Origin of the sequence: Pseudoxanthomonas sp. PXM03 (assembly GCF_014852005.1) — a bacterium.
In the GTDB taxonomy this organism is placed as follows: Bacteria; Pseudomonadota; Gammaproteobacteria; order Xanthomonadales; family Xanthomonadaceae; genus Pseudoxanthomonas_A.
This window is the reverse complement of record NZ_JACVAU010000001.1, coordinates 1582528-1694598: the sequence shown is the minus strand read 5'-3', so window position 1 is coordinate 1694598 and position 112071 is coordinate 1582528. Positions and strand designations below refer to the sequence as shown.

Below are 112071 nucleotides of genomic sequence, written 5' to 3'. Positions count from 1 at the left end.
GGGTCATCTACACCGAGCCGGAAATCGCATGGGTCGGCAAGACCGAGAAGCAGCTCAAGGACGAAGGCATCCCGTACAAGGCGGGCAGCTTCCCGTTCGCGGCGATCGCACGCGCCGTTGCCATGGGCGAGCCGGCCGGCTTCGTGAAGGTGCTGGCGCATGCCGAGACCGACCGCATCCTCGGCCTGCACCTGGTCGGCGTGGGCGTATCGGAACTGGTGCACGAAGGCGTCATCACGATGGAGTTCAACGGCTCCGCCGACGACCTGGCCCGCATCTGCCACGCGCACCCCACCCTGTCCGAAGCGATCCACGATGCGGCCATGGCGGTGGACAAGCGCGCCATCCACAAGGCGAACTGAGCCGGGGGAACGCGACAACGTTCCCGCACGCATCGCACGCAGACGCCGGATCATGGTCCGGCGTTTTGCGTTTTCCACGTCTTTGTTGATCACCTCCGGAACCCCTGCAATGAAATCGATCTGCGTCTACTGCGGCTCCAACGCCGGCAACAAGCCCGCCTACACCGAACGCGCCATCGCTTTGGGCGACCGCATCGCGAAGGAAGGCCTGCAGCTGGTCTACGGCGGCGGCAACGTCGGCCTGATGGGCATCGTCGCCGACGCGGTGCTCGCCGCTGGCGGTGACGTCATCGGCGTGATCCCCGAGCAGCTGGTGGGCTGGGAAGTCGCGCACAAGGGCGTCACCCGGCTGGAAGTGGTCGCCAACATGCATGAACGCAAGAAGCGCATGTTCGACCTGTCCGATGCTTTCGTCGCGCTGCCCGGCGGCTTCGGCACACTGGACGAGATGTTCGAGATGCTGACCTGGCGCCAGCTCGGCATCGGCAACAAGCCCTGCGCCTTTCTTGATGTCGAGGGTTTCTACACCCCGCTGATGGGCATGATCGACCGCATGGTGGAGGAGCGCTTCCTGCACCCTGAGCAGCGCAACGACCTCTGGCATGGCGACGACCTCGATGCGATGGTCGCCTGGATGCGCGCCTATACCCCGGCGCAGGCGGACAAATGGATGGATGAGAAGCGGCGGAAGTCGTTGCGCTGAGCTGCGTCTCCGTCGTCCCAGCGAACGCCGGGACCGATCTTGCTCTTGCGGCGACCACCACGGCGCTCACGACCAATGGATTCCAGCGTTCGCTGGAATGACGGGATCGGGCGGATCACATGCCAGCACTCCCCTCCGTCGTCCCAGCGAAGGCTGGGACCCATCTTGCTCTTGCGGCGATCACCACGGCACTCACGGCCAATGGATTCCAGCTTTCGCTGGAATGACGGCTTCGGGCGGATCACGCGCCAGCACTCCCCCTCCGTCGTCCCAGCGAACGCTGGGACCCATCTTGCTCTTGCGGCATTCACCACGACACTCACGGCCAATGGATTCCAGCGTTCGCTGGAATGACGGGGTCGGTCTATAGTCCACTGACGAAACCAAGGACAGGCAAAGGAGAGCCCGCATGCCACGGGAACGGATTCCCTGCGTCTACCTGCTGTCCAGCCAACCACGAGGCACCCTCTACGTCGGTGTAACGTCCGACCTTCCAACACGCATCTGGCAGCACAAGCATGATCAGGTCGATGGCTTCACCCGACGCCATGGCATCCATACTTTGGTCTGGTATGAGGTCCACGCGCAGATGGAATCTGCGATCCTGCGCGAAAAGGCACTGAAAGCCTGGAAGCGGATGTGGAAAATCCAACTGATCGAGGATGTGAATCCGACGTGGTGCGATCTGTACCAGGACATCCTTTGAGACGATAGGGACACAACGACGATGACCCTCACCACCACCTTCAACGCCTTCCGCATCCACAACGACGACGCCGGCTATCGCAGCGGCATCGAGGCGCTGACGCTTGATGCACTCAACCCGGGCGAAGTGATCATCAAGACCGCGTACTCGTCGGTCAACTACAAGGACGCGCTCGCCGGCACCGGCGAAGGCAAGATCCTCCGCAAGTTTCCGCTGGTGGGGGGGATCGACGTAGCCGGGCATGTCGTAGCCTCCACCGATCCCGCTTTCCGGGAGGGCGATGCCGTGCTCGTCACCGGCTGCGGCCTGAGCGAGACGCGCGATGGCGGCTATGCCGAGTACGCCCGGCAGGAGGCGAAGTGGGTCATTCCCCTGCCCGCAGGTCTCAGCCTGCGCGAGAGCATGATCCTGGGCACTGCAGGCTTCACCGCCGCGCTGGCCCTGTTCCGCATGCGCGAGAACCGGCAGACCCCCGACCTGGGGCCGCTCGCGGTCACCGGCGCCACCGGCGGCGTCGGCTCGCTGGCGGTCGACATCTTCAGCAAGGCCGGCTTCGAGGTGCACGCGGTCAGTGGCAAGCCCGAGAATGCGGCCTACCTGAAAGCCATCGGTGCCCGCGAAGTGCTGGGACGCGACGCATTGACGACGGCGCGGCCGATGGAGACCGCGCGCTTCGGTGGCGGGCTGGACAACGTGGGCGGGACGATGCTGGCCAGTCTGCTGGCCCAGACCGTGCCCTACGGCAATGTGGCCACGGCCGGACTGGCCGCCAGTGCCGACCTGCCCGCCACCGTCATGCCCTTCATCATCCGCGGAGTATCCCTCCTGGGCGTGGCCTCGGCCGGCACCGCGCGCGACATCCGGGACGCGGTCTGGCAGCACCTGGCGAGCGACTGGAAGCCCGCCCACCTGGATACCATCTGCACCCGCGAGACCAGCCTGGACGGGCTGCCCGACGTATTCCGCACCATGTTGGCCGGTGGCTCCTTCGGCCGCACGCTCGTGCGAATGGGATGAACGGCAGTGGCGGCACGACGGGCGTCATCTGCTGGCCGCGTTCCCCATTTGTCTTGTCTCGAACACGCTCTACAATCGACGGCGGGGACAATCTGGGGAACTCCATGGCAAAAATTCTGATCGTCGACGATTCACCGTCGCAACTGCTGGGCATCCAGCGCATCGTCGAGAAGCTGGGGCACGAATCCATCACCGCTGAGGACGGCGCGGCCGGCGTGGAAGTCGCCAAGCGCGAGCTCCCGGACATGGTCCTGATGGACGTGGTGATGCCCAACCTCAACGGGTTCCAGGCCACGCGCACGCTCAGCCGCGAAGCCACGACCAAGCACATCCCCGTCATCCTGGTGACCACCAAGGACCAGGACACCGACCGCATGTGGGGCCTGCGCCAGGGCGCCAAGGCCTACCTGACCAAGCCGTTCTCGGAAGACGAACTGGCCGAGGTGATCGAGCGCATCTTCAACGCCCGCGAGCTGCCGTCGCCTCCCTCCGCCTGAACCGGCAGGACATCCACCGACATGCGAAGAGCAGGCCCCGGCCTGCTCTTTCCGTTCCAGCGCTTCATCTTGGCGCCAGGTAGCCTCCGGGGACGCCGCGCGGTGACAGCACGACCTGCCAGAGCTGGGACCGGCGACTGCGGAAGGTGGCCATCGACACTGCAAGATAGAACCGCCACATCCGCCGGAAGCGCTCGTCGTAGCGCGCATCCAGTGCATCCCACGCCGACTCGACGTTCTCACGCCACGCCTGCAGTGTGCGGTCGTAGTCCGTTCCGAAGTTGTGCCAATCCTCCAGTACGAAGCGCCCTTCGATGGCCTGCGTGATCTGCAGCGCGGATGGCAACATCGAATTGGGGAAGATATAGCGCGCTATCCAGGGATCGGTGCGGTTGACCGACCGGATTCCGCCGATGGTATGCAGCAGGAACAGGCCTTCCGCCGGCAGGCAACGGCGCACCACATCGAAATAGCCGGCGTAGTTCTTCACGCCGACATGTTCGAACATGCCCAGCGAGAACGCGGCGTCGAACGACTCGTCCACCTCCCGGTAGTCCTGCAGCCGGATCTCGATCGGCAACCCCGCGCAGAGTGCGGTGGCGTACTCCGCCTGTTCGCGGGAAATGGTGATGCCGACGCCGCTTGCGCCGTAACGCTCGGCCGCGAACTTCAGCGCTTCGCCCCAACCGCAGCCGATGTCGAGCACGCGCATGCCTGGCTGCAGGCGGAGCTTGCGGCAGACAAGATCCAGCTTGGCTTCCTGGGCAGCATCCAGGTCCTTCGCCCCACGCCAATAGCCGCAGCTGTAGACCAGTCGGCGGCCCAGCATCGCGCGGTACAGATCGTTGCCCAGATCGTAGTGGCGTCGCCCGACTTCGCGACTGCGGCGTGGCGATTGCAGGTTGGTCAGGCGCGCACGCAGCGCATCGAAGACCTCGCCTGCCCGGTGCACGCGTTCGTCCAGGCGGGCCGCCAGCAGCCGGAACAGCAGGCCATCCAGCGAGGCCGTGTCCCACCAGCCCTCCATGTAGCTTTCACCCAGGCCCAGCGACCCCTGCCCCAGCACGCGCGCATGGAAGCGCGCATCGTGCACCTGCAGGTCCCACGGCCGGTCCCCTCCGATCAGCACATCCGCTTCGGCCAACAGGTCCGTGATCCTGCGCTGGAAGCGGTGATGTGGCATGCGGCATCAGCGGGCGAACAGCCCCGCGTACTCAGGTGCCACGTGCGGCAGCAGCACGGCGGCCGGCACATCGACCGCCTGGGTACCGTCCGCGTAAGGGCCCACCTGGTAAGGAGGGAAGACGAAACGCAGCGCCGTGATGCGGCCCGCAGCGTCCAGCACGGGTACGAATTCACTGAAATTGCCGGCGTCTGGCTCGGTGCCTTCGTCGATCATCCGCGCGGTGCTCTTGATCAGCGCGGCCCGATCCGTCGGCGCCAGTTCGTCCTCATCGGCCCGGGTCACCACCGCCGTGTGCAGCTGCTCCCGCACGTAGTCGCTGATGGCACGCCATCCTGCAGGACCCGGCACCAGCGCCGCCGCCGTCAGCCGCGTGTCCTGCTGCGGCAGCCAGACGAAGCGCGCGATCAGCGGCTGACCATGTGCGCCCCCGGTATAACGGCTGCCGTCCGCAGCGACTGCCACGATCTGCGGCGTATCCACCACCTGCTCGAACGCCAGCGACAACTCGTACGGTGCGGTGGGCTTGTCGTTGCCGAAGGCCTCCACCGCTTCCATCAGTTCGGCGCGTTCCGCCGTCGCATAGTCCGACAGTGCCTTCGCCAGGCCCGGATACCGGTTGACCGAGGCCGGATAACTGATTCCCACCACATAGCGGTCCGTACTTTCGATGACATCCTTCAGCTCGACCGGCGGGGCAGGCGCGTCAGCGGGCGCCGCGCCAGGCGGGGCGGCATCACCGGCGGCGGTGGGCGGCACCGCGGCCTCGCGCTTGCAGGCGGACAAGGCCAGGACCGCCATCAACAGCAAGGCGGTCCGAAGGAAGGGGGGTGGGGAAATGCTGGGGGACACGTTCGGGCTCCTTCCGGGTGTGTGATGGCCGTCATTCTAGGCCGCGCCATTGCCTTCCTCCAGATACATCAGGCATCCACCAGATCGGCGTACTCGGGATGCCGCTGAACGTATGCGGCGGAGTACGAGCACGCGGGCACGACACGCCAACCCTGCGATCGCGCATGGTCCAGCGCGGCCTTGACCAGGGCAGCGGCGACGCCGCGCCCGCCGATGGCGTCGGGCACGCCGGTATGGTCGATCACCATGCGGCCATCGCGCAGCGAATACAGCAGTTCGGCCTCCCGTCCGTCCAGCCGAGCGGCAAAGCGGCGGGCGGCCGGGTCGTGATGCAGGTCGAGGGAAGGCTGGTCACCGGTCATGGCGTCTCCGTGGCAGGGGGCTCAGGGGCATTGTGACCCAATGCCCACACGTTGCTGTGGCAGAACTGGACGCATCGCGTCACATTCATGCTTGTGAAGGATTCGATGCCCGGGATAAACGTGACGAACGCCTCATAACACATGTTGGCACGATTGCTGCGTGGTACGGCTCAAACGAACTGCAATCCGGAGCCCGCCATGAGCCTGATCGAAGAACTGCCCGACGTCTCCAGCGCCAGCGATTTCACCCTGCTTGAAGGCCTGTACCAGCTCACCGTCACCGGCCACACCAAGGACTGGGAGTTCGAGCGTCTCAACAACGCCGTCTACGAGCGCTTGATGTCCACCTACTCGAGCAGCGACAACGCCGGGGTGCACGCCGTCCACTCGCTGGTGGATTGATCGCACGACCTTTCTACCGGGTGCTCCGGCGCGGCGCAGGGGTCCGCCTTCGGGTGTGACTGCCGCGCCGGAGTCCCGTCCCGGCCGCATCGCCTGACGCGGCCAGCACGTAGTTCCACCTTCCCTTTCTCCAGGGCGTCGCAAGTCACTCGCCGCGATGGTCGCGCTTGCCCTGGTTGCGCCGGTCCTGTGTTCCCGCGCTGCCCTGGATGGCTTTCATCCTGCTTTCGGCAGCATGCAGTTCCAGCGCCTTGCCTGCGGCTTCCGAAGAGACGAATCCCGCACCCGTCGCCGCTCCCTGATCGTGGTGATCGAGCTGTTGCCACGGCGCAGGTTGCCGATCCAGTTCGTGCTTCTGTTCCAGCAACGCGCGCGCTGTTTCGAGCGCCTGCGTCGGCGTGATCCTGCGCGGCGCGCGTTTGCGGGCCGGCGTCTTGCGTGCTGCAGGCTTACTTGTCGTCCGGGAGCCTGCCGCGCTGCCCACCGTCTTCTTCACGGGTGTTGCTGCGGACTTTCTCGCGACCTTCTTCGCAGCACCCTTGCGCGCGGGCTGGGGGCCGCCAACCTTGCCTGTCGTCTTCTTCGCCGCGACCTTGCTGGTTGCTGCCTTCGTTGTCGCTGCCTTCTTTGTCGCGATCTTCTTCGTGGCGGCGCCCGCCTTCCGGGTGCCGACGCGCGGAGTGGCCTGCTTCGTGGCCGCCTTGCCGGTCGTGGTCTTGCGCGTGGCCTTCGTCGTACTCTTCGCGACCTTCCTGGCCACCTTCTTCGCGGCTGCTTTCTTCGCGACCTTCCTGGCGGGCGCTTTCTTCGTGGCGGTCTTGCTCGCGGTCTTGCGGGTTGCCTTGCGTGTCTTTGCGGTTGCCATGCGCTGCTCCACGTGTGAGACGTGGCACCGGGATAACACGCAGGACCTTCAGCGCAGGTGAGCGCTACTGCAATGACGGCTTAACCGAAGCTCGGCTGTGACAATGCTTCCAGGAAATGGCCCAGCACGCGAGGCTCCATCGCCGCGAGGAACAGCACGCCGTAAGCGGCCCCCGCCAGATGCGCGCCGTGGTTGATGTTGTCGCCGCCACGACGGTCCATCCAGATGCTGTAGGCGATGTAGAGCACGGCAAACACGATGGCGGGCATGGGGATGAAGAACACGCCTATCCGCGCCCACGGATCGATCAGGATGTAGGAGAACAGCACCGCCGACACTGCACCGGACGCCCCCAGGCTGCGGTAGTTGGGGTCGTTCTGGTGTTTCAGGTAGGTCGGCAGGATCGACACCACCAGCGCGGAGAAATAGAACGCCACGAAGGTCAGCCGACTGCCGCTGATCTGGGTGATCACCTGTTCCATCAGTCGCCCGAAGAAGAACAGCGTGAACATGTTGAACAGCAGGTGCCAGAAATCCGCGTGGATGAACCCGTAGGTGACCAGCCGGTCGTACTGGCGGTGGCGATGGATCGCGGGCGGCCACAGGATAAGCCGCATCAGCAATGACGGCGTGCGGAATGCGATGAAGCTGACCACGCAGGTCACTGCGATCAGCAGCAGGGTAATGGGTGCGCTCATCCCTCGTCCTTACGCCGCGGTGCGGTAGTTGTCCTGCATGGGATACGTACGCGCGTACAGCGCGAATGCCAATGCCGCCACGAAAGCGAAACCGGCGAAGAAGAACATCAGGAACGCGTTCTCGGTCCAGCCCTGTGTCTGGATCCAGCCGATCACCGCCGGGTCGCGCACGCTGGCGTTGGTCAGCAAGACCCACAACCCGCCGAAGGTGCTTGTCAGGTACCAGAACGCCATGATCACGCCCTTCATGGCCATCGGTGCCTGGCTGTAGGCGAACTCAAGCGCGGTCGCCGATACCAGCACTTCACCGAACGTCAGCAGCAGGTACGGCAGGGTCTGCCAGGCCAGGGACACCTGCTGACCATCGTCCATCTGCAACTGCAGCAGGCCGGCCACGACCCACGACAGCGCGGAGATGGCGATGCCCCATCCCATCCGCCGCAGCGCGGTGACGTTGAAGCCCATCCGGCGCAGCGCCGGATACAGCACGAGGTTGTTGAACGGAATCAGCAGCATGACCATCAGCGGATTCAGCGCCTGCATCTGCGTGGCGTCCTTCACCAGCCGGCTTGGCCACCACCACAGGTCATGCGGAATCTGCATCGCCTTGCCCTGGATGACCCAGGTCGATGCCTTCTGGTCGAACAGCGACCAGAACGGCGTCACCAGCGCGAACACGATCAGGATGCGCAGCACGGAACGCACGCCTTCGATGGCCGCGTCAGGATGCATGCCGCGCGCAGACTCCAGCTGGAGCGATGCACCGAAACCGACACCGGCGATCACCGCGCCCAGCGCCAGGCAGGCGGTGATGACGAATCCCCATGCTTCGGGCCACAGTGCGACACCGGCGAACTTCAGCGCCCACAACAGCAACATCACCCCGCCGCCGATCACGCCCACAGCGGCCACCAGCGTGCCGATGCCACGCTCATTGCCCAACAGGGCGCTGCGGACGATGCTGAGGAACGAATCCGGATCGTTGCCGCGTGACGGCGGCACGTTGACGTACTTCTTGCGCCCCGCCCAGAAGATCAGCGTGGCGATGAACATCAGGATGCCGGGGATGCCGAAGGCCCACGCCGGACCCCAGCTGTTCAACACCAGCGGCATCAGCAGCGAAGCGAAGAACGAACCGAAGTTGATGATCCAGTAGAACGCATCGAAGACCACCTTCGCCTTGGTCTTGTTGGTCTGGTCGAACTGGTCACCGCAGAACGTCACCACGAGGGGTTTTATCCCACCCGAGCCCAGTGCGATCAGGAACAGGCCTGTGTAGAACCCGGTGGCGTGGCTTTCGAACATCGCCAGGCAGGCGTGGCCGGCGCAGTAGATCAACGAGAACCACAGGACGGTGTTGTACTTGCCGAAGTAGCGGTCCGACAGCCAGCCACCGAGCAGCGGGAAGAAATACACGCCGATGACGAAGCTGTGGAACAGATCCTTCGCCGCGCCTTCGCGCGCCGCCTGGTCCGGCAGGTAGGCCAGCAGCACCGAACTGATCAGGAACGGCACCAGGATGTTGCGCATCCCGTAGAAGCTGAACCGTTCGCACGCCTCGTTGCCGATGATGTAGGGAATCTGGCGGGGCATGCGGCCCTGGCTGGCTTCTGCGGTCGTGCTCATCCGATCTTCCGGTGAAAAAGTCCCGGAAGGTTACCGTATCCGCCCGCGCAGGGTCGAACCACCCGGGTGCCGGGCACGCGGACAACGGGGACTGGGACTGACCGCGATTGCGCGGCATCATTCGCCCCTGCCCTGTTCAGGATTTTTCCATGCTGCGTCCCCTCTACGCCGTGTTGTTGCTGGTCCTTGCACCACTGACGCACGCCACGCCTCCCCTCGCCACCGTGTCGGAGCGCTCGGGGTTCGTTGAAACCGGGCGTTACGACGAGGTCATCGCGTTGTGCGACGCGTTTGCGCGCCAGTACCCCAAGGCGGTGCGCTGCCACACCTTCGGCACCTCGCCGGAGGGACGCCCGATGAAAATGCTGGTGGCCTCGACCAGTGGCGCGCTGACGCCGGACCTGGCACGCAAGCGCGGACTTCCCGTCGTGCTGGTGCAAGGCGGCATCCATGCCGGCGAGATCGACGGCAAGGACGCCGGCTTCCTGGCGCTGCGCGAGGTGCTCGAAGGCAAGGCAGCGAACGGTGCGCTGGACAAGCAGGTGTGGCTGTTCGTGCCGGTATTCAACGTGGACGGCCACGAGCGCTTCGGCGCATGGAACCGGCCCAACCAGCGCGGCCCGAAAGAGATGGGCTGGCGCACCACCGCGCAGAACTTCAACCTCAACCGCGACTACCTGAAAGCCGACACCCCGGAGATGCGGGCGATGCTGCAGCTCGTAGAGCGTTGGGATCCACTGGTCACGGTGGACCTGCACGCGACCAACGGCGCGCAGTTCGAGCACGACATCTCCATCCAGGTGGAGCCCGTGCATGCCGGCGATGCGGGGCTGCGGCAGGCGGGCCTGGCCCTCAGGACGTCGGTGATCGGCGATCTCGCCGCGCAGGGTTCGCTGCCCCTCCCCTACTACCCATCCTTCGTCGTCAATGACGATCCGACTTCGGGCTTCGAGGACAGCGTGGCACCGCCCCGCTTCTCGCATGGCTACTTCCTGCTCCGCAACCGGATCGCGATGCTGGTCGAAACGCATTCCTGGAAGGAGTACCCGGTACGGGTGAAGATCACCCGCAACACGGTGGTGTCGGTACTCGAACAGGTGGCGGCGCACGGCCGCGACTGGCTCGCCAGTGCACGGGAAGCCGATGCCGCCGCCGCGCAACTCGCCGGCCACCCCGAGCCGCTGACCTATGCGGCCGCGCCCGCCGCGCGTACCGTGGATTTTCGCGGATACGCCTACACGCGCACCCGCTCGGATGTCTCCGGCGCACTGATGACGCGCTACGACGAAACAACACCGCAGCTCTGGAAAGTGCCGCTGAAGGATGACATCCGACCCGCCCTCGTCATCGATGCGCCCGGAGCGGGCTACCTGGTGCCCGCCGCGGAAGCGTCCTGGGTTGCCGATGTACTGAAGACGCATGGCGTGGAGTATCGGCTCCTGGGCAAACCCTGGCAGGGTGACGTGGCCGCGTTTCGCGCCACGAAATCCAGCTTCGGCAGCAGCCCGGTGGAAGCCCGCCAGCGTCTGACGGTGGAAGGCGACTGGAGGCGGGAAGCTCGCAGCGTGCCGGCCGGCACGCTGTTCGTGCCCATCGCGCAGGCGAAGTCGCGCCTGGTCATGGCGCTGCTTGAACCACAGGCGCCCGATTCATTGCTCGCCTGGGGCCGCTTCAACAATGCGTTCGAGCGTAAGGAGTACATGGAAGACTACGTGGCCGAGAGCGTGGCACGCGAGATGTTGCGCGACCCTGCCGTGAAGGCCGAGTTCGAACGCCGGCTGCGTGAAGACAAAGCCTTCTCCGACGATCCCGCTGCACGGCTCGAATTCTTCTATCGCCGACACCCATCATGGGACGAACGCTATCGGCTCTATCCGGTCTTGCGCGTCGACACGAACCCGTGATACCTCGATGGGATTGCAGGAGCGGGCCGTCACCCCTCGCACCGCTGCTGCAGAAGTTGCTGACCGGAATCCATCACCCCAGCCGCATCACGCCATAGCGCGGCGCCGCATTGCCGCAGGTCGTGTCGGTGAGCGGCGCCCCCATCTCCGCAAGTACCGCACGCTGCTCCTGGAGCGGTGTGCGCAGGGTCCGCTCTTCGTAGCCCGCCAGTGCCTGGAACGGCGGCAACGCCCAGGCACGCGCAAGGAAGGCGGCGGTACGCGGCCATCGCTGCGCATCGACGTAGTACTTCACGAACACCGCATTGCGGAATAAAGCAGCGATGCTGATGTCGGCGATGGAAACATCGCCGAACAGCCAACCGGCGACGGGCATCCGTGCTTCCAGATAATCCAGCGCAACCGGCAGTTCCTCGTCCCGGGCCCTGCGCACCACGTCTTCGTCGGTGCCTTCGTTGAACAGAAACCGGCGCACGCCTTTCTGGAAGAACATGCGCCAGACGATCACATCCCCCAGGTAGGAGTCCGCGTATTCCTCCAGCCAGCGTGCCTGTGCCCGCTGCACAGGATCGGCCGGATACAGCGATGGCTGGGGGAACCTGTCCTGCAGGTACTCGCAGATCACCGTGGAGTCGTTGAGCACCAGGTCACCGTCGCGCAGTACGGGGATGCGGCGCAGGGGACTGATGCGGCTGAACTCCGCGTCCCCCACGAAGGGGGCGATCGGATCGATCCGGTACGGAATGCCTTTCAGCTCCAGGCAGACCAGCACCTTGCGCACGTAGGGCGAGATGTAGTTGCCGATGATCGTCAACGGTTCGGACATGCCATTCTCCAGCGAGGACAACGGCAGCGTGGGCACCTCGCGCCTTGCGGTCAACCCAATGCCGTGTCCAGCGCCATCATCAGGCAGAAGCCCAGCGCGAGCCCGAACGATGCGATGCCGCCGTGGCCGTGCCGGTTCGACTCGGGGATCACGCTGTGGCCCACGGCGATCAGCATGGCTCCCGCCGCGAACGCCAGCCCCCCCACGGCAGCAGCACCGACGAAATGCCGACTGCCCACGCGCTGGGAATCGCGGCCAGGGGTTCGGCCACGCCCGACAGCGCGCCCAGGAAGACCGCCTTGCTCCGCGCCATGCCCGCCGTCGCCAGCACAAGGGCAACCACCAAGCCTTCCGGTATGTCCTGCAGGGCGATCCCGATCGCCAGCCCGGCCGCACCACTGAGCGCACCGCCGGCCGCCACGCCCACCGCCATGCCTTCTGGAATGTTGTGCAGCACGATGGCCAGCACGAAGAGCATCACCCGCGAGGGTACGAGGCGACGCTGTGCGTCCAGTGGGTCGTCGACCAGGCCGCGGTCGAGTGCGAGCAGCGCGCATGCGCCCAGCAGGATCCCGGCACCCACGAGGCCCGCCGCACCCCAAGGCGAGAAGCCCTGTGCTTCCGCCGCCGCCAAGCCCGGCAGCACCAGCGAGAACGCCGTGGCCGCCAACATCACACCGGCCCCGAAGCCGAGCAACCCGTCTGCCAGTCGCTGCGGAATCGTCCGCATCACCAGCACCGGCAACGCACCGATCGCCGTGGCAGCGGCGCACAACGCACCGCCGCGCAGCGCGAGTCGCATGCCGCTTTCCTGCCCGGGCGGCGCGAGCCACAGCACCCACAACGCCGCACCCACAAGCGCGATGACGGCCGCGATATAGGGCCAGGCCACCGCGGCACGGGTGTAGGCAAAGGGTCGCAGGACGCGATTCATGCCAGGGGTCTCCGGCGCGCGCAGGGGCGCGTGCAGTGCGATGACGGGGGTTCGGTGGCTTGCGACCGATACTAACCGTCCGCAAACCGCATCGTCATCGCAATACTGAATCGCCCCGATGAGGGCGGTCTATGTCGCCCGATGCGGACTCAGCGTGCCTGGTACTTCCAGTGGCGCATCTTGCCTTCCGCCATCCACGCGACCGCCTGCGCCAGTCTTCGCTCACGCGTATCCGTCCGTTTGGCCCCGATGATCCATTCGATGTACTCGCGCCGGGCACTGGGGCTGAAGCCATCGAATGTCGCCTTTGCTTCCGGGTTGCGGGCAAGCGCATCGCGGAGATCCGCCGGCGTGCGCAGCACGGGACGCGCAGCAGCCTTGGCTGACGCGGACGCCGATGACGCCGCAGGAGTATCGATCAGCGCCATCGCCTTGCGCACCCGTGCAATCAGTTCCCGCCTGGGCGGCAGATCTTCCAGCGACACCAGTTTGCCCAGGCTCCCCATGCCGTCGCGCGCCTTGCCGTCCGTGACCTGCGTGTGCTGCCAGAAGCCGAACGATGCGTGCCGCTTGAATGCGGCCATGTTGCACAGGATGCGTCCGCCGTACTGGAACGACGGCATGCTCCACTTGATGGTCTCTTCCACCTGCGGACATGCTTCGTGCACCACGCTCCGCAAGCGTTCGAGGACCGGGCGCGCAAACTCGGCAGCCATCGCGATGTAGGCATCCACTCTCGGATCGTGCGACGGCATCCCGGCGGCCTCCGTGTCCCGGCGCGACTGTAGCGCGACGGCCGCGTGGGCGCGAACCGGGACCGCACCACGACCCTTTCCGCGTTGACGAACCATTACACCGGCCACCGCTAAGCTGGCGGCCAGCCACGATCACCCCAAGGAGCGCGCGATGTTTCGTCCGCTGTTGACCACCGCCTGCCTGCTGACACTCGCTGCCTGCCAGTCGCCGCCCACCGGCAGCGGAGCCCCGACACAGCCTGTCGCGGCGATCCATGGGCGGGCCATCTATCTCGAACGCATCACGCCACCGCCAGGCGCGACACTCAGCGTGCAACTCGTGGACAACCAGCTTGCCGATACACCGGCTGCCGTGGTCGCCAGCGCCGACTTCAGCGACCTGGAGAGCCCGCCGTTCGCCTTCACCCTCCCCTATGACCCGGCCAAGGTGCGCCCGAACGGCATGTACGGCCTGCACGCGGGCCTGCGCGACGCGCAGGGCAAGCTCTGGTTCGTCACCGATACGCGCGTCCCTGTGACGCCGGGTGCGTCTGCGCCGGTCGAGTTCAGGATGGTGCGGGCCAGCGGAGAGCCCTCTCCTCCAGCGGCGGGGACACCCTGGGAGCAGGCCAGGGCACGCGGCAGCATTTTCCGCGGGATCGGCACCGAACCCGGCTGGTCCGTGGAGGTCGGTAGTGGCGCGACGCCCCGCCTGAGTGCCGACCTGGACTACGGCGAGCGCAAGGTCGATGTCGCCCAGGTCCGCAAGACGGGAGAGGGTTATGCGGGCAGCACCGCCGATGGCCTGGCCGTGTCGCTGACGACGAAGAAGGAAGTCTGCAGCGACGGCATGAGCGACAACGAGTATCCCGCCTCCGCGACCCTGACGGTGGGTGGCAAGGTCTACCGCGGCTGCGGCCGTTTCCTGACGGAATGATCCACGCATGAGTCGACGTTCACGCGCCCGCCGGCAGAGCCGGCAGCGTCTCCCCCTGATTGCATTCCTCGCCCTGCTGCTACTGGCTGCAGGCGCATGGTGGTGGTCGCAGCGCGACGATGCCCCCGCGCCGGCCGCCGAAACGCAGGAAGCCACCCATCCCCAGCGCACGAACGCCGAACTCGCGCTTCCGCCGGTGGAACAGACGCGTCCCGGCGGACCCGTGGACGATCCGCCTGCCGCTGCCCTGCCGACGCCGGGTGCGGACCTTCCAGCCTTCCTGCCGGCGGAGGCACGACAGACACTGGCGCTGATACGCAGCGGAGGCCCGTTCCCGCATCGGCAGGACGGCTCGGTCTTCCAGAATCGCGAGGGCCGGCTGCCACGGCAGTCGCGCGGCTATTACCGCGAGTACACGGTCGACACGCCCGGGCTCGACCATCGCGGTACACGCCGCATCGTCACCGGCGGCCAACCACCGCGCGAGTACTACTACACCGACGACCACTACGAGAGCTTCCGCCGGTTCGAGATCGGCAACGGAACCCTGCAATGAGCGAATCCGGTTTCGATCCCGGCCTGGCCGATCCCACGCGCGCGGGCGTCTTCTTCGTTACCGAGGATGATCTCGATCCGCTGGCCGCGGTCGGCCGCGATGCCGGGCTGCTGTCGCGCCGGATAGACCTGTCAGGCTGCGACAGCAAGGGCGCCCTGCTGCTGCGCATCGCCACGGTGCTGGACTTCCCGCAGTCCTCCGGGCGCAACTGGGATGCGCTGTCCGACAGCCTGCGCGACCTGTCGTGGCTGGAGGCGCCCGGCTACGTCCTGCTCTTCGAACAGGCCCACGAACTGCGCGAACGCACCGAGGCCGATTTCGACACCCTGCTGGACATCCTGGACGAAGTCTCGCAGTTCTGGACGTCCAACGAGGTTCCGTTCTGGTCGTTCATCGCGCTGCCCGAGGAAGATTTCCCCGACCTGCAATAGGTTTTCCGGCGGCAACCGCGCCGATCTGCGAAAATGCCGCATGCTCGATTTCACTTCTCTTCCGCTGGCACCCGGCCTGCAGCAGGGTGTCCAGGCGCTGGGTTACGCCCGGCCGACCCCCATCCAGGCCCGCAGTCTGCCCGCCATCCTCGATGGCCGCGATGTCATCGCACAGGCCCCCACCGGCAGCGGCAAGACGGCTGCCTTCGGCCTGGGCCTGTTGCACCGGCTCGATGCCGCCACGGGGCGCACGCAGGCCCTGGTGCTGTGCCCGACCCGCGAACTCGCCGACCAGGTGGCGCAGCAGGTGCGCAAACTGGCCGTGGGCATCCCCAACCTCAAGGTCCTGACGCTGTGCGGCGGCATGCCGCTGGAGCCGCAGCTGCGCTCGCTCGAAGCGCACGATCCGCACGTGGTCGTCGGTACGCCGGGCCGCATCCAGGAACTGCTGCGCAAGAAGGCGCTGCACCTGGGTGGCATCCGCACGCTGGTGCTGGATGAGGCCGACCGCATGCTCGACATGGGCTTCGAGGAGTCGATCCGCGAGATCACCGGCAAGACGCCGAAGGATCGCCAGAGCCTGCTGTTCTCGGCCACCTTCACCGACGCCATCCGCGGGATTGCCCGCAACACCCTGCGCGATCCGCTCGAAGTCACGGTGGACGCGCCACAGGAACAGGCGGTCATCGAGCAACGCTTCGTGCGCGTGGACCCGGAGCGCAAGCAGACCGCGCTGGCGGGCCTGCTCGCGCAACGCGGCGTGGAGTCGTGCGTGGTGTTCTGCAACATGCGCAAGGACGTGGACGAAGTCGCTGGTTCGTTGCAGCACTTCGGCTTCTCCGCGCTCGCCCTGCACGGCGACATGGAACAGCGGGACCGCGACGAAGTGCTGGTGCGCTTCGCCAACCGCAGCTGCAACGTGCTGGTCGCCAGCGACGTGGCCGCGCGCGGACTGGACATCGAGGACCTGGTGCTGGTGGTCAACTACGACATGCCCAGCGACGCGGATACCTACGTGCACCGCATCGGCCGCACCGGCCGCGCGGGTCGCGATGGCCTGGCGATCAGCCTGTGCACGCCGCGCGAACTGCCGCGCGCCGCCGTGATCGAGGAACGTCTGGGCGCGCCGCTGTTGTGGGACCGCAATGTCCCCACACCCCCGAAGGCCAATACCGCGCCGCCCGCCGCGATGACCACGCTGCGCATCGACGCCGGCAAGACCGACAAGCTGCGCCCCGGCGACGTGCTCGGCGCACTGACCGGCGACGCCGGCCTGTCCGCTTCCGCGATCGGCAAGATCAATGTCTTCGCCACGCGTACCTACGTGGCCGTCGCGCGCGACAAAGCCGGCGCGGCACTGGCGCGCTTGAATGCCGGCAAGATCAAGGGCCGCAGCTTCCGCGTACGGAAACTCTGAACCTGTCGTCCCAGCGAACGCTGGGACCCATTTTGCTGTTGCCCTCCCAGCCGAGTTGGCAAGAACTGTCGTGCTGACAGTCAATGGATTCCAGCTCTCGCTGGAATGACGGCAGCGGTTGCGAGTGCACTCCGCCCCCGTCTCGCGCACCACGTCATCCTCTGGCGAGCCCACAAACAAAAACGCCGGCGCTTGCGCACCGGCGTTTTCTTGAACCGTAGGGTTCAGCGCTGGATTACAGCGGCTGCACCTGGTCGGCCTGCATGCCCTTCTGGCCCTGCACGGCGACGAAGGAGACCGCCTGGCCTTCCTTCAGCGACTTGAAGCCATTGCCCTGGATCGAGCGGAAGTGCACGAACAGGTCGGGGCCGCTCTGCGGGGTGATGAAGCCGAAGCCCTTGGCGTCGTTGAACCACTTGACGGTACCGGTCTGACGATCAGACATCTTTACTAACTCCTGAAACATGGATGAAAGGACCACAACCCCGGGGAAACCGGGACGGGACTGGGTTTGCAGGCGTTGGTAAAGCGGGAAGATGTAGCAGATGTATCTACCGCATCAGGCTCACGATTCACGGTGACCCTGGCAAGCACAGTGCCGGCACTCTACCGGGGTTTCCGGAGAAAAGCGAATCCTTCCCGCGCACAAGCTGAACAGGGAGGTCCAAGCGGTCCGGCTGACCGGTTGCCGGCATTCGGGGGGCGCCCCTCCATGCGGCGTATCATGACGCCCCCTTGCCCGAACCCCCACCATGGCCCTCAAGTCCACCGTCGTCAAAGCCGAACTCCAGATCAGCGACATGGATCGTCATTACTACGGTGCCCACGGCCTGACCCTGGCCCAGCACCCGTCGGAGACCGACGAGCGGCTGATGGTGCGCCTGCTCGTCTTCGCGCTGCTGGCCGAGGACCGGCTGGAGTTCGGCAAGGGCCTGAGCAATGAAGAAGAACCCGACCTCTGGCGCAAGGATTACACCGGCCTGATCGAGCAGTGGATCGACCTGGGCCAGCCGGACGAATCCCGGATCCGCAAGGCCTGCGGACGTGCCCGCGAGGTCGTCGTGGTCAACTACGGCGGCCGCGCGGCCGATCTCTGGTGGGACAGGAACGCGGCGCTGCTGGCACGCCATCGCAACCTGACCGTGCTCGACATCGCGCCGGAGGCGGTAGACGCCCTCACCGCGCTGATGGTGCGCAGCATGCGGTTCAACGTGATGATCCAGGACGGCGAAATGCAGTGGATGACCGACGATCGCGTGGTCAGCGTCATCCCCGTGGTCCGCCAGACGGGGCTCGCGCGGGCTGCCTGAGCGCATGGCGCCCACTCACGACGTACTGGTGATCGGCGGCGGCGCGGCCGGTCTCATGACCGCACTCACGGCGGGCCAGCGCGGCCTGCGCGTGCTGGTCATCGAACATGCCAACAAGGTCGGCAAGAAGATCCTGATGTCCGGTGGCGGGCGCTGCAACTTCACCAACACCGGCACCACGCCTGCCAACTTCCTGTCGGCCAATCCGCATTTCTGCAAGTCGGCGCTGGCGCGCTACACGCCGGGCGATTTCATCGAAATGGTCCAGCGCCATCGCATTGCCTTCCACGAGAAGGAACTGGGGCAGCTGTTCTGCGACGTGTCGTCCAAGCTCATCGTGAAGATGCTGGCGGACGAATGCGTCGCCGCAGGCGTACGCATCGAGACGGGCTGCAGCGTGCAGCAGGTCCGCCACGACAGCGGCGTGTTCCGCATCGATACGCCACTGGGCCGTTTCGCCGCGCCATCGTTGGTGGTGGCCACCGGCGGCCTGTCGATCCCCAGCATGGGCGCCACCGGCTTCGGCTACGAACTGGCGAAGCAGTTCGGACATGCCGTGCTGCCCACGCGTGCGGGACTGGTGCCGCTGACGCTCAGCGGCAAACACCAGGAGCGGCTGGCCGACCTGAGCGGCGTCGCGCTCCCGGTGGAAGCCCGATGCGGCAAGGTGCGTTTCCGCAACTTCATGCTGCTGACCCACCGCGGTGTCAGCGGTCCGTCGATCCTGCAGATCTCCTCGTACTGGCAGCCGGGCGATGACCTGCGACTGGACCTGCTGCCGGACCACGACGCGCTGGACTGGCTGCAGTCGCAACGGGCGCAGCGGCCGGATGCGGAACTGAAGACCGTGCTGTCGGACGTACTGCCGCGCCGCTTCGCGCAACGCCTGTGCGAGGTCTGGCTGCCGAACCGGCCGATGAGGCAGTTCAACCCGCCCCAGCTGAAGGACGCCGCCAGCCTGCTGGCCAACTGGCCACTGGTCGCCAGCGGCACCGAGGGCTACCGCACCGCCGAGGTGACGCTGGGTGGCGTGGACACCGACGGGGTCTCGAGCAGCACGATGATGTCGAAGCACGTGGCTGGCCTGTTCTTCGTCGGTGAGGTACTCGACGTCACCGGGTGGTTGGGCGGCTACAACTTCCAGTGGGCCTGGGCTTCGGGCCATGCGGCGGGCATGGCGGTCTGACGCACTGCGGCGTTCCTGTCCAGAACGCCTTTGCTAGCCTTTGGAAACCGGTGTCATCACAGGCATTCCATGCGTCCGTTCCGTCCCGTTCCTTCCTCGCGCCGCGACTTCCTGCGGCAGCTCACCGCCACCTCCGCGATGGCGGGCCTGCTCGGCCCCAGACTGTTCACCGCGCAGGCGGGCTCGCGGTCTCCGCTTGCCGCCACGCGGAGCGGACGCATTGCCGGGACCGTGGATCGCGGCATCCACGTCTTCCGCGGCGTGCCCTACGGGGCCGACACCGCCACCCGCCGTTTCCAGCGCTCGGTGCGCGAAACCGCCTGGACCGGTGCGCGCGATGCCACCCGCTTCGACGCATCCGCACCCCAGCGCGGCGATGCGGACGGCCAGTCCGTCAGCGAGGACTGCCTGTTCCTCAACGTCTACACCCCTGCCCTGCGCGATGATGGCAAGCGTCCGATCCTGTTCTACATCCATGGTGGCGGCTACAACAACGGTTCCGGCTCCCACCCGCTGTACGACGGGGTGAACCTGTGCCGCCGCGGCGATGTGGTCGTGGTGACCGTCAACCACCGGCTCAACGCGTTCGGCTACCTCTACCTGGGCGAGAGCGGCGACGAGCGCCTGCGTGACGCCGGCAACGTGGGCCAGCTCGACCTGATCGACGCCCTGCGCTGGGTGCGCGAACACGCGCACGAGTTCGGCGGCGATGCGGACAATGTCACCGTGTTCGGCCAGTCCGGGGGCGGCGCCAAGATCGCCACGCTGATGGCGATGCCGGAGGCCGACGGCCTGTTCCACAAGGCGATGACGATGAGCGGCCAGCAGGTCACCGCTGCGGGTCCACGTGCGGCGGCGCAGCGCACCGCGCTGTTCCTCGCCGAACTGGACCTCGGCCCACGCGACACCGATCCGCTGCTGGCGATGCCGATGGCGCGGCTGCTGGACGCCACGCGCGTGCGCGATCCGTCGCGCGTGGAGAACACCGCGCTCTACTTCGGGCCCGTGCTGGACACGCACAACCTGCCCCGGCATCCGTTCCATCCCGATGCGCCTGCGCAGTCGGCGCGCATTCCGATGATCATCGGTAACACGCGCGACGAGACGCGCGCGTTCCTCGGCAACGACGAAGCGAACTTCGCGCTGACCTGGGACCAGTTGCCGCAGAAGTTGCGCGAACAGCAGTACGTGGACCTGTCGCCGGACGTGGTGATCGCCGAGTACCGCCGGTTGTATCCGGATTACACGCCGTCCGAAGTGTTCTTCGCGGCCACCACCGCGGGCCGCTCCTGGCGTGGCGCCGTCATCGAAGCCGAGGAGCGTGCAAAGCAGGGATCGCCGGCGTGGGTCTACCAGCTGGACTGGCGCTCGCCGGCCGAAGGCGGACGCCTGCGGGCCTTCCACACGCTCGACATCCCGCTGGTGTTCGACAACGTGGCGGCCGAGGGATCGAAGACCGGCGATGATCAACGCGCACGCACGATGGCCTCGCGCATGAGCGAGGCGCTGATCGCCCTCGCCCGCCGTGGCGACCCGAACCACGCGGGCCTTCCGACGTGGTCGCCCTACACGCTGCCACAGCGGCAGACGATGGTGTTCGACGACAGATCCAGCATGCAGGACGATCCGCGCGGCGGAGAGCGCCGGCTGTACGAGCGCGTGCCGTTTCTCCAACGAGGCACCTCGTAGGGTGGGCCTTGGCCCACCATCGTGTCGCATCTGCTCGCGCGGAGGATGATCGGCGGCTCGACGCACGCCGCGTCCGACCCCGTGCGACGGTGGGCCGAGGCCCACCCTACGATTGCATGACCTCGGCGGCGATCTCGAACGAGCGCAAGCGCTTGTCGTGGTCGAAGATGTTGGCGGTCAGCATCAGCTCGTCGGGGCGATGCCGCTGGATGAAGTCCGCGATGCCCTTGCGCACGGTATCGCGGCTGCCGATGACGGCACAGGCCAGCGCCTGTGCCACACCCGCTTTCTCGTGCGGCTCCCAGAACGTTTCGATGTCGTCGATCGGCGGCGGCACCAGGCCGGCGCGCCCGCGACGCAGGTTGACGAAGGCCTGCTGCTGCGTGGTGAACAGGTGTTTCGCCTCGGCATCGGTCTCGGCCGCCACCACGTTCAAGGCGAGCATCGCGTGCGGCTTGGCCTGCCGCTTCGAGGGACGGAAGTCGCGGTGGTACACCAGCAGCGCCTGGTCCATGGCATCGGGTGCGAAGTGGGACGCGAACGCATACGGCAGGCCGAGCGCGGCGGAGAGCTGTGCACCGAACAGGCTGGAGCCCAGCAGCCATACCGGCACGTCGAGCCCCGCGCCCGGCACGGCGCGCACCGCCTGGCCCTCCTGTACCGGCTCGAAGTAACGCAGCAGCTCCTGCACGTCCTGCGGGAACTGTTCGGCGCTGTCGAAATAGCGGCGCAGCGCACGCGCCGTCGCCTGGTCGGTGCCCGGTGCACGGCCGAGGCCAAGATCGATGCGGCCCGGATACAGCGATGCCAGCGTGCCGAACTGCTCGGCCACCTGCAGCGGCGAGTGATTCGGCAGCATAATGCCGCCAGCACCCACGCGGATGGTGGATGTCGCACCGGCCACGTGCCCGATCAGCACCGCCGTTGCAGCGCTGGCGATGCCCGGCATGTTGTGGTGCTCGGCCAGCCAGTAGCGCGTGTAACCCCAGCGCTCGGCATGCTGCGCGAGATCGCGCATGTGGACGAAAGCCCGGGTGGTATCGCTGCCCTCGCAGACAGGCGCGAGGTCGAGGAGCGAGTAAGGGATCATGGGGACACCGGCAATGACGATGTCATCGTCATGGGGCCGCAGGCGATCCGATTCCACCCTGCGGCATGGGACGCTGCATCCCGCCTAGCCGAGCAGGTCGAACGGCCCGCCCTGCTCCAGCGCACGCTGGTACGCCGGCCTGGCGTGGATGCGCTGCAGGAATCCGGCGAGGTTCGGACGGGCCTCCAGTCCGGCGCGTACCGCCGCCGCTTCGACCGGGAAGCTCATCTGGATGTCGGCTGCGCTGAACTGGTCACCGGCGAACCACGGCGCCTTGCCCAGTTCGCTTTCCATGTAACCCAGATGGAGCGTCACCTGCGGTCCGACGAACGTCCGCATCGCCTTGTCGGCGATGCCGCGCGCGATGGGCCGGGCGAAGAACGGCATGGGCGCTTTCTTCAGGCGAGAGAACACCAGACTGAGCAGCATCGGCGGCATCGCCGAGCCTTCCGCGTAGTGCAGCCAGTAGCGGTAGCGCAGATGCTCGGCGGTGCCCGGCGAGGGCGCGAACCGGCGCGCGGTGTCGTAACGCTCCACGAGGTACTCGAGGATCGCGCCGGATTCGGCCAGCACGTGTTCTCCATCCACCACCACGGGCGACTTGCCCAGCGGATGGATCTTCCTCAGCGCCGGCGGCGCGAGCATGGTCTGCGGGTCGCGCTGGTAACGCACCACCGTGTAGTCCAGCCCCAGTTCCTCGAGCAGCCAGAGCACACGCTGGGAACGGGAGTTGTTGAGATGGTGGACGGTGATCATGGGGGAGCTCCGTGGGAGACGGTCATGCTACCGCGATGTCCGCCGTTGTAGGAGCGACGTCAGTCGCGACCGTGCGGCAAGAACACACCGGAACTCTGCTCACCCGAAATTCGGTGCACAACGAACGAGATCGGGAAGATCGAACCGTGCGGTCGCGACTGACGTCGCTCCTACAAGGAAACGATGCGACTCAGGAACTGCACGACAGCATCGAACAACCCGCGCGGTCGCGTGCCCAGTCGGGCCGACGCCCGGCGTAGCGTTCGCGACCCGGCTGGTCGTCGTACGGCCGGCGCATGACGTCCAGCAGCGCATGCACGCCGGACAGGTCGCCCGCCTCCGCCGCATTGATGGCCTGCTGCGCCAGGTAGTTGCGCAGCACGTAGCGGGGATTGGCCAGGCGCATCCGTTCACGGCGCGCCGCCGGCGTCAGCGTTTCGTCATCGAGGCGGCGCGCGTACTCGACCAGCCAATGGCGCAGCGCCGGCGCAACGGCGTCGCGACGGGCCGGGTCATAGAACGCATCATCGAATGCGGACAGCGATGCATCCACCGGATCCGCATCCATCAAGGCCCGGAAGAACAGGGTCATGTCGATCTCGCCCTGTGCCAGCAGCTGCTGCAACGTGTCCATGCGTTCGATGTCGTCATCTCGGCAGTCGGCCAACCCCAGCTTGCGTGCGATGGTGTCGCGGTGCGCGCGTGCATGGGCATCGGCAAACCGCTGCAGGCCGTCCTGCAAGGGCTCCACGCCATCGAACAGTGGCGACAGCGCCTGCGCGAAGCGGCTCAGGTTCCATCCCGCCACCTGCGGTTGCCAACCGAAGCGATAGCGGCGGCCGTGGGCATCGGTGGTGTTGGGCGTCCAGTCCGGGTCGTAGGCGTCGATCCAGCCATAGGGGCCGTAGTCGATCGTCAACCCGAGCACCGACATGTTGTCGGTGTTCATCACGCCATGGACGAAGCCCACCCGCATCCAGTGCGCCACCATCACCGCGGTGCGCTCGCAGACCTCTGCGAACCAGGCTGCGTGCAGCGCTTCGCCTTCACCGGACAGGTGCGGGAAATCGCGACGGATGGTGAAGTCCACCAGCGCGCGCAGCAGGCCGGTGTCGCCACGCGATGCGGGCAACTGGTAATGACCGAAGCGGAGGAACGAGGGCGCCACCCGGCAGACCACCGCGCCGGCCTCAGGCTTCGGATGACCGTCGTAGAACATGTCGCGCACCACCTGCTCGCCCGTGCCCACCAGGCTGAGGGCGCGTGTCGTGGGCACGCCCAGGTGATGCATCGCTTCGCTGCACAGGAATTCGCGGATCGACGACCGCAGGACGGCACGCCCGTCGGCGGTACGCGAATAGGGCGTGGGCCCTGCGCCTTTCAGCTGCAGTTCCCAGCGCTCGCCGGCCGCGTTGACCACCTCGCCCAGCGTGATCGCGCGACCGTCGCCCAACTGGCCCGCCCAGTTGCCGAACTGGTGCCCACCGTAGTTGCCCGCATAGGGCTGCATGCCCGGGAGCACGGCATTGCCGCCGAAGACCTGGGCAAATGCGGGGGATGCCACGTCGCGCTCGTCCAGCCCCAGCAGCGCAGCGACCTCCGTCGCGTACGCCAGCACCTGCGGCTCGGCGACCGGCGTCGGGTCGATGGCCGACCAGAGAGCGCCGCGGACTTCGCGGCGGCGCGTGCCCTGCTCGGGATCGCCAGGCAGTTCCCGGATGAAGCGGTTGTCGAAGTGCAGTACCTGCAGGCCGGCGCTCACGCCACGTCCACCGTCTCATCGTCCGCCAGCGGGCTCAGGTCGGGGCGCAGGGCGACGCGCTCATCGAAGACGAAGCACGCACCGTCATAGCCGAAGCCCCCGACCTGTTCGAAGTAGCCCAGGATGCCGTCGTCCAGCTGCAGCACGTTGTCCATGCCATCGGCCTGCATCCACAGCGCGGCCTTCTCGCAGCGGATGCCGCCGGTGCAGAAGCTGACCACGGTGGCGTCCTTCAGCGCATCGCGATGCGGTTCCAGCGCCGCGGGCAGGTCGGTGAACTTGTCGATCGGCAGCGTCAGCGCACCGCTGAAGGTGCCGTATGCGATTTCCTGCTGGTTGCGGGTATCCAGCATCACCACGCGACGGCCGGCATCGTCATGACCCTGTTCCAGCCAGCGGGCGAGCGTCCGGGATTCAACGACAGGCGCGCGCACGTCTTCCGGCGTGGTGCCGGGGCGGCGGAAGCTGATGATCTCCGGTTTCACCTTGACCTTGAGGCGCGCGAACGGCACCTGGCGACTGGTGCTGTACTTCACCCGCAGGCCAGCGAAGCGCTGGTCCGCGCGCAGCGGCGCCAGGAAGGACTCGATCGCGTCTGCCCCACCGGCCAGGAACAGGTTCATGCCCTCGCCCGCCACCAGCACCGAACCCCGCAGCGAGAGCGCCTCGGCGCGTGCGCGCAGCGTCGAGGCGAATGCCTCGGGAGCGTCGACGGGCGTGAAATGGTAGGCCGCGATGTTGGTGATCATGCGCTGATTTTACCGGCCGCAGGCGGCTCGCGCCTCAGAGCAGCATCCAGGGCAGCGCGAGGGTCAGCACGATGATCGCGACCATCGCCGCCAACACCCCGACCACGTACAGGGGCCGCGCACGCAACTGGCCCGCAAACGTCTCCGCCCGCCCTTCGCGCTCGGCCGCCGTGCGGTCCTCGCGTGCCTGCGTCCGGCGCCGGGCCTGGTAGTCCGCCATCAGGACCTTGGCCCGCGCCAGCTGGTCGACGTCTTCGATCCACAGTCCGCCGGCGGAAATCCCCCACGGACTGGGTTGCGTCTCATAGAAGTCGATCGTGTTCGCCCGCAGCAGGTCGCGCACATCGTCAGCCTCGTCGCCGGGCACGTTGCGCAGATTCAGGAAGAGTTTCGCCATGCTGCCAGTGTAACCGCTGCGATCCAGGCCACCGGGCAGCCGGATGCGTTACCCTGCGCGCCTTTCGCCCCATGGATGAACCGCCCATGCGTCCCTTGCTGCTCGCCATTTCGCTGTTCCTGCTCGCTGCCTGCAACGCCCCCGTCCCGCCGCCAAGCGGCAGCTTCGCCGAACTGGAACGCATCGACACCCTCGCCGGTACCGGTGCCGTGGCGACCAGCGGCAGTGATGTCACCGTGCACTACACCGGCTGGCTGTACGACGAGAACGCCCCGCAGCAGCGCGGCTTGAAGTTCGACAGCTCCGTGGACCGAGGCCAGCCCTTCACCTTCCTGCTCGGTGCCGGCCAGGTCATCCGCGGCTGGGACGAGGGCGTGGCCGGCATGAAGACCGGGGGCAAGCGCACGCTGCGGATCCCCGCCGACCTCGGCTACGGCAGCAATGGTGCCGGTGGCGTGATTCCACCGGGCGCATCGCTGGTATTCGACGTGGAATTGCTGGAAGTGAAACCGCACCAGTGAGGAGTGCGTATCCCCTGTAGGAGCGACGTGAGTCGCGACCGCGAGTACGCCGCGCACGGAATTCTGCGGGTTCGCGCGTAGATGACACGCCATGATTTTCAAGCCGTGCGGTCGCGACTCACGTCGCTCCTACAGAAAGCACGGACTACTCCACCGGCGCCAGCCGCAGGTCGTGGAAATCGAAGCTGAAATCCGTCAGCGGTGAAATCGCCTCCATACGCGCCTCCCGGAGGGTGCCGTCCGGTTCCAGCGAGAACGTCAGGAAGGCGTCGGCGTTGAGCCAGCGCTCGCGCCAGCGCACGACGAACGTATCGTGCTGCCACGGCTGCAGGTCACCCACCAGCTCCGGCGTACGGCTGAAGCGCAGCACCAACCCGTCGCCTTCCTGCGCCACCACGACATCGCCATACCAAGGGTCGCGCAGTGTGCCGGCATATTCCGCGATCGGCAGCGAAGGCCTGGAGTCTGCATCGCGCGCCGCCTGCAGCTTCTGCCAGTGCTCGTCGGCATTGCCCTTCGCCTGCGCGACCTGCGCCTGGTAGGCCGCGAGCCAGTCGGTGCCGGTGTTGGCTAGGTAGGCATCCAGCACCTTCAGCGTGACGGCATTGAATGCCGCACCGACCTCCTGGTTGGTCAGCACCACGATGCCCAGCCTCTGCTCCGGCACCAGCGTCACCCGCGAAACCATCCCGGGCCATCCACCGGTATGCCAGACCAGCTTGCGGCCCTGGAAGTCGGACACCATCCAGCCTTCACCGTAACCGAGGAAATTGGGTTTCGCCGCCTTCAACGCTTCGATCTTCGGTTCGGTGATCGGGATCGGCGTGACCAGCGACCACATCGATTTCTGACGCTCGGGCGTGAAAAGCGCTTGTTCGCGGCCTTTCGCATCGCGATAGGTCCCGCCGGCCAGCTGCGCGTTCATCCACTTCGCCATGTCGTTCACGCTGGAATAGAGGCCGCCCGCGCCGGCGACATTGCGCCATGTCATCCGCGGTGCCGGTTGCAGGGTGGCGAAGTCGGCCTTGGCATGGCCCGTGGCGACGTTGTCGCCCGGCCGCAACGCATCGCTGTTGTAGCGCGTCTCCCGCATGCCCAACGGCTGCAGGATGCGCGCACGCAGGAACTGGTCGTATGACTGCCCGCTGGCCTGCTCGATGACCAGTTGCGCCACGCCGTACAGGATGTTGTCGTACGCGTAGCGCTCGCGGAATCCGCCGCTCAGCGGCACGTCGCGCAAGCGCTCGGCGACTTCACGGTTGCTATAGGTCGTGGTTGGCCAGAACAGCAGGTCCCCCGCGCCCAGCCCCAGTCCGCTGCGATGGACCAGCAGGTCGCGGATGCGCATCTCGCGGGTGACATAGGGGTCGGCCATGCGGAACCATGGCAGGTGGTCGATGACGCGGTCCTCCAGCTTCAGCTTGCCTTCGTCGGCCAGCATGGACAGCGAGGCCGTCGTGAACGCCTTGGTATTGGAGGCGATGGCGAACATGGTGTGCGCGTCGACCTTGCCGGCCTTGCCGATCTCGCGCTCGCCCCACCCCTTCGCCAGCACCACCTCGCCATCCTTCACCACTGCCACCGCGATACCCGGGACGTCGAAGGCCTTGCGTACGGATTCGACGTAGGCGTCCAGGTCCTGCAGCGCAGGCGGCGGCGTGGCGTCCTTGGCGACAGCGCTGGTGGCGAACAGGCCGAGCAGGCAGAGTGCGCGGCCCGTAGCCGCCATCAGGTTCGAACGCATCGTGTGTCCCATGTCCGGAGTCCCGCGCGACAATACCGCACGCGGCGCATGCGATATGCCTGCCGGGAGCGCCGTGCCGGCGCGGCATACTATGCGGATGCCCGCACCAAGCTCCGATGACACGCTGTCCACCCCCACCGTCGCCGTCATCGGTGGCGGGCCCGCCGGACTGATGGCCGCCGAAACCCTGCGTACCGCTGGCCTGCAGGTGGACCTGTACGACGCCAAGGGTTCGGTGGGGCGCAAGTTCCTGATCGCCGGCAAGGGCGGCATGAACCTGACCCATTCCGATCCGCCCGACGTCTTCGTCACACGCTACGGCGAGCGAGAGCACGACGTCGCCGCATGGCTGCGGGGCTTCGACGCGGATGCCCTGCGCGGCTGGGCGCGCGGATTGGGCGTGGAGACATTCGTCGGCACGTCGGGCCGCGTGTTTCCGTCAGACCTCAAGGCGGCGCCGCTGCTGCGCGGCTGGGTGCGGCGGTTGCGCGAACAGGGTGTGCGTTTCCATGTGCACCACCGATGGTCGGGATGGACCGGCGAAGGTGCCCTGCGCTTCGCGACCCCCGACGGCGAGATCCTCGTGTCTCCCGACGCCAGCGTGCTGGCGATGGGCGGCGGAAGCTGGCCGGAACTGGGTTCGGACGGCGCCTGGGTCGATGCACTGCAAACAAAGGGCATCACCATCGCTCCCTTGCAACCTTCCAACTGCGGTTTCGACATCGCGTGGAGCGAACATCTGGCGTCACGATTCGCTGGCGAACCCCTCAAACCGGTCATCGCGCATTGGCAGGAGGCCGATGGCAGCGCCCGCCAGCGACAGGGCGAGTGCGTCATCACCGCCACCGGCATCGAAGGAAGCCTGGTCTACGCGCTGTCGCCGATGCTGCGTGATGCCATCGCGCGGGACGGCAGCGCCACCCTGGTGCTGGACCTGCTGCCAGGACGCGATGAGCGTGAACTGGCGCAACGGCTGGCCAAGCCGCGCGGCTCACGCAGCCTGAGCGAACACCTCCGCCGCGAGGCCGGCGTGACCGGCGTGCGCGCGGCGCTGTTGTACGAGGCGCTGGACAAGGCAGCGCTGGCCGATCCCGCCAGGATCGCGCGCACGCTGAAACGTTTTCCGTTCCGGCTGTTGCGTCCCCGCCCCATCGCCGAAGCCATCAGCAGTGCCGGCGGCGTGCCCCTGGAGGCAATGGACGAGCGCCTGATGCTGCGCGGAGTACCGGGCGTGTTTGCTGCCGGCGAGATGCTGGACTGGGAAGCACCCACCGGTGGCTATCTGCTGACAGCGTGCTTCGCCAGCGGTCGCCATGCCGCGCACGGCGTGGTCGACTGGCTGGCGCAGCGCAACGCCTGAGTGGTCGTCCGCAGGGGCTGCGGCGCGCACCCCGGGAAGTGCGTGCCGCAGCGGCTGCGGAACGTGCGCGCACGATACGCGAGCCATTGTTGAGGTCCGGTTAGCGTTTCGAAGCAGTTTTATTACAGACATTTACGGCCGGATGTGCATCCTCGCTCTCACGCCGTGTGCCAGCCTCACTCCGCCTCGTCACGCGGTCCTTCCGCCATCGCCCTTTCGCGCTTCGCCTTCGCGGCCACGTACATGTTGTCCACCAGGTTCGGGTAGCGCCGGCCTGCCGCAATTGCACGTGCCCTGGCTTCCTGCACCTGGTCGGGCGTGAGTTTCTGGCCGCCGTCGCGACGCTTCGGCGCCGGACGATGCCAGGGACCGGGCATGCGCGTCGCCATCGTTCAGACCGCGGCGGTGACCACGATCTCGATCAGCCAGCCCACGCGTGCGAGATGCGCCTGCACGGTCGCGCGCGGCGGCGCGTTGCCTTCCGGCACCCAGCTGTCCCAGACGCGGTTCATGCCTTCGAAGTCCTGCAGATCCTTCAGGAAGATCTCGGCGCGCAGGATCTTCGACTTGTCCGTGCCCGCGCGCGCCAGCAGGGCATCGATCTCGTCGAGCACCTGCTGCGTCTGTCCGGCGATACCCTGCGTCGCATCCTCCGCAATCTGGCCGGCGAGGTACACCACGCCGTTGTGGATGGCCATCTCGGACAAGCGCGTACCCACGTCGAACCGCTGGATCATGATGCTTTTCTCCCTGTTGGAAGTCGCAGCTTAGCGCCGGGCTTGCGTCATCGCACCCGGCTCGTTCGCCAGAGCCATGTTGCGGCGAGCAGCATGGCGGTGACGATTAGCGCGATCAGCAGTTTCTGCACCCAGCCCTGCCCGGCCGGCGCCCACAGGGCATGCAGCCACAGCAATGCATGGCAGCCGAGGGACCATCCGGCCGCGAGGGGGAAGTACGGCCGCCAGGCCGCGTCGAGCCGGAATCGCCACGCCTGCAGCACCATGCCGCTGGTGACGCAAAGGAATGCAGTGATTGCGCAGGTGTGGTGGAACCAGCGATGGAAGTCGGGCGCGACGGACGGCAGCCACGAGTCCCCGATCGCCACGCCCGCCAGCGCGACGGCGCCCGTGCAGAGCAGCAGAAGCGGCGCCGCACTGCGCGCATGTGCCGACAACTGCCGGTAGATGCCGATCGCCAGCACCACGATGGCGATGGCCAGCACGCAGTAGGCAACGCGCAGCAGCAATCCGCCGGGACCCAGCAGGTACTGGCTCAGCGTGGCCTGCTGCCAAGCGAGGTCAGCCCGGAGAAACTGCAGCGCGGCGCCCACCATCAGGAACAGCGACGCGCCCGCCATCGCGGCGAGCGGTGCCATGCGAGCGCGTAGGCGCGGGTCCGGGAAACCGGGACGGCATGGGGAGTCAGGCATCGAGGCGCGCAACGGAAACCGGCCCCCGATTATCCGGCACCACCTCAAGATTTCCCGGCCGGGGCCGCTGTCGTTGGCAGGGCTGCGTGACGTGCCCAGCGTCACGGTTTGGCCTACACTCCGCCTGCCCCCGGCGCACCGGGGATGGCCGTCACGAGCAAGGGGACTCCACGCGCCAATGCCGTTCACCGCACCGCTTCCCGGCGCCGATCCGGCGCGCCAGAGCCAGCGATTGCCTCGCCGGATCTACCGGCTTCGCATGCTGGGGATGGGTCTGGCTGCGCTGCCGGTGGGAACCGTCCTGCTCGAGGTCAACGCCGGCCCGGGTACGTGGGCGTGGCTGGCCTTCACGGCGGTACTCTGGCCGCAACTCGCGCTATGGCTGGCGCTGTGCCATCCCAAGCCTTATCGGGGCGAGATCCGCAACCTGCTGTTCGATTCGGTGCTCGCCGGCATGTGGGTGCCGCTGATGGCGTTCAACCTGCTGCCCAGCGTGCTGCTGGTGACACTGGCCACGGTCGACAAGATCAGCACCGGCATCGATCGGCTCTGGTACTGGTCGCTGCCGTTGATGCTGGCCGGCGCGCTGGTGGCCGGGTTGGTGACGGGGTTCGAATTGCGTCCCGTCACCAGCATGCCGGTGATGCTGGCGTGCCTGCCGATGCTGCTCATCCATTCCATCGCCGTCAGCCAGGCCAGCTACCACCTGGTCCGCAAGGTCAAGCGGCAGAACCGCCTGCTGGACGAACTGAGCCGGCGCGACACGTTGACCGCGCTGGACAGCCGTCGGCACTGGCAGGAGCAGGCCACGTTGCTGCTGGACCAGTGCGCCGCGACGGGCGAACCGGCCACGCTGATGATGATCGACATCGATCACTTCAAGGCGATCAACGACCGTCACGGCCACGCGGTGGGCGACGACGTGCTGCGCGCGACCGCCGACGTGATCCGCCACAGCATCCGCGCGCAGGATTGCGCGGGCCGGCTGGGTGGCGACGAGTTCGCCGTGCTGTTGCGCGGGACCGATCTGGTGGCGGCGGAGATCGCCGCCCAGCGCATCCGGGCTGGCGTAGAAGCCTTGCGGGTCCAGTCAGCGCCCGACCTGCGGCACACGGTGAGCCTGGGATTGGCGAAGGCGGACGCTGCGGCAGGCGGCTTGCGGGCCTGGCTGGAAGCGGCCGACCGGGCGCTCTATCGGGCAAAGAGCAGTGGGCGCAACCAGCTGGCCATCCACGAAGGACCGCATCCAGCCCTCGCCACGCGCTGAGCCAGGCGATGCGGCGCTGCCGCGTCAGGCGCCCAGGTGTTCCGTGCGGCCTTCGCGCTGCGGCAGTTCCAGCACGTTGCTGCCGGCGGCGCGCACGCTTTCCTGTTCGTTCTCGTGCACGCAGACGCGGTTGCGGCCCAGGTGCTTGGCCCGGTACAGCTGCTTGTCGGCATGCGACAGCAACTTGGCCAGGCTGTAGCCGGACTGCATGCTGGAGGTCACGCCGAAGCTGCCTGTGATGGCGAAGACATGCCCGGTCTCCCGGGTCTCGATCTGCGCCAGGCGCACGCGGCAGTCTTCGGCCACGCGGGCGGCGGCGCGCAGGTCGCAACCGTACATGAGGATGGCGAATTCCTCGCCTCCCAGGCGGCCGAGTACGTCGATGCGGCGGCAGAAGCCCTTGCTGGCTTCGGCCACTTCCTTGAGCGCCCAGTCGCCGGTGCCATGGCCGAAACGGTCGTTGATGTTCTTGAAGTGGTCGAGGTCGAACATGATCAGCGCGGCCTGTTCGCCATTGCGGGCGCACTCGGCCAGCGCGCGCTCGGCGCGCAGGGTGAAGTGGTGGCGGTTGCAGATGCCGGTCAGCGCGTCGGTTTCGGCCATCTTCTTCAGCGACAGCTGCACGCGCTTGATCTTGAAAGCCCAGTAGCCGATGGAGGCGACCAGCAGCACCAGCAGGATGACGATCAGCCGCGTGTTCTGCGCGGCCTGCTGATCGACCTTGCGCTGCAGCTGCAGGACCTGGTTCTCTTGGTCGAGCACACTGATCTGCTGGGATTTCTGCAGGGTTTCCTGACGGACGATCTGGTAGGCCAACTCGCGGGCTTTTACCTCGTTGAGGTATGCCTTGTCGGCTTCGGCATAGCTCTGATAAGCACTCAAAGCTTCTCTTATATCGCCATTGCGCTCTGCGACATCGTAAAGCGTCCTGTATGCCTTAACCAACGGAAGCGCACTGGTAACACTGGCGCTCTGGCTCAGGACCCCGCGTGCGTAGTTCTCAGCAGCAGAAAGATCTCCTTTCTCCAACGCCTGCTCCGCGAGAAACGCCTTTGCCTCGGCGATCAGGTGCGGATACTTGGCTCGTTCGATCTCATTGAGATGCCTCTCAATGAGATTGATCGCACGCTCCGCTTCTCCTGCCTCCACCCACTTCCGTGCTAGCGCAATGCGGATAAAGTTCGCAGCCGCGAACTCCTTTTGCCTAATGCAATGATCGATTTCGTCATTGATCTGACCGTCATCGGACGACAGAAGACCAAGGAACTGACGACTCTCAATCTGTACCTGAGAGGCCAGGCAGCGGGTGCGGCCATCGGGCGAATCTTTCTGGATGCGATCAGCATAGTCCAGCGCCTGCCGATATTGACCAATCTGTTGGTTCAGCACTGCCGCCACACCCAGTCCCTGATGACGAATCTCCCTGGAGTGAACTGCAGGGAGCTGCTGCATCGCTTTCTCGAGCTGGCGCAAGCCTTCGGTAAACTGCCTGTCCAATGCATAAGCGTTGACAGTAAGGAGCGTTGCGCGCAAGCCTAGCTCAGAGTCCTTGGTCTTCTCTCCCAAGGCTTTGGCTACTCCGATGCCGGCTTCCGCCCTGCCTTCAAAGATCAGACCGTACGCTTTCAAATAAGCGATACGGTCCTTTTGATACTCGTCTGCAGCTTCCGCCTGCGCCTCAAGCTGCCCAAGGATTCGTTGGAAGGATTTTGGATCGGAACTGCGAGCCGCCTCAGCCTTCGCGATGAGCGTGTCTAGCGATCCTGCGGCATAAGCCGAGCCAACAGAGAGCGACGCCACCAAAGCGCCGAGCAACCAGTAACCCTTCCAATGCGCAGACATAGCTCTACTCCCTTGATCTACTGCCTCCAGCGAAAGTTCACTCTTCCGCCGGGTTGTCTTCCTCAGGTACGTCGCCTTCCAGCGGCTGATCGTCTTCCTTGCTGGGCTGCTGATCCGGTGCCCAGATCATGCACATCATTTTGCTTCGACCACCCAGCACGCCCGAGATTGCAGCGCTATCCATGCCTCTCAGCGCAACAGCCTGTTCTTCCCCAATTCCCAACGCCCTGATAGCGGCGTCGTAATCTGAAGCGGTCATGTGGCGCGCCGACGAGTTCTGACCAATGGATTCAATGAAACGAATAACTGCTGACACGACTCCCCCTAGAAATTGGCATTGACGAGCTCCCGCTCCCCAAGCGGGGCAACCCATTGCCGCAAGATAACCTCTTTTCAAGTCACGCTCTACAAGTTTACGGGCTTGAAATCGTTTTCAGGCCTCCAGCTCCTTGAGCCTGGACGCGACCTCGGGATTTAGCTCCATCGGGCGGGATGGGGGAACGACCAACGTTGTCTGGCCCCCTAAATCGGCGTCAACCAGCTCATTGAGGGGGATCGACTCAATCCGGGGAGGAGCAAGTGGCAGAGTAGCGGCCTCATACATCGTAACGAGATGATCGCTTGGGTAATCGCTGGACAGGATCTCGAGCAGGATTTTGCGATGGGCGGCGCCAGTGCCTAGGCGTGACAGCGTGGAGTCCCCTGCGACCCCTACCTGCCAAAGCACCAGAAATGCCGTCGGATCAATCTTCCGGCGGTACATCATGAACTGGCTGGCTTCGTAGTGCTGGCAACCGTACGTCCCGGGATCGATCCCCAGGTCGGCGTACAGGCAGTCCTCGGCCGATACAGCTGCTTCCATGACGGCGTCGAACCCTTCGCTGCGCGCTCGATCAATGGCGCGGTGCGGGACACAAGCGAAAACGCCTGGGTGGCCATAAAACGCACCACAGACCCGACGCCCTGCACGCACGAGCTCCAACATGGCATCAACCATCTGTTCGTAGGATTCGTTTCGGGACTTACCCTCGGCGTAGTAGGGCTGCAAGCTGCGCACGTCATCGTGCATCTGCTGCACCCACAGTTCTACGAGCGGATCAGAAGCAGCAACAAACACCGTGTCCGCCTCTTCAATGAAACTCCTCGCTCTGGGAGCCAGGTGAGCCCCCATCGTCATCCCAAGCCCCACACACGCCAATCTGCCTGACTTCACTTCAGCATCCCCTGTATTCCAATCTTCAATCGCGATCGCGCCGCCACCTAATCCAATCCTGGGAGATGATCCCTCCCTGGACCCGCATGAAGCCACTACGTTCCATCAATCGCTCCCATCTGACATTCCGTGCGCGTTGACGAGCCTCTACTCGGGCGACACCCAGCGTACAGAAACCGTACTCCGTGATTGCCTGTATCACGTGCTTTCCCACGCCTCGTCCCTGCCATTCCGGCAACAACATCATCCCGACCTCGGCGCTTGAGGCGCTTGCCATAAGCGAAGCGATGCCCACATCCCGCGCCTGGTTGGACAGGGAAACACTCCATATCCAATAGGTTGGATCAGAGGACTCGGTCAACCTGCATGCAGCGCTGAAGCGCAAGCGCGCAGTGTCCGCATCCACCACTGCGGACACATGCCGCATCGTCTCAACCGAAGCATGAAGGCGGAGATACAGATCTTCGTCCTGGACGCAAATAGGGTGCAGTCGGACCGGTCCTGCGGTCAGAATCGGGGCCGTCATTTCTACCCATCCACAGCTGGGCGCGGAGACTCAGCGCGCCCATACCCCATCGAAGCTCGGTACAAACGTCTCACCCCACCAGCCCCCGCGCCCACCTCACGATCGCCTCCGCCGACATCGCCCCGCTCTGCCGGGCGAGCTCGCGGCCGCCCTGCAGCAGCACCATCGTCGGGATGCTGCGAATGCCGAAGCGGTTGCCCAGTCCCGGGCAGGCTTCCGTGTCCACCTTGGCCAGCCGCATCGCGGGCTCCAGCACGCCCGCCGCCTGCTGGAAGTGTGGAGCCATCTGCAGGCAGGGCCCGCACCACGGCGCCCAGAAATCCACCAGCAACGGCAGCGTACTGCGCAGGGCGTGGCGGTCGAAGTCCGCCTCGCCCAGCGCCAGCGGCAGGCCGGTGAACAAGGGATGGTGGCAGCGCCCGCAGTTGGGTGTCTCGACCAGCCGCGCCGGCGGCACACGGTTCATCGCCGCGCAGTGCGGGCAGGCGATCAGGTGGGCATCGGCGCTCATGCAGGCATCCTAACGCCCGCGCGTCCGGCGCGTCACCGCACCACGTGCCAGACCACCTGCCGCCCCGCCAGATAGACCACCCTCCGGCCATCGAACACGGCCATCTGCTCCAGCTTGACCTGCACGTTCTGCCCGCCCCACTCCGGGACGCGCGCCTTCACGTTGCCCTCAATGGCGTAGACCGTGTCGGCATGCAGCGGCCAGTCGCCCTGCCCCGCGGTGGATCCCTGGTTGTCCCACATGCCGATGGTCGGCCCCGGCGCGTGGCCCACGAACCCCACCGGATGCGAGTAGGTCGCTGCGCGCAGGCCCAGGCGGGCGACCTCGCGCTGCGTCGCCGCCAGGATTTCGTTGCCCGTGCGGCCGGCGACGAACTGGCCGGTCAGCGCGTCCTGCCAGCGGTTGCCCTGTGCCAGCGCCGCAAGAAGCCCAGCGGGCGCCCCGGCTTCCCCCGCATGCGCCACGTAGGCCATTTCCTGCGTATCGGTGCAGAGCTTGAGGTAGCACAGCCCCACATCGGTGTGCAGCACATCGCCGGGCTGGATCACGCCTTCTTCGCCACAGAACGGCGCATCGTCGGCGCACGCCGTGCCCGCCCGCTGCAGGTTCACGTCCGGCATGAACCATGGCGCCAGCCCCAACGACTCGAAGCGCTCCCGGATGTACCAGGCCACATCGTCCGTGGTGGTGACACCGGGCGTGATGACCCGGCCCGAGAACGCCTCGGCGATGACGCCGCGTGCGAGCGACACGATATGCGGGTAGGCGGCCAGCTCTCCCGCCGTGCGGGTCTCCATCCAGCGCACCACCAGCGTCTCCGCCGGCACGAGCCTGGCGTGCAGCGCGGCCGGCAGCACCGACAGCAGGCGCTCGTGCAGCGCATGCGTCAGCCCATCGGCGACCGCCCACTCGCCAGAAACGTTGATGCCGATCCTGCGCGGATCGCGCGCGGTGATCAGCGTGCCCAGCGCATGCCACTGCGCATCGAGGTCCCCACCGGACCACGCCGTCTCATAGGGTGCGCCGAACGGGTACCGGTTGATGGACAGCCGCTGCACGCTGCCATCGGGCTGCCGGTGGAACACCAGCATCGTGGTCCGGCGCGCCGCGTGGGCCGGCTGCGGCACCAGCGTGAAGTACACCGGGTCTTCCGCGTACTCGCGCGCGATCACTACCCACATGTCGAGGTCGGCGTCACGCATCAAGCGTGGCAGCAGGGTGTCGAGCCGCTCGCGGAGCATGCGGTTCTCCGGCTCCACGCGGTCCCGCAGCGGCAGCACTGCCCCCACGCCGACCCCGTCCCGTCCCTGTTCCGGCATCGATGCGGCATGTCCGCAGGGCGCCGACGCCAGACCGGCCAGCAGCAGGAGCAGGAAGATCGCAGCGCGCATGCAGGAAGCCTCCGACGGAAGGGCCATGACGCTAGCCGCCCCACGATGACCGCGTCAACGCTGCCCGGGCGGTTCATGCCGCACTGCGATGCGGGACTACACTCCGGTCACGCGGACGCGTCCCGATGCGGGACCCGGAGGTGGGCAATGTGGACGAAGTGGCTCGGCACCCTGCTGCTGGCGTCGTCGGCCCTGTCGGCGCTGGCCCAACCCGCCCCACCCCCTGCTCCCGCCGATGTGCTGGCGCTACCGGAGCCGCTGAAGCGGCAGTTCCGCGAACAGGTCCTCGATCACACCCGCGCGCCGCATGCCCGGCTCGAGCGGATGGTCGACTTCCTCTTCAGTCCCGGCGGACTGGGCATGAGCTACCACGCCGACGCCAACCATACCGTGGCCGAGGCCTACGCCACGCGCCAGGCCAACTGCATGAGCTTCACCCTGCTGACCGTGGCGCTGGCGCGCGAGGCCGGGCTCGATGCCTACGCGCAGCAGGTGGACGAAACCCTGGCCTGGCGGCAGGACCACAACATTCTCTACCGCACCCAGCACGTCAATGCCGGCGTACGCATCCGCGAACGGCGCTTCACGGTGGATGTGGCCTGGAACGAGGTCATCACCCGCAAGCCACCGGAACCGATCCGCGACGACCGCCTCATCGCCCACTACTACAACAACCGCGCGGCGGCGCTGCTCGAACACGGCGCGCTGGACGATGCCCTGCGCCATGCGGAGATCGCCCTGACCCTGGACCCCGGTTACGCCACCAGTTGGAGCAACATCGGCGTGATGTACTTGCGCGACGGCGATGGAGCGCGCGCGGAGCGGGCCTACCGGCACGCACTCGACCTCGACGCCGACAACCCTGGCGCGCTGTTCAACCTGGTCACGTTCTACCAGCGTGCGGGCAACGTGGAAGCCGCACGTCCTTTGCAGAAGCGACTGGATGCCGCGCAGGCCCGCGACCCGTTCCACCATTTCCTGCTGGCCGCGGGCTTCGAGCGCGACGGCAACCTGGTGCGCGCTGCCGCGCACTACCGCAAGGCCATCCAGTTGTACGACGGCGAGCACCGCTTCCACTTCGGCCTCGCCCGCGTGTATTTCCTGCAGGGCGACCACCGGCGCGCAGGAAAGGCGCTGGCGCGCGCAGGCGAGCTCAGCCAGGGCGATACCCGTGCGCTCTACCAGGCCAAGCTGGACACGCTGCGCAGGCAGGGCGACTAGGCTGCGACGCAGCGGCGAGGGACCACGCCCGGAAGCATGGCCCCGCGCAGCGGGCTTACTTCAACTTCAATTCGCGGATCAGATTGCTGCCCAGGATCTGGCGCATCTTGCCGCGGTCGGCGTAGGCCGTGTTGGCTTGCGCGGTGTTCTGCCCGGTCACCTTGCTGGAGACCGCTTCGGAGCGGTCGCGCAGGCCATCGAAGGCCGCCATGTCGGGGTAGACCACGGTCAGGTAGACGTCCGGGTCTTCCGGCCGGCGCGCCTGTGTCGAATAGATCGCGTAGCCGAGGATGATGCCGGCCTCCTTCTGCGCTTCCATGACCCGCTTGTACTGGCCCTGCAGGTGCTTCATGTAGTTGTCGAACTGGCCATCCATGATCTTCACCGCCGTGACCTCCATGACCGGCCCTTCGGTATAGCTGCGCTCCTGCGCCGACAGCGGGAAGGACAGCGCGCACAGCAACAGCGCCCACAGCAATGGCAAGCGTTTCATGTCGGATTCCTCGTTCGATGATCGCCGGATGATTCCGGGTGCCCACCTGAACGCGTCACGGTGCCGCACTACGGCCATGCAGGGGCGGGAATACGCGCCCGACCGACGAACGCACGTCATGGCGACCCCGTATTACACACGCTGCTGTCGAAGCGCCGGCCTGCCCCGGCGCGCGGGAAGGCTAGCCCGCGAGCGACCACTCACCCAGGTGTGCGTAGTCGGCCTCGCCCTCGATGCTCTGCAGGAGATGCACGCCCTGCGGGTGCAGCACCACCGGTGGCACGTCCACCGGCGCGGTGCGCGGTGGCACATAGGCCAGCGTCAGGTGCGGCACGAAGCTGCGCCCGACGTGCTGCTTGAAGCCCGCACGCAGCAGCCGCTGCTGCAGGTTGCGCCAGAACGCGACCGTCGCGGGCGACGGGTGCAATGCCGCCAGCGTCAGCGCGGGATTCTTCGGATTGCCGAGGCACAGCAGGTGGTCGAGGGTGATGCCGAGGGGTTCCGGCTGCCAATCCTGCATGGCATTGCGCGCGGTGGCGATCATGTCCTCGCGCGGCCCATCGCTCTCGCAGAGGAAATGCAGGGTCAGGTGGTAGCGCTCCGGTCGTACCCAGTGCGCCTGCGGATACGCCGCCTTCAGATCCTCGGCGCGGTGCCGCAGCGCTTCGCATTCGCCCGCGGAAGGCACCAGAGCAAAGAACAGGCGATGCAGCCGACCCGGTTGCGGGCCGCCGAACAGGTCGCCTTGCGGAGTGGAAGCGGAGCGGGATGACATGGCGCGCGGGCGTGGAACAACCGCCTCATCATCGGCGCGAGGACCGGATGATGCAAGCCTGCAAAGCCCGCGTGGGAAGGCAGGAGCGCTGGCTCCTGCCTTCCCGCGACGTCACCGGATCACCAGATCCGCACGCGGTCTTGGGGCGCGATGTACAGCGGGTCGCCCTGCTTCACGCCAAAGGCGTCGTACCACGCGTCGATGTTGCGCAGCGGGGCGAAGGCGCGGATGTGGCCCGGCGAATGCGTGCCGTTGACCAGTTGCTGGCGCAGGGCATCGTCGCGCCACAGCGTGCGCCATACCTGGCCCCAGCCCATGAAGAAGCGCTGGTCGCCGGTGAAGCCGTCGATCACCGGCGCCGGCTTGCCGTCCAGCGAGCGGTGGTAGGCCTCCAGTGCGATGGTCAGGCCGCCCAGATCGCCGATGTTCTCGCCCATCGCCACCCGGCCGTTGATGTGCATGCCGGGCAATTGCGGGAACGTGTAGGCCTCGTACTGTGCGCCCAGCCTGGCGGCCTGCACCTCGAACTTGGCCGCGTCCTCGGCCGTCCACCAGTCGCGCAGCACGCCCTTGCCATCCGACTTGCGGCCCTGGTCGTCGAAGCCGTGGATGATCTCGTGGCCGATCACGCCGCCGATACCGCCGTAGTTCACCGCCGGATCGGCATCCGGATCGAAGAACGGCGGTTGCAGGATGGCCGCCGGGAACACGATCTCGTTCTTCACCGAGTTGTAGTAGGCGTTCACCGTCTGCGGGGTCATGCCCCACTCGCCCTTGTCCACCGGCTGGCCAACGCGCTTGCGACGGTAATCCCACTCGAACTGGCCGGCGCGCTGTGCGTTGCCGAACAGGTCGCCGTTCTTCACCACCAGCGCGCTGTAGTCGCGGTACGTGTCGGGGTGGCCGATCTTCAGGCCGAACCCTTGCAGCTTGGCGTGCGCCTCCGCCTTGGTGGCCGGGCTCATCCACGCCAGCGTATCCAGGCGCGCGCCCATCGCCGCCTTCACGTTGGCCACCAGCGCGTCCATCTTCGCCTTCGCATCGGGCGGGAAATACAGCTTCACGTAGTCGCGGCCGATCGCCTCGCCCATCGCACTTTCGGAGAACGCGACGCCACGCTTCCAGCGCTCGCGCTGCTGCGGCTGGCCGGACAGGAACTTGTCGCGGAACTCGTACTGCGCCACCGAGAAGTCGGACGACAGCAACGGAGCCGCGTTGTCGGTCACATGGAACGCCTGCCAGGCCTGCAGCGTGGCGACATCGGCATCGGCGAAGATCGCGGCGATCTTCGGGATGGCGCTGTCCTGGCGGATCACTGCACGGCCCGCGCCGTCCACGCCGGCCGCCTTGAAGAATTCCGCCCATGGGAAGCCGGGTGACTTCGTCGCGAACTCGGCCATCGCCAACGGGTTGTAGGTCTTGTCGCGGTTGCGGCTTTCGGCACGCGTCCAGTGCGCCTCGGCGATGCGGGTTTCCAGCGCCAGGATCGCTTTCGCGTTCTCCTGCGGCGTGTCCCAGCCGGCCAGCTGCAGCATCTGGGCGATATAGGCCTCGTAGCGCTCGCGCTGCGGCTTGAAGGTGTCGCGCAGGTACATCTCGCGGTCGCCCAGGCCCAGGCCGCCCTGGCTCAGGTAGAGCGTGTAGCGGTCGGGATCGCGCTGGTCATCACTGACGCCGAGGTTGAAGAAGCTGTCGAACATGCCGCCGCGCTGGCCCATCAGCGTGGCCACGGCCGCCTTGTCCTTCGCAGCGCGGATGTCGGCCAGCAGCGGTTGCAACGGCTTGGCACCCAGTGCATCCACGGTTTTCTCATCCATGAACCCCCGGTACAGCGCGGCGATCTTGGCGGGGTCGCCCTGCGTGGCCGGATCACCCAGCGCATAGCCTTCGATCAACACCCGCAGGCGCGCCTCGGACAGGTCGCGCAGGATCGCGAAGCCACCGTAGCTGGAGCGTTCCGCCGGAATCTCGGTGGTGTCGGCCCATGTGCCGCTGACGTAGCGGAAGAAGTCCGTGCCCGGCTGTGCCTTGCGGTCCATGCCGTCGGTGTCGATGCCCCATTCGCCGAACCGCCTGGCCGCGATGGCCGAACCGGTGGCGGATGTGTCCGCACTTCCGGATTCGGCGAACAGTGCCTGCAGCGTGCAGCCGTCATCCAGGCAGCCCTCGTGTTCATGCGCGGCCAGGGGTCCGGCAAGGGACAGGGCCAGCAAGGTCGCGGTGGTCAGCAGGGTCTTCTTCAAAAGCGTTCTCCGGAAACGGGACAGGTGCCCGCGTCGCGCGCGGGCGTGCCCGGGAGGATACCCACCGCTCCCGGCCCCGCGACCGTGCCAAAAGGTGGTGGACGGGTCTGGACGGTGGTTCCGCTCCTGCTCCGCGCCCGCGGAAAAGACGAAGCCCGGCCAGGGCCGGGCTTCGCGTGGGTGGCGGCGATGACGCGCAGGAAAGCGGCGTCAGCGCGGTGCGTCGCCACTGTTGGCGCATCGCCGCCCGCAACGACGGGTGGCATCGCCGGCCATCGTGCCGTCATCCGGCACGAACCCGCCGCTGGAAGGCTGCCCATACGACAGACGCAGGCCGATGCTGCTGCCCTGCGTACTGTTGCTGGCCTGTTCGTGGCCGAACAGCAGCGACAGCAGCCAGCCCTGTCGCAACTTCACGTCCAGGCCTGCCGACAACGCCAGTGCATCGTCGTTGTAGCTCTGCATGTCCAGGCGATAGTCGGTGGGGTGCGGCCACACGACATAGTTCATCGCCGCCTCGCCCTTGTCCTCCAGCGCCTGGCGATATTCCAAGCTCCAGAACGGACGGTAGCGCCCGTCGTCACCACCGAAGCGGTAGCTGCCTTCCACGCCCAGCGCCACCGTGCTGTTCTCCACCACCTGGCGCCGGTAGGCCAGGTCGTAGATGTCCATCCCGTAATCGCGATACGCGTCCAGCGTGGTGCGGCTGGCATCGAAGCGGCCGTACGTGGTCAGCGCCATGCGTTCACCGTGATGCTCGTAGCCGAAGGCCAGCGAACCGAACCACTGCTTGCCGTCGCGCACGGCCGTGCCCATCGCCCCGGCATCGTCGCTCCAGCGGCGGATGTCGAAGTCCAGGCGTCCGGTGGCCAGCATGCCGTCCACGAACACATGCTCGCCTGCACGCCACAAGCCATACAGCGCCAGCGAACGCTGGTCGGCTTTCAGGCGCGAGGCGGTGCCGTCCAGATCGCTGTCGTTGCGCGCCAGACTGCCGGCCACACCGACCAGCACCTGTTCGCCAATCGCACGGTCCGCACCCAGCGTGAGGCCATCGGTCTGGAAGTCGTATCCGCCGACCCGACCGCTCTTGCCGAACGAGGCCGTGCCGGATGCCCATGCGCCCCACCCCTGTGGCAACGCCGGCAGGCTGCCGCCTGTGGCCTGGCCCACGGGCACTGAAAGCCCCTGGCGGTCTTCGCCACCGGCATAGGCCAGCGTGACGTTGTTGCTGGAACCGTTGGCGCCGCTGCGTACCTGGCGCAGGCGGTCGCGGATGTTCGACTGCTGCGCGTTCGCAAAGCGCACGCTCGCATCCACCTGCGCCTGCAGCAGGCCGACCACGCCCGGGTCCCGGGTCGGATCGGGGCGCACCTCCACCTGCAGGTGCATCTCCACGCTGGCGGCGGCATAGCTTCCCGCCGCCGCCTGGGTGGCCGTGATGACAGTCGTGCCTTCCGCATGCAGCGTCACCGTGCGGCCGCTGATGCTGGCCACCTCCGGATCGCTGCTGGTGAACGTGAAGGCACCGCTGCTGGGGCTCTGCGGATTCACCAGGTCGAAGGCAGGCTCGCCGAACACCTTGCGCAGTTCTTCCGGCCACACGAGCGTCGGCACGGCGGCCGCGATGTCCACATCCAGCCGCACCTGCGGCGCGGCTTCGTGGTTCGCATCACCAGCCTGGTCGGCGGTCAGGCTGCAGCGCCCGGCCGCCAGCATGGTGACGGTCGTACCACTCACCTGGCAGACCTGTGCCGTAGTGCTCGCGAATACCACCGGATTGCCGGAGGCACCACCGCTGGCGACCAGCGCGAACGTACCGTTCGGCGAGAACACCGGCGTGGCCGGATTCGCATTGAAGCCGGTGATCGCCTGCAGCGCCTGCGCCACGACCAGCTCATACGCCTGCGCCCCCGTGAAGCCGTTCGCATCACGCGCCTCCACCGTGAAGGAGAAGCGTCCCGACGCGGTCGGCGTTCCCGACAGCACGCCCGCCGCACTCAACGCGACGCCCTGCGGCAGGCTGCCTGCCGTCACCGCGTAGGTATACGGCGCGGTGCCTCCCGTTACCGCCAGGGTCTGGTTGAACGCACCGGCATGCGTCGCCTGCGGCAACGCGGGCAGCGCGAACGCGATCTGCGGCGCCACCACCTGCAGCGTGTACTGCTGCTGCGCCGTGAAGGGACCGATGCCCGTACTGCTGTCGGTCACCTGCACCGTCAACGTGAAGCTGCCCGCCACCGTCGGCGTGCCAGTGATGCGTCCGTCCGTGCCCAAGCTCAATCCACTCGGCAATGCGCCGCCGACAAGCTGGAACGTGTAAGGCGATGCACCACCACTGGCGAGGAACGCGTGCGTGTAGACGATGCCGCCCGTGCCGTTGCCGGGATTGGCGGCATCCAGCACCACCGTCGGCGCCGTGACGGTGATCGTCACCGTCGCGGTCGTGGTGGTCTGGTACTCATCGCTGGCCGTATAGGTGAAGCTGTCCGGGCCGGCGTAACCGGCGTTGGGCTGGTAGCTGATCGTGGTGCCGCTGACCGTCGCGATACCGTTCACCGGTGCCGTACCCACGGCGACCGACGTCGCGGTGCCCGTGATCGACAGCGTCACGGGTGTGGCGCCAGCACCGTACGGCAACGTGGCGCTCGCCGCCGCGACCGTGAGTGCAGGGATCGGCGTGACCGCATTCGACGGTGCAGAGGACACGCTGGTGTCCGCTGCATTCTGCGCGGTCACGGTGAACGTGTACGCCGTGCCGCTTGCCAGCCCTGTGACGGTGATCGGGCTCCCGGCTCCCGTCGCAGTGGCGCCCCCCGGAATCGCCGTCACCACATAGCCGGTGACCGGAGCACCACCGGTAGACACCGGCGCGGTGAAGGACACCGTGACCGATGTGGCGGACGCCATCGTCGCCGTACCGATCACGGGCGCATCGGGCGCCACGGCATTCACGGTGAACGTCTGGCTGACCTGAGCCGCCGGCAGATGGCTGGCATCGCCCGCCTGGTCCGCGTTGATCGTGCAGGTGCCGACCGCGATGAAGGCCAGCGTGCCCGTGGGCGTGATGGTGCAGACGGCGGTCGTCGCCGATGCGAAGCTCACCGCAAGTCCGGAATCCGCCGCCGCGGACAGCGTCGGCGTAGTGCCGAAGTTCTGTGCACCGGGATTGGCGAACGTGATCACCTGCGTCACGGCGGTGACGACGGCATTGGACGCGGCCGACGATGCACCCGTGCCGGCACTGTTGGTTGCGCTGACGGTGAACGAATAGCTGACGCCTGCCGTCAGACCGGGGAAACGGATGGGACTGCCCACGCCGGTAGTCGTGGCACCGCCGGGGCTGGCCGTCACTGTGTAACCGGTGATGGCGATACCTCCGTTGCTCGCGGGCGCCGCGAAGGCCACATCGACCTCGGTCGGACTGGCGACGGTTGCCACGCCGATGGTCGGCGCACCCGGCACCACCGGATTGACGGTGAACGTGCGGCTGACCTGCGTGGCGGCGAGGTACGTGCCGTTCCCCGCCTGGTCGGCGTTGATGGTGCAGGTTCCCGCCGTGACGAACGTCAGTGCGCCGCCCGTCGTGATCGTGCAGACGCTGGTCGTGGACGAGGTGAACGTCGGCGTCAGTCCGGAGTCCGACGTCGCAGTGAATGTCGGCGTGGTGCCGAAGTTCTGCGCGCCGGGATTGGAGAACGTGATGGTCTGCGTCGCCGCCGGCGTGATGCTGTTCGACGCCGCCGACGCAGGGCCGGTACCCGCCACATTGTCCGCCGTCACCGTGAAGGTGTACGCGATGCCATTGGTCAGTCCAGTGACGACGATCGGCGACGACGCGCCATTGATCGGCGCCACATCGGCCGGGCTGACGGTCACGGTGTAGCTGGTGATCGCCGATCCGCCGATGTTCAACGGAGCGGTGAACGCGACACTCGCCTGGGTGTCGCCTGCGATCGCCGTGCCGATCGTCGGTGCACCCGGCACCACGGGAATGACGGTGAACGACCGGCTGACCTGAGACGCGGGCAAGAAGCTGGTGTCCCCCGCCTGGTCGGCATTGATGGTGCAAGTGCCGGCGGCGAGGAAGGTCAGCACACCCGCAGACGTGATCGTGCAGACGCCCGTGGTGGACGACGTGAAGGTCACGGTCAGTCCCGACGTCGAAGACGCGCCGCCGCCCAGGATGGACAGGTTCGGCGATGTCCCGAAGTTCTGCACGCCCGGATTGGCGAAGGTGATTGTCTGCGGCGAGGCCGGCGTGATGCTGTTCGATGCGGCCGATGCGGCACCGGTGCCGGCGGAGTTCGTCGCGGTCACCGTGAACGTGTACGCCACGCCATTGGTCAGCCCGGTGACCGTGATCGGCGAACTGGAACCGGTGCCGGTCGCGCCGCCCGGATTGGCCGTGACCGTATAGCCGCCGGCGATGATCGCGGCACCGCCGATGGAGGCCGGTGCGGTGAACGTCACCGAGGCCTGCGTGTCGCCCGCCGTCGCGGTACCGATGGTCGGCGCCCCGGGCACCACCGCGTTGACCGTGAACGTCTGGGTCACCGTGGTCGCCGCGTTCCACGCGGCATCGCCGGCCTGGTCGGCGTCGATGGTGCAGCTGCCGGCGGTGACGAAGGTCAGCGCGCCGCCGGACGTGATCGTGCATACGCCGGTGGTGGACGAACTGAACGTCGGCGCGAGGCTGGATGTCGCAGTGGCGGTCAACGTCGGCGTGGTGCCGAAATTCTGCGCACCGGGGTTGCCGAACGTGAGGGTCTGGTTGCCCTTGGGCGTGGCGGCGTTCGAGGCGCCCGACGCGACGCTCGTTCCGATGGCGTTGGTGGCGGTGACCGTGAAGGTATACGCCGTGCCGTTGCTGAGCCCGGTCACGGTGGCCGTGCAGGCTGCCGGCCCCGCACAGGTGCCGAACGCGCCACCGGGACTGGCCGTCGCCGTGTACGTGGTGATGGCGGAACCGCCATTGCTGGCCGGTGCAGTGAAAGTCACGCTGACCTGGCCGTCACCCGCCGTGGCGATGCCGATGGTCGGTGCGACCGGCGCGGTGGGAATGGCGACGGTATGGGGCGATCCGCTGGTGAACGCCGCCGGCCCGCTGTTGCCGGCCGCGTCCGCGATGTTGGTGGACCCGTTGAGATTCACTTCCAGGGTGCCGTTGCCGGCAATGCCACTCACGGTGACGTCGATCGAGGTACCGCCGCTGGCGGAGACGGCGCTGATCGTGCCCGTGGCCGAACCGGTTGTGCCCAGGGAGAAGTCGTCGGTCGAGACGTTGCTGACCGCTTCATTGAACGCCACCGTGAAGGTCACGCTGGTGGCGGTGGCTGCGGGTGAACCACTCACCGTGATGGCGGTGACGGTAGGCGGCGCACCATCCACCACCAGCGCCCTGTTGGCCCCCAGTGATCCCGCCGTACCCGGAACGGCCAGCGCCAGCGTGGCGTTGTTGGTGGCGGCATCCTGGATCGTGCCGCCGTTCAGCGCGAGCGAATTCGTCGACACGTAATCGAGGTCGCTGCTGACATCACCCGATTGCACGGCATAGTTGAACGTCAACGTGCCGGTGCCACTGCCGCTGACGTAGTTGACGGCGCGATCAGTACTGCCCGTCTCCAGCGTCAGCTGCGGCGTACCGGTGACTGTCACCGCTTCGGTGAAGCTGATCTGCAGGCTGATCGTAGACCCGAGTGAGTACGTGCCGTCCGGCGTGGATGAAGTGACCGATGTGACCGAGGGCACCATGCCATCGATCACCAGGTTCTTGTTCGCGCCAAGCGAGCCGGCCGCACCCGGCGATGGCAGCGTCAAGATGGCGTTGTTGCTGGCCGCATCGCGGATCGTGCCGCCATTCAGCGCAAGCGCCGTGGGCGAGGTGTAGTCCAGGTCAGCCGTGGTGTCTCCGGCCTGCACGGTGTAGATAAAGGTCAGCGTGCTGCTGCTTCCGCTGCCGCTGATGTAATTGACGATGCGATCGGTCGAACCGGTTTCGATCGTCAGCTGCGGGGTACCGGTGACGGTGACGTTTTCGCTGAATGCCACCTCCAGGCTGATGACATCGCCCACGTTGTACGTGCCGTTGGCCGTACTGGAAGTGATCGAGCTGACGGTGGGAGGCGTGGTGTCGGGCGGCACGGCGGGATCGATGACGATGTTGTTCATCGAGTGCCAGCTGCCATCACCTCCGTTCTCGCCGCCCGCCGAGGTGAACATCCTGACGTCGTCCACGTACGAGAACGTTGGCCCCAACGAGACCGTCTGCGGCATGGGGTTGGGATCGTATCCCTGGAAGGTCATGGAGGCCACCTGGACGCCGTCCCGGTAGCCCACGACGGTATTCGTCATGGGCGACGTCTCGCCCCAGCTGTAATACCGGAACGACGTCAGCTTGAACTCGCTGCCATCCGCGGAGCGGACCGCCATGCCCTTGGTGATTCCTTCTGCGCCATCATCGAAGGTGAGGGCCGAATACCCCGAGTCTTCACTATTGAGGAAGGCGTTGGGTCGCCAGTGGATCACGCCGACATTGCTGCCATTGACGTTGCTGATGTTGTAGATCTGGATGGACAGCCCGGCGATGGCAACCGACCCGCCTTCACCGTCGGCGGCAATGCCGTCTCCGAGGCCGGTATCGTTTGTGAACGTCAACGTCTCCGCCATTGCGGCGGGGATCGCCATCGCGCTACTGGCGAACACGCCCAGCAGGAACACGCGCGCAAACAGACGTACACGGCGCGTGGCGCCGAAAAGGATAGGCATGTCGAGTCCCCGGAAAACGTGAATGCGTGATGCGTACATCGACCAGCGACACGCCGACGGACGGTCGCCCCCCTCTTGGCCGTGCATGCCAGCCCTCCTCGCGGATGGACTTCCCCGGCATACCCGAATGAGCAGTGTCCCTGGCGACGCCATGGCCAATGCTGATGCGGCATGGTAGCCGCGTAACGCCACTTACTCCAGTGACCGCGACGCCGTCTCCGGTCCTGTCGCCAATGCAAGCTCCGTACCAACCACCCCTAACCCGTCGCGCGTGGTGGCAGCAGCCCTTCCGATGGCGGCATCTGGTGGCGTGGCAGCGAGATGGTGAAGACACAACCGGTGCCCGGCACGTCGCGCACGCTCAGCTGTCCCTGGTTGGCCTCCACACTGCGCTGCGAGATCGACAAGCCCAGCCCCAGGCCGCTCTGGTCCGCGCTCTCCTGCACGAAAGGCTGGAACAGGGCCGCGCCATCGCCGGAAGGCAGCCCCCCGCAGCGGTCCTCCACGTCGATCAGGATGCGGTCGGCGAGCGCATAGGCGTTCAACGTGATCTCGCTGCCTGGCGCAGAGAACTTGAAGGCGTTCTGTAGCAGATTGCCGGTTGCCGACAGCAACAGGTCGCGGTCGACATCGATGGCCAGCACTGGATCCACCTCGGACACGACCAGTACGCAGCCCCTGACCGTGACCTCCAGCGAGGCCGACAGCCTGATCTCGGCGATGAAATCCGCCAGCGAGTACAGCCGCTTCTGCACCGGCGTGCCGGCCGCCATCCGCACCTCGGCCAGCGAACGATCGATCAGGCTTCCCAGCCCGGCCAGGGCGCGATCCAGGATGCCGGCCGTCGCACCGGACATGCCCACGCTGCCTTCCTTGATGATCGACAGCGCCAGCGTCGCCGTGCACAGCTGGTTGCGCAACTCGTGCGCGAAGAATCCCAGCCGCTCGTTCAACGCCAGGGCCTGCCTGTCGGACTGCACGATCTCGTTCTGGTAGCCGAACTCCGTCACCGCGTGCGCGATGGCGTTGTCCAGGCAGCGATTGAGCGTGCGGAACTCATCGGTCTCGATCTCCGCGCCCCGTTCGAAGGCGAGATCCGAAATCGCCTGGCACAGGTCGCCATAGTCGTGCACCACCTGGTCGACGGTGAACCCGTGCGTCAGCAGTTCGCGGCCATGCAGTGCCGCGGACTCGCTGATCTCCGACAGGGCGGGACGACCGCCGCCCGCGGGTCCCGATACCTTGCGGCTACGCATCGGCTCGGCGCCCTCCTCCACCTGCAGTGTCTTGATCAGCTGGTCCAGGAAAACCGTCACGCCGTGATCCAGTTCCTGGCCGGGCACGCCTGTAGCGGATCGCAGCGCGACCTTGCCACGGCAGCGCGCAATCAGTTCCGCGCGGTTGTCACTGAGGAACCGATGCATCATGCCTCGACCTTACGCGCCTTTTGTCGGCACCGAGGGGTCTTTTACGCCCATTCACAGCCGTCCATCGGGCAATCCGGCCTTTTCCGGCCTGACGGCCAGCTTTACCCCGTGACTACACGCGTTACTCATCCCTCCACGTGCACGGTGCACATCCGGCCGTCGGCCGGAGGAGACCCGCCATGACATTCCATCCGAAGCCGCCCGCCCGCCACGACACCTCCAGGGCGATACCCGCGCCTGCCACGCCATCAACCCCGCCCCGCACCCTTCCCAAGGATCATGGGAAGGGCCAATTGCCCAATCCCGGCAAGCGCTCCTGATCGCAGGGCAACAAGGGCACGAAGCGCGGGAAGTATGGCTCCGCCGCGAACGCGGTCGAGCGAACGCGGCGCATCCTCGCTCGAGGCGATGGGCCTCGCCTTCAGTCCGTCCGCAGGCGTTTCTCGAACCAGTGATGCGCGTAAGGGTTGTCGTTGTAGGCGGGGATCTCGATATAGCCGTTGCGGTCATACAACGCCCGTGCTTCCACCAGGCTGCTGTTGGTGTCCAGTCGCAACGTATGCACTCCCATCGCCACCGCGTGTGCCTCCAGCGCATCCAGCACCCGCTGCGCGATGCCCAGTCCGCGCGCATGCGGCGCCACCCACATGCGCTTGATTTCGCCCATGCCGCCAGCGATCCGCTTCAATCCTCCGCACCCGACCGCCGCGCCCTCAAGCCGCGCGACCACGAAGGCGCCACGGGGCGGCACCAGTTCGCCGGGATCGGCCGACACGCTGCGGGCGGCGTCGAAACCGCCTTCGAAGCGCGCATCGAGTTCATCCAGATAGGCCTGGATGCACGCCTGCGCCTCGACGCTGGCCGGATCCTCCAGCGCGATCTCCGCCGCGGACGCACGCATGAGACGCTCCACTTCATCCATCGCCTCGACCAACCGTTCACGCTGCCGCGCCGACAAGGGCGCCAGCAGGGAATCCGCCAACGCGCGCGAATCCCGGTCGAGCGCATCCACCTCGCGCCGCCCTTTCGCGGTCAGGACCACATGCCGCCTGCGTGCATCGACGGGCGATGCCTGTACCCGCACAAGCCCCTGCGCCTCGAGCGCACGCAACAACCGGCTCGCATAGCCGGAGTCCAACCCGAGGCGTGCACGCAGGTCGCGCACATCCGCCCCTGCATGCCCTGCTTCGAACAGCAGGCGCGACTCGGCCAATGGGCGGCCGTGCCCGAGGTAGTCGTCAGTGAGCACCCCGATGCGGCGGGTGACCGTGCGGTTGAAGCGGCGGACCCGCTGGATCTGGCTCTCGTTCATTGCCTGACTTTAGTCAGGTATCCGTGCAGAAGCAACCGCAGTACGCACGATCGGCTCAGGCCGGCTCTCGTCCCGCCTCGCAGCGCGGATCTTCGCCCAGGGGATACGCGGTACGCAGGGGCTGGCCGTTGGCGCTGAAGAACAGGCTTGGCGCTTGCCCGCGCAGCCTTGCCGCCATGATGCCCATGGCGATGCGGACTCCGGCCGCGAGGTAAGCAAGCGGTGTGCGGCGCACCTCGCCGACGGCACTGTCGGAGTTCAACACCACGTGGCCCGGCGGGCCGAATGCGGCATCGACGTCGGTCTCCGGCACCAGGCATGCGGCCACCACGCCCACATAGGCGACTTTCCCGTCGCGCGGCGTATTCGCCAGCGGCGTACGGCAACACGCTGCGTACCAGCGCAACAGCCCGCCTTCGCGCAGGCAGAGGCCGGCGATGTGCTCCTCGCCTGCCGTGAAACGCACCGCCAGCGGGTTCATCGCCACGATGTCGGTACCGCCCTGCGCATCCATCACGCCGGGTTGCCCGAGGTGACGCGCGTACGTCCGGCAATCCCCGCAGTAGCACGTTGCACGCGCATACGCCCGACGGGCATCCACCGTGCCTCGCACCTGGCCGCAGCGGCAACGCAGCTCCAGCGTCATCAACGCACCTCCGCTCCAGGACATCTGCGGACAGGGATAACGCACCCGGTATGAGTGCAGCGTCAAACCGGGCGTGCCTGCCTGACCCGCAGGCAAACCGGCGTTGCGCGACGCGACATGAAGCGCAGGTGACGTATCTTCGCGCGCTCAGGCCGCTCCTCGCGATGCATGCTGTAGCATGCGTGCCGCGAGCCCACCGCTTGCTTCGCGCGTTCCGCACGGCCCCCGGCCCTCCGCTTCGCTCCCTTTCCCACGCGACGCATTCCCCACGATGGGATGGTTGCCCCCGGGAGCTTCCATGCCCTGCCCGTCACACCCTCGCCCCGTCGTTGCACATGCCATGCCTTTCCCCGCTGCAGCGTGCGCTGCCCGGGACCGGCCGATGCAGGTCATGCCGTCATGACCTCGTGTTCGCGTTGCGACGCCGTCTGCTGCCGCCTGACCGTGGTCCTGCAACCGGAAGACCAGATTCCCTCGCATCTCACCACCCATACCCCCGCCGGCCTGCACGTAATGGCGCGCGACGAGGAAGGTTGGTGCGTGGCACTCGATGGCGCGCGGATGAACTGCGGCATCTACCAGACCCGGCCGGACGTATGTCGCCGCTTCGTCATGAGCGGGCCCTATTGCCGTGCCGTGCGATCCGATTACCTGGACATGCGCAAGAATGGCATCCCGCTGACGGTCGAGTGACGCCCGCCGTGCCCATTACGCGCCTTTGCTAGCGCAACTGGCTGTCCTTGCTGCCCCGCCGGTTGTACAGGCCGGCACCCTGCTCTTCCTGGTCGGCCGCCTCCTGGCATACCACGCACAGGCGCACGCCCGGCACCGCCTGCTGGCGGGCAGCCGGAATCGGCCTGTCACACGCTTCGCAATGGGTCAGGCTCGGCCCCTTCGGCAGCGCGCGGCGCGCGCGTTCGATGCCGTCCTTCACGGTCGCATCGATCTGTTCCTGCACGGCGCCATCGCCGGCCCATCCGGTTGCCATGGTCATGTCCTCGCTTCGCACTGCTGCCGGGACAGCTTACGCCCGGCAACCGCAGCGGTTTTCACGAACAGGAATGGGGCCGCGACGGGCGGATTTCAATCCTGCGCCAGTGCATACCCGATCGCCGCCACCACCGCCGCCACCTGCGCATCGTTGCACTGCTGCGGCGTCGCCTTCGGACTGTCGGGATAGACCTCGGTGATGGTGGTGTAGCGAGCGTTGGTGATGCCGGTGCACAGGCCCAGCGACTTCACCGGGTACTGGATGACACCCTCGGCCACCACCGGCGAACCGATGATCTCGCCGTTGTCGTCGGCCGGGGCGATATGGGTGACGGCCGCCACCGCCGCGATCACGGCGCGCTGGAAATCGGGCTGCGGATTCGCGCTGTCGTCCACGAGGTAGAAGCCGTCCGGAATCTCCCCGGGTTCGAACGGCTTCCCGTCGCGCGCGGCAAGTGCAGGACGGAACTCGCTCTCATCGCTGTCGGTGGTTTCGTGCAGGTCGATGTGCATCAGCACGCGGTCCTTCACCGGCGCAACCAGCGCGATCAACGCGGCGGATTCCTGCGCAGGACTGTCCGCACGGAACGAACGGTTCGGATCCAGCGCATCGGCGTTCCAGCGATGGATGCGTTCGTAGCCCCACGGGCTGACGCACGGCACCACCAGCAGGTTGGCCTTGCCGGCATAGTCGGCGGCACGCTCTGCGAGGAACTGCAGCGCGCCGTGCACGCCGCTGGTCTCGTAGCCATGCACGCCGCCGGTGACCAGCATCGTGGGCAGCGCCTCGTTCCAGTCGCGGCTGCGTACCGCCAACAGCGGATAGACCTCGCCCGGACCGTAGTCCAGCGTGCCGTACTGCTGCACATCGAAGCGTCCGCGCAGCCGATCGACCACCGTCACCACATCATCCGCATGACGGCGTTGCACGCGCTGCTGCGCGCGCCATGCGGCTTTCTCCGCCGCGCCCCAGGGTGTACCGGGTGTGCCGATGGGATGGAAGCGGGCGGGCGTGTTCATGGCGATGGCGGGGCCGGGAATCCGAGGGGTCGGCACTATACCAGCGGGTGCGGCAAGGCTTCCGGAGAGGGCGCGGACTATCGCCGACGGGTCGGCGGGGGCGAAAATCCCGCTCCTGCGATCACGACGCGCTTCAGGACTCCGCTCCATGCCCCACTACACCGGCCCCCTGCTCACCCGCGATACCGCTGCTGCCCTGCTGGCGGCGCGCGACCGCGGCGACACCGTGTGGCATGGCTCGCTGGACCTGGGACGTACGCTGGCGGACGCGCGGCTGGAGGCCGGGACATGGCAGTGGCGCGACGCGGCGTATCCCTATCCCGATCCACTGAAGGACCGCACGCTGTACCACTGGGACGGCGAGGATTTCTCGCCGATCTCGCGCTATGCGGGCTCGTTGATCAAGCTGGTGCCCACCGAGTGGGGCGTGCCCACGTTCGAGATCGATGGCATCAAGATGCTCCCGACCTCGAAGGAATCGCCGCTGGACGATGCCCGGCGCAAAGTCGCACTGGTGGAACCGGGCGGCAAGGTGGTGCTGGATACGTGCGGCGGCCTGGGCTACTTCGCGGCGTGCTGCCTGGCCGCCGGCGCCGCACGCATCCTGTCGTTCGAGAAGAACGCCGACGTGCTCTGGCTGCGCACGCTCAATCCCTGGTCACCGGATCCGGACGCACCCGGGCACGGTGGGCGCCTGCAGCTTACCCACGGCGACATCTCGCAGGCCGTCACGCAGGTGGCGGATGCCTCCGTCGATGCCGCGCTGCACGACCCGCCGCGTTTCGGCATCGCCGGCGAGCTGTATTCGCAGGCCTTCTACGACCAGCTTGCGCGCGTGCTGCATCGCGGCGGCAAGCTGTTCCACTACACCGGCACCCCCAACAAGCTGACCAGCGGGCGCGACGTTCCCGGCGAGGTGGTGAAGCGGCTGGAGAAGGCCGGCTTCAAGGCGCAGCGGGCGCTGGACGGCGTGGTCGCCGTGCGCCGCTGACCGGCCCTCGGCCGACCTTCACGCCGGCTGAGCGCGGTGGGGCGCACAACAGCGCCACCGCCATGCCCCGGAGGGGCCATCATGCAACGCACCACGCTGCTGTCCGTCGCCGTATCCGCCCTGCTGCTCGCAGGCCCCGTGCTCGCCCAGGACACGCCGCCGGCGATGACGCCCGAGATGCAGGCCATGATGGAGGCCTACCAGAAGGCCGGCACGCCGGGCCTGGAACACGGCAAGCTGGCTTCGATGGCCGGCACCTACGACCTGGTCGTGAAGAGCTGGCACGCACCCGGCGCACCACCCAGCACCGACGCCGGCACCGCGACACGCAGGATGATCCTCGGCAACCGCGTGATGCTGGAGGAGGTGACGTCGCAGATGATGGGACAGCCGTTCTCCGGCCAGGGCCTGCATGGGTTCGACAACGTCACCGGCAAGCATTGGGGCACGTGGAACGACAGCATGAGCACGGGGCTCATGGTCAGCGAAGGTACCTGCGATGCCCAGCTGACCTGCACCTACACCGGCACCCACAACGACCCGGTGACGAAGAAGCCCCAGAGCAGCCGCATGACCACGCGCTGGACCGACAAGAACACGGAAGTCTTCGAGATGTACGGCCCCGGCCCTGACGGCAAGGAAACGAAGATGATGGAGATCACCTACACGCGGCGGCCGTAGCCGCTGCGCGCGTGATCAGGCGTGCACAGCCTGGCCGGCATCCGCCAGGTTGCGTCGCCACGCCGCCGGCGGCTGCCCGTATTCGCGCCGGAACGCGCGAATGAAGGACGTGTCGTTCTGGTAGCCCACCTCTTCGGCCACCCGCGACAGCGGCGCATTGCTGCGGCGTAGCAGGTTGGCCGCCATCAGCATCCGCCACTGCGTCAGGTACTGCATCGGCGACGTACCGACCAGTTGCTGGAACCGCTCGGCCAGTACCGAACGCGAGGTGCCGGCGACGCGCGCCAGGTCGGCGAGGGTCCACTCGCGACAGGGCTGTTGGTGCAACGCGTTGAGCGCCTTGCCGACGACGCGGTCGCCAAGCCCCGCCAGCCAGCCCGCATGACCTTCATGCTGGTGCACGTAACGGCGCAGCACTTCGATGAACAGCAATTCGGCGAGCCGGGACAGCAGGCTCGCGCCGCCGGGTCTTGGCGTGCGCGCCTCGGCCAGCGCGTAACGCACGGACGATTCGAGCCATGCGCCGGCATCGGAATCACGCAAGCTGATGCGCACCACCGGCGGCAGGCCGTCCAGCAGCAATCGCGCCAGTCGCGTATCGCAGGCCAGGTAGCCGCAGACGATGCGTGTGGGTGCGCCGCCGCCACCGTAGGCGAGCCGGCGCGGACGACTGGCGAACAGCTTCTTCAGGTCGGCCGCGCCGCGCGGCGGCGGCAGGCCCGGCGCCGAGGTCATGCGGTGCGCGCTGCCGCCCGGAAACATCACCACGTCGCCTTCATGCACCGCCAGCGGTGGCGCACCGTCCATTTCCACCAGGCATCCACCCTCGGTGATCAGGTGGAAGATCACCACCTGCTCCGCGGTCGGGTCCAGCCAGGGCGCCGCCAGCGAGGCTTTCGGCGACTGGTAGCACCAGGGCGCGCTGAAGCGGGCGTTGACGAAGAACGCGCCGGACATCTGCACCACGCGCAGGATTTCCGACAACGCATCCATGCTCAGGCCGCCCGCGCGGGCGTCGTCGCCACGTCGACGGTCAAGGGTGGTTGTCCCAGCAGCGCGCCCTGCATGGGCGAGCGACGCAGCGCTTCCTGCACGACGGCATGCAATCGTTCCGCCTCCACGTCCTGCGCATGCAGCACTACGTCCACGCGCATCGAGGCGGGGCACGCACCCACCGATACGCCATCGGCATCGCGCATGCCGAGCAGGCCGCGCGTATCGGAGCGACTGCCGACCTCTACCTCCAGGTGGTCGAGCGCGATGCCCTGCTCCGCGGCGACCATCGTGATCGCAGTCGCGGTGCACGCCGCGATGCCCGCCCGGAAGAACCAGCCCGGTGACGGCCGGTCGCCGGTGCCACCCAGTTCGACCGGCATGTCGGATTCGATGCGCGTGCCGCAGGCGTGCGCCGCCACGATCCGCGTGCCGTGCTGCCACGAGGCCCGGGCTGCCGCGTCATCGTGCAGCCCCATGTCGGGGCGACGTGTGAACACGCCGACGGCGCGCTGCATCGCGTGGGCGATGTCTCGGGGGGTACTCATGGGACGGGGAACTCCATCGAACGGCAGGGGCAGGCGGATTCTGAGCGCAACAACGCGTCCCGGGACGGCGCGCGGCCAGTCGCCGGACGATCGGCAAGGAATCGCGGAGCCCCGGGAAACCTGCAAGCAGGCCCGGACGCGCGGCCAGTTCCGGCAGACGCCCCGTCAGGACGGAAGCCCGGTGCGCCCGCCACGCTGCGCCCTCCCCAACCCCAGGAGTTTCCCCCGAATGAATGCCGTTGCCGTTTCCCTCCCCCCCATGCCCGACATGGACGCCCTCAAGCACCGCCAGCAGGCCGCCTGGTCCAGCGGCAACTACGCCGTCGTCGGCACTACGCTGCAGATCGTCGGCGAGCGCCTGGCCGAAGCGGTCGACCTGCGCTGGGACGAACGCGTGCTCGATGTCGCCGCCGGCAACGGCAATGCGACGCTGGCCGCGGCGCGCAGGGGTGGCCAGGTGGTGTCCACCGACTACGTGCCCGCACTGCTGGACCTGGGCCAGGCACGTGCCGAGGCCGAGCAGTTGCAGGTCGCCTTCGCCGAAGCCGATGCCGAGGCCCTGCCCTTCGCCGACGCCAGTTTCGATGTGGTGCTGTCCACGTTCGGCGTGATGTTCACGCCGGACCACGCGCGTGCCGCTGGCGAACTGGCCCGCGTGTGCCGGCCCGGCGGCCGCATCGGCCTGGCCAACTGGACGCCGGAAGGTTTCATCGGCCAGATGTTCAAGGTGCTGGGACGCCACATTGCGCCACCTGCCGGTGTGCAGCCGCCGTCGCTGTGGGGCACCGCCGCGCACGTGCAGTCGCTGTTCGGCGACACGGCCGGCGCCATCGGTGTCACCGCGCGGATGTTCAATTTCCGCTACCGCTCGGCTGCGCACATGATCGACGTGTTCCGCACCTGGTACGGCCCGGTGCAGAAGGCCTTCCAGGCCCTGCCGGCCGACAGGGCCGCCGAACTCGAACAGGACCTGCACGCGCTGATGGAGCGCATGGATCGCGGCAACGGCAACGGCCTGGTCATCCCCAGCGAATACCTCGAAATCGTGGTCGTGCGCCGGTGAAGGACCACGCGCGACTGCAGCGGCGCGTGCAGCGCTACGGCTGGGACCTCGCCGCTTCCCGTTACGACGCGCTCTGGCAGGCGCAGTTGTCGGACGCGCACCACCGGCTGCTGGCGCTCGCGCCGGCGGCCCCGGGCGAATCGGTGCTCGATGTGGCCTGCGGCACCGGCGCGATGGCGTTGGCCGCCGCCGAAGCCGTGGGCCCGCACGGCCGCGTGGTCGGCGTGGACATCGCCGAGCGCATGGTGGACGAAGCCAACGCACGGGCGCGGGCGCTCGGCCTGCAGCACGCGCGCTTCCTGCGCATGGACGGCGAATCGCTGGACTCCTCGGGCGTCGGCTTCGACCTGGCGTACTGCGCACTCGGCCTGATGTACATGCCCGATCCCGATCAGGCCATGCGCGGCATGCACGGTGCGCTGCGCCCGGGCGGCCGCGTGGCCGTGGCGGTCTGGGGCCAGCGCGCACGCTGTGGCTGGTCGCCGGTGTTTCCGATCGTCGACGAGGAGGTCGCCAGCGATGTCTGTCCGCTGTTCTTCCAACTCGGCCATGAAGGCATGCTCGCCGACCTGTGCGTGCGCGCCGGCTTCGTCGATGCGGAGGAACATCGCGTGGAGGCGGTGCTGCAATACGCGAGCGACGACGATGCCTGCGATGCGGCTTTCGTCGGTGGTCCGGTGGCGATGGCCTGGTCGCGCTTCGACGACGCGACCCGCCGGCGCGTCCGCACGCGCTACCTGCGCGCGATCCGGCCCTGGCGCGTCGGCGACGGCTATCGCATGCCGGGTGAATTCGTGGTGGCCACCGCGCGCCGGCACGCGGGTTGACGGCCACCACGCGCGGGCGATCCCGGGCCCTGCGTCACGCTTGCGCGATGGTGCGCTGCAGCTTTCCCCTTTGACCAATGCCCCCTCGCGCGGGCGTGTGGCCCACTGCCGGCACTTCACACCCGAGGTGCCGTCGATGTCGATCGCTGCGCTGCTGTGTCGCTCCGCTCCGCGTTCCCGTGCCCACGGCACGGGCCTGGTGCTTTCCTCCCTGCTCCTGATGCTGGCCAGCGGCCCTGCGCTGGCGCTGACCGAAGTCACCGGCTTCGGCAGCAATCCCGGCAATCTCCGCATGCACAAGGTCGTTCCCGCCGGCCTGCCGGCGGATGCACCGCTGGTGGTCGCGCTGCATGGCTGTGCTCAGTCCGCTTCGAACTACGACGCCGAAACCGGCTGGGAAATGCTGGCCAACCGCTTCGGCTTCGCCCTGCTGCTGCCCGAGCAGCAGACAGGCAACAACAGCAGTCGCTGCTTCACCTGGTTCGAGACCGCCGATACCGCGCGTGGCCAGGGCGAACCGCTGTCGATCAAGCAGATGGTCGATCGGATGATCGCCGACCACGGCATCGATCCCGCGCGCGTCTATGTCACCGGCCTGTCCGCCGGCGGCGCGATGGCCTCGGTGATGCTGGCCACGTATCCGGACGTGTTCGCTGGCGGTGCCATCGTGGCCGGTATTCCCTACCGCTGCGCGACCACACAGACCGCCGCCTTCAGCTGCATGAGTCCCGGCAGCGATCTGACCCCCGCGCAATGGGGCGCGAAGGTGCGTGCCGCCAGCACCTGGACCGGGCCCTGGCCGATCGTGTCCATCTGGCATGGCGACGCCGACTACACCGTGCGCCCCGCCAACCTCACCGAAAGCCTGGAGCAGTGGGCCGATGTGCATGGCATCGACACCGTGGCCGACGCCAGCGATACCGTCAGCGGCTATCCGCACAAGGTCTACAAGGACGCCACCGGCACCGCGAAGGTGGAGACCTATGTCATCACCGGCATGGGCCATGGCACGCCTGTCGATCCGGGCACCGGCGAAACCCAGTGCGGCACGGCGGGTGCCTACATCCTCGACGTGAACCTCTGCTCCAGCTACCACATCGCCCGCTTCTTCGGCCTGGACAACCTGGACGGCGTACCGCCGACCGTCGCCCTGACCTCGCCCGCCAACGGCGCCACCATCAGCGGCGCGGTGACGCTGGCAGCCACCGCCAACGACGACATCGGCGTGGCGCGCGTGGACTTCCTGCTGGACGGTGCGTTGCTCGGCAGCGATGCCAGCGCGCCCTACAGCCTGGCGTGGAACAGCAGCGGCGCCAGCGACGGCGCGCACGTGTTGCAGGCGCGGGCATTGGATCTCGCCGGCAATACAGGCACCTCCACAGCGGTCAATGTCACCGTCAGCGGCGGGACCGGTGGCGGATCGCCGGTCACCGTGGTGGTCAACAACGAGGACGCCAACGATGGCTACGTGAAGGCCAGCGCCACCGGCAGTGGCGCGGCCGTGGGCACGCTGGAGGCGTACTACGGTCTCGCGATAGGACGCGGCACCGATGGCAACCACAACCGTGCGGTGCTGTCGTTCGATACCTCATCGCTGCCCGACAACGCCGTGGTCACGTCGGCCGCGCTGACGGTGGCCTACCGCAGCGCCAGCGGCGATCCGTGGAGCAATCCCGCCGGCAACACGCTGGTCGTCGACGTGCGCAGCGGCTGCCTCGGCGCGTGCACCATCGAAGCGGCGGATTGGATAGCCGCCACGACCACGACCAACAGCGCGCAGGTGCCTTCCTTCAGCGGCGGCAACCAGACCAGCACCGTGTTCGATACCGCCGGACGTGCGGCGATCAACCGCACCGGCCGCACGCAGCTGCGGCTGCGTTTCAACGCCAACCCGACCGCAACGCACTACCTGTGGATCGACAAGGGCGCCACCGCGAAACTGTCGGTCACCTACACGCTGCCATGACGGCGCCATCCTGCTGCCGCGTCATGGCGGCGGCAGGATCTTCCAGAACATGCCCGTGCCCAGCTTCACCGATTGCAGCGGCTTGCGCCGTGCGGCGGGCTGGTGGGCGCGGAACATCTCGCGGATGTCGCCCATCACCTTGTCCGATTCCATGAAGTAGGAATGCGCCAGCATGCTCTGGTCCACGCCGGAGACATCGATGGTGTCCACACCGCTCACCAGCACCACGCCCTCGCTGGTGTCGCCGGCGCGCGGGCCGCGATTGACCTGCCTGGACGCCTTCAGCGCCATGTCTTCGGACGAGGCGTACAGGGTCACGTGACCGCTGGCCTGCCGCAGGGCGGGCGCGAGCTCCTCGCGGAACACCTTCGCATCGATGTCGGGCGCGGCCAGGATGATGCCGCGGAAGCGGCCGCGCAGTTCCGGCCGCTTCGCCACCAGGTTGCGGATGGCCTGGGTGACGCCACGCGTGCCCATGCTGTGGCCGATGACGTAGAGGTTCTGCGCCCCCGAGCGGTCGGCCATGTCGGCCAGGAAGCCCTCGATCAGCGGCACCGAGCGCGCGATGGATTGTTCGTCGGTGAAATAGCCCGCCAGCGCCGCCTGCGACGGCCAGCTGTAGAACACCGGCGCACCGTCGAAGCGCAGGTCGTAGGCCAACTGCGCCGTGCGGCGCGCGGCGTCGCGGAAGCTGACGTTGTAGCCGTGCACGAACACGAACGCATTGCTGCCGCGTGATTCACCGACGCGCCCGTACAGCCTGGCAAAGAACGGTGCCTGCGCCAGCCGGTCGACCTCCTGCAGGATGATGTGCTGCTTGGGGTCTTCCTTGAACTCCATCAGGTACCAGCGCGGCGATTCCAGTTCACCGGGGACATGCGCCTTCGGGATGCTGATGCGTGCGGTGCCGTAGGTCAGCTGCCGCGCGACACCCGCGGTGAAGCGATCGCCCGGCGGCAGCGTGGCGAACGCGCTCGCCGGCATCCGGTTGGTGGCGTAGAACACGTCGACGTTGACGAAATCCGACCTCGGCGGCTTCGCGGACTGCGCGGCCTCGCGGACACGGGCGGCACGCTCGGCCGCCTGGCGAGCACTGTCGGCGGCACGTTCCTGCTGAGCACGCTCCTGCTGGGCGCGGGCGGCGGCTTCAGCTGCAGCACGGCGGGCGGCCTCGATGCGCGCGGCTTCCGCGGCACTGCCCTGCGGTGGCGGTGGCGGTGGCGGTGGCGGTGGCGGTGGCGGTGGTGCAGGCACCGATACCTGCTCCGGCGGGGGTGGCAACGACTCCTTGACACGTTTCGCACAGCCGGCCAGCACCAGCGCTGCCAGCATCAGGCAGAGAATCCGCCGCATCGATCACCCCATGGAAGGACGTCATGGGCACCCCTTCCCCCGGGGTCGCCCGACGCGACGATGGTATAGCAGCCGCGCCGCCGGCCGCGAGCCAGGCACGCCGGCATTGCCGGGCCCGCGCGCAGGCGGCATCCGCACCGTCGCACGGCCCTCGCAAATGGCTGTTTTCATGCCGGTTTCCCGCAGGCAACGGATGCGGGCTATCGTGTACGCCTGTGGAACGCCCATCGGCACGCCACGCCCCATTCCCGCCCCCAGGTGACCTTGTCCATGGCAAAACCCAATTATTCGTTCGAAAAGCGCCAGCGTGAGCTGGCCAAGAAGAAAAAGAAAGACGAAAAGGACGCGAAGAAACGCGCCGAACGCGATGCGGCCCAGCCCGGTGCCGCCCCCGAGCCGGGTGCGTCCGACACCGCACCGGAATGACCGACGGCGCGGCCCCCGCCACCCAGGTATGGGTGGATGCCGATGCCTGCCCGGGGCCTGTCAAGGACATCCTGTTCCGCGCTGCGGAACGCGCCCAGGTGGAGGTCACCCTGGTCGCCAACCAGTGGCTGCGCACGCCGCCTTCCCGCTTCATCCGCTCGCTGCAGGTCCAGGGGGGCTTCGACGTGGCCGACGACGCCATCGTCGAGCGCGCCCGGGCCGGCGACCTGGTCATCACCCAGGACATCCCGCTGGCGGCGCGCGTGCTGGCCAACGGCGCGCAGGCCATCGACCCGCGCGGCGAGCGCTTCACGCCGGACAACATCGCCGAACGGGTGTCGATGCGGAACTTCATGGAAGAACTGCGCGGCGCGGGCGTGCAGACCGGCGGCCCGGCGACCTTCAATGCGCGCGACCGCCAGGCCTTCGCCAACCAGCTCGACCGCTGGCTGGCCGCACGGCACTGAACCCGCCATGCCCGATGTCGAACTCCGCCCCCTGCTCCACCTGCTGCTGCACCTCGTCGTGCCCGTGGCCACTGCGCGCGTGTTCTGGCCGAAGGCGTGGAAACGCGCGGCCCTGTGGATGCTGGCTGCCTGGGTGATCGATCTCGACCACCTGCTCGCCGACCCGGTCTACGCGCCGGGCCGATGCAGCATCGGCTTCCATCCGCTGCATACGTGGCCGGCGATGCTGGCTTACGGCGCGCTGGTCATTCCCCGGAAGACGCGCTGGTTCGGCGTCGGCCTGGTGATCCACATCGTGCTGGACGGCATCGACTGCCTGATGATGTGAAACGCGCGGTGCCTGCGTGTCCTACAGCGTCTCGCCCGGCAGGCGGCTCGCCTGCTTCACCCAGTCGGCAAGCTGTGCTTCGTTGAAATCCTCATCCTCGCGCAGGTGCACGTAGCGTGTGTCCTGCGACTTCGAGGCTTCCGGTGGCACCGGTTGCAGGGATTGACCGCGGAAGAAGGTGACCTTGAGGTAGCGCTCGAAGCAATGGAACGACAGGAACCACCCCTCGGCATCCGGTGCGCCATAAAAAGGCGAATTCCACTTCACCGCCTTGCGCACGCCCGGCACGTGTTGCCCGACCAGCGCATCCAGACGCTCGGCGATGGCGCGCTTCCAGCCGGGAATCGCGGCGAGATAGGCCTGCACCGGCGCATCGCCATCGCCTTTCGGGATCTGCGGATTGCCGCCGGACAGCAGCCGTGGCTTGGTGCTCTTGTCTGCCATGCGGGGCACCCTACTTGCGGGATTTCCTGCCCGTGTTGAAGGCGATCCCGGCACGGAACAGCGCCTTGAACGCAGGACCATCCAGCGTGTCGCGCTCGCGGATGTCGATGGCGCGACGCGTGCCGCCGTCGAGGCTGGCATTGAACAGGCCGTCCGGATCCGCCAGCGATGCCCCGTGCGCGAAGGTCAGCTTCACGTACGCCTTGTAGACCTCGCCGGTGCACACCAGGCCGTCGTGCGACCAGGTCGGCACGCCGTGGGGATTGGTGGGCTTGACCCACTTCACGTCTTCCACGACATCGGGATCGGCCTGGTGGATCAGCGCACGCACGCGCGAGAGCATGTCGCCGCGCCAATCGCGCAGTTCATCGATGCGGGCGTCGATACGGCGCGCGGCGTCGCCAGCGGGCTGCGGTGTGGCCTTCGTCATGCGCGAGTCTCCTGTCACCGGGACGCGATGCTCCCATGCACGCCGGGCACGCTCAAGTCGCGCCGCAGCGCGCCTTCGCCAGCTGTACGCGATGCCTGGCCCGATCACCGACGATGTCGCTCAACTCTGGAACACCGGCTCCAGCATCCGGAACGTCCCGGCGTCCGCATCCATCTCCACCTTGCCGCCGACGGGCACGATGAACTGCTGGCGGATGTGGCCGATCATCGCGCCGCGGTAGGCCGGGACCTTCAGCGGCTTGAAGTAATCGTCGAAGATCTGCGGCAGCGTGAGCGAGCCGTAGCCGTTGCCGGGATCGCAGTCGGTGCATTCGCCGAAGATCACCCCGGCCACCTTGTCCAGGGCGCCCATCAGCCGCAGCGTGCTGAGCATGCGGTCGATGCGGTACGGCGCTTCGGACACGTCTTCCAGGAACAGGATCTTGCCGCTGAAATCCGGCAGGTACGGTGAGCCGGCCAGCGCCACCAGCACGGACAGGTTGCCGCCCACCAGTTCGCCCTGCGCCTTGCCGCCGGTGATGGTGACGGTGCGGTTCCTGCGCTGCACGAGCTCGTCGCCTTTCTCTGTCGTGTTCCGGTACTGCATCTGCTCGCGCTCGAAGAAGACGCGGCGGAACTGGTCGGCGTTGAAGGCATTCCAGCTGCCCGCGCCGATCGGGCCATGGAAGCTCACCAGCCCGGCCTGCGACAGCAACGCATTGTGCAGCGCGGTGATGTCCGAATACCCCAGCAGCGCCTTGGGATTGCGGCGGATCAGGCCGTAATCCAGCAGCGGCAGCAGGCGCGCGGCGCCGGAACCGCCGCGCACGCAGACGATCGCCTTGACGTCCTTGTCGCCGAACATGGCGTTGAGATCGCCTGCACGTTCGCGGTCGCTGCCGGCCAGGTGCCCATGCCGTGCGGCGAAGTGCGGCGCCACCTTCACCTTCAACCCGAGCGCTTCCATCGCTTCCTGCGCCAGTTGCAGGTCGAGGGGATCGTCGGTGGCGCCGGAGGGGCTGATCAGGGCAACGGTGTCGCCGGGATTCAGCGCGGGTGGAAGCAGGCGCTTGCGCGGCGTGGCGGCGAAGGCGCGATGACTGCCTGCGATAGGCAGCATCAACGCCGTGGCGGCAAGCGCTGCCGTTCCGAGAAAGTTTCGCCTGTGCATTCAACCGCCTGTCGATCCGGATCTGCAGGCAGGGTAGCAACCCATGCCGCAGCCAACAACGCAGGTGCAGTGCCGTGGTACCAGCGAAGTGCCGTCACGGGCGGACTCACGTCCGCCCGCACGGAATGCGTGGCTCAGCGCCGGCAGGTGTTCACGCCGATCAGGCGGTACAGCGGGCAGAAATTGAACAGGCCGGTCGCCAGCGGCACCACCCCGATCCAGGCCCACGCCGGTCCGCCGGTCGCGGCCCAGCCGATGAGCAGCGCGCCCACCACGATACGGGCCCCTTTGTCGAAACCGCCTACGTTCGCTTTCATGTGCATGACCTCGCTGAGGGTGCGGACAGCATCGCGGACACGGCGGATCAACGCATTGATCGGGATCAACCACGCGCGTGATGCGGGCTGTCGATTTCTGCCGCGCCTGCTCGTCGTGGAAGGAAGGCGGACACCGGCGTCCGTAAGGAAACCCGACATGCGCAAGCTCATCGTGGCCGTCATGACCAGCCTCGACGGGGTGATCCAGGCACCGGGCGGCCCCGACGAAGACCGCAGCGGCGGCTTCGCGCATGGCGGCTGGGTATGGCCCCATGCCGGCGACGGCGAGGTGATGGGGGGCGTGTTCTCGCGCCCGTTCGACCTGGTGCTCGGGCGCCGCACCTACGACATCTTCGCCAACTACTGGCCGCAAGTGCCCAGCGATGCCCCGCACGGCCACATCGCCGATGCGTTCAACAACGCCACCAAGCATGTCGCCACCTATCATCCGGACACGCTCGCGTGGCGGAACAGTCGTGCCCTGGGCACGGATCCCGTCGCCGCCCTGCGCGAACTCAAGCGCGGCGAGGGTCCCGACCTGGTGACGCAAGGCAGCAGCGACCTGCTGCATCAACTGCTGGCCGCCGATGTGGTGGACGAACTCCGCCTGCTGGTCTACCCGGTGCTGCTGGGCGACGGCAAGCGCCTGTTCGACGCCGGCACGCGGGCATCGGCATTGCGGCTGGCCTCGTCCGCGACCACGTCGGCCGGGGTGCTGGTCACGCACTACCTGCGCGATGGCGAGGTGCGTACCGGCGCGTTCGCTGGCCACTGAACAACCACCCCGCCCGCTTCACCCTGCCTTTCAAACGGCGCCGCGATGATCGCCCAACCGTACTGCACCCACCCACAGGAGAACCAAGATGATCCCCAAGAACACCCTATGCCTCTGGTACGACACCGACGCGCTGGACGCCGCGACCTTCTACGCCAGCATCTTCCCGGACAGCGAAGTGAAGGCCGTCCACCATGCCCCGGCGGACTTCCCGTCCGGCAAGGAAGGCGACGTACTGACGGTGGAGTTCACCGTCCTGGGCATCCCCTGCGTCGGCCTCAACGGCGGCAAGGCGTTCAAGCAGACCGAAGCGTTCTCGTTCCAGATCGCCACCGACGACCAGGAAGAAACCGACCGGCTGTGGAATGCCATCGTCGGCAACGGCGGTCAGGAAAGCGCCTGCGGCTGGTGCAAGGACAAGTGGGGCCTGAACTGGCAGATCACCCCGCGCGTGCTGACCGAAGCCTTCACCAGCCCGGACAAGGGCGTCGCCAAGCGCGCGTTCGAAGCGATGATGGAGATGCGCAAGATCGACATCGCGAAGATCGAGGCCGCGATCCGCGGCTGACGCTCACAGCCCCAGGTGGTCGATCAACGCGCGCCGCACGCGCTCGGCGTAGTCCTGCGACCCGTAGCAGCCGGCATCGAACACGCCGCCCGGGCCGGCGACCGCGGCCAGGCCGGAGAACGTGGGCCGCGGCACGATGACGACCTGCCACGGCGCCTGGTCGTGGTCCGCATCTTCGCTCCGGCGCACCTCCACGGCGGCCACGTTGGTGGTCGTCAGGCGGGTGGCGGTCAGTCGACCCCAGGCCCGCCGCTGTACCACGATGGTGTGCGGCGAGTACTGCCAGTGATCGCCCCAGCCCGACAGCCCCGCACGGATGAACTGCAGGCCCACGTACCCCGCACCGCCCACGATGACCGCGAAGAACGGGGTGGCGAGGTTCAGCGGCCACAGCCCCCTGCCCAGCTCCCAGAGCGGCATGACGATGGCGAACGCGCCGGCGAGGACGCACCCCACGCGGATCGGCCACGGAAACTCGCGCTGCACCAGCGGCAGGTCGGAATCGAGGGTGGCAGCGGTGTCGTCGGCAGACATGGCGGCATGGTAGCCAGAATCCCCGCGTTCGCATGACAGCGGCATGACACCTGGGTGCCGCGCGGACCGGCATGACCTCTGCGCCATGGCATCGCCGGGGGGATCGGTATACTCGGACCGGCTTGGCGGGTGCCCTACCCGCCCACGAATCACGGAGCGATGTCATGGGTCTTGTACAGGCGGTGGTGGGTGCGGTGGGTGGCGTGCTGGGCGACCAGTGGAAGGACTTCTACACGGTGCCGGCCGGCCTGCCGGCGACAGCGGCGCTGTTCGCCGCGGTGCCGCAGGGCACCAATGCCGGGCGCGGCTCCAACACCAGCGGCTCGACCAACATCATCACCAACGGCTCGAAGATCATCGTGCCCGAAGGCTACGGCCTGCTGTTGATGCAGGACGGCGCGATCACCGCGTTCGTCGCCGAGCCGGGCGGTTACGAATGGCGCTCGGACGACATCAACTCCAAGTCGATCTTCGCCGGCGACGGCATCGTGTCGACCTTCATCACCCAGAGCTGGGAACGCTTCAAGTTCGGCGGCCAGCCGGGTTCGCAACAGGCGGCGTTCTTCGTCTCGCTGAAGGAACTGCCCGAGAACCGCTTCGGCACCCAGTCCGAGATCTACTGGGACGACGGCTTCCTCAACACCCAGGTCGGCGCGATCACGCGCGGCTCGTACACGCTGAAGATCGTCGACCCCATCCTGTTCGTGAAGAACTTCGTGCCGGCGGCGTACCTGCAGCCGGGCAAGGTGTTCGACTTCACCGACCTGGACAATGCGGCCGCCGGCCAGCTGTTCAACGAAGTGGTCGGCTCGCTCGCGCCGGCCTTCAGCCTGTACACGAACGATCCGTCCAAGGGCAACCGCATCACCAAGATCCAGCAGGATTCGCTGGGCTTTGCGCAGAGCCTGTCCGCGGCCGTCGAGCAGGGTTACCAGTGGAGTTCCGACCGCGGCCTGGCCATCGTCAAGACCGCCATCGTCTCCATCGAGTACGACGCCAACACCCGTGAACTGCTGAAGACCGTGCAACGCGCCGATGCACTGTCCGGCGCGCGCGGCAATTCCAACCTGCAAGCCAGCGTGGCCCAGGGCATCCAGTCTGCCGGCGAGACCGGCGGCGCGGCAGGCTTGGTCGGCGTCGGCATGGCCTCGGGCATGGTGGGCGGTGTGGGCGCGCTGCAGCAGCCGGTGGCCCCGGCGGCACCGGCCGCCGAAGATCCGGTGGCCAAGCTGCAGAAAGCCAAGCAGATGCTCGACCTCGGCCTGATCACCCAGGCCGACTACGACGCACTGAAGGCAAAGGCACTGGGCCTGTAACCGGAACCGCGCACCGCCCATGTCCACCCCGCATCGCCCGGCGCCCCCGCCGTTGCCGCCGGCTCCTCCCGCAGGCCCTGGTTCGCCGCAGGAGGTTCCACCGTTGCCCGGGAGTTTCCCGGTCGACCCCGCCACCCTGCCCGACGCCATCCGTGAGGAACTGGAAGCGCCCGATCCGGTCGCCATCGACACCGCCTCGGCCGAGCTGAAGGACGGGCAGAACCACTGCCCGAAGTGCGGCGCCACCGACATCCGCCACAAGCTGGGCAGCGATGTGCTGGTGTGCCTGTACTGTCGCCATGAATGGGTCGGCGCGCGCGTCGAGGAAGCATTCGGTTTCGGCCAGGGCCATGCGGACCTGCGCGGCACGATCATCGCCTCCGGCGCGCGCGACATCGCCGCCGATGCCGCCGTCCTGATGACCTTCAAGTGCACTGGCTGCGGCGCCGAGGTCACCGTCAACACCGGCAGCGCGATGACCGCGCGCTGCCACTGGTGCCGCCACGTGTTCGGCGTGAACGAACAGATCGCCAACGGCGCGGTGCCGGACGCGGTGCTGCCGTTCCACATCAGGAAGGACGATGCCGTCGCGCGCATCCGCCAGTTCGTGGACAAGCGGCGGATGTTCGCGCTGAAGGCTTTCAAGGAGCAGTTCACGCCGGAAAACGTCGTCGGCGTGTACCTGCCCTACATGATCGTGGACGGCAACGCGAGCGCGGAGGTCGCCGGCAAGGGCGAGATCCTCACCCGCACCTACACGCGCGGCACCGACAAGAACAAGAAGACCTACTACGACGCCGACGTGTACCAGGTGGAGCGGGCGGTCGACTTCACCGTGGACGACCTGCCGCTGGAATCCTCCACCGAGCGCGGCAACCTGGATACGCGCGTCAACACGCAGAACATCATCAACACCATCCTGCCGTTCGATACCAAGAACGCGGTTAAGTGGAACGCGTCGTACCTGTCGGGCTTCACGTCCGAGAAGCGCGATACCGATGTGGAGCAGCTGCGCCCGCGCCTGGAGGACCAGCTGCTGTCCATCGCGCGCGCGCAGGTGGAAGGGTCGGTGCACCGCTACGACCGGGGCGTGCGCTGGGAACAGGAACGTCTTGAAGTCCATGGGACGCGCTGGGTGTCCATGTACCTGCCGGTGTGGCTGTACTCGTACCACCAGCCGGGCAGCAACGGCGGCATGCTGCACTACATCGCGGTCAACGGCCGCACGGGCGAAACCATGGGCAGCGTGCCGGTGCAGCACTGGAAGCTGCTGCTGGCGGCGCTGACCGTGGGCACATTCCTGGAGGGCATCGCCCTCACGATCATCTGGGCGGGCGCATGAGCGACGACAGCGGTCTATGGCTGCTTGCACTGGGTCCGGCGGGCGCCAGCGCCCTGTACTGGGCGCTGTACCGGTATTACCGCAATACCGACAAGTCGCACGCCTTCGAGCGCGAGACGGAGATCGTGGCCAAGCCGGTGACCGGCGTGGACCGCAAGGTCGACGAGGTCAAGGGCACCCAGCGCACCCGCATCAACGGCGACAACGTGCAGGCTTACCGCCAGCGCGTGGAGCGGGTGCGCGACGACGGAAGCCCATCGTAGGGCGGGCTCCAGCCCGTCATTGCGGACCGTGCGAGATCGCGTTGCCACATCGACGAACACCGACGCGATGTTCCGCCGAGCAGCCCTGCGGCGGAGGCATCCACACGGCGGGCTTGAGCCCGCCCTACGTCCACCCGGCGTCAGCGACCGAACAGCTTCATCGCGTTGCCGCTGCGGATCTTCGCTTTCTCTTCGTCGCTCAGATCCAGGCGGTCCAGCGCCTTCACTGTGGCGTCGAGGCTGATCTGCGGGTAGTCCGAGCCCAGCAGCACGTGGTCCATGCCCACGTTGTGCAAGGTCCAGAGGAATTCTTCTTCCACCGGGGAGTCGGCCACCACCAGCACGGTGGCGGAGATGTCGAAGTAGAGGTTCTCGAAGCCGAAGCCGTCGGCGGTGCGCGCGAGGGCGAGGATGTTCCAGAAGCGGAAGTTCAAGCCGCCGATGTGGGCCAGGATGAACTTCGTCTTCGGCACGCGCACCACCAGGTTGAACAGTTTTTCGCTGTCACCGGGCAGGATGTTGGCGTTGTCCATCAGCACGGCGATGCCGAGTTCGCCGGCCTTGCGCACGAGGGTTTCCACGCGCGGGTCGGCGACGTCGAAGCCCTGGGTGTGGGCGTGGATCTTCAGCACCTTCACGCCGGCGGCAGCGACGCGGGCCAGTTCGGCCAGGGCCGCGTCGCCGTCGTACGGGTGGACGGTGGCGATGGGCAGCACGTCGGCACGCGCGGCCGCCAGCGCGATCACGCGGTCGTTGCCGGCGCGGATCTTCGCCAGGTCGCCCTGCCGGGCCTGGTGCGGGCCGCCGAACCACATCACGCCGATGCCGGAGAGTTCCAGGCCGGCGGCGCGGACTGTTTCGCGGTAGTCACGCAGCGAGGTTTCGCCGTCGCGCAGATGGACGTGCACGTCGAACACGGGTTCGGCGGCGATGGCGGTGGTGGTGAACAGGCAGAAGGACAGGGCCAGCGTGCGCAGCATGCGTCGTCTCGCATCAAAGGGATGTGCGTAGGGTGCCACGGACACGCAGACGACGCCTTCTTCGAAACGAAGCGTCGGCATCCTTCGCCGCGTTTGCCGAGCCGGCGCAGCCCGCGTCCCGTCTATGAAAACTCCAACCCGGCGCGCGCGCGGTGCGCCGCGCGGTAGGCCGTCGGCGTGCAGCCCGTCGCGATCTTGAACGCGCGATTGAACGGACCCAGCGAGGCGAAGCCGGCATCGCCGCTGATGTCGAGGATGGTGGCATCGTCTCCCGCATCCTCCAGCCGGCCGCAGGCATAGGCGATGCGGTGGCGGTTGATCATCTGGTTGAAATTCTTCTCGCCCAGCGCCTGGGTGATCAACCGGCTCAGCTTGTGTTCGGCCGTGCCCAGCCGGTGCGCCAGACCGATCACCTTCAGCTCCGGCTCGCGGTAGACCTGCACCACGTCCAGCTGGTGCTGCAATGCGCGCAGCAGGCGGATTTCTTCCGCGCCCGGCGGACCGGCCGGCGCACGCAGGGCCGGCGGCGCCCCGGTAACCGGCCATGGCACGTGGCGGCGGCGCCACAGCGCGCCGTGGGTGAACAGGATCATCGCCACCGCACACAGCGGGATCACCCCAGCCCGCACCTCCGCCAGCCACGGCCAGGTGGCGGCCAGCGCGCCCATCAGCGTGGTGGTCAGCACGCACGCAGCGAACACCAGCATGAAGGCCAGCCGCAGCCGGCGTTCGGCACGCGGCAACGACGCCCCACCGTCGCGCAATGCTTCCAGGAAGGTCAGCACCAGCAGGGTGGAACTGGCCAGCGTCAGCAGGCTGCCCAGTCCGAACGCCCAGGGTGACGCCGTGCCCTGACCGCCCAGCGTGGCGCCCCGGTACGCGGCAATCAGCAGCGCCACGCCGGCGGCGACCAGAACATGCACGCGGCGCACGCCGCCTTCGCCGCGGAACAGCGCCCGCGACACCAGCCAGAAGCCGTTGCAGGTGGCGCTGCCGCCGATCGCCACGGCCCAGCGCATCCAGGTGGGCGCGCCGTCCATCCACGGCGCCATCAGCGAGAGCGCCATCGAGCCGCTGACCACGGCGAAGATCACCTCGGCATCGCGCTTGGGGCGTTGCCACAGCAGTACCAGCAATGAGGCCACCGCCACCGTGACGGCGACGCCCGTGGTGATGGTCGGCCAGGTCGGCATGGCGGTGTCCTCGTGGGGTCCGCCACAGGGTGCGGCCGCGGGCGTCCAGCGCCAAGCGCCATCGGTCATGGCTGCCGCCAAGCAACGCGCCGAATCCGCACGCACGATCCGGCTGGCCGATTTCCGATCCGGCGAGACGCCTCAGGCAGGCGCCCCGCATCGTGCGGCTCCCTTCCCTGGAGCCGTTGTCATGCCTGTGTCGCCTTCCCTCCCCGCCCCATCCCGTGTGCTCTCGCTGGGGGCCACCGCCTGGTTCGTCGCCGCCACGCTCGGGCAATGGGCCTTCGTGGCCTTCATCGTGCTGTTCTTCGGCGGGCCGGTGCTCGGTGGCGATCTGTCGCCGCTGAACGCCAAGCCGCATGTCACCGGCTATGTGCCGGGGGATGTCGTCGGGAATCTGCAGTTCGTCGGGCATGCGCTGCTGGCCGGGCTGGTGACCTTCGCCGGCGCGTGGCAGTTGGTGCCGACGCTGCGGCGGCGTTGGCCCACGCTGCACCGGTGGAACGGACGGGTGTTCCTGTCGGTGGCGCTGGTGGTCACGCTGACCGGGTTCTGGCTGGTCTGGGTGCGCGGCTCGCAACTGGGACCGGCCAGCAATCTGTCGATCTCGTTGAACGGGTTGTTGATCGTGGTCTTCGCGCTGTTGGCCTGGCGCAGTGCGCGGGGGGAAGACTTCCCCGCACATAGGCGGCATGCGCTGCGGGCGTACCTGCTGGTGAACGGGGTGTGGTTCCTGCGCATCGGCATCATGCTGGCCGGGCTGGTGCTGACGCCGTTGGGCATCAAGATCGATTACACGGGCGCGCCCTTCATCCTGGTCAGCTTCGGCAGTTGGATGGTGCCGCTGGCGGTGCTGGCGCTGTACTTCGCCGCGGAACGTTCGCGCCATGCGGGGGTGCAGATCGCCATGGGTGGTCTGCTGGCGCTGCTCGCCCTGCTTACCCTGGCCGGCAGCGTGGCCGCGATCGCCTTCATGTGGTGGCCGGTGCTCTAAGCACGGCGCGGGACGACCACGCCGACGTGCGGCGCTTGACACATTTCGATGTTTAGCTAACTATCGCATCATGAGTCAGGTCTTCCGCGCGCTTTCCGATCCCACCCGCCGCCAGGTGCTGCAGCTGCTGCGCAAGGGGCCGATGAGCGCGGGCGAGCTGAGCGACCAGTTCGATGTGTCCAAGCCGACCATGTCGGCGCATTTCGCGGTGCTGAAAGAGGCCGACCTGGTGCATGCGGAAAAGGTCGGCAAATCCGTGATCTATCACCTGAAACTGTCGGTGCTGGAAGACGCACTGCTCGGCTTCGTCCACTCCTTCGGTGCCGGCAAGGCCGCCCCGAAGTCCAAGAAGGGGTCTGCGCGATGAACAAAGAAGTACTTACCAGTCTGGCGTGGGGCATCGGCATCGTGGTGCTGGCGCTGGCCGCGACATTCGCCCGTCGACAGGGCGTGATCGATGGCGAGACGGTCGACCGCATCGTGATGGGGGCGATCGGCCTGATGGTGGCGTGGTTCGGCAACCAGATGCCCAAGCGGTTCGTGCCCAGTGCGCGGACACGGCAGGCGCAACGGGTCGCCGGTTGGTCGATGGCGCTCAGCGGCCTGGTCTATGCGGGGTTCTGGATCGCGGCGCCGAAAGATGTGGCGGTGGTCGGTGGTTCGCTGGCGGTACTGCTGGGCATCGCGGTGACGGTGGCGTACTGCATGTCGCTGCGGAACAGGGCGCGGATGTCGGGCGCCTGAAGGAACACAGGGCAGGCGCATCCGTCGCCTCCTTCTCCCCGTGCAACGGGGAGAAGGTGCCGAAGGCGGATGAGGGGCGCTTTACCGTCCGCGCACGCGATACGTTATGTTTTGGAGGCAGGCTTAAACCTGCCTTACGAGCGGCTGTTGAACCTCTCGCTCTTCTGCCTGCTGCGGGACCGATGGTTGCGCGCCCCGCTCCAGGAAAGCGACCCCTTCAGGTGATCGTGCGTACTCCCGCAGGATGCGATCCGCGCCCGCCTCATCGCCAGCGCTTACCGCCGCCAGCAAGCGGTTGAGGTACGGACTCTCGAAGGTGGGTGCAGGCACGTGTTCCGCCCGGCGCCCCGGCTCATCCCCGCCGGGGCCGATCTGGTCCAGCAGCGTGCCCGCGTCGGCCCGTAACGCCGGCGTCCTGGGATCGACACGCAACAAAGTCTCTTGCCGCCCATTCTGGTCAATCGTCAACGTTGTCGTGCCGTCGGCATTGCGCAGGCGCGTCACGCTGTCCGGATCGATGCTGCGCCATTGCCCGCCGATGAAGGCCTGGCCCTGCCCATTCTGGTTCCAGTGCACGAAATCATCGCCCGACACGTAGAAGCCCGCCTGCCGGCGACCGTTGGCCTGGGGCTGGGGATTGCCTTCGGCGAGCGATCCGCCATTGTCGAGCGCCGTGATGAAGCGGCGCGAGGCCTCCGGCGTGAGGAACAGCGAGCGCACCGTGTCGTACTCGAAGCCGAGATTGGGATTCTCGGCATTCGGCTGATGCGCGGCGACCGGCCCGATGAGCGGATTCGCCGACACGTTGCTCCATGCCCGCGCCAACGGACTGTCAGGATCGGCACCGCGCAAGGCATTCAGCACCTCGATGCCCCGCAACGTGTTGTCCGCCCCGCTCTGCAGGTAGTCCGGATTGCCGTTGCGCTGGTTGGGCAGGAAGCCGTCGATGGCGGTCTTGACCTCGTCCGGCGAGGTCAGCATGCCCGCTTCCACCCGCGCCAGCAGGCCCGGCCAGCGCCCGCGACCAGCCTGGTTGTGTAGCTTCATCATCATGCCGGCGAGTTCGGCCTGCTCGTCTCCGGTGCTGTTGCGGTACAGATCCGTTCGTTGCAACCGTTCCAGGGCCGAATCGCGATTGCCCACCACGGCATCCGTGGCGGTGACGCCATTGACGTGCTCGGTATCGAGACCGTGCACGAATGTGCGCCCGGCATCGGAAGCCAGAAAACGGTTGATGCGTGGGCGGTCGATATCGACCGCGTTGTCCGCGCGCATCTCGCGCCCGGTGCGCTGCAGCGACTGCAACGTGGTGTCGTAATCGTTCTGCCCCAGTTCGAGCGTGGCCCGGTCGGGCTGCGCTCGCGCCCAAGTCTGATAGCTGTCCAGCAGGTCGCGTGCCACGTCGGGATGTTGTCCAAGATCGATCTGCAGCGTGCCGAACGAGTAACCACTGTTGGCCACCGGCATCATGCGTCCACCCGGACCCACATTGCCGGCAAAGCTCAGGCGGTAGGCGACATCACGGCCTGCGATGCTGCCCTCCGAGCTGACACCGACGGCGAAGTAGGCGGCAGCCCGCAGTTCGTTGTCCGTCAGGGGATTCGGGTTCGTCATGGTCCATTTCCTTATGGGTCCTTAGGGGGCGTCACCGGGAATGCCGGAAAGGCAGTCCTCCATCCACGGCTCCGCCAGCAGCGCATCGCGGTGGTCTTTAGCCATGTGCACGGCTTGGTAGTAGCCGGAGCAGGAGCCGTCCGCACGCATCAGGTCGGAAAGCTTGCCATTGCAGATCCGCAGCGGCTTGTCGATGCGCTGCCACCCTTCTTCGCATTCGGTATCCGTCGCGGAGCCCGGCCGACCGCACACATGCGTGCGTCGCGCCTCCGTGGACGAGTCCGCGCGCGCGATGATCCTGCCTGTGTACTCTCTCCCGGTTGCGAAATAAAACCAGGTTCCGCAGATGCGGCTGCCACTTTGCAGCAACAGGTAACGCCCGCATTCCTCAGGCGAGGTGGTGCCCTCGCACGCCTCCCATTCACCGGCGAAAGCGCCACCTGGTGGCGTTACGGACGGAGCCTGCGGCATCGGCGATGCGGATGAGGCCGCCGCGATATCTGCCTGCTCCGTGCCGAGTCCTGTACATCCAACAAGACTCAACAGCGCAACCATCGCCCACATACGCATCCAGAATCCCTCCCGACGAGCGTTGTCCCATCCTACGGCGAGATTCGGTCGACCACAACACGATCGATAGCGAGAAGGTCGACGGCATTGTGATGTGGACCAACGGCTTGATGGTGGCGTGGTTCGGCAACCAGATGCCGAAGCGGTTCGTGCCCAGTGCGCGGGCACGGCAGGCACAGCGCGTCGCCGGTTGGTCGATGGCGCTCAGCGGGCTGGTCTATGCGGGATTCTGGATCGCGGCGCCGAAAGATGTGGCGGTGGTCGGCGGTTCGCTGGCGGTGCTGCTGGGTATCGGGGTGACGGTGCGTACTGCCTGTCGCTGCGGAACAGGGCGCGGATGTCGGGCGCCTGAAGGAACACAGGGCAGGCGCATCCGTCGCCTCCTTCTCCCCGTGCAACGGGGAGAAGGTGCCGAAGGCGGATGAGGGGCGCTTTACCGTCCGCGAACACATACGCGAACGCAGGCAGTGCACTCGCCGACGCCTCATTTCTCCGCTATCCCAACTGCGCTTGCACCGACAGATCGTGCGAAGAATCAGCACAGAATGCACGCCCTCGCATTGCGCGCGATGACCTTCCGCGCTCGCCCCTCATCCGCCCTGCGGGCACCTTCTCCCCGCAGGCGGGGAGAAGGAGACACGCGCGGCTACTTGCCCTTCCCTTCTCCCCGTGGAACGGGGAGAAGGTGCCGAAGGCGGATGAGGGGCGCTTTACCCTCCGCGCACGCAAAGCGCGAACATGCACTACAACCGGCACGCGCCTCATCGTCCACGATCCTGGGTGCGCTGCACTTACCCCGGCCACGCGGCGGCATCAACCCAGCATCGCGTCATCCGTCCGGGCGGTCGATGCTCACGCCTGCCCGGCGTCGACGGCATCCACCAACCGCGGGTACAGCGGCTGGAAGCCGAGGTCTTCACGCAAACGGCGACCGTCCATGACGGCGGCGAAGGCTTTCGCGCGTTCGGGATCGGTGCCATCAGGCGGCGGCTGTGCCACCGAAGCGAACAGCATCGCCAGATCGGGGGCTTCATCATCCACCACGTTGTAGATGCGGTACGCGGGCGATGCCTTGTCCAGCAACCGGACCACGGCCTGCGCCACGTCCGCGTGGTGGCCGATGGACATGCGTTGTGTCGGCGGGAAGGTGCGCATGAACGGCACCACGTCCTGGATATGCGGGTCGCCATCGCCGTAGACGAACGGCAGGCGCAGGATGCGCACGTCCAGGCCGTCGATGACCAGCAGCATGCGTTCGGCGGCGAGCTTGCTCTGCGGGTAGGCATCCACGGGGGTGCAGTCGTCGTCTTCCTGCGCCAGGGCACCGCCATTGGGTCCATAGACCAGGCCGGTACTCATGAACACGAATCGCCCCACCGCGGCCTCGCGGGCGGCATGCGCCAGGTGTTGCGTGCCGAGGTTGTTCACGGCGTGCGCTTCGTCCGGGGTGGCGCCGCGGAAGAACGCCGCGCAGTGCACGACGGTATCCACGCCCTGCACCGCCGCCGGCAGCGAGTCCGCCTGCATCAGGTCGCCGGTAATCAGATGGATGCCGTGGTCCGACAGGTCGGTCGCACGGGCGGGATCGCGCACCAGGGCACGCACGGTGTGTCCGTGCTGCACCAGTCGCTTGGCGAGTCTGCTGCCTACTTTTCCGGTCGCGCCGGTCACGAGTATGTTCATGCGGGCCACGTTAGCCGCTGCATGCGCGATGGCATTGGAAAAAACGGCCATGGGCCGGCGGGTTGCGGCGCGGCGGAACGGCCCACCACAATGCAGGCATGCTCGCCGATCCTGCCCGCCACGCCGTGATGCCCGCCCGGGGCGCCTTGCGTCCGATCCTCACGATGGCGGTGAGTCACTACGCGACCGACCGGCAACGCGTGGCGGTGCCGCAGGTGGAGGCGCAGGTGGTAGTGCGTTTCGGGCCGTCGATTCCGGGCGGCGTCGATATCCATGCGATGGGCGCAAGGCGCCAGGTGCACCGGAAGCTGATCCGTGGTGGCCACCGGGCGGTGCTGGCGCGGTTGCAGCCGGGGACCTACGAGACCGTGCTGGGTGTATCCGCGTCGGAACTGTCGGGCCGCACGGTGCCGCTCGAAGCCCTGTGGGGGCCCGCGAGCGCGCAGCGTTTGCGCGAGCAGCTGGCCGAAGCGCCCGATGCGCATGCGGCGGGTGGACTGCTGGAAGCGGCGGTCATGGCGCGCATGGCGGATGGCAAGGTGGCCGGCACGGTGCCGCCGTTCCTGCCCATCGCATTGGAGAAGTTGCAGGTGGCCAGCGTGGGCACGGTGGCGCGCGAGCTGGGCGTCAGTGAACGCCATCTGCGACGCGTGTTGCACGAGGTGCTGGGTGTCGGCCCCAAGACGTATGCGCGGCTGAAGCGGTTCGAGCAGGCGGTGCGCGCGGCGCAGTCGGGGGAAGACATCAACTGGTCGGCGATCGCGGCGGATGCGGGGTACTACGACCAGGCGCATCTGATCGCGGACTTCCAGGCGATGGCGGGGTGTACGCCGCGGAGTCTGCTGGCGGAGTTGCGGGAGACTTCCGTCGCGTCATAGGGCTGCGCACGGCCTCCGCCGCGAAGGCATCGCGGTACCGGGCACGTGGGCCCGCCCGCTTAAACCCCTTGTCTTCCCTTTGCATCAACCTCCTGGACATTCACGCCGGGAACCCTGCGATGCGTACCGATACCATCGTGCCAACACGCTTGCCCTGGCTGGGGCTGGTCCTGCTGTTGGCCAGTTGCACGCCGTCGTTGCGCTCGACGGTACAGACCGATGGCCGTCTGAGGCCACCGACCTCTGCAGTCGAACACGACCTGCAGAAGATCCTCGACAAACACCGCATCACGACGGCCGGCCTGGGCATGCTCGTGGACGGCAAGCTCGTGTGGGCGCAGTACCACGGCGATGCCTCACCCGGTGTGCCCGCCAACGCGGCCACGCGGTTCAATGTCGCTTCGATCACCAAGACGGTGACCGCGGAAACCGCTTTGCGGCTCGCAGAAGCGGGTGAGCTGGACCTCGATGAATCCCTGGGTGCGTACTGGGTGGATCCCGATATCGCCGGCGACCCGCGACTGCAGTCGCTGACCGCACGCACGGTGCTCACGCACACCACGGGCTTTCCCAACTGGCGGTTCTTCCGCCGCGACGGCAAGCTCGCCTTCACACGCACGCCCGGCGAGGCGTACGGCTATTCCGGTGAAGGGTTCGAATACCTCGCGCGTGCGATCTCCAACAAACTGCAGCGTCCGTTCCCGCAGGTGGTCCGGGAACGGGTGCTTGAACCCGCCGGGATGCAGCATGTGGTGATGGAGGTACGGCGCGACGGGCTGCGCGACGTCGCCCTTCCCCTCGACGATGAGGGCGTGGCGCACAGGGTGTGGTGCCGGCCGAACGGAGGGTGTCGCGGAGAAGGCAGCTATTCCGCCGCCGATGACATGCTGGTGACAGTGCCCGACTACGCGCGCTTTCTCGGCATGGTCGCCCGGGAGGAATCCCGCAACGCCGGCACGCCGTTCGCGCGCGGCCGGGTGCTGGTCGATACCGGTGACGATGCGGTCGTGCTCTGCGGAGACGGCGCGGGCATCGATTGTCCGCGTGCGCAGGGATATGGGCTGGGATTCCAGATCATCGAAGATGAGGCGACGCGCATTGTGGGCCATGGCGGCAACGATTGGGCGGAAGTCACGCTGGGGTACATCCGGCTGCCGACGCGTGATGGGCTGGTCATCTTCCTCAACGCGCCGAACCTGCGTGGATTGGCGGCCATGCCGGAACTCGTGGAGCTGCTGGACCCGGACTCGCCCTTCCCCAACCAGTACCGGCGATGGCTGGCGCACGATCTCGCGCAGAAGGCTGCGCGCTGAGCTCTCTCGGTGGTGCGGGGTTGGGACCGGCTGACTGCCTGCGTGTGCGGCAGCTGTCGGTGGCGGGGTGAATGCCGCGCCCTGCATGGGCGTTTGAGGCTTTTTGGTGAAGCGTTGCGTCTTTTCCGCTCTCGCGTGGATCTTTTCCGGTGTCGCGACACCCTTTTCGGGTATCGCGAGGACCTTAATGAGAGAAGAGAGACCCGTTGGGGGTGTCGCGCCACTCTTTTTCAGTATCGCGAGACTCTTTTTCGGTGTCGCGACACCCTTTTTGGTGGAACGTTGGACCTTAGTGAGAGACGAGAGACTCTTTTCGGCCGAACGTTGGACCTTACTGTGAGAAGAAAGACCCTTTTTGGGTGTCGCGAGACCGTTAGTGAGAGAAGAGAGACCCATCGAGGGTCTCGCAGACACGTAGGGCGGGCTCAAGCCCGCCTTCCGGGTTTACAGCCGCCCTGCCGGCCGCCGCGCCCTCAGCGCGCTAGCGGCAGATGAAGAAGCACCCCAGCATCGACTTGTCCAAGGTTACCTGCAGGGTCTCGCCGTCCTTGGTGATGTGCACGGTCTTGGAGAAGGTGGCCGGCTTCTTGACGTCCTCGAACCAGACGGACAGGTGGTCGTTGGAGCCGATGTACTGGTTGCCGGCGTAGACGTCGGTGCGGCCCGTCACTTCGGTGCGGGTGACGGTTTCCTTGTAGGAGAAGTCGGCGATCAGCAGGTATTCGCCGGGCGGCATGTGGGTGAAGCGGAAGCTGCCCTGGTCGTCGAGGATGGTGGTGACCATGAAGTGCCGCGCAATGCGCTCGGGAATCCCGTCGGGCATCTTCTGGCTCTGCTTGACCATTTCGAACCACTGCTTGAATTCGTCGGTCATCCAGATCAGGCCGACGGCCTGGCTGCCCTTGGGCGGGTACTGTTTCTTCGCCAGCACGGCACCCTTGAAGAAGGCGATGCCGGTGATGGTGGAGGTGCCGACCGGGCGGATTTCGGCGGTGGCCTCGGCCAGGCTCTTGCCGCCGGTGAAGCGCTTGCCGGCCAGGCAGTCGAGCATGGCGCTGCGCGCCTGGTCCAGGCCGTCGTAGGACAGGCCGAACACGTCCACGCCGCCGACCCGGACATTCATGCCGGTTTCCTTGGGGCGCATGGAGGCCATGGTCTGCTTGAGGTCGCCGACGGGGACCATCAGGAAGCCGCCGCCTTTGGCACCGCTGGCCGGCATCAGGGCGCCACGCATCGTGGCGGGCGGCAGGCCGTCCTGCTGCAGTTCGAGGGTGACTTCCTGTGCGGCCGGGGGCGTGGCGATGCGGGGGCCGTGCATCAGGATGGCGGCGGTGGGGGATTTGGCGGTGGGGCCGACGAGGGCCAGTTGGGACTGGTCTTTCTTGGCGGAGGTGAAGCGGGCCACGCAGCCTTTTCCGGGCGATCCTTCGGGCTGCTGCAGGAACCAGGCGCCGTCGGTGTTGCGGGTGATGAGGCGGCCTTCGTCGTCGGTGCCGGGGCTGGCCGCGTGCGTGGAGAAGGCGAAGGTGGCGGCCAGCAGGGTGAGCAGTGCGGGGGTCAGGCGGCGAGGCGTCATCACGGGCGTCCGATGTCCAGGTGGGTGGAATTGTGACGATTCCGCGGGAGGTTCACGAGTGATGTTGGTCCCGTGATGGGGGGCGTTCGTCACCGCATGCGTCGCGGCGTTCGGTTATGCATTGCGTAGGGCGGGCTCAAGCCCGCCATCGTGCTCACCCGCCGTCACCGCTCCCCTACCCCATCCAACGCCACCGGCTTAGACGCCCAATCGACCGGATACTCCCCCGCCGCTACCCATTGCCGGAAAGACGAATGCGGCCAGTCGCACGCGCGCTTCGCGTGCCCATGCTTCACCGGATTGATATGCACGTAATCGACATGCCGACGCAGGTCGTCGTCATCGCGGATCAGGTGTTCCCAGTAGCGTCGTTGCCAGATGCCTCGCTCGCGGCGCGCGATACGTCGCGATGACCGACGTTCGTGGATTGGCAACGCACGGCTGAAGCCGGATTTGATCTGCGCCCAGCGGTTGGCGTTGTCGGCGTCACCCTCCGGCAGCCGCCACACGCAATGCAGGTGGCCGGGCAACACCACGATGGCCAGCACATGGAACGGTCGCGCCGCCCTCGCCGCCCGGAATGCATCGCGCAGCAGGTCGATATGCTCGACCAGCAGGCAGCGGCGGCGCTCCAGCAGGTTGACGGTGAAGAAATAGGTGCCGCCCGGCACCCAGACGCGACGGTAATTCGACATGCCGGCAGCGTGCCGGAGCATTCACGCGATCACCGTCACCACAGACCCCACACCCATGTCGGAGAAGTCCGACCCACGCAAGCCGTAAGCCGGTGGGCCAGGGCCCACCCTACGCAATCCATCGCCGCTCGGCGTACCCCGGTAACCCTTCAAGCGTAGGGCGGGCTCAAGCCCGCCTTACGGGTTACCATGAACACAGAGGCCGGGAAGGATGTAACGCGATGAAATCTGTAACCAAGACAGTGTTCAAGGTGGGGGACTTTGTAGCCTGGGCACAGAACGAACAGTTGGACTTGAGCCCGGGTTTTCAGCGACGAGCCGTGTGGCGACCGGGAGCGAAGTCGTATTTGATTGACACGATCATTCGTGGTTTACCTATACCGATCGTTTTTCTTCGCGACAAGCTATCGCTGCACAACTCGCTCGTGTCCGTGAGGGAAGTTGTAGATGGCCAACAGCGGCTACGGACGATCTTGTCTTTCATCGACCCCGCGCTCGTCAGCAATTACACGCCCAGTGACGCTTTCAAGATTTTGAAAGCGCACAATGCCCCGCTCGCCAACAAGCGGTTCGCAGACCTCTCCCTTGAGATAAGACAGGCAATATTGGGATATGAGATCCCGGTTCACATTTTCTCAAGCGACACCGATGATCGCGATGTACTGCAGATCTTTGCGCGGCTAAACGCTACCGGCGTACGACTGAACGACCAGGAATTAAGAAACGCAGAATACTTTGGTGCGTTCAAGACCACCGCATACACCCTCGCGTATGAGAATCTCTATCGGTGGAAGGATTGGGGAATCTTCGGCGACTCTGACATTGCTCGCATGACTGAAGTAGAAGAGGTGTCAGATCTTCTCGTCTCTATGCACATCGGAGTACATGCGAAGAACAAGGCCGTGCTGAATAAGTTCTACGAGGATTACGATGAAACGTACCCTGTGGCTGATGAGGTCAAGCGACGGTTTGAAGTCATCATGTCCGGCATTGAGTCAACACTGGGTCAGACACTGAAATCCACAGAGTTTCATCGGCGCGCGCTTTTCAATGATCTTTTCGTCGCAACCTATCATCTGATGTTTGAAGTTGGTTCTAGCTTGGAGACAAGCAGGAAGCCAAAGAAGCTTCCGAAGGACTTCAAGTCAACGCTGCATGTGCTTTCTGCGGATCTCGCAGAAGAGAACGTCGATGACGATGTACTCAAGAGCCTGCGAGGCGCCACCGCCCACTTCGGCACGCGGCTCGCGCGCATCAACTTCATTCTGGAGCCCTTCGGACATGAGCTCACGGAGGGCTAGCTCAATAGCAGTGGACTATCAACGGCGACTGGGGAGAGCCAATGCGACCAGGCAACGAATAGAAGTCGCATATAGTGGAGGTCATTTACACCTTGCTGACGTTGAAACGGCGTACAGCAGCTTGTTCTTGCAAGCCGTTGTCGGTTACGAAGATGCGATGGAGCAGTTTTGCTTGGGGTTAGTAGTGCGGCCAGGAGGCATAGCTAGCGCAGTGCCTGGGGTTAAGGCGAGGGTGACAGTCAGGAGTTATGCCCATGCCTTGGCGCTCGCGTGCGGTCCGCGTAGCAACTATCCTTCTTGGCTAACGAAAAGCGATCTAGAAGACGTGGGACGACTTCTCCTTAAGGATGGCGCACCCTTTACGCAGAGCGGCCTCAATTGGCACTTCGTTAAGCAAAGCATCGTAATCCGGAATGCCATTGCCCACCCAAGCGACTTCGCATACAAAAAGTTCCAACAGCAAGTCCTAGGATCGACTCCCTTGCCGCCAAGAGAGCGCCAAGTTGCCGGGTTTCTGCGTGGCAGGTTTTCGACATCCAGTGGCCAAACCAGATGGGAGACCTACATGGCAGGGTTGGCAGCTTTCGTATCTCAGGTTGTGGCCTAACTAAGTTTCGAGTGCAACTCCAGTTAGTGGTTGACGAGTCAGACTTCAAACTCATATTTTCCGGCACGAGCAATAGAAGTCTCCGGCGAAAGCCGGGGGCTTTTTTGCCCCGAACCCGGTCCCTTTATGCGAAGGCCAGTCGCGGCGCGCCTTGAAGCACTCCCGGCTGCGTCGCCAACAACGATCAACGTGTACTTCTTTGCAGATGGGCAAGAAGCCGAGCGCCTATGGCAGGCATGCTCCGGGACGTTGCAAGGGCTACATGCCGCATACTCTGCATGTAGCCCCACGCTCCACGACACTCACCATGAAGTCCCCCTCCCCCGACGCCCTCCCCCCCACATGAGCGACGCGCCAAGCCGCACGCTCGCGGCGTCGCTGAGTCCACTGGACAGGGAAGACCTCCACATCAAACGGCACGAGCGCAGCATCGCTTCGCTGGTGAGCCTGCTGGTGCACGTCCTGTTCCTGGCCGCCCTGTTGTACTCCTCCAGGATCACCCTGTCCCAGCCCGAGAGCAGCAGCTCCGGCGGCGCGCGCGTCAAAGTCGACTTCCTGGGCGACCCCACCGACGCCACCCCCAACCCGCCCGTGCCCCCGACCGGTACCCAGAACCCCAGCAAACGCCCAAAACCCCTCAAGCCCCTCGTCACCACCCGCGTCACCTCCCCGGTGGACGCCACCCGCGTGACCGAGGCCGAGAACCCCGTCGCCCCCGACGAAGCCCAACCCCAGCCCCCCGCCAGCCAACAGGCCATCGCCCCACCCCAAGACCGCCCCCCGTCCAGCCCACCCGCCTGGCGCCGCTCCGCCCAATGGGGCCAGCCCCCCGGCATGCTCGCCCAGGAAACCGCCCCCGAAAACTACGGCCCCACCCTAGGCACCGGCCAACGCCAGGGCAACCAACAGGGCAACGCCGCCACCCCCAGCATGGAAGTGGACGGCCACCAGATCTACTACGACCTGCGCAACGAACTGAAAGTCGCCGAATGGCAGGCCCAGGGCATGAAGGAAGTCTCCTTCCCCCTGCCCGGCCGCCGCGAACTGATGGTCTGCGCCCTGGAGATCGTCGCCACCCGCGGCTCCGGCGGCTGCCGCCTCATGCAACCCAACGACCCCGACCTGGCCCCCATCGGCGACGCCCGCGACGTGGTCAACGTGATGCGCATCTACCGCCGCGGCGAACTGATCTGGCGTGGGCCGGGCGCGTACCGATAAGCGCGCAAGCCGCCGCTGCTCCCTTCTCCCTGCGCAGCGGGGAGAAGGTGCCCAGCGGGCGGATGAGGGGCAGAGCGCGGTAGCTCCACGGGCGCCGACACGTCCGCCTCTCCGTTCGCCCCTCCCCCGCCTTCGGCACCCACCCCCGCCGGGCGAAGCACGCCCGGCGTTCTGATGACCTGCGCGGCATGCCGCGCAAGCAGGTCATCCTTACCCCCGCTGCGCAGGGAGAGGGAGACTTCGGTAGGTCCGCGCGGGTGGCATGCAGAGCATGACTTTCCCCTCTTCCCGTATGGCAGGAAGATGAGGTCGTCGCCACCTTCCCAAGAAAAAACCCCGCTTCCGCGGGGTTTTTCGTGATTACCAAGCGTCAGCGGCGGCAGCCACTCCGGCATCAGGCACCGATCAGGCTCTCCGCCGGAATGCCGAGATTCCGGTGCAGGTTGCGGATCATCTCGAGGGTGAGCCCGCGCTTGCGACTCAATACTTCATAGACACGGTTGGGCTGCCCGATGGAGGGCACCAGGTCTTTCACGGTCAGGCCACCCTGCTCCATGCGGAAGCGGATCGCCTCGATGGGGTCCGGGGCCTCGATCGGAAAGTGCTTGGCTTCGTACGCTTCGGCCAGCGTGGCCAGAATCTCGAAACGATCCCCCTCTTCCGTGCCTGGAGCCGGCTCGTTGTCGAAATAGGCCGACAGCTCGCGCAATGCAGCCTTGTAGTCTTTCCCGGTGCGGATGGGATGGATGTTCATGGATCCTCCACGGTGGCGGCATCAATCCGGTTGTACTCGGTGTGCGTGCCGATGAACTTGATGTAGATGGCCTGGAAGCGATAAGCGACCGCGACGATGAGCCGGTAGTCGTTGCCCTTGATGTTGAACACCACGCGGTTGTGACCGACAAAGCTGGCACTGGCGTAACGATTGCGGATGTCCTGGGGCGTGCTCCAGACGGCGTGCCTGGCTTCGTCGTACCACGCCTTGAGGGGTTGTTCGGCGTCGGGGTAGCGCTCCCAGAAAATCCTCAAGGTGCCGACGGCGATGACCTTCATGGATTCATGCTAGTCCCAAATTGGGACTAGTGCAAGCCACAGCCCGGGTAAGCGCAGCGCACCCGGGGCATCGGGACGTGTCGGCACCCGTGCTACGCAGTTGTTTCCCTTCTCCCCGTTTACGGGGGTGAGGGTGACCCCCTTGCGCGGCATGCCGCGCGGGTCATCCGAACACCGGGCGTGCTTCGCCCGGCGGGGGTGGGTGCCCGGAGAGCCTGCCCCGTACTTGATACGGGGGCGGATGAGGGGCCGGGCGCGGTAGCGAACCGGGCACCGACACGTCCGCCTCTCCGCTCGCCCCTCACCCGCCTTCGGCACCCTCTCCCCGCTGCGCAGGGAGAGGGGCTCTTCAAAGCATCCGTGCAGGGAGGGATCCGATGCCGGGTTTATCAACCCGGCCTAAGAAGCTGCATCGTTCGGCTGCGGATCAGTTGAGCCGCGCACCCGGCTCCGGCGCCACCACTGTCGCGCGGCCGGGATCCATCGCATCGATGGTGGCAAGCCGCTGCTTGAGCTCGTCTTCCGACAGCGCACCCTCACGGTGCAGCCACTTGAAACGACCGCGATGCTGTTCCGGCGATTCGCTCTCGGGCATGAAATCGAACTCGCGGCGCAGGTAGCCGGCGCGACGCGAGGCGATCTCGTCGAGGATCCGCTGGCCGTCTGCATCGTCGATGACCAGCAGGTTGCCGGACTCGGTGGGGATGATCGTGTAGCGCGTCGAGAAGAAGTGATAGGCGCCGTAGCAGGCCAGGCCCACCCACAGCCAGACGGAAATCTTCAGGCCCTGGTCGCCGGTCAGGCTGATGCCCGTGAACACCGCGCCGAGCAGGATCCACAGCAGGCCGACGTTGCGCAGCCACTGGTTGCGCTCGACCAGCGTCTGCCGGTCGCGGCTGATGCCCGCATACCCTACCGAGAACGAACGGCTGCCCGAGCTGTCCTGCAGCTGATAGTCCAGCTCGTCGTCGCCAAAGACGTAACGCACCCGGTTGGAGTGCTTCTTCTGTGCAATTTCCATGGCCTCGCCCCTGTCAATGTCCCCGTGGGCCGGACTATAAGCGACGGGAAGTGACACGTCAGCCCCGTGCCGCGCCCAAAGAAAAACCCCGCTGATGCGGGGTTTTTCGTGGACCGGACTACATGTTCCGCCGGTACTCGCCACCCACGTCGTACAGCGCGTGACTGATCTGCCCCAGGCTGTGCGTCTTCACCGCTTCGACCAGCGCCTCGAACACATTGCGGCGCTCGCGCGCGGTGCGCTGCAGGTAGGCCAGGCCGTGGCCATCGTGCACGTCCGGCGCGGCGTGTTCTTCCATCGCTGCGGCGTGGCTGTGGTCGGTCTCGCCTTCCGGCGCCAGCGCGTTGCGCGAGGTCTGCCAGGCGCGCACGTTGGCGATCTGCTGGCCCTTCTCTTCTTCCGTCGAACGGATCAGCTCGATCTCGGTGGCGATCTCGCCGCCGTGCTCGCGCGGCAGGAACGTGTTCACGCCCACCAGCGGCAGGCTGCCGTCGTGCTTCTTGTGCTCGTAGTACAGCGACTCTTCCTGGATCTTGCCGCGCTGGTACATGGTGTCCATGGCGCCGAGCACGCCACCGCGCTCGCTGATCGCCTCGAACTCCTTGTAGACCGCCTCTTCCACGATGTCCGTCAGCTCATCGACGACGAAACTGCCCTGCCACGGGTTCTCGTTGAAGTTCAGCCCCAGCTCCTTGTTGATGATCATCTGGATGGCCACCGCACGGCGCACGCTTTCTTCCGTGGGCGTGGTGATCGCCTCGTCATAGGCGTTCGTGTGCAGGCTGTTGCAGTTGTCGAACAGCGCGTACAACGCCTGCAGCGTGGTGCGGATGTCGTTGAACTGGATCTCCTGCGCGTGCAGCGACCGGCCGGAGGTCTGGATGTGGTACTTCATCATCTGGCTGCGTTCATTGGCGCCGTAGCGCTCGCGCATGGCGCGGGCCCAGATGCGGCGGGCGACGCGACCGATGACGGTGTACTCCGGGTCCATGCCGTTGCTAAAGAAGAACGACAGGTTGGGCGCGAAGTCGTCGATCTTCATGCCGCGCGCCAGGTAGTACTCCACGATGGTGAAGCCGTTGGACAGCGTGAAGGCGAGCTGGCTGATCGGGTTCGCCCCGGCCTCGGCGATGTGGTACCCGCTGATGCTCACCGAGTAGAAGTTGCGCACCGCGTTGTCGACGAAGTACTGCTGGATGTCGCCCATCATGCGCAGGGCGAACTCGGTGCTGAAGATGCAGGTGTTCTGCGCCTGGTCTTCCTTGAGGATGTCGGCCTGCACGGTGCCGCGCACCGTGGCCAGCGTCTGGGCCTTGATGCGGGCGTAGGTGGCTTCGTCCACCAGTTGGTTGCCGGTGATGCCCAGCAGACCCAGCCCCAGTCCGTTGTTGGTCGGCGGCAGTTCGCCGTGGTACTGCGGACGCGCGCGACCTTCGAAGAACGCCTCGATCTTCTGCTGCGCCTCGGCCCAGCGCGCGTCGTCGGCCTTCAGGTACTTCTCCACCTGCTGGTCGATGGCGGTGTTCATGAACATCGCCAGGATGATCGGCGCCGGGCCATTGATGGTCATCGACACCGACGTGGTGGGCGCGCACAGGTCGAAGCCGGAGTACAGCTTCTTCATGTCGTCCAGCGTGGGGATGTTGACGCCGGAGTTGCCGATCTTGCCGTAGATGTCCGGGCGCGGCGCCGGATCTTCGCCGTACAGCGTGACGCTGTCGAAGGCGGTGGACAGGCGCGCGGCCGGCTGACCGACGCTGAGGTAGTGGAAGCGGCGGTTGGTGCGCTCCGGCGTGCCCTCACCGGCGAACATGCGGATGGGATCCTCGCCGGTGCGGCGATACGGGTACACGCCGCCGGTGTAGGGATAGCTGCCGGGCAGGTTTTCCTTCTGCAGGAACGTCAGCAGCTCACCCCAGCTGTGGTACTTCGGCGGCGCGATCTTCGGGATCTGCTGGTGGCTGAGCGAGGTGGTGTAGTTGTCGATGCGGATGGTCTTGCCGCGCACTTCGTATTCGTTGACCGGATCGGTGACGGCCTTGAGCCGCGTCGGCCACTCGCGCAGCAGCTTGAGGGCTTCGGACGACAGGGATTGCACGGCGTCGTTGTAGCGCTGGCGGAGCGTCAGCAGCGAGCGGTCGGCGTTTACTGCTCCTTCCCCCGCATGCGGGGGAAGGCTGGGATGGGGGCCTGCGTCACCGCGCTCGCCCCCATCCGCCCTTCGGGCACCTTCCCCCGCAAGCGGAGGAAGGAGGCTGTCCGCCGAGTACAACTCCAACGCCTTCGGCAACGCCGGATCCTCCAGGCCCTTCAGCGCATTCCAGTAATGCTGGGCGCGGCTGGCGGTTTCGGCTTCGGTCTCGATGCGGCGGTTGATGCCGCGGCCCTGTTCGGCGATCTCCGCCAGGTAGCGCACGCGCGCGCCGGGGATCAGCACGGTGGCGCGCGGTTCCTTCAGCGTGGTGTCGAGGTCGGGCGTCCACTTCTCCGCCGGCAGCTGCAGCTTGTCGCGCAGCAGGCGGCACAGGTTGGCGAACATCCAGCTGACGCCGGGGTCGTTGAACTGGCTGGCGATGGTGGGGTACACCGGCACGTCGGCGTCCGGCATCTGGAACGCCACGCGGTTGCGCTTCCACTGCTTGCGCACGTCGCGCAGGGCGTCTTCGGCGCCGCGCTTGTCGTACTTGTTGAGCACGATCAGCTCGGCGAAGTCGATCATGTCGATCTTCTCCAGCTGGCTGGCCGCGCCGTAGTCGCTGGTCATCACGTACATGGGGAAGTCGACCAGGTCGACGATCTCCGAATCGCTCTGGCCGATGCCGGCCGTCTCGACGATCACCAGGTCGAAGCCGAGCGATTTCAGGAACGCGATGCAATCCTTCAGCACGGCGTTGGTGGCTACGTGCTGGCGGCGCGTGGCCATGGAGCGCATGTAGATGCGTTCGCTGCGCAGCGCGTTCATGCGGATGCGGTCGCCGAGCAGCGCGCCACCGGTGCGGCGGCGGGTGGGATCGACCGAGATCACCGCGATGTGCATCTGCGGGAAGCAGGACAGGAAGCGGTTCATCAGTTCGTCGGTGACCGACGACTTGCCGGCGCCGCCGGTGCCGGTGATGCCGATGACCGGCGTGGCGCGGGCGGGGAATGGCGCATGCGGACCCTTGGCCCATTGCGCGCGCAACTTCTCCAGTTCGGATTCGGACAGCACGCCGTCCTCGATGGTGCTGAGCATGCGGCCGATGCCGGCTTCGTCGGTGAGCGCGGGCGCGACCGCGGCGTTCCATTCGCGCTGGCCGTTGACCGGGTGGCGCGCGTCCTCGGCGCGCTTGACCACGTCCTGGATCATCTCCACCAGGCCCATCTTCATGCCGTCGTTGGGGTGGTAGATGCGCTCCACGCCGTAGGCCTGCAGCTCGGCGATCTCCTCCGGCGTGATGGTGCCGCCGCCGCCGCCGAACACGCGCACGTGGCCGGCACCGCGTTCCTTCAGCATGTCGACCATGTACTTGAAGTACTCGACGTGGCCGCCCTGGTAGCTGGACAGCGCGATGCCGTCGGCGTCTTCCTGCAAGGCCGCGCGCACCACGTCTTCCACGCTGCGGTTGTGGCCCAGGTGGACCACTTCCGCGCCCTCGCCCTGGATCAGCCGCCGCATGATGTTGATGGCCGCGTCGTGGCCGTCGAACAGGCTGGCGGCGGTGACGAAGCGCAGCGGCGTGGTATCGGCCTGGGCTGCGGGAAACTGGCTGGCGGGTGTGCTCACGCGTGCTCACTTACAGGTGCGGACAGACGCCGGATTGTAGCCGTTCGCGTGTCACGACCTCACCAATTGCACACCAGTGGACACCGCACGCACACCCTACGGTGGCGTGCGGTGGCGCGTGTCAGCACAGCCCGAACGGCAGCTCGCGCGTGGAGACGACGCGCTGGCCGACGGATTCGCCACGCAGGAAGCGCAATGCGGCGTCGAGTGTCTCCGGCGCGATGGTCACGCGGTGGTGGCCCAGCCCGGTGGTGCTGAGCAACGTGGCCTGCGGCCAGTAGCGCGCATAGCGTTCGCCTTCGCACCACGGCACGTCGGTGTCTTCCAGGTCGTGCACGATCAGGCCCGGACGCGCGATGCGCGGGGCGGTGGCGTGGGCATGCAGTTCGCGCACGTCGTGGGCGGTCAGTTCCTGGTACTCGTCGAACAGGCGCCGGCTGAGGAACTGCGCCAATCCCACCATGCCGCCGAAGCGGCGCGCGGCATCGAAGGGATCGGCGGCGGGCGCCAGCAGGATCACGCGTTCGGCCTGCATGCCGCGCGCCATCGCGATCGCCGCTGCCGCGCCGCCGAGCGAATGCCCCACGACCGCCGCCAGTGGCCCGGTGTGTCCGGCCACCCGCGCCGCCGCCTCGGCGAACATCGGCAGGGTCGCGCGCCGGCCACTGCTGCGGCCATGCGCCGGCTGGTCGAACGCGACCACCGCGTAGCCGGCGCGGCGCAGCGGCTCCACCCACGGCAGGAAGCGCAGGCCGAAGCTGGACCAGCCGTGCACCAGCAACACGGTGGGTTCGCGCTGCGGGTCACCCCAGGTGTACGTGGCCAGCCGTTCGCGGCCGAAGGCCAGTTCGCCGATACGTGCACCGCCGGTCTCGCTCTGGCGGGCACGGGTGCGTGCACCGGGCATCGGCGTGCAGAACAGCTGGAAGGCCCGGGCCAGCGTGCTGCGCGGGGCCAGCCAGCTGCCTACCGCGAAGCGGGCGCTCAGCAGCGACAGCGCCCATGATTTGCGAACGGTCGTGCTATTTCGTGGAGCAGAGACAGCAGCCATGACGGCACCTCGGCAGGAATCAGGCGGTGGGGGAAGACGGCGCGGGGGCGCCGTAGGACGCAAGCAGGCGGTCCAGGGAACGACGGGCGAGCAACGGGGCTTGTTCGGCGTCGTAGAGCCGGGCGTCATGCAGGCCCTGCGCGACAGCGAACAGTTCGAATGCCAGCAGGACCGGATCGGTCTTCGGCGACAGTTCGCCGGTCTCGATGCACATGCCGATCGCCTTGACCAGTTGCTGGCGCAGCTGCAGCAGCCAGTCGACGATGCGGTCGCGCAGCAGGCCCGGGCGGGCGTCGTACTCATGGGCGGCGGCCAGGATCACGCAGCCGTCGGGGTTGTCGCAGACCCAGCGGAACCAGTTCTCCATGATCGCGCGCAGGCGCGGCAGGCCGCGCGGCAGGCCCACCGCCGGCACGATCACGGCACGCGCGTAGCGCTCGGCAGTCCACTCCAGCACGGTCAGCTGCAGGTCCTCGCGCGACCCGAAATGCGCGAACACGCCGCTCTTCGACATGCCCGCGGCGGTGGCCAGTTCGCCGATGGACAGGCCTTCCAGGCCGTTCCGGGCCGCGATGTCGTAGGCCCGCGCGACGATCATCTCGCGGGTGGCATTGCCTTTGTGGGTGGCGGCCTGGGGTGTCATGGCAACAGGAATAGCACGGTCGTTCGATTCTCACAATAGGCCGACGCCCCCCTCCGCCGCCGCTCCCTGTCATATCGCCCGCGGCCGATTGGATTAAACTGGCCGCCAGCGACGACCACGGCCGTGTTCCGGAAACGTCGCTTTTTTTTTTCTGACAACCCGTTAGCCACGCTGAAGGCAAGCCCGCGCCGGTCCCCACCCGCGCACCGGAGCCCACCCATGATCTTCGAAACCCTTGATACCTCCGGCCACGAACAGGTCGTCTTCTGCCACAACCCGGATGCCGGGCTGAAGGCCATCATCGCCATCCACAGCACCGTGCTGGGTCCGGCGCTGGGCGGTGTGCGCATGCGGCCCTACGCCGACAGTGCGCTGGCGCTCAACGACGCGCTGCGCCTGAGCCGCACGATGACCTACAAGAACGCACTGGCCGGCCTCAATGTGGGCGGCGGCAAGGCGGTACTCATCGGCGACAGCAGCAAGGACAAGACCGAAGTCCTGTTCCGCAGCTTCGGGCGTTATGTCGATTCGCTGGGGGGCCGCTACATCACCGCCGAGGACGTGGGCACCGACGTCAACGACATGGAAAACGTCTACCGCGAGACCGAATACGTGGTGGGCGTGCACCAGGTGCACGGCGGCTCCGGCGATCCGGCCCCGTTCACCGCCTACGGTGCGCTACAGGGCCTGATGGCCACGCTGAACCGCAAGTTCGGCAACGAGGAGATCGGCAAGTACAGCTTCGCCGTGCAGGGCCTGGGCCACATCGGCATGGAGTACGTGAAGCTGCTGAAGGAACGCGGCGCCAAGCTGTTCGTTACCGACCTCAATCCGGCGCTGGTCGAACACGCGGTCGAAGAGTACGGCGCGGAAGCGGTGAAGCCGGACGAGATCTACGACCTACCGGTGGACGTGTTCAGCCCGTGCGCGCTGGAGTACGCCATCAACGAACAGACCCTGCCCCGCCTGAAGGCGAAGGTGATCTGCGGCACGGCGAACAACCAGATGTCGCACGTGACCGGCGTGGAAGCGGCCAAGCGCGGCATCCTGTACGCGCCCGATTACGCGGTGAACGCGGGCGGCGTGATGAATGTGTCGCTGGAAATCGACGGTTACAACCGCGAGCGCGCGATGCGCATGATGCGGACGATCTACCACACCGTCGGCAAGATCTTCGACCTGTCCGAGAAGGAAGGCATCGCGCCGCAGTATGCGGCCGACCGCATCGCCGAGGCCCGCATGACCGCCATCGGCAAGCTCAAGCTGCCGCTGGGCCGCACCGCGCCACGCTTCATGGGGCACCTGCGCGGCGAGCATTGAGGTAAGTTGCAGATACAACCTGGATGGGCCGCAATAGGAGGGAGGACCGAATGCGACCGGATACCGTCAGCGGATTTCCGCTGGGCGAAGAATTGGACGCGCTGCGCGAGGCCGTGCAGCGGTTCGCGCAGACCGAGATCGCGCCGCGCGCGGCGCAGATCGACCACGACAATGCATTCCCGCAGGACCTGTGGCCCAAGCTGGGCGAACTGGGTCTGCTGGGCATCACCGTGGATCCGGAATTCGGCGGCAGCGGCATGGGCTACCTGGCCCATCTGGTCGCGATGGAGGAAATCTCGCGCGCGTCCGGTTCGGTCGGCCTGAGCTATGGCGCGCACTCCAACCTGTGCGTGTCCAACCTCTACCTCAACGGCAACGCCGCCCAGCGCGCGAAGTACCTGCCGAAGCTGTGCAGCGGCGAGTGGAAGGGCGCGCTGGCGATGAGCGAGCCCGGCGCGGGTTCGGACGTGGTCGGCTCGATGAGTTGCCGTGCCGAACTCCGTGACGGCGTCTGGGTGGCCAACGGCAACAAGATGTGGATCACCAACGGACCGGAAGCCGATGTGTTGCTGGTCTACATGCGCACCGCCGGCAAGGATGCGGGCAGCAAGTGCATGACGGCCTTCATCGTCGAGCGCGGCATGAAGGGCTTCTCCACCGCGCAGAAGCTGGACAAGCTGGGCATGCGCGGAAGCAACACCTGCGAACTGGTGTTCGAGAACTGCGAGATCCCCGCCGAGAACGTGCTGGGCGAGGTGAACCAGGGCGTGCGCGTGTTGATGAGCGGCCTGAACACCGAGCGGCTGGTGCTGAGCGGCGGCCCCATCGGCCTGATGCAGGCGGCGCTCGACATCACCCTGCCCTACGTGCGCGAACGCAAGCAGTTCGACGCCGCCATCGGCACGTTCGGCCTGATGCAGGGCAAGTTGGCCGACATGTACACCGCGCTGCAGTCCAGCCGCGCCTTCGCGTATCAGGTGGCGCGCGGCTTCGATGAAGGCCAGGGGTCGCGCGCCGCCGCGGCCGGCTGCCTGCTGCATGCGTCGGAAGCGGCGGTGCAGGTGACGCTGGAAGCGATCCAGTCGCTGGGTGGCAACGGCTACATCAACGAGTATCCCGCAGGCCGCCTGCTGCGCGATGCCAAGCTCTACGCCATCGGCGCCGGCACCAACGAGATCCGCCGCATGTTGATAGGCCGCGAGTTGTTCGACGGTCGGGGATGATCTGGAGGTCGTCGTAGGGCGGGCCCCGGCCCGCCGTCCCGTACGTGCGTCCATCGCGAAGGCGGGCTCAAGCCCGCCCTACGCCAGGCCTGCCCCCTCCAGGACAGGCCACGAAGACGCATCCAGCGTCTCCCAATAGGCATGCCAGCTGGCATACGCCAGCCACGGCATCAGCAGACCAAGCCCCAGCAGCGCGGTGGCGAAGCCAACCGCCGTCAGCGCCACCAGCAGCAGGCCCCACACCAGCATCACGCGCTTGTTGCGCATCACCGCATGCACGCTGGAAACGGCCGCCGTCACCATGTCGACGTCGCGGTCGGCGATCATCGGCAACGAGAACGCGGTTACCGCGAAGGTCAAGGTGGCGAAGAACGCGCCGATGGCCGAGCCCAGCGCCAGGAATTCCCAGAACGCGCCCGGGTCGCCGCCATCGAACGGGAAGAACGCGCTGACCATCATCCCGGCGCGCGACCACAGCAGGATGATCACGCCCTGCCCCAGCGCGAACACGCCCGCCTGCCCCAGCACCCGCCGCGCGAGCACGAACGAATCGCGCAGGCGCGGCGTGCGGCCCTGTTCCAGCGCGCGGCTCACGCAGTACAGGCCCACGCAGATCAATGGTGCGACGAACACGAATCCGGACAGCAGCGTCGCCAGGAGCGCGAACCGGCCCAGCACGAATGCGAGCCAGGAAATGCCGGCGCTCACCAGCACGATCACCCCGCCGAACAACAACGACAGGGCGGGCGCGCGGCGCATGTCGCGCCAGCCGGCGCGCAGCCAGCGCCATGGCGCCCCATGGTCGAGCACCGCGCACGGCACGATGAAGGCGCGCGCGGCCGGCTCCGTCGTGGGTCCGTCTGACATGTCTTCTCCCCCTCCCGCCTCGAGGATACGCCGGTCCGGACCAGGCCGCTGCCCTGTACCAACGGCCGATTTGCCCGCCGTCGGGCCGGGGCGGGATAATCAGCCTCTCACTCCACGCGGGAAGTCTTCCATGTCCGACATCGTCATCGCCGCCGCCAAGCGCACCGCCATCGGTTCGTTCCTCGGCCAGTTCAATGGCGTTCCCTCGCCCACGCTGGGCGCCGCCGCCATCGCCGCCGCGCTGGAGCAGTCGGGCGTCCCGGGTGCCGACGTGTCCGAAGTGATCATGGGCTGCGTGCTGCCCGCCAACCTGGGCCAGGCACCTGCCCGCCAGGCCGCGCGTGCCGCCGGCATACCGGATGCGGCCGGCGCCACCACCATCAACAAGGTCTGCGGTTCGGGCATGAAGGCGATCATGCTGGGGCATGACCTGATCAAGGCCGGTTCGGCCACGGTGGTCATCGCCGGCGGCATGGAATCCATGAGCAACGCCCCGCACCTGATCCCGAACTCGCGCACCGGCAACCGTTACGGCAATTTCCAGGCGGTGGACCACATGGCATGGGATGGCCTGACCAATCCCTACGACGGCCAGGCCATGGGCGTGTTCGCCGAGGCCACCGTCGCCAAGTTCGGTTTCACCCGCGAGGAGCAGGATGCGTATTCCATCGAGTCGGTGACCCGTGCCCAGGCCGCGCAGGCTTCCGGTGCGTTCAACGACGAGATCGTCCCGGTCAAGGTCGCCACCCGCAAGGGCGAGGTCGAGGTCAACACAGACGAACAGCCGGGCAAGTCCGACATCGCCAAGATCCCCACCCTGAAACCCGCCTTCAAGAAGGACGGCAGCGTCACCGCCGCCAGTTCGTCTAGCATCTCCGACGGCGCCGCCGCCACCGTGCTGCTCAGCGCCGAGGAAGCCGCAAAGCGTGGCATCCAGCCGCTGGCGAAGATCGTCGGCCATGCGACCTACTCGCAGGCACCGGAGTGGTTCACCACCGCGCCCGTCTCGGCCATCGACAAGCTGCTCAAGCAGGTCGGCTGGACGGTGGAGCAGGTGGACCTGTTCGAGGTCAACGAAGCCTTCGCGGTCGTCGCCATGGCGCCGATCAAGGAGCTCGGCATCCCGCACGCCAAGGTCAACGTCAACGGCGGTGCCTGCGCGCTGGGCCATCCGATCGGTGCCTCCGGCGCCCGTCTGGTGGTGACCCTGGTGCACGCCCTGCGCCAGCGCGGCGGCAAGCGCGGCATCGCCACGCTCTGCATCGGCGGCGGCGAGGCCACCGCGATAGCGATCGAACTCGTCTGATATTTTGCGCAGTCGGGGGGGCGAAGCGGCCGGTTTTCGCCCGTCCCATAAGGTTTAACAACGGATTGACAAAGATAACCGGCCAACCGCTTGACAGCCGTAATGGGCTTGTCATCATGTTGCAGGCGCGCAATTGCGCGTTGCCTAACTAACGACGAGGAAATTCAACGATGACCATGAACAAGGCTCTGATCGCGCTGGCTCTGGGTTTCGCCCTGGCTGCGTGCTCGAACCAGGAACAGGCTGCCGACGCCGCTGCTGACGCCGCTGCGACCGCGACCGAAGCCCAGGCTGCCGCTGACGCCGCCGCCGCTGCTGGCGAAGTGACCGCCGACGCCGCCCAGCAGTCGGCCGACGCCGCTGCCACCGCCGCCGACGCTGCTGCCACCGCCGCGACCGACGCTGCTGCCGCCACCACGACGGAAGCCGCTGACGCTGCTGCCGACGCCGCTGGCCAGGCTGCCGACACGGCCGAAGCCGCGACCGACGCTGCCAAGGAAGCCACCAAGCAGTAATCTGCTGGCGGTTGACTGATTTAGCGTTAAACTGAGAGAGCCGCCAGTTCGCTGGCGGCTTTTTCTGTATCCGGGCCTGGCTTCCCGGTTCGCCCCCCACCGGTGGACGAACGGACTCGCCCTCCCGGCGCCACCTTCCACACCTACCGATTTGGGGATCCACAATGAAGATCAAGAGCACCGTCCTGCTGGTCGCCGCCGTCCTGGCCATGAGCGCCTGCACGAAGAGCGAGACCACCGACGCCGCTGCTGCCGACGCCGCCGCTGCTGCCGACCAGGCTGCCGCTGCTGCCGGTGACGCCGCTTCCGCTGCCGGCGACGCCGCTGCTGCCGCTGGCGATGCTGCGACGGCCGCGACCGCCGACGCCGCTGCTGCCGCGACCGCCGCTGCCTCGGACGCCGCTGCCGCCACCGAAGCTGCCGCTTCCGACGCAACCGCCGCCGCCGCTGGCGCCGTGTCCGACGCCGCCCAGGCGACGGCCGACAAGGCTGCTGAAGTCGCCGACAAGGCCGACGCCAAGGCTGAAGAAGCCAAGCAGTAATCGACTCGCCTCATCGCGAATCGGACAAGGCCCGCGCAAGCGGGCCTTGTTGTTTTGTGGCAGGCCATCCATGGCCGCCACCCTTCGGGCCATCGACACGCGATGTCGAAAACCGCTCCCGGTTTTTTTGCAGTGCGGTTTGGCGCGTGCGGGGCTTTGTGGTCTGATGCCGCCTTTCCTGCTTCGTCGTGCCGCATGCCCGCCATCGCTTCGCAACTCGATCCGCGCTCGCCCGATTTCCTCGCCAACAACGCGTATCACCGCGTACTGGTGCAGGAACTCGACCGCCGTCTGGCGCACGCCGCCGAGGGGGGAGGCGAGAAAGCGCGCAACAAGCACACCGAACGCGGCAAGCTGCTGGCACGGGATCGCATCACCGCCCTGCTCGACCCTGGCTCGCCCTTCCTCGAAATCGCGCCACTGGCCGCCGAGGAGATGTACGACGGCGCGGCACCCGCCGCCGGCATGGTCTGCGGCATCGGCCGCGTGATGGGCAACGAGGTGGTGATCGTCGCCAACGATGCCACGGTCAAGGGCGGCACCTACTTCCCGATGACGGTGAAGAAGCACCTGCGCGCGCAGGAGATCGCGCGCGAGAACCGCCTGCCCTGCGTGTACCTGGTGGACTCCGGCGGCGCCTTCCTGCCCCTGCAGGACGAAGTATTCCCCGACCGCGAGCACTTCGGCCGCATCTTCTACAACCAGGCCCGCCTGTCGGCCGAGAACATCCCGCAGGTCGCAGTGGTGATGGGCAGTTGCACTGCGGGCGGCGCCTACGTGCCGGCGATGTGCGACGAATCGGTCATCGTCAAGGAACAGGGCACGATCTTCCTCGGTGGCCCGCCGCTGGTGAAGGCAGCCACCGGCGAGGTGGTCGATGCCGAAGCCCTTGGCGGCGCCGACGTGCACACCAGCGTGTCCGGCGTGGCCGATCATTTCGCCGAGGACGATCGCCACGCGCTGGAGATCGCGCGCGGCATCATCGGGCATCTCAATCGCCGCAAGACCCTGCCCGTCGCGGTGCGCGACACGCGCGAACCACTGTATCCGGCCGAGGAGTTGTACGGCATCGTGCCCAAGGACACCCGCCGCCCGTTCGACATCCGCGAGGTCATCGCTCGCATCACCGACGGCAGCGAACTGGACGAGTTCAAGGCCCGCTATGGCAAGACCCTGGTCACCGGCTTCGCGCACCTGCACGGTTACCCGGTGGGCATCATCGCCAACAACGGCATCCTGTTCGGCGAAAGCGCCCTGAAGGGCGCTCACTTCATCGAGCTGTGCAACCAGCGCGGCATTCCGCTGGTGTTCCTGCAGAACATCACGGGCTTCATGGTCGGCCGCAAATACGAGAACGCCGGCATCGCGAAGGACGGAGCGAAGATGGTCACGGCTGTCGCCTGCTCATCCGTGCCGAAGTTCACCGTGGTCATCGGCGGCAGCTTCGGTGCCGGCAACTACGCCATGTGCGGCCGTGCCTACGGCGCGCGCTTCCTGTGGATGTGGCCGAATGCACGGATCAGCGTGATGGGCGGCGAACAGGCGGCGAGCGTGCTGGCGACGGTGAAGCGCGACGGCATGGAGGCCGCGGGCAAGTCGTGGAGCCCGGACGAAGAGGACGCCTTCAAGGCTCCGATCCGCGAGCAGTACGAATCGCAGGGCAGCCCGTGGTACGCCACTGCGCGCCTCTGGGATGACGGCATCATCGACCCCGCCGATACGCGCCGGGTGCTGGGGCTGGGCATCTCGGCCTCGCTCAACGCGCCGATCGAACCGGCGAAGTTCGGCGTGTTCCGGATGTAGCGCCAGGCGCCTGCCCGCCCCGCGCCCTCTTCATTGTTGTGAGCGCCACGTGCACAAGCCCGACTCCAGGGTGAACCGCGCCCGCGCCGGATGCGCCACGCCGCCAATCGGCTGTGCAGGTCACAGCGCGCGCGCGGACAGGCGGCGATAGTCCGGAGTCCCTGCCACCCGGAGCATCCCCTGCATGTCCATCTGGAAAGACCAAGGCCCCGCGAAGAAAGAGGCCGGCAACCTGCCGCCGGAGCCCACCGCCCTCCCCGTGCGCGACACCGCCGCGGCGGTGGAGTTCTCGCCCGCCGTCACCGCACCGCCGGGCACGCGTCCGGTTGAACGCAGCGCCCCTCAGGAGGCCCTGAAGGAATCGCTGATCGCCGCCGACCTGACCATCGAGGGCAAGATCGAAGGCACCGGCCACATTCGCATCGCAGGCCGCTTCAAGGGCGACGTGAACGTGCAGGGCGACCTCACCATCGAAACCGGCGCCAAGCTTAATGGTGGCGTGCGGGCGAAGAAGGTGACCATCGCGGGCGAGCTGGAAGGCAACATCGAGTCCGCCGCACGCGTCGAACTGCTGGCATCGGGCGTACTGATCGGCGACGTGAAGTCAGGATCGCTCACGGTGGCCGCTGGGTCCCGCATGCGCGGCCAGGCCGACTTCGGCTGGGATGAGCCTGCTAAGGGCGGCAAGGGCAAGGACAACGGCACGGAGCCCGGCGCCGCCGCATGAGCCAACCCCGCCCAGGCAGTGCCGGCGCCACCCGCACCTGCCCGCACTGCAAGGCGACCATCCTGGAGAGCGCGGCCGTCTGCCCGGGCTGTCGCCACCACCTGCGCTTCGAACCCGGCGCAGGTGCCCAGGCCACGCCCGCGCTGACACCGCTGCGGATCGAGGGCACGCTGCAGCCGCCCGCCGAGGGCGCTGCGTGGGAATACAGCGTGGTGCTGTCCATCCGCAACGACCGTGGGGAGGAAGTCACCCGTCAGGTCGTCGGTGTCGGTGCGATGCAGCCGCATGAGCAGCGCAGCTTCGTGCTGTCGGTGGAGCTCAATCCCGCCACCGGCAAGGCGGCGGGACGGCGCACGCGTCACTGACGCGCAGGCTCATCCCTTCTTGTCGGGCCCGCAACTGTTGCAACCGCCACAGGACGCATCCGCGCCTGAGGGTGGCGGCGCGATCCAGCGCCCCAGCCGATACCGCCAGCCCACGCTTCCCTGCCGCAAAAGCGGCAACGCCAGCGCGCCCCGCAGCCTGCGCAGTGGCCCCGGGAACTGCTTCTTCACCACCACCCACGCGCTGACCACCACCGCGACGGCGATGATGGCGTATTGCAGGGCGAGAGATGCATCCATGGCTCAGCCCGCACCCAGTGCCTTGGCGACCTGGTAAGTCACCAGCGAGGCCAGGTAGGCCAGCGCGAACAGGTAGAACGTGGCAAAGCCCATCTGCTTCCACGAGTTGGTCTCGCGCTTGATCGTGGCGAGCGTCGAGATGCACATCGGCGCGTAGATGAACCACACCAGCAGCGACAACGCGGTGGCCAGCGACCAGCCGTCGCTGATCACGGGCGTCAACGCCTGGATAGCCGCGTCATCGTCGGCCGCTGACAGGGCATATATCGTGGCCAGCGAGGCGACCGCCACTTCACGTGCGGCCAGGCCGGGGATCAATGCGATGCAGATCTGCCAGTTGAAGCCCAGCGGCGCGAAGAACACCGCCATCGCATGACCGATGCGGCCAGCGAAGCTGTAATCGATCGCGGGACCCATTGCGCCTTCCGGGGGCGCCGGGAAGTTCAGCAGGAACCACAGCAGGATGGTCAGCGCCAGGATGATGCCACCGACACGCTTGAGGAAGATCATCGCGCGCTCGTACAGGCCGATGAGCAGGTCGCGCGGGTGCGGAATGCGGTAGGAAGGCAGTTCCAGCAACAGCGCGTGCTCGCCCTTGTCGCGCCGCCACTTCTTCATCACCCATGACACCAGCAACGCACTGAGGATGCCTGCTGCGTACAGACCGAACAGCACCAGGCCCTGCTGGTTGAAGATGCCCACCTTCTCGTCCGGCACGAATGCACCGATCAGCAGTGCGTACACCGGCAGGCGCGCCGAGCACGTCATCAGCGGTGCGACCAGGATCGTCGCCAAACGGTCGCGCGGGTCCTGGATGCTGCGCGTGGCCATGATGCCGGGGATGGCGCATGCGAAGCTCGACAGCAGCGGAATGAAGGAGCGGCCCGACAGGCCGGCCGATGCCATCATGCGGTCCAGCAGGAACGCCGCGCGGGGCAGGTAGCCGCTTTCTTCCAGTGCCAGGATGAAGGCGAACAGGATCAGGATCTGCGGCAGGAACACGACCACGCCACCCAGACCACCGATGATGCCGTCGACCAGCAGGCTGTTGAGCGGCCCTTCGGGAAGCAGGCCGCCTGCCTGTTCGCCCAACCAGCCCGTGCCCGCTTCGATCATGTCCATCATCGGCGTCGCCCAGGCATACACCGCCTGGAAGATCAGGAACATCACCACGATCAAAGCCAGCAGTCCGAACACCGGATGCAGCAACCAGCGATCCAACGCGTCGTCGATCTTCGCCGTGCGCGTGGGCATGGCGACCGCGAGCGACAACAGGCGACGCGTTTCCGCGTGCAAATCGGCACCTTCCGCCAGGTGTGTGCGGGGCTCGTGCGGCTGCGCGGCGACAGCATCAATGCGCTCGACCAGCGCACGCGCACCGCCATGCTTCACCGCGATGGTTTCGACCACCGGCACGCCGAGTTCGCGTTCCAGCGCCGCCAGGTCGATGGCGATGCCGCGTCGTTGCGCGGCATCCATCATGTTGACCGCCAGGATCATCGGCTTGCCCAGCTCGCGCACTTCCAGCGCGAAGCGCAGGTGCAGGCGCAGGTTGGTGGCATCCACCACGCAGACCAGCACATCCGGTGCCGGTTCGCCGGGATAGAAGCCGCGGCAGACGTCGCGGGTGACGGCTTCGTCCAGACTGGCGGCGTGCAGGCTGTAGGCACCCGGCAGATCCAGCACCGCGTAGCTGCGCCCGGACGCCGACGAATGCAGCCGGCCTTCCTTGCGCTCGACGGTGACGCCGGCGTAGTTGGCGACCTTCTGCCGGCTGCCGGTCAGCTGGTTGAACAGCGCTGTCTTGCCGCAATTCGGATTGCCGACAAGCGCCAGCCGCAGCATCGATGCCTCGGCGGCGCTCATGACGCGGCTCCGTTGCGCAATCGCACACGGGCCGCTTCGGAGCGGCGCAGCGCGAAGCGCGTGAAACCCACCTGCACCAGCAAAGGCTCCGCACCCAGCGGCCCCTTCGCGACCACTTCGACTTCCTCCCCGTTGACGAAGCCCAGCTCGCGCAGGCGGCGCGCGATGTTGTCCTGCGGCCCGTGGTCTTCCACGGCGTCCACGATGGCGGGGGTACGCGAAGGCAGTTCTGTCAGGATCACGCCAGGCTCTCAAATGCGAATTATTCTCATTGTAGCATCGCCGCAGTGCAGGAAGGCCGCAACGCACTGTGCCGCTATCATTCAGCGACTTTGAAGGGAACGGCAGGCATGGCGGCATCACCGCAGGAACATCCCCTCGTACTGGAACGCGCAGGCGCCGTGGCGCGCATCCGGCTGGACCGCCCCACCCTTCACAACGCCTTCGACGCCCGCCTGATCGCCACGCTGACCACCACGCTCGAACAGGTCGGAGCTGAATCCGACATTCGCGCCGTCGTGCTGGAAGGCAGCGGCGCCTCGTTCTCCGCCGGCGCGGACCTGAACTGGATGCGTGGCATGGCCACCGCCAGCGAGGAGGCCAACCGCGAGGATGCCCTCGCCCTCGCCCGCCTGATGCGTACGCTGGACGAACTGCCCAAACCCACGATTGCCCGCGTGCATGGCGCGGCCTTCGGCGGCGGCGTGGGCCTGGTGGCCTGCTGCGACATCGCCATCGGCGTGCCCGAGGCGAAGTTCGGCCTGACTGAAAGCAAGCTTGGGTTGTTGCCGGCGGTGATCTCGCCGTACGTCATCGCCGCCATCGGTGCCCGGCAGGCGCGGCGATGGTTCGCCACGGCGGAGATCTTCGATGCATCCACCGCGCTGCAGATCGGATTGCTGCACCAGGTGGTGCCGGCGGCGCAGCTGGACGAGGCCGTGGCGCGACAGCTCGCCCTGCTGCTGAAGGCGGGACCACACGCTGCGGCAGGTGCGAAGCAGTTGGTCGCACGCGTCGCCGCTTCTTCCGACCGCGACCGGATGGATGCCGACAATGCGGACCTGATCGCGAAGTTGCGCGTTTCCAGCGAGGGCCAGGAAGGCCTGTCGGCCTTCCTCGACAAGCGCGCACCCGCATGGGCCAACAAGGAGTAGCGACATGATCGACCACGTGGGATTCGATGTCAGCGACTACGCCCGCAGCCGGGCGTTCTACTCACAGGTACTGGCGCCACTGGGCTATGGCGTGGTGATGGAGGTGACCCGCGAGATGACCGGCAGCTACGAGGGATGCGGCTTCGGCCCACCCAGCCGTCCCCACTTCTGGGTAGGCAACGGCGACGGCAGCGGCACGCCATCGCGTCGCCTGCATGTGGCCTTCACCGCCCAGTCTCGTGCCCAGGTGGATGCCTTCCATGCCGCCGCCCTCGCCGCCGGTGGACAGGACAACGGTGCTCCTGGCCTGCGGTTGCACTACCACCCCAACTACTACGGCGCTTTCGTCATCGACCCGGACGGGAACAACATCGAAGCCGTCTGCCACCTTCCCCCGGATGCCCGACCCTGATGTTCTCCAAGATCCTGATCGCCAACCGCGGCGAGATCGCCTGCCGCGTCATCCGCACCTGCCGCCGGCTGGGCATCCGCACTGTCGCCGTGTACTCGGAAGCCGACGCCGATGCGCAGCACGTGCGCCAGGCCGACGAGGCCTACCCGATCGGCGGCCCGCGGCCCCAGGAGAGCTACCTGCGGGGTGATGCGATCATCGAGGTGGCCAGGAGCAGCGGCGCGCAGGCCATCCACCCCGGCTATGGCTTCCTCTCCGAAAACGCCGACTTCGCCGATGCCGTCGCTGCCGCCGGCATCGTGTTCATCGGTCCCTCCGGCGCCTCCATGCGCAAGATGGGCAGCAAGGCCGGTGCGAAGGACCTGATGGACGCCGCCGGGGTCCCGGTGGTGCCGGGCTACACCGGTGAGGACCAGTCGCCGAACACCCTGTCGCGCGAGGCGGCGCGCATCGGCTTCCCGCTGATGATCAAGGCCGCGCACGGCGGCGGTGGCAAGGGCATGCGTATCGTCCATCGGCTGGAGGATTTCATCGCCCAGCTCGAAAGCTGCCAGCGCGAAGCGGCCAACGCCTTCGGCCGCGACCGCGTACTGCTGGAACGCTACGTGCAGTCGCCGCGCCATATCGAGATCCAGGTGTTCGCCGACACGCACGGAAGCACCCTGCACCTCAACGAGCGCGAGTGCTCGGCGCAACGCCGGTACCAGAAAGTGCTGGAGGAATCGCCCTCGCCTTTCCTGACGCCGTCGCTGCGCAACGCGATGGGCGAGGCGGCGGTCCAGGCCGCACAGGCCATCGATTACGTCAACGCCGGCACCGTCGAGTTCATCGTCGATCCCGACGGCCAGTTCTACTTCATGGAAATCAACACGCGACTGCAGGTGGAGCATCCTGTCACCGAGTTCGTCACCGGCCAGGACCTGGTGGAGTGGCAGTTGCGTGTCGCCGCCGGCGAACCCTTGCCGCTCGCGCAGGACGCCATCACGCAACACGGGCACGCCATCGAAGTGCGCCTGTATGCCGAGGATCCCGAGGCCGGTTTCCTGCCCGGCTCGGGCCGCCTGGAAAAGCTGGTCCTGCCGGCACCCTCGGCGCAGGTCCGCCTCGACGCTGGCGTGATCGAAGGCGACACGGTGACCATCTTCTACGACCCGATGATCGCCAAGCTGATCGTCTGGGGCGCGGACCGTACCGAGGCCCTCGCAGGGCTGCGCGCCGCGCTGGCCGAGTGCGGGATCGTCGGACCGAAATCGAACATCGGCTTCCTGGAACGACTGGTCCGCCACCCCGCTATCGTCGAAGGTCGCATCGACACCGGCTATCTGGACCGGCATCTGGACGAGTTCATGCCCGCCGTCGGGCTGGATGCCGTGCAGCAGGTCGCGATCGCCGTCGCGGCGCTGCTCCAGCAGGAAGCGGATGCGCGACAGGGTGCCCGCCATTCCAGCGATCCCGGTTCGCCGTGGGCCGTCGGCGATGGCTGGCGACTGGGACATGCCGGTGCGCGGCCGCTGGCATTCCAGCATCAGGAGGAGACCTGGGAAGCCTCAGGCCATGGGCATGCCGGCACCTACCGCATCCGTCTGGCCACCACCACGCACGAGGTGGAAGGCGCAAAGCTGACCGGCGACCTCCTTGGTTTGCGTATCCAGGGAGAGGCGCGGCGATTCCGCGTCCAGCGCCATGGCACGCGCCTGACGCTGCATGATGGGGAACGTCGGGCCACGGTGGAAACGGTGCCGGTCTACCGTCGCGTGGCGGCGACAGGCATCGAGGCGGGCGGCAGGATCGTCGCACCGATGCCGGGGCGCGTCGTGCTGGTCAAGGCGCAGCAGGGGGACACGGTCAAAGCCGGACAGGAGCTGCTCGTGATGGAGGCGATGAAGATGGAACTGGCGGTGAAGGCTCCGCGCGACGGCGTGGTGGCCGAGGTGCGCGCCAGTGCCGGCGACTTCATCGACGCCGACACATTGCTCGTGACGCTGGAGTGAGCCCTTCCATGGCTTTCCCGCGCATGACAACCGCCCTGCTGTTCGCAACATTCGCGCTGGCGGGCTGCGTGATGTTCGAGCGGCCACCCGCCCCGCTGACCTGCGATCCCGCGCTGGTGGGCCGCTGGATTCCGCTTGCCGACAGCCCGCAGGACAAGGTGCCGCTGGGCAAGGACGACTACGCCGAGGTGGATGCCCGCTGCCACGTGCGCCTGCGCGACAACAACCGGACCGACGCACCGAACTTCGACGCCCTGGGTTTCGAGATCGACGGGCAACGTTACCTGGCGCTCGGCTTCGAGGAACTGGAGGGACTGTTCGCCACCGGCAAGACGGCGCCTCCGATCCCCAAGGGCATGCCCGCCGGCGCTGTCACGCTGCTGAAATACCGCATCCGCGACGATACCCTGCAGATCGCGATGCTCGACACGGTGGCCATCATGCAGCGGGTGCAACAGGGCACATTGAAGGCCCGCGAGACCGATGCCAGCACGTATCTGTTCGAAGGGCGTCCCGAGCAGCTGCGCGACTTGCTGCGCACCCATCCGGACCTGTTCGATGCCTTCGATGGCGGCGGCAAGGCATTGCGCATGCGGCGCGCAAAAGACGCGGTGACGCCATGACCCCCACCGCTCCCCTGCCGATGGCGGATGGCGACTTCGTCAGGATCGTGGAAGTCGGCCCGCGCGATGGCCTGCAGAACGAAAAGGCGCTCGTCTCGACCGCCGACAAGGTGGAATTGATCGACCGTCTATCCGCCACCGGCCTGCTGAGTATCGAGGCCACCAGTTTCGTCAGCCCGCAGTGGGTTCCCCAACTGGCCGATGCGGCGGACGTCTTCACCGCCATCCGGCGCAGGCCCGGGGTCGCCTACCCCGTGCTGGTGCCGAACGAAAAAGGCTATGACCGCGCACGTGCGGTCGGCGTGGAGGAAGTGGCGGTGTTCACCGCCGCGTCCGAGGCCTTCAACCGCAAGAACATCAATGCGTCCATCGATGAATCCATCGAACGCTTCCGCCCCGTGCTCGAGCGCGCGGCTGCCGATGGCGTGAAGGTGCGCGGTTACGTGTCCACCGTCCTGGGCTGCCCGTACCAGGGCGACGTACCGGTCACGGACGTGGTGCGGGTGGCCAGGCAGCTCCATGCGCTGGGCTGCTACGAGATATCACTGGGCGACACCATCGGCGTGGGCACACCGCGCAGGGCCGCCGGCATGTTGAAGGCGGTCGCAGCGGAACTTCCCATGTCCGCATTGGCCGTGCATTTCCATGACACCTACGGGCAGGCGCTGGCGAATATCCTCGCCTGCCTGGATGAAGGCGTCCGCGTGGTGGACGCCGCCGTCTCCGGCGCAGGCGGCTGCCCTTACGCCAAGGGAGCGAGCGGCAACGTGGCCAGCGAGGACGTGGTCTACCTGCTGCATGGCCTGGGCCTGCGCACGGGGGTGGACCTGGATGCACTGGCCGACACGGGCCGGTGGCTGGCGGCACGCCTCGGCCGCGAGACCGGCAGCCGCGTCGGCAAGGCCCTGGCGGCCGCATGAACACGGGCCCGGCCAGCGACGTCGATGTGGTGGCGCTGGCCGCGGCACTGGAGCGCGCGGCTGCCGTCGAAGGTACTGACAGCGCTACGGCGGACCTGCTCCGGCAAGCCGGCGCGGCGTTGCTGGCCAAGCAGCACGAGGCCGATACGGAGCGCTCGCGCTACCGCAACCTGTTCGACGCCGTGCCCGACCCGGTCAGCATCATCGCCGAGGACGGCACCGTGCTGGACCTCAACAAGGCCGGCATGCTGGCCTACAAGCGACCGCGCGACGAGATCGTCGGCAACAACATCAACGTGCTGAACCCCGACCTGCCGCGCGATCACCTGGTGCCGGTCTGGGAAACCCTGAATCGCGGCGTGACCTATGTCATCGAGGTCACCAACATGCGCGGCGATGGCACCCGCTTCCCGGTGGAAGTGCACTCGGCCAACATCAACTTCGACGGGCGCAAGAGTATCGTCGCGGTGGCACGCGACATCAGCAGCCGACGGCTGGCCGAGATGCGCTACCGCGAACTCATGGAGACCCTGGACAAGGGCATCGTGGTGCACAACCGCGAGATGGAAGTGCAGTACTGCAACGGCGCGGCCATGCGCATCTTCGGCATCCGCGAGGACCAGCGCGTCGACCAGGAGCTCGCCCTCGACCGCTGGCATGTCGTCGACGAGCACGGCCGCGAGATGGGTCGCCACGAGTTGCCCGCGCAACGCGCCCTGGACAGCGGCCAGATGGTCGAAAGCGTCCTGTTGGGCCTGTATCACCGCCAGAAGAAACAACTGCTGTGGCTGACCGCCACCTCGGTGCCGCAGTTCGCCCCCGGCGCGAGCGTGCCGGCGCAGGTGACCACGCTTTTCAGCGACGTGACCGAACTCAAGCGCGACAGTGCACTGTTCGACCGTGCGCAATCGCTCGCCCATATCGGCGGCTGGGAATGGGACATCGGCCGCGACCGGATGTACCTGACCGACGAGGCCCAGCGCATCCTGGGTGCCGCGCGTGCGCTGGTGACGCTGGACGACATGCTGTCGTGCCTGCGCGAAGCGGATCGTCGGCGCCTGCGTGGCGCGCTGGACCTGGTCACCGCCGGCGGCAAGGGCTTCGACCTGGAACTCCAGGGCACGCAGGCCGACGGGCATCCGTTCTGGATCCGCGTGATCGGCGACGCCGAGCCCGGCGACCCGGGTGCGTCGCGCATCACCGGCACCATGCAGGACATCTCGCAGGACAAGCAGGCCGAGGAGATGCTGCGCATCCAGGCGCGCACCGATCCGCTGACCGGGCTGATGAACCGCGATGCCGTGCTGACCGAACTCGGCACGCGGCTGGCCGACCCCGAGCGCGCGCGCGCCGCCGTGCTCTACATCGACCTCGACCGTTTCAAGATGGTCAACGATGTGCTGGGCCACAACGCAGGCGACGAGCTGCTGGTGCAGGCCTCGGACCGCATCCGCGGTGCGGTGGGCACCGACGGCATGATAGCCCGCTTCGGCGGCGACGAATTCCTGGTGATCTGCGATGCCGGCGAGAACCCGCACCTGCCGGAACAACTGGCGCACGCCGTACTCGGCGCGTTCGCGGACGCCTTCCGCTTCGGCAAGGATGAGTTCGCCATCACCGCCAGCATCGGACTGGCCATCGCACCCGGCGACGGCCTGCGCCCGCAGCAGCTGATCCAGAACGCCGACATCGCGATGTACGACAGCAAGCACCGCGCACGCAATGGCTGGCAGAGCTTCACCCAGGAACTGGCGCAGCGGCAGCAGGACCGCCTGCAGATCGAGACGCAGCTGCGACGTGCGGTGGACAACGAGGAGTTCCGGCTGGTCT

Annotated in this window: 113 protein-coding genes (2 of these 113 cut by a window edge); 54 read left to right on the top strand and 59 right to left on the bottom strand. The window is 67.0% G+C overall.

The window, feature by feature from the left end; genetic code table 11:
- The 5 genes from lpdA to pilH form a co-directional block, all read left to right on the top strand.
- Positions 1–362: the 3' portion of a dihydrolipoyl dehydrogenase gene (gene lpdA, locus IB223_RS07980; protein ID WP_192201050.1), read on the top strand. The gene continues 1075 nt to the left of window position 1, outside the view; only the last 362 of its 1437 coding nucleotides appear in the window; its start codon lies off the left edge, out of view; its stop codon occupies positions 360–362.
- A gap of 109 nt (positions 363–471) precedes the next feature.
- Positions 472–1065 carry a TIGR00730 family Rossman fold protein gene (locus tag IB223_RS07975; RefSeq protein ID WP_192201049.1) on the top strand — a complete coding sequence of 198 codons (594 nt, stop codon included), beginning with the start codon at positions 472–474 and terminating at the stop codon, positions 1063–1065.
- Between the two features lie 409 nt (positions 1066–1474).
- Positions 1475–1771, top strand: a complete 297-nt coding sequence (locus IB223_RS07970) for a GIY-YIG nuclease family protein (RefSeq protein ID WP_192201048.1) — start codon at positions 1475–1477, stop codon at positions 1769–1771.
- A 21-nt stretch (positions 1772–1792) separates the two neighbouring features.
- Complete coding sequence (locus IB223_RS07965) at positions 1793–2788, top strand: oxidoreductase (protein ID WP_192201047.1); 996 nt, start codon at positions 1793–1795, stop codon at positions 2786–2788.
- 104 nt (positions 2789–2892) lie between these two features.
- Positions 2893–3285 (top strand): twitching motility response regulator PilH, encoded by a 393-nt coding sequence (gene pilH / locus IB223_RS07960; protein WP_093297747.1) that lies wholly within the window; start codon positions 2893–2895, stop codon positions 3283–3285.
- A gap of 64 nt (positions 3286–3349) precedes the next feature.
- Here pilH and cfa read toward each other — a convergent pair whose 3' ends face one another.
- From cfa to IB223_RS07945, 3 genes are all read right to left on the bottom strand, one after another.
- Positions 3350–4468, bottom strand: coding sequence for a cyclopropane fatty acyl phospholipid synthase (cfa, locus tag IB223_RS07955; protein ID WP_192201046.1), 1119 nt, complete (start codon positions 4466–4468; stop codon positions 3350–3352).
- 6 nt (positions 4469–4474) lie between these two features.
- Positions 4475–5269 (bottom strand): DUF3298 and DUF4163 domain-containing protein, encoded by a 795-nt coding sequence (locus tag IB223_RS07950; protein ID WP_192201045.1) that lies wholly within the window; start codon positions 5267–5269, stop codon positions 4475–4477.
- Positions 5270–5388: 119 nt separating this feature from the next.
- The gene (locus IB223_RS07945) at positions 5389–5682 is read right to left on the bottom strand and encodes a GNAT family N-acetyltransferase (protein WP_192201044.1); all 294 of its coding nucleotides are present in this window, start codon (positions 5680–5682) and stop codon (positions 5389–5391) included.
- A gap of 198 nt (positions 5683–5880) precedes the next feature.
- On the opposite strand from IB223_RS07945, the gene IB223_RS07940 reads away from it, so the two are divergent.
- Positions 5881–6084: a hypothetical protein gene (locus IB223_RS07940; RefSeq protein ID WP_192201043.1), complete on the top strand. Its 204-nt coding sequence runs from the start codon at positions 5881–5883 to the stop codon at positions 6082–6084.
- 145 nt (positions 6085–6229) lie between these two features.
- Here IB223_RS07940 and IB223_RS07935 read toward each other — a convergent pair whose 3' ends face one another.
- The 3 genes from IB223_RS07935 to IB223_RS07925 form a co-directional block, all read right to left on the bottom strand.
- On the bottom strand, positions 6230–6949 hold the full coding sequence (locus IB223_RS07935) for a histone H1 (RefSeq protein ID WP_192201042.1): 720 nt from the start codon (positions 6947–6949) through the stop codon (positions 6230–6232).
- 80 nt (positions 6950–7029) lie between these two features.
- Complete coding sequence (locus IB223_RS07930; RefSeq protein ID WP_142125314.1) at positions 7030–7647, bottom strand: rhomboid family intramembrane serine protease; 618 nt, start codon at positions 7645–7647, stop codon at positions 7030–7032.
- A gap of 9 nt (positions 7648–7656) precedes the next feature.
- A complete protein-coding gene (locus IB223_RS07925; RefSeq protein ID WP_192201041.1) occupies positions 7657–9273 on the bottom strand; it encodes an MFS transporter in 1617 nt (538 codons plus the stop codon).
- A gap of 149 nt (positions 9274–9422) precedes the next feature.
- On the opposite strand from IB223_RS07925, the gene IB223_RS07920 reads away from it, so the two are divergent.
- Complete coding sequence (locus IB223_RS07920; RefSeq protein ID WP_192201040.1) at positions 9423–11177, top strand: M14 family metallopeptidase; 1755 nt, start codon at positions 9423–9425, stop codon at positions 11175–11177.
- A 73-nt stretch (positions 11178–11250) separates the two neighbouring features.
- Here IB223_RS07920 and IB223_RS07915 read toward each other — a convergent pair whose 3' ends face one another.
- From IB223_RS07915 to IB223_RS07905, 4 genes are all read right to left on the bottom strand, one after another.
- Complete coding sequence (locus tag IB223_RS07915; protein ID WP_192201039.1) at positions 11251–12003, bottom strand: glutathione S-transferase family protein; 753 nt, start codon at positions 12001–12003, stop codon at positions 11251–11253.
- A gap of 50 nt (positions 12004–12053) precedes the next feature.
- Complete coding sequence (locus IB223_RS18960; RefSeq protein WP_255431474.1) at positions 12054–12179, bottom strand: hypothetical protein; 126 nt, start codon at positions 12177–12179, stop codon at positions 12054–12056.
- Positions 12173–12937: a ZIP family metal transporter gene (locus tag IB223_RS07910; RefSeq protein WP_225590854.1), complete on the bottom strand. Its 765-nt coding sequence runs from the start codon at positions 12935–12937 to the stop codon at positions 12173–12175. Before IB223_RS07910 ends, IB223_RS18960 begins: the two co-directional genes overlap by 7 nt.
- 149 nt (positions 12938–13086) lie before the next feature.
- The gene (locus tag IB223_RS07905; RefSeq protein WP_192201038.1) at positions 13087–13692 is read right to left on the bottom strand and encodes a YdeI/OmpD-associated family protein; all 606 of its coding nucleotides are present in this window, start codon (positions 13690–13692) and stop codon (positions 13087–13089) included.
- A gap of 151 nt (positions 13693–13843) precedes the next feature.
- On the opposite strand from IB223_RS07905, the gene IB223_RS07900 reads away from it, so the two are divergent.
- From IB223_RS07900 to dbpA, 4 genes are read left to right on the top strand one after another with little or no spacing between them, the layout of a single operon-like run.
- Positions 13844–14608, top strand: coding sequence for a YbaY family lipoprotein (locus IB223_RS07900; RefSeq protein ID WP_192201037.1), 765 nt, complete (start codon positions 13844–13846; stop codon positions 14606–14608).
- 7 nt (positions 14609–14615) lie between these two features.
- Positions 14616–15164, top strand: a complete 549-nt coding sequence (locus IB223_RS07895) for a ribonuclease domain-containing protein (RefSeq protein WP_192201036.1) — start codon at positions 14616–14618, stop codon at positions 15162–15164.
- Positions 15161–15595 carry a barstar family protein gene (locus tag IB223_RS07890; protein WP_142125307.1) on the top strand — a complete coding sequence of 145 codons (435 nt, stop codon included), beginning with the start codon at positions 15161–15163 and terminating at the stop codon, positions 15593–15595. The genes IB223_RS07895 and IB223_RS07890 overlap by 4 nt, the downstream gene beginning before the upstream one ends.
- A 40-nt stretch (positions 15596–15635) precedes the next feature.
- Positions 15636–17012: an ATP-dependent RNA helicase DbpA gene (dbpA, locus tag IB223_RS07885; RefSeq protein ID WP_192201035.1), complete on the top strand. Its 1377-nt coding sequence runs from the start codon at positions 15636–15638 to the stop codon at positions 17010–17012.
- A gap of 235 nt (positions 17013–17247) precedes the next feature.
- Here the strand turns inward: dbpA and IB223_RS07880 are convergent, their stop codons facing one another.
- A complete protein-coding gene (locus IB223_RS07880) occupies positions 17248–17457 on the bottom strand; it encodes a cold-shock protein (RefSeq protein WP_055942770.1) in 210 nt (69 codons plus the stop codon).
- 307 nt (positions 17458–17764) lie between these two features.
- On the opposite strand from IB223_RS07880, the gene IB223_RS07875 reads away from it, so the two are divergent.
- The 3 genes from IB223_RS07875 to IB223_RS07865 all read left to right on the top strand — a co-directional run bounded on the left by IB223_RS07875 (position 17765) and on the right by IB223_RS07865 (position 21197).
- A complete protein-coding gene (locus IB223_RS07875) occupies positions 17765–18322 on the top strand; it encodes a YaeQ family protein (RefSeq protein ID WP_192201034.1) in 558 nt (185 codons plus the stop codon).
- A 4-nt stretch (positions 18323–18326) separates the two neighbouring features.
- A complete protein-coding gene (locus tag IB223_RS07870; protein WP_192201033.1) occupies positions 18327–19508 on the top strand; it encodes an NAD(P)/FAD-dependent oxidoreductase in 1182 nt (393 codons plus the stop codon).
- A gap of 69 nt (positions 19509–19577) precedes the next feature.
- The gene (locus IB223_RS07865) at positions 19578–21197 is read left to right on the top strand and encodes a carboxylesterase/lipase family protein (protein ID WP_192201032.1); all 1620 of its coding nucleotides are present in this window, start codon (positions 19578–19580) and stop codon (positions 21195–21197) included.
- A gap of 106 nt (positions 21198–21303) precedes the next feature.
- Here the strand turns inward: IB223_RS07865 and IB223_RS07860 are convergent, their stop codons facing one another.
- From IB223_RS07860 to IB223_RS07840, 5 genes are all read right to left on the bottom strand, one after another.
- Positions 21304–22287, bottom strand: a complete 984-nt coding sequence (locus IB223_RS07860) for an LLM class flavin-dependent oxidoreductase (protein WP_192201031.1) — start codon at positions 22285–22287, stop codon at positions 21304–21306.
- A gap of 84 nt (positions 22288–22371) precedes the next feature.
- Complete coding sequence (locus tag IB223_RS07855) at positions 22372–23043, bottom strand: glutathione S-transferase (RefSeq protein ID WP_192201030.1); 672 nt, start codon at positions 23041–23043, stop codon at positions 22372–22374.
- Positions 23044–23233: 190 nt separating this feature from the next.
- On the bottom strand, positions 23234–24793 hold the full coding sequence (locus tag IB223_RS07850) for a YdiU family protein (RefSeq protein WP_192201296.1): 1560 nt from the start codon (positions 24791–24793) through the stop codon (positions 23234–23236).
- Between the two features lie 8 nt (positions 24794–24801).
- Positions 24802–25554 (bottom strand): sulfurtransferase, encoded by a 753-nt coding sequence (locus IB223_RS07845; RefSeq protein WP_192201029.1) that lies wholly within the window; start codon positions 25552–25554, stop codon positions 24802–24804.
- Positions 25555–25588: 34 nt separating this feature from the next.
- Positions 25589–25951 (bottom strand): DUF6164 family protein, encoded by a 363-nt coding sequence (locus tag IB223_RS07840; RefSeq protein WP_192201028.1) that lies wholly within the window; start codon positions 25949–25951, stop codon positions 25589–25591.
- 86 nt (positions 25952–26037) lie between these two features.
- Here IB223_RS07840 and IB223_RS07835 point away from each other — a divergent pair, with 86 nt between their 5' ends.
- The gene (locus IB223_RS07835; RefSeq protein WP_192201027.1) at positions 26038–26472 is read left to right on the top strand and encodes an FKBP-type peptidyl-prolyl cis-trans isomerase; all 435 of its coding nucleotides are present in this window, start codon (positions 26038–26040) and stop codon (positions 26470–26472) included.
- Positions 26473–26617: 145 nt separating this feature from the next.
- On the opposite strand, the gene IB223_RS07830 is transcribed toward IB223_RS07835, so the two are convergent.
- Positions 26618–28216: a serine hydrolase gene (locus IB223_RS07830; RefSeq protein WP_225590853.1), complete on the bottom strand. Its 1599-nt coding sequence runs from the start codon at positions 28214–28216 to the stop codon at positions 26618–26620.
- A gap of 97 nt (positions 28217–28313) precedes the next feature.
- On the opposite strand from IB223_RS07830, the gene IB223_RS07825 reads away from it, so the two are divergent.
- Positions 28314–29576 (top strand): TIGR03862 family flavoprotein, encoded by a 1263-nt coding sequence (locus tag IB223_RS07825; protein WP_192201026.1) that lies wholly within the window; start codon positions 28314–28316, stop codon positions 29574–29576.
- 176 nt (positions 29577–29752) lie between these two features.
- On the opposite strand, the gene IB223_RS07820 is transcribed toward IB223_RS07825, so the two are convergent.
- From IB223_RS07820 to IB223_RS07810, 3 genes are read right to left on the bottom strand one after another with little or no spacing between them, the layout of a single operon-like run.
- Positions 29753–29953 carry a hypothetical protein gene (locus IB223_RS07820; protein ID WP_225590851.1) on the bottom strand — a complete coding sequence of 67 codons (201 nt, stop codon included), beginning with the start codon at positions 29951–29953 and terminating at the stop codon, positions 29753–29755.
- Positions 29954–29968: 15 nt separating this feature from the next.
- Positions 29969–30313, bottom strand: a complete 345-nt coding sequence (locus tag IB223_RS07815) for a RidA family protein (RefSeq protein ID WP_192201024.1) — start codon at positions 30311–30313, stop codon at positions 29969–29971.
- 47 nt (positions 30314–30360) lie between these two features.
- Entirely contained in the window at positions 30361–30951 is a 591-nt protein-coding gene (locus IB223_RS07810; protein ID WP_192201023.1) for a DUF998 domain-containing protein, read from the bottom strand.
- A 232-nt stretch (positions 30952–31183) separates the two neighbouring features.
- Between IB223_RS07810 and IB223_RS07805 the strand changes: the two genes are divergently transcribed.
- A complete protein-coding gene (locus IB223_RS07805) occupies positions 31184–32272 on the top strand; it encodes a diguanylate cyclase (RefSeq protein ID WP_192201022.1) in 1089 nt (362 codons plus the stop codon).
- Between the two features lie 24 nt (positions 32273–32296).
- Here the strand turns inward: IB223_RS07805 and IB223_RS07800 are convergent, their stop codons facing one another.
- From IB223_RS07800 to IB223_RS07775, 5 genes are all read right to left on the bottom strand, one after another.
- Positions 32297–34114, bottom strand: a complete 1818-nt coding sequence (locus IB223_RS07800; protein WP_192201021.1) for a GGDEF domain-containing protein — start codon at positions 34112–34114, stop codon at positions 32297–32299.
- Between the two features lie 37 nt (positions 34115–34151).
- On the bottom strand, positions 34152–34430 hold the full coding sequence (locus IB223_RS07795) for a hypothetical protein (RefSeq protein WP_192201020.1): 279 nt from the start codon (positions 34428–34430) through the stop codon (positions 34152–34154).
- Positions 34431–34547: 117 nt separating this feature from the next.
- On the bottom strand, positions 34548–35303 hold the full coding sequence (locus IB223_RS07790; protein ID WP_343227177.1) for an SAM-dependent methyltransferase: 756 nt from the start codon (positions 35301–35303) through the stop codon (positions 34548–34550).
- Between the two features lie 620 nt (positions 35304–35923).
- Positions 35924–36364, bottom strand: a complete 441-nt coding sequence (gene trxC, locus IB223_RS07780) for a thioredoxin TrxC (protein ID WP_192201017.1) — start codon at positions 36362–36364, stop codon at positions 35924–35926.
- Between the two features lie 32 nt (positions 36365–36396).
- Entirely contained in the window at positions 36397–37755 is a 1359-nt protein-coding gene (locus IB223_RS07775) for a M24 family metallopeptidase (protein ID WP_192201016.1), read from the bottom strand.
- 147 nt (positions 37756–37902) lie between these two features.
- Here IB223_RS07775 and IB223_RS07770 point away from each other — a divergent pair, with 147 nt between their 5' ends.
- Positions 37903–38976 carry a tetratricopeptide repeat protein gene (locus IB223_RS07770; protein WP_192201015.1) on the top strand — a complete coding sequence of 358 codons (1074 nt, stop codon included), beginning with the start codon at positions 37903–37905 and terminating at the stop codon, positions 38974–38976.
- Between the two features lie 55 nt (positions 38977–39031).
- Here IB223_RS07770 and IB223_RS07765 read toward each other — a convergent pair whose 3' ends face one another.
- From IB223_RS07765 to IB223_RS07735, 7 genes are all read right to left on the bottom strand, one after another.
- A complete protein-coding gene (locus tag IB223_RS07765) occupies positions 39032–39469 on the bottom strand; it encodes a hypothetical protein (protein WP_192201014.1) in 438 nt (145 codons plus the stop codon).
- A 181-nt stretch (positions 39470–39650) separates the two neighbouring features.
- A complete protein-coding gene (locus IB223_RS07760; RefSeq protein WP_192201013.1) occupies positions 39651–40244 on the bottom strand; it encodes a 2'-5' RNA ligase family protein in 594 nt (197 codons plus the stop codon).
- 119 nt (positions 40245–40363) lie between these two features.
- Positions 40364–42487, bottom strand: a complete 2124-nt coding sequence (locus IB223_RS07755; RefSeq protein ID WP_192201012.1) for a M13-type metalloendopeptidase — start codon at positions 42485–42487, stop codon at positions 40364–40366.
- A gap of 210 nt (positions 42488–42697) precedes the next feature.
- A complete protein-coding gene (locus IB223_RS07750; RefSeq protein ID WP_225590849.1) occupies positions 42698–49255 on the bottom strand; it encodes a fibronectin type III domain-containing protein in 6558 nt (2185 codons plus the stop codon).
- A 257-nt stretch (positions 49256–49512) separates the two neighbouring features.
- On the bottom strand, positions 49513–50682 hold the full coding sequence (locus IB223_RS07745; RefSeq protein WP_192201010.1) for a HAMP domain-containing sensor histidine kinase: 1170 nt from the start codon (positions 50680–50682) through the stop codon (positions 49513–49515).
- Positions 50683–51103: 421 nt separating this feature from the next.
- Positions 51104–51994, bottom strand: coding sequence for a helix-turn-helix domain-containing GNAT family N-acetyltransferase (locus IB223_RS07740; RefSeq protein ID WP_192201009.1), 891 nt, complete (start codon positions 51992–51994; stop codon positions 51104–51106).
- A 55-nt stretch (positions 51995–52049) separates the two neighbouring features.
- Positions 52050–52640 carry a DUF6151 family protein gene (locus IB223_RS07735; protein ID WP_225590847.1) on the bottom strand — a complete coding sequence of 197 codons (591 nt, stop codon included), beginning with the start codon at positions 52638–52640 and terminating at the stop codon, positions 52050–52052.
- A gap of 399 nt (positions 52641–53039) precedes the next feature.
- On the opposite strand from IB223_RS07735, the gene IB223_RS07730 reads away from it, so the two are divergent.
- Positions 53040–53333: a YkgJ family cysteine cluster protein gene (locus tag IB223_RS07730; RefSeq protein ID WP_225590845.1), complete on the top strand. Its 294-nt coding sequence runs from the start codon at positions 53040–53042 to the stop codon at positions 53331–53333.
- Positions 53334–53361: 28 nt separating this feature from the next.
- Here IB223_RS07730 and IB223_RS07725 read toward each other — a convergent pair whose 3' ends face one another.
- Complete coding sequence (locus tag IB223_RS07725; protein WP_192201293.1) at positions 53362–53628, bottom strand: DksA/TraR family C4-type zinc finger protein; 267 nt, start codon at positions 53626–53628, stop codon at positions 53362–53364.
- Between the two features lie 95 nt (positions 53629–53723).
- On the bottom strand, positions 53724–54650 hold the full coding sequence (locus IB223_RS07720) for a M14 family metallocarboxypeptidase (RefSeq protein WP_192201007.1): 927 nt from the start codon (positions 54648–54650) through the stop codon (positions 53724–53726).
- 148 nt (positions 54651–54798) lie between these two features.
- Between IB223_RS07720 and IB223_RS07715 the strand changes: the two genes are divergently transcribed.
- On the top strand, positions 54799–55641 hold the full coding sequence (locus tag IB223_RS07715) for an MnmC family methyltransferase (RefSeq protein ID WP_192201006.1): 843 nt from the start codon (positions 54799–54801) through the stop codon (positions 55639–55641).
- Positions 55642–55722: 81 nt separating this feature from the next.
- Positions 55723–56322, top strand: coding sequence for a DUF1579 domain-containing protein (locus tag IB223_RS07710; RefSeq protein WP_192201005.1), 600 nt, complete (start codon positions 55723–55725; stop codon positions 56320–56322).
- A 15-nt stretch (positions 56323–56337) separates the two neighbouring features.
- Here IB223_RS07710 and IB223_RS07705 read toward each other — a convergent pair whose 3' ends face one another.
- A complete protein-coding gene (locus IB223_RS07705; protein ID WP_192201004.1) occupies positions 56338–57315 on the bottom strand; it encodes an AraC family transcriptional regulator in 978 nt (325 codons plus the stop codon).
- A 2-nt stretch (positions 57316–57317) separates the two neighbouring features.
- The gene (locus tag IB223_RS07700) at positions 57318–57863 is read right to left on the bottom strand and encodes an OsmC family protein (protein ID WP_192201003.1); all 546 of its coding nucleotides are present in this window, start codon (positions 57861–57863) and stop codon (positions 57318–57320) included.
- A gap of 229 nt (positions 57864–58092) precedes the next feature.
- Here IB223_RS07700 and IB223_RS07695 point away from each other — a divergent pair, with 229 nt between their 5' ends.
- From IB223_RS07695 to IB223_RS07685, 3 genes are all read left to right on the top strand, one after another.
- The gene (locus IB223_RS07695; protein ID WP_225590843.1) at positions 58093–58926 is read left to right on the top strand and encodes a class I SAM-dependent methyltransferase; all 834 of its coding nucleotides are present in this window, start codon (positions 58093–58095) and stop codon (positions 58924–58926) included.
- On the top strand, positions 58923–59753 hold the full coding sequence (locus tag IB223_RS07690) for a methyltransferase domain-containing protein (protein ID WP_192201002.1): 831 nt from the start codon (positions 58923–58925) through the stop codon (positions 59751–59753). The genes IB223_RS07695 and IB223_RS07690 overlap by 4 nt, the downstream gene beginning before the upstream one ends.
- A 136-nt stretch (positions 59754–59889) precedes the next feature.
- A complete protein-coding gene (locus tag IB223_RS07685; protein WP_192201001.1) occupies positions 59890–61719 on the top strand; it encodes a PHB depolymerase family esterase in 1830 nt (609 codons plus the stop codon).
- A gap of 21 nt (positions 61720–61740) precedes the next feature.
- Here IB223_RS07685 and IB223_RS07680 read toward each other — a convergent pair whose 3' ends face one another.
- A complete protein-coding gene (locus IB223_RS07680; RefSeq protein ID WP_192201000.1) occupies positions 61741–63072 on the bottom strand; it encodes an alpha/beta hydrolase in 1332 nt (443 codons plus the stop codon).
- 270 nt (positions 63073–63342) lie between these two features.
- Here IB223_RS07680 and IB223_RS07675 point away from each other — a divergent pair, with 270 nt between their 5' ends.
- Genes IB223_RS07675 through IB223_RS07665 form a run of 3 tightly spaced genes read left to right on the top strand, consistent with a single transcriptional unit; the run spans position 63343 to position 64293 of the window.
- Positions 63343–63498 carry a hypothetical protein gene (locus IB223_RS07675; protein ID WP_192200999.1) on the top strand — a complete coding sequence of 52 codons (156 nt, stop codon included), beginning with the start codon at positions 63343–63345 and terminating at the stop codon, positions 63496–63498.
- Positions 63495–63965: a YaiI/YqxD family protein gene (locus tag IB223_RS07670; protein WP_192200998.1), complete on the top strand. Its 471-nt coding sequence runs from the start codon at positions 63495–63497 to the stop codon at positions 63963–63965. Before IB223_RS07675 ends, IB223_RS07670 begins: the two co-directional genes overlap by 4 nt.
- A gap of 7 nt (positions 63966–63972) precedes the next feature.
- A complete protein-coding gene (locus IB223_RS07665; RefSeq protein WP_192200997.1) occupies positions 63973–64293 on the top strand; it encodes a DUF6122 family protein in 321 nt (106 codons plus the stop codon).
- A gap of 21 nt (positions 64294–64314) precedes the next feature.
- On the opposite strand, the gene IB223_RS07660 is transcribed toward IB223_RS07665, so the two are convergent.
- The 4 genes from IB223_RS07660 to IB223_RS07645 all read right to left on the bottom strand — a co-directional run bounded on the left by IB223_RS07660 (position 64315) and on the right by IB223_RS07645 (position 66654).
- Positions 64315–64737 carry a DUF1801 domain-containing protein gene (locus IB223_RS07660; RefSeq protein ID WP_192200996.1) on the bottom strand — a complete coding sequence of 141 codons (423 nt, stop codon included), beginning with the start codon at positions 64735–64737 and terminating at the stop codon, positions 64315–64317.
- A 10-nt stretch (positions 64738–64747) separates the two neighbouring features.
- Complete coding sequence (locus tag IB223_RS07655) at positions 64748–65167, bottom strand: DUF1801 domain-containing protein (protein WP_192200995.1); 420 nt, start codon at positions 65165–65167, stop codon at positions 64748–64750.
- Positions 65168–65287: 120 nt separating this feature from the next.
- Complete coding sequence (locus tag IB223_RS07650) at positions 65288–66286, bottom strand: LD-carboxypeptidase (protein WP_225590841.1); 999 nt, start codon at positions 66284–66286, stop codon at positions 65288–65290.
- Positions 66287–66471: 185 nt separating this feature from the next.
- On the bottom strand, positions 66472–66654 hold the full coding sequence (locus tag IB223_RS07645; protein WP_192200993.1) for a DUF2892 domain-containing protein: 183 nt from the start codon (positions 66652–66654) through the stop codon (positions 66472–66474).
- Positions 66655–66811: 157 nt separating this feature from the next.
- On the opposite strand from IB223_RS07645, the gene IB223_RS07640 reads away from it, so the two are divergent.
- Positions 66812–67429, top strand: coding sequence for a dihydrofolate reductase family protein (locus tag IB223_RS07640; RefSeq protein WP_192200992.1), 618 nt, complete (start codon positions 66812–66814; stop codon positions 67427–67429).
- Between the two features lie 88 nt (positions 67430–67517).
- Entirely contained in the window at positions 67518–67997 is a 480-nt protein-coding gene (locus IB223_RS07635; RefSeq protein ID WP_192200991.1) for a VOC family protein, read from the top strand.
- A 3-nt stretch (positions 67998–68000) separates the two neighbouring features.
- Here IB223_RS07635 and IB223_RS07630 read toward each other — a convergent pair whose 3' ends face one another.
- On the bottom strand, positions 68001–68531 hold the full coding sequence (locus IB223_RS07630) for a hypothetical protein (RefSeq protein ID WP_192200990.1): 531 nt from the start codon (positions 68529–68531) through the stop codon (positions 68001–68003).
- Positions 68532–68695: 164 nt separating this feature from the next.
- On the opposite strand from IB223_RS07630, the gene IB223_RS07625 reads away from it, so the two are divergent.
- Genes IB223_RS07625 through IB223_RS07615 form a run of 3 tightly spaced genes read left to right on the top strand, consistent with a single transcriptional unit; the run spans position 68696 to position 71452 of the window.
- Positions 68696–69847, top strand: coding sequence for an SPFH domain-containing protein (locus tag IB223_RS07625; RefSeq protein WP_192200989.1), 1152 nt, complete (start codon positions 68696–68698; stop codon positions 69845–69847).
- Positions 69848–69866: 19 nt separating this feature from the next.
- Positions 69867–71189 (top strand): TFIIB-type zinc ribbon-containing protein, encoded by a 1323-nt coding sequence (locus tag IB223_RS07620; RefSeq protein ID WP_192200988.1) that lies wholly within the window; start codon positions 69867–69869, stop codon positions 71187–71189.
- The gene (locus tag IB223_RS07615; protein ID WP_192200987.1) at positions 71186–71452 is read left to right on the top strand and encodes a hypothetical protein; all 267 of its coding nucleotides are present in this window, start codon (positions 71186–71188) and stop codon (positions 71450–71452) included. The genes IB223_RS07620 and IB223_RS07615 overlap by 4 nt, the downstream gene beginning before the upstream one ends.
- A 140-nt stretch (positions 71453–71592) precedes the next feature.
- Here IB223_RS07615 and IB223_RS07610 read toward each other — a convergent pair whose 3' ends face one another.
- Both IB223_RS07610 and IB223_RS07605 read right to left on the bottom strand, forming a co-directional pair.
- On the bottom strand, positions 71593–72432 hold the full coding sequence (locus IB223_RS07610) for an amidohydrolase family protein (protein ID WP_225590839.1): 840 nt from the start codon (positions 72430–72432) through the stop codon (positions 71593–71595).
- Positions 72433–72554: 122 nt separating this feature from the next.
- Entirely contained in the window at positions 72555–73625 is a 1071-nt protein-coding gene (locus tag IB223_RS07605; protein WP_192200986.1) for a helix-turn-helix domain-containing protein, read from the bottom strand.
- 190 nt (positions 73626–73815) lie between these two features.
- Here IB223_RS07605 and IB223_RS07600 point away from each other — a divergent pair, with 190 nt between their 5' ends.
- The 3 genes from IB223_RS07600 (at position 73816) to IB223_RS07590 (ending at position 75363) form a co-directional block, all read left to right on the top strand.
- Entirely contained in the window at positions 73816–74619 is an 804-nt protein-coding gene (locus IB223_RS07600; RefSeq protein WP_192200985.1) for a DUF2306 domain-containing protein, read from the top strand.
- Positions 74620–74689: 70 nt separating this feature from the next.
- Complete coding sequence (locus IB223_RS07595; protein ID WP_192200984.1) at positions 74690–74986, top strand: autorepressor SdpR family transcription factor; 297 nt, start codon at positions 74690–74692, stop codon at positions 74984–74986.
- The gene (locus IB223_RS07590) at positions 74983–75363 is read left to right on the top strand and encodes an ammonium transporter (RefSeq protein ID WP_192200983.1); all 381 of its coding nucleotides are present in this window, start codon (positions 74983–74985) and stop codon (positions 75361–75363) included. Before IB223_RS07595 ends, IB223_RS07590 begins: the two co-directional genes overlap by 4 nt.
- Before the next feature lie 123 nt (positions 75364–75486).
- Here IB223_RS07590 and IB223_RS07585 read toward each other — a convergent pair whose 3' ends face one another.
- Together IB223_RS07585 and IB223_RS07580 are read right to left on the bottom strand one after the other, a co-directional pair.
- The gene (locus IB223_RS07585; protein WP_192200982.1) at positions 75487–76977 is read right to left on the bottom strand and encodes a hypothetical protein; all 1491 of its coding nucleotides are present in this window, start codon (positions 76975–76977) and stop codon (positions 75487–75489) included.
- A gap of 21 nt (positions 76978–76998) precedes the next feature.
- On the bottom strand, positions 76999–77547 hold the full coding sequence (locus IB223_RS07580) for a hypothetical protein (protein WP_192200981.1): 549 nt from the start codon (positions 77545–77547) through the stop codon (positions 76999–77001).
- Between the two features lie 92 nt (positions 77548–77639).
- Here IB223_RS07580 and IB223_RS07575 point away from each other — a divergent pair, with 92 nt between their 5' ends.
- The gene (locus IB223_RS07575) at positions 77640–77972 is read left to right on the top strand and encodes a hypothetical protein (RefSeq protein WP_192200980.1); all 333 of its coding nucleotides are present in this window, start codon (positions 77640–77642) and stop codon (positions 77970–77972) included.
- A gap of 427 nt (positions 77973–78399) precedes the next feature.
- Here IB223_RS07575 and IB223_RS07570 read toward each other — a convergent pair whose 3' ends face one another.
- A complete protein-coding gene (locus IB223_RS07570; protein ID WP_192200979.1) occupies positions 78400–79230 on the bottom strand; it encodes an NAD-dependent epimerase/dehydratase family protein in 831 nt (276 codons plus the stop codon).
- A gap of 98 nt (positions 79231–79328) precedes the next feature.
- Between IB223_RS07570 and IB223_RS07565 the strand changes: the two genes are divergently transcribed.
- A complete protein-coding gene (locus tag IB223_RS07565; protein WP_192200978.1) occupies positions 79329–80108 on the top strand; it encodes an AraC family transcriptional regulator in 780 nt (259 codons plus the stop codon).
- A gap of 119 nt (positions 80109–80227) precedes the next feature.
- Complete coding sequence (locus IB223_RS07560; RefSeq protein WP_192200977.1) at positions 80228–81421, top strand: serine hydrolase domain-containing protein; 1194 nt, start codon at positions 80228–80230, stop codon at positions 81419–81421.
- A 481-nt stretch (positions 81422–81902) separates the two neighbouring features.
- On the opposite strand, the gene IB223_RS07555 is transcribed toward IB223_RS07560, so the two are convergent.
- On the bottom strand, positions 81903–82997 hold the full coding sequence (locus tag IB223_RS07555) for a carboxypeptidase-like regulatory domain-containing protein (protein ID WP_192200976.1): 1095 nt from the start codon (positions 82995–82997) through the stop codon (positions 81903–81905).
- Positions 82998–83161: 164 nt separating this feature from the next.
- Positions 83162–83692: a transposase gene (locus tag IB223_RS07550; protein ID WP_192200975.1), complete on the bottom strand. Its 531-nt coding sequence runs from the start codon at positions 83690–83692 to the stop codon at positions 83162–83164.
- 221 nt (positions 83693–83913) lie between these two features.
- Here IB223_RS07550 and IB223_RS07545 point away from each other — a divergent pair, with 221 nt between their 5' ends.
- Together IB223_RS07545 and IB223_RS07540 are read left to right on the top strand one after the other, a co-directional pair.
- Complete coding sequence (locus IB223_RS07545; protein ID WP_192200974.1) at positions 83914–84993, top strand: DUF262 domain-containing protein; 1080 nt, start codon at positions 83914–83916, stop codon at positions 84991–84993.
- Between the two features lie 949 nt (positions 84994–85942).
- Entirely contained in the window at positions 85943–86818 is an 876-nt protein-coding gene (locus IB223_RS07540) for a type II toxin-antitoxin system RelE/ParE family toxin (RefSeq protein ID WP_192200973.1), read from the top strand.
- A gap of 394 nt (positions 86819–87212) precedes the next feature.
- Here IB223_RS07540 and IB223_RS07535 read toward each other — a convergent pair whose 3' ends face one another.
- The 6 genes from IB223_RS07535 to IB223_RS07510 all read right to left on the bottom strand — a co-directional run bounded on the left by IB223_RS07535 (position 87213) and on the right by IB223_RS07510 (position 94349).
- Positions 87213–87572 (bottom strand): transcriptional regulator, encoded by a 360-nt coding sequence (locus tag IB223_RS07535; RefSeq protein ID WP_192200972.1) that lies wholly within the window; start codon positions 87570–87572, stop codon positions 87213–87215.
- Positions 87569–87871: a type II toxin-antitoxin system HigB family toxin gene (locus IB223_RS07530; protein ID WP_192200971.1), complete on the bottom strand. Its 303-nt coding sequence runs from the start codon at positions 87869–87871 to the stop codon at positions 87569–87571. The genes IB223_RS07535 and IB223_RS07530 overlap by 4 nt, the downstream gene beginning before the upstream one ends.
- A gap of 427 nt (positions 87872–88298) precedes the next feature.
- Complete coding sequence (locus IB223_RS07525) at positions 88299–88892, bottom strand: hypothetical protein (RefSeq protein WP_192200970.1); 594 nt, start codon at positions 88890–88892, stop codon at positions 88299–88301.
- A 118-nt stretch (positions 88893–89010) separates the two neighbouring features.
- Positions 89011–92655, bottom strand: coding sequence for a methylmalonyl-CoA mutase family protein (locus tag IB223_RS07520; RefSeq protein WP_192200969.1), 3645 nt, complete (start codon positions 92653–92655; stop codon positions 89011–89013).
- A gap of 121 nt (positions 92656–92776) precedes the next feature.
- Complete coding sequence (locus IB223_RS07515; protein WP_192200968.1) at positions 92777–93706, bottom strand: alpha/beta fold hydrolase; 930 nt, start codon at positions 93704–93706, stop codon at positions 92777–92779.
- Positions 93707–93725: 19 nt separating this feature from the next.
- A complete protein-coding gene (locus IB223_RS07510; RefSeq protein WP_192200967.1) occupies positions 93726–94349 on the bottom strand; it encodes a TetR/AcrR family transcriptional regulator in 624 nt (207 codons plus the stop codon).
- A 219-nt stretch (positions 94350–94568) separates the two neighbouring features.
- Here IB223_RS07510 and IB223_RS07505 point away from each other — a divergent pair, with 219 nt between their 5' ends.
- The gene (locus tag IB223_RS07505; protein ID WP_192200966.1) at positions 94569–95669 is read left to right on the top strand and encodes a Glu/Leu/Phe/Val dehydrogenase; all 1101 of its coding nucleotides are present in this window, start codon (positions 94569–94571) and stop codon (positions 95667–95669) included.
- A gap of 50 nt (positions 95670–95719) precedes the next feature.
- A complete protein-coding gene (locus IB223_RS07500; RefSeq protein WP_192200965.1) occupies positions 95720–96892 on the top strand; it encodes an isovaleryl-CoA dehydrogenase in 1173 nt (390 codons plus the stop codon).
- Positions 96893–96970: 78 nt separating this feature from the next.
- On the opposite strand, the gene IB223_RS07495 is transcribed toward IB223_RS07500, so the two are convergent.
- Positions 96971–97759, bottom strand: a complete 789-nt coding sequence (locus tag IB223_RS07495; RefSeq protein WP_192200964.1) for a DUF2189 domain-containing protein — start codon at positions 97757–97759, stop codon at positions 96971–96973.
- Between the two features lie 130 nt (positions 97760–97889).
- On the opposite strand from IB223_RS07495, the gene IB223_RS07490 reads away from it, so the two are divergent.
- The 6 genes from IB223_RS07490 (at position 97890) to IB223_RS07465 (ending at position 103017) form a co-directional block, all read left to right on the top strand.
- Entirely contained in the window at positions 97890–99065 is a 1176-nt protein-coding gene (locus IB223_RS07490) for a thiolase family protein (RefSeq protein ID WP_192200963.1), read from the top strand.
- Between the two features lie 170 nt (positions 99066–99235).
- Positions 99236–99580 (top strand): hypothetical protein, encoded by a 345-nt coding sequence (locus IB223_RS07485; protein WP_142125237.1) that lies wholly within the window; start codon positions 99236–99238, stop codon positions 99578–99580.
- 164 nt (positions 99581–99744) lie between these two features.
- A complete protein-coding gene (locus IB223_RS07480) occupies positions 99745–100122 on the top strand; it encodes a hypothetical protein (RefSeq protein WP_142125236.1) in 378 nt (125 codons plus the stop codon).
- 195 nt (positions 100123–100317) lie between these two features.
- Positions 100318–101925 (top strand): carboxyl transferase domain-containing protein, encoded by a 1608-nt coding sequence (locus IB223_RS07475; protein WP_192200962.1) that lies wholly within the window; start codon positions 100318–100320, stop codon positions 101923–101925.
- Between the two features lie 184 nt (positions 101926–102109).
- Positions 102110–102652: a polymer-forming cytoskeletal protein gene (locus IB223_RS07470; protein ID WP_192200961.1), complete on the top strand. Its 543-nt coding sequence runs from the start codon at positions 102110–102112 to the stop codon at positions 102650–102652.
- Positions 102649–103017 (top strand): hypothetical protein, encoded by a 369-nt coding sequence (locus IB223_RS07465; protein WP_192200960.1) that lies wholly within the window; start codon positions 102649–102651, stop codon positions 103015–103017. The genes IB223_RS07470 and IB223_RS07465 overlap by 4 nt, the downstream gene beginning before the upstream one ends.
- 9 nt (positions 103018–103026) lie before the next feature.
- Here IB223_RS07465 and IB223_RS07460 read toward each other — a convergent pair whose 3' ends face one another.
- Genes IB223_RS07460 through IB223_RS07450 form a run of 3 tightly spaced genes read right to left on the bottom strand, consistent with a single transcriptional unit; the run spans position 103027 to position 105383 of the window.
- Positions 103027–103275 (bottom strand): DUF6587 family protein, encoded by a 249-nt coding sequence (locus IB223_RS07460; protein WP_192200959.1) that lies wholly within the window; start codon positions 103273–103275, stop codon positions 103027–103029.
- Positions 103276–103278: 3 nt separating this feature from the next.
- On the bottom strand, positions 103279–105141 hold the full coding sequence (gene feoB, locus IB223_RS07455) for a ferrous iron transport protein B (protein ID WP_192200958.1): 1863 nt from the start codon (positions 105139–105141) through the stop codon (positions 103279–103281).
- Positions 105138–105383, bottom strand: coding sequence for a FeoA family protein (locus IB223_RS07450; RefSeq protein ID WP_192200957.1), 246 nt, complete (start codon positions 105381–105383; stop codon positions 105138–105140). The genes feoB and IB223_RS07450 overlap by 4 nt, the downstream gene beginning before the upstream one ends.
- Before the next feature lie 108 nt (positions 105384–105491).
- Here IB223_RS07450 and IB223_RS07445 point away from each other — a divergent pair, with 108 nt between their 5' ends.
- The 6 genes in view from IB223_RS07445 to IB223_RS07420 are tightly spaced (at most 23 nt apart) and all read left to right on the top strand, a layout consistent with a single transcriptional unit that may run on beyond the window.
- Positions 105492–106295, top strand: coding sequence for an enoyl-CoA hydratase-related protein (locus IB223_RS07445; RefSeq protein ID WP_192200956.1), 804 nt, complete (start codon positions 105492–105494; stop codon positions 106293–106295).
- 4 nt (positions 106296–106299) lie between these two features.
- Entirely contained in the window at positions 106300–106707 is a 408-nt protein-coding gene (locus tag IB223_RS07440; protein WP_192200955.1) for a VOC family protein, read from the top strand.
- Positions 106707–108698 carry an acetyl/propionyl/methylcrotonyl-CoA carboxylase subunit alpha gene (locus tag IB223_RS07435; protein WP_192200954.1) on the top strand — a complete coding sequence of 664 codons (1992 nt, stop codon included), beginning with the start codon at positions 106707–106709 and terminating at the stop codon, positions 108696–108698. The genes IB223_RS07440 and IB223_RS07435 overlap by 1 nt, the downstream gene beginning before the upstream one ends.
- Before the next feature lie 23 nt (positions 108699–108721).
- The gene (locus IB223_RS07430; RefSeq protein WP_192200953.1) at positions 108722–109321 is read left to right on the top strand and encodes a hypothetical protein; all 600 of its coding nucleotides are present in this window, start codon (positions 108722–108724) and stop codon (positions 109319–109321) included.
- Between the two features lie 20 nt (positions 109322–109341).
- A complete protein-coding gene (locus IB223_RS07425) occupies positions 109342–110241 on the top strand; it encodes a hydroxymethylglutaryl-CoA lyase (RefSeq protein WP_192201290.1) in 900 nt (299 codons plus the stop codon).
- Positions 110238–112071: the 5' portion of an EAL domain-containing protein gene (locus IB223_RS07420; RefSeq protein ID WP_192200952.1), read on the top strand. 725 nt of this gene lie beyond the right edge of the window; only the first 1834 of its 2559 coding nucleotides appear in the window; it begins with the start codon at positions 110238–110240; its stop codon lies off the right edge, out of view. The genes IB223_RS07425 and IB223_RS07420 overlap by 4 nt, the downstream gene beginning before the upstream one ends.

Coding starts and splice junctions, on each gene's coding strand:
- IB223_RS07825 (WP_192201026.1), top strand. CDS start 28,314: ATGCCCGCACCAAGCTCCGATGACACGCTGTCCACCCCCACCGTCGCC.
- IB223_RS07530 (WP_192200971.1), bottom strand. CDS start 87,871: ATGAAGGTCATCGCCGTCGGCACCTTGAGGATTTTCTGGGAGCGCTAC.
- IB223_RS07875 (WP_192201034.1), top strand. CDS start 17,765: ATGGCCCTCAAGTCCACCGTCGTCAAAGCCGAACTCCAGATCAGCGAC.
- IB223_RS07835 (WP_192201027.1), top strand. CDS start 26,038: ATGCGTCCCTTGCTGCTCGCCATTTCGCTGTTCCTGCTCGCTGCCTGC.
- IB223_RS07695 (WP_225590843.1), top strand. CDS start 58,093: ATGAATGCCGTTGCCGTTTCCCTCCCCCCCATGCCCGACATGGACGCC.
- IB223_RS07660 (WP_192200996.1), bottom strand. CDS start 64,737: ATGGCAGACAAGAGCACCAAGCCACGGCTGCTGTCCGGCGGCAATCCG.
- IB223_RS07600 (WP_192200985.1), top strand. CDS start 73,816: ATGCCTGTGTCGCCTTCCCTCCCCGCCCCATCCCGTGTGCTCTCGCTG.
- IB223_RS07865 (WP_192201032.1), top strand. CDS start 19,578: ATGCGTCCGTTCCGTCCCGTTCCTTCCTCGCGCCGCGACTTCCTGCGG.
- IB223_RS07900 (WP_192201037.1), top strand. CDS start 13,844: ATGTTTCGTCCGCTGTTGACCACCGCCTGCCTGCTGACACTCGCTGCC.
- IB223_RS07565 (WP_192200978.1), top strand. CDS start 79,329: ATGCTCGCCGATCCTGCCCGCCACGCCGTGATGCCCGCCCGGGGCGCC.
- IB223_RS07930 (WP_142125314.1), bottom strand. CDS start 7,647: ATGAGCGCACCCATTACCCTGCTGCTGATCGCAGTGACCTGCGTGGTC.
- IB223_RS07650 (WP_225590841.1), bottom strand. CDS start 66,286: ATGCTGCCTATCGCAGGCAGTCATCGCGCCTTCGCCGCCACGCCGCGC.
- IB223_RS07710 (WP_192201005.1), top strand. CDS start 55,723: ATGCAACGCACCACGCTGCTGTCCGTCGCCGTATCCGCCCTGCTGCTC.
- IB223_RS07800 (WP_192201021.1), bottom strand. CDS start 34,114: ATGTCTGCGCATTGGAAGGGTTACTGGTTGCTCGGCGCTTTGGTGGCG.
- IB223_RS07580 (WP_192200981.1), bottom strand. CDS start 77,547: ATGCGTATGTGGGCGATGGTTGCGCTGTTGAGTCTTGTTGGATGTACA.
- IB223_RS07890 (WP_142125307.1), top strand. CDS start 15,161: ATGAGCGAATCCGGTTTCGATCCCGGCCTGGCCGATCCCACGCGCGCG.
- IB223_RS07590 (WP_192200983.1), top strand. CDS start 74,983: ATGAACAAAGAAGTACTTACCAGTCTGGCGTGGGGCATCGGCATCGTG.
- IB223_RS07910 (WP_225590854.1), bottom strand. CDS start 12,937: ATGAATCGCGTCCTGCGACCCTTTGCCTACACCCGTGCCGCGGTGGCC.
- IB223_RS07940 (WP_192201043.1), top strand. CDS start 5,881: ATGAGCCTGATCGAAGAACTGCCCGACGTCTCCAGCGCCAGCGATTTC.
- IB223_RS07630 (WP_192200990.1), bottom strand. CDS start 68,531: ATGTCTGCCGACGACACCGCTGCCACCCTCGATTCCGACCTGCCGCTG.
- IB223_RS07560 (WP_192200977.1), top strand. CDS start 80,228: ATGCGTACCGATACCATCGTGCCAACACGCTTGCCCTGGCTGGGGCTG.
- IB223_RS07460 (WP_192200959.1), bottom strand. CDS start 103,275: ATGGATGCATCTCTCGCCCTGCAATACGCCATCATCGCCGTCGCGGTG.
- IB223_RS07740 (WP_192201009.1), bottom strand. CDS start 51,994: ATGAACGAGAGCCAGATCCAGCGGGTCCGCCGCTTCAACCGCACGGTC.
- IB223_RS07610 (WP_225590839.1), bottom strand. CDS start 72,432: ATGCTGCGCACGCTGGCCCTGTCCTTCTGCCTGTTCACCACCACCGCC.
- IB223_RS07770 (WP_192201015.1), top strand. CDS start 37,903: ATGTGGACGAAGTGGCTCGGCACCCTGCTGCTGGCGTCGTCGGCCCTG.
- IB223_RS07495 (WP_192200964.1), bottom strand. CDS start 97,759: ATGTCAGACGGACCCACGACGGAGCCGGCCGCGCGCGCCTTCATCGTG.
- pilH (WP_093297747.1), top strand. CDS start 2,893: ATGGCAAAAATTCTGATCGTCGACGATTCACCGTCGCAACTGCTGGGC.
- IB223_RS07855 (WP_192201030.1), bottom strand. CDS start 23,043: ATGATCACCGTCCACCATCTCAACAACTCCCGTTCCCAGCGTGTGCTC.
- IB223_RS07625 (WP_192200989.1), top strand. CDS start 68,696: ATGGGTCTTGTACAGGCGGTGGTGGGTGCGGTGGGTGGCGTGCTGGGC.
- IB223_RS07480 (WP_142125236.1), top strand. CDS start 99,745: ATGAAGATCAAGAGCACCGTCCTGCTGGTCGCCGCCGTCCTGGCCATG.
- IB223_RS07655 (WP_192200995.1), bottom strand. CDS start 65,167: ATGACGAAGGCCACACCGCAGCCCGCTGGCGACGCCGCGCGCCGTATC.
- IB223_RS07620 (WP_192200988.1), top strand. CDS start 69,867: ATGTCCACCCCGCATCGCCCGGCGCCCCCGCCGTTGCCGCCGGCTCCT.
- IB223_RS07765 (WP_192201014.1), bottom strand. CDS start 39,469: ATGAAACGCTTGCCATTGCTGTGGGCGCTGTTGCTGTGCGCGCTGTCC.
- IB223_RS07510 (WP_192200967.1), bottom strand. CDS start 94,349: ATGACACCCCAGGCCGCCACCCACAAAGGCAATGCCACCCGCGAGATG.
- IB223_RS07550 (WP_192200975.1), bottom strand. CDS start 83,692: ATGTCGAATTACCGTCGCGTCTGGGTGCCGGGCGGCACCTATTTCTTC.
- IB223_RS07670 (WP_192200998.1), top strand. CDS start 63,495: ATGACCGACGGCGCGGCCCCCGCCACCCAGGTATGGGTGGATGCCGAT.
- IB223_RS07425 (WP_192201290.1), top strand. CDS start 109,342: ATGGCGGATGGCGACTTCGTCAGGATCGTGGAAGTCGGCCCGCGCGAT.
- IB223_RS07805 (WP_192201022.1), top strand. CDS start 31,184: ATGCCGTTCACCGCACCGCTTCCCGGCGCCGATCCGGCGCGCCAGAGC.
- IB223_RS07700 (WP_192201003.1), bottom strand. CDS start 57,863: ATGAGTACCCCCCGAGACATCGCCCACGCGATGCAGCGCGCCGTCGGC.
- IB223_RS07815 (WP_192201024.1), bottom strand. CDS start 30,313: ATGATCCAGCGGTTCGACGTGGGTACGCGCTTGTCCGAGATGGCCATC.
- cfa (WP_192201046.1), bottom strand. CDS start 4,468: ATGCCACATCACCGCTTCCAGCGCAGGATCACGGACCTGTTGGCCGAA.
- IB223_RS07830 (WP_225590853.1), bottom strand. CDS start 28,216: ATGCGTTCGAACCTGATGGCGGCTACGGGCCGCGCACTCTGCCTGCTC.
- IB223_RS07965 (WP_192201047.1), top strand. CDS start 1,793: ATGACCCTCACCACCACCTTCAACGCCTTCCGCATCCACAACGACGAC.
- IB223_RS07895 (WP_192201036.1), top strand. CDS start 14,616: ATGAGTCGACGTTCACGCGCCCGCCGGCAGAGCCGGCAGCGTCTCCCC.
- IB223_RS07920 (WP_192201040.1), top strand. CDS start 9,423: ATGCTGCGTCCCCTCTACGCCGTGTTGTTGCTGGTCCTTGCACCACTG.
- IB223_RS07905 (WP_192201038.1), bottom strand. CDS start 13,692: ATGCCGTCGCACGATCCGAGAGTGGATGCCTACATCGCGATGGCTGCC.
- IB223_RS07720 (WP_192201007.1), bottom strand. CDS start 54,650: ATGAACACGCCCGCCCGCTTCCATCCCATCGGCACACCCGGTACACCC.
- IB223_RS07575 (WP_192200980.1), top strand. CDS start 77,640: ATGTGGACCAACGGCTTGATGGTGGCGTGGTTCGGCAACCAGATGCCG.
- IB223_RS07685 (WP_192201001.1), top strand. CDS start 59,890: ATGTCGATCGCTGCGCTGCTGTGTCGCTCCGCTCCGCGTTCCCGTGCC.
- IB223_RS07485 (WP_142125237.1), top strand. CDS start 99,236: ATGACCATGAACAAGGCTCTGATCGCGCTGGCTCTGGGTTTCGCCCTG.
- IB223_RS07925 (WP_192201041.1), bottom strand. CDS start 9,273: ATGAGCACGACCGCAGAAGCCAGCCAGGGCCGCATGCCCCGCCAGATT.
- IB223_RS07880 (WP_055942770.1), bottom strand. CDS start 17,457: ATGTCTGATCGTCAGACCGGTACCGTCAAGTGGTTCAACGACGCCAAG.
- IB223_RS07605 (WP_192200986.1), bottom strand. CDS start 73,625: ATGCCGACCTGGCCGACCATCACCACGGGCGTCGCCGTCACGGTGGCG.
- IB223_RS07445 (WP_192200956.1), top strand. CDS start 105,492: ATGGCGGCATCACCGCAGGAACATCCCCTCGTACTGGAACGCGCAGGC.
- IB223_RS07465 (WP_192200960.1), top strand. CDS start 102,649: ATGAGCCAACCCCGCCCAGGCAGTGCCGGCGCCACCCGCACCTGCCCG.
- IB223_RS07810 (WP_192201023.1), bottom strand. CDS start 30,951: ATGGCACCGCTCGCCGCGATGGCGGGCGCGTCGCTGTTCCTGATGGTG.
- IB223_RS07505 (WP_192200966.1), top strand. CDS start 94,569: ATGATCTTCGAAACCCTTGATACCTCCGGCCACGAACAGGTCGTCTTC.
- IB223_RS07730 (WP_225590845.1), top strand. CDS start 53,040: ATGACCTCGTGTTCGCGTTGCGACGCCGTCTGCTGCCGCCTGACCGTG.
- IB223_RS07820 (WP_225590851.1), bottom strand. CDS start 29,953: ATGCCCGGTCCCTGGCATCGTCCGGCGCCGAAGCGTCGCGACGGCGGC.
- IB223_RS07680 (WP_192201000.1), bottom strand. CDS start 63,072: ATGCGGCGGATTCTCTGCCTGATGCTGGCAGCGCTGGTGCTGGCCGGC.
- IB223_RS07935 (WP_192201042.1), bottom strand. CDS start 6,949: ATGGCAACCGCAAAGACACGCAAGGCAACCCGCAAGACCGCGAGCAAG.
- IB223_RS07860 (WP_192201031.1), bottom strand. CDS start 22,287: ATGATCCCTTACTCGCTCCTCGACCTCGCGCCTGTCTGCGAGGGCAGC.
- IB223_RS07570 (WP_192200979.1), bottom strand. CDS start 79,230: ATGAACATACTCGTGACCGGCGCGACCGGAAAAGTAGGCAGCAGACTC.
- IB223_RS07705 (WP_192201004.1), bottom strand. CDS start 57,315: ATGGATGCGTTGTCGGAAATCCTGCGCGTGGTGCAGATGTCCGGCGCG.
- IB223_RS07750 (WP_225590849.1), bottom strand. CDS start 49,255: ATGCCTATCCTTTTCGGCGCCACGCGCCGTGTACGTCTGTTTGCGCGC.
- IB223_RS07715 (WP_192201006.1), top strand. CDS start 54,799: ATGCCCCACTACACCGGCCCCCTGCTCACCCGCGATACCGCTGCTGCC.
- IB223_RS07725 (WP_192201293.1), bottom strand. CDS start 53,628: ATGGCAACCGGATGGGCCGGCGATGGCGCCGTGCAGGAACAGATCGAT.
- IB223_RS07645 (WP_192200993.1), bottom strand. CDS start 66,654: ATGAAAGCGAACGTAGGCGGTTTCGACAAAGGGGCCCGTATCGTGGTG.
- IB223_RS07595 (WP_192200984.1), top strand. CDS start 74,690: ATGAGTCAGGTCTTCCGCGCGCTTTCCGATCCCACCCGCCGCCAGGTG.
- dbpA (WP_192201035.1), top strand. CDS start 15,636: ATGCTCGATTTCACTTCTCTTCCGCTGGCACCCGGCCTGCAGCAGGGT.
- IB223_RS18960 (WP_255431474.1), bottom strand. CDS start 12,179: ATGCTGATCGCCGTGGGCCACAGCGTGATCCCCGAGTCGAACCGGCAC.
- feoB (WP_192200958.1), bottom strand. CDS start 105,141: ATGAGCGCCGCCGAGGCATCGATGCTGCGGCTGGCGCTTGTCGGCAAT.
- IB223_RS07490 (WP_192200963.1), top strand. CDS start 97,890: ATGTCCGACATCGTCATCGCCGCCGCCAAGCGCACCGCCATCGGTTCG.
- IB223_RS07435 (WP_192200954.1), top strand. CDS start 106,707: ATGTTCTCCAAGATCCTGATCGCCAACCGCGGCGAGATCGCCTGCCGC.
- IB223_RS07540 (WP_192200973.1), top strand. CDS start 85,943: ATGAGCGACGCGCCAAGCCGCACGCTCGCGGCGTCGCTGAGTCCACTG.
- IB223_RS07775 (WP_192201016.1), bottom strand. CDS start 37,755: ATGCGCGCTGCGATCTTCCTGCTCCTGCTGCTGGCCGGTCTGGCGTCG.
- IB223_RS07870 (WP_192201033.1), top strand. CDS start 18,327: ATGGCGCCCACTCACGACGTACTGGTGATCGGCGGCGGCGCGGCCGGT.
- IB223_RS07475 (WP_192200962.1), top strand. CDS start 100,318: ATGCCCGCCATCGCTTCGCAACTCGATCCGCGCTCGCCCGATTTCCTC.
- IB223_RS07515 (WP_192200968.1), bottom strand. CDS start 93,706: ATGGCTGCTGTCTCTGCTCCACGAAATAGCACGACCGTTCGCAAATCA.
- IB223_RS07970 (WP_192201048.1), top strand. CDS start 1,475: ATGCCACGGGAACGGATTCCCTGCGTCTACCTGCTGTCCAGCCAACCA.
- IB223_RS07945 (WP_192201044.1), bottom strand. CDS start 5,682: ATGACCGGTGACCAGCCTTCCCTCGACCTGCATCACGACCCGGCCGCC.
- IB223_RS07640 (WP_192200992.1), top strand. CDS start 66,812: ATGCGCAAGCTCATCGTGGCCGTCATGACCAGCCTCGACGGGGTGATC.
- IB223_RS07525 (WP_192200970.1), bottom strand. CDS start 88,892: ATGGAAATTGCACAGAAGAAGCACTCCAACCGGGTGCGTTACGTCTTT.
- IB223_RS07440 (WP_192200955.1), top strand. CDS start 106,300: ATGATCGACCACGTGGGATTCGATGTCAGCGACTACGCCCGCAGCCGG.
- IB223_RS07585 (WP_192200982.1), bottom strand. CDS start 76,977: ATGACGAACCCGAATCCCCTGACGGACAACGAACTGCGGGCTGCCGCC.
- IB223_RS07760 (WP_192201013.1), bottom strand. CDS start 40,244: ATGTCATCCCGCTCCGCTTCCACTCCGCAAGGCGACCTGTTCGGCGGC.
- IB223_RS07545 (WP_192200974.1), top strand. CDS start 83,914: ATGAAATCTGTAACCAAGACAGTGTTCAAGGTGGGGGACTTTGTAGCC.
- IB223_RS07430 (WP_192200953.1), top strand. CDS start 108,722: ATGACAACCGCCCTGCTGTTCGCAACATTCGCGCTGGCGGGCTGCGTG.
- IB223_RS07845 (WP_192201029.1), bottom strand. CDS start 25,554: ATGATCACCAACATCGCGGCCTACCATTTCACGCCCGTCGACGCTCCC.
- IB223_RS07735 (WP_225590847.1), bottom strand. CDS start 52,640: ATGACGCTGGAGCTGCGTTGCCGCTGCGGCCAGGTGCGAGGCACGGTG.
- IB223_RS07840 (WP_192201028.1), bottom strand. CDS start 25,951: ATGGCGAAACTCTTCCTGAATCTGCGCAACGTGCCCGGCGACGAGGCT.
- IB223_RS07635 (WP_192200991.1), top strand. CDS start 67,518: ATGATCCCCAAGAACACCCTATGCCTCTGGTACGACACCGACGCGCTG.
- IB223_RS07675 (WP_192200999.1), top strand. CDS start 63,343: ATGGCAAAACCCAATTATTCGTTCGAAAAGCGCCAGCGTGAGCTGGCC.
- IB223_RS07745 (WP_192201010.1), bottom strand. CDS start 50,682: ATGATGCATCGGTTCCTCAGTGACAACCGCGCGGAACTGATTGCGCGC.
- IB223_RS07615 (WP_192200987.1), top strand. CDS start 71,186: ATGAGCGACGACAGCGGTCTATGGCTGCTTGCACTGGGTCCGGCGGGC.
- trxC (WP_192201017.1), bottom strand. CDS start 36,364: ATGAGCGCCGATGCCCACCTGATCGCCTGCCCGCACTGCGCGGCGATG.
- IB223_RS07915 (WP_192201039.1), bottom strand. CDS start 12,003: ATGTCCGAACCGTTGACGATCATCGGCAACTACATCTCGCCCTACGTG.
- IB223_RS07535 (WP_192200972.1), bottom strand. CDS start 87,572: ATGAACATCCATCCCATCCGCACCGGGAAAGACTACAAGGCTGCATTG.
- IB223_RS07555 (WP_192200976.1), bottom strand. CDS start 82,997: ATGACGCCTCGCCGCCTGACCCCCGCACTGCTCACCCTGCTGGCCGCC.
- IB223_RS07950 (WP_192201045.1), bottom strand. CDS start 5,269: ATGGCGGTCCTGGCCTTGTCCGCCTGCAAGCGCGAGGCCGCGGTGCCG.
- IB223_RS07975 (WP_192201049.1), top strand. CDS start 472: ATGAAATCGATCTGCGTCTACTGCGGCTCCAACGCCGGCAACAAGCCC.
- IB223_RS07470 (WP_192200961.1), top strand. CDS start 102,110: ATGTCCATCTGGAAAGACCAAGGCCCCGCGAAGAAAGAGGCCGGCAAC.
- IB223_RS07665 (WP_192200997.1), top strand. CDS start 63,973: ATGCCCGATGTCGAACTCCGCCCCCTGCTCCACCTGCTGCTGCACCTC.
- IB223_RS07500 (WP_192200965.1), top strand. CDS start 95,720: ATGCGACCGGATACCGTCAGCGGATTTCCGCTGGGCGAAGAATTGGAC.